Annotated in this window: 80 protein-coding genes, 1 other RNA gene and 1 pseudogene; 32 read left to right on the top strand and 50 right to left on the bottom strand. The window is 44.0% G+C overall.

Going from position 1 to position 103,191, the window contains the following annotated elements; all coding sequences use genetic code 11:
* Window positions 1-249 precede the first annotated feature (249 nt).
* From DWW10_RS21695 to DWW10_RS21660, 8 genes are read left to right on the top strand one after another with little or no spacing between them, the layout of a single operon-like run.
* On the top strand, window positions 250-1,386 hold the full coding sequence (locus DWW10_RS21695) for a hypothetical protein (protein WP_022393384.1): 1,137 nt from the start codon (window positions 250-252) through the stop codon (window positions 1,384-1,386).
* Between the two features lie 17 nt (window positions 1,387-1,403).
* On the top strand, window positions 1,404-2,624 hold the full coding sequence (locus DWW10_RS21690; protein WP_022393385.1) for a beta-ketoacyl-[acyl-carrier-protein] synthase family protein: 1,221 nt from the start codon (window positions 1,404-1,406) through the stop codon (window positions 2,622-2,624).
* Window positions 2,625-2,648: 24 nt separating this feature from the next.
* Entirely contained in the window at window positions 2,649-2,900 is a 252-nt protein-coding gene (locus tag DWW10_RS21685) for an acyl carrier protein (RefSeq protein WP_022393386.1), read from the top strand.
* Window positions 2,901-2,923: 23 nt separating this feature from the next.
* Window positions 2,924-5,410 (top strand): MMPL family transporter, encoded by a 2,487-nt coding sequence (locus tag DWW10_RS21680; protein ID WP_022393387.1) that lies wholly within the window; start codon window positions 2,924-2,926, stop codon window positions 5,408-5,410.
* Complete coding sequence (locus DWW10_RS21675) at window positions 5,407-6,882, top strand: phytoene desaturase family protein (RefSeq protein WP_022393388.1); 1,476 nt, start codon at window positions 5,407-5,409, stop codon at window positions 6,880-6,882. Before DWW10_RS21680 ends, DWW10_RS21675 begins: the two co-directional genes overlap by 4 nt.
* 13 nt (window positions 6,883-6,895) lie before the next feature.
* On the top strand, window positions 6,896-7,624 hold the full coding sequence (gene flxB, locus DWW10_RS21670; RefSeq protein ID WP_007209996.1) for a flexirubin biosynthesis SDR family reductase FlxB: 729 nt from the start codon (window positions 6,896-6,898) through the stop codon (window positions 7,622-7,624).
* Window positions 7,625-7,633: 9 nt separating this feature from the next.
* Window positions 7,634-8,215 carry an outer membrane lipoprotein carrier protein LolA gene (locus DWW10_RS21665; protein ID WP_022393389.1) on the top strand — a complete coding sequence of 194 codons (582 nt, stop codon included), beginning with the start codon at window positions 7,634-7,636 and terminating at the stop codon, window positions 8,213-8,215.
* A gap of 16 nt (window positions 8,216-8,231) precedes the next feature.
* Window positions 8,232-10,787 carry a DUF5686 and carboxypeptidase-like regulatory domain-containing protein gene (locus DWW10_RS21660; RefSeq protein ID WP_022393390.1) on the top strand — a complete coding sequence of 852 codons (2,556 nt, stop codon included), beginning with the start codon at window positions 8,232-8,234 and terminating at the stop codon, window positions 10,785-10,787.
* A 75-nt stretch (window positions 10,788-10,862) separates the two neighbouring features.
* Here DWW10_RS21660 and DWW10_RS21655 read toward each other — a convergent pair whose 3' ends face one another.
* Window positions 10,863-11,780, bottom strand: coding sequence for a glucosaminidase domain-containing protein (locus DWW10_RS21655; protein ID WP_022393391.1), 918 nt, complete (start codon window positions 11,778-11,780; stop codon window positions 10,863-10,865).
* A 107-nt stretch (window positions 11,781-11,887) separates the two neighbouring features.
* Between DWW10_RS21655 and cdd the strand changes: the two genes are divergently transcribed.
* Window positions 11,888-12,367: a cytidine deaminase gene (cdd, locus tag DWW10_RS21650; RefSeq protein WP_022393392.1), complete on the top strand. Its 480-nt coding sequence runs from the start codon at window positions 11,888-11,890 to the stop codon at window positions 12,365-12,367.
* 19 nt (window positions 12,368-12,386) lie between these two features.
* Here cdd and DWW10_RS21645 read toward each other — a convergent pair whose 3' ends face one another.
* The gene (locus tag DWW10_RS21645) at window positions 12,387-14,516 is read right to left on the bottom strand and encodes a GAF domain-containing hybrid sensor histidine kinase/response regulator (protein WP_118422172.1); all 2,130 of its coding nucleotides are present in this window, start codon (window positions 14,514-14,516) and stop codon (window positions 12,387-12,389) included.
* Between the two features lie 463 nt (window positions 14,517-14,979).
* On the opposite strand from DWW10_RS21645, the gene DWW10_RS21640 reads away from it, so the two are divergent.
* The 10 genes from DWW10_RS21640 (at window position 14,980) to nudC (ending at window position 27,324) form a co-directional block, all read left to right on the top strand.
* Window positions 14,980-16,584: an ABC-F family ATP-binding cassette domain-containing protein gene (locus DWW10_RS21640; protein WP_022393394.1), complete on the top strand. Its 1,605-nt coding sequence runs from the start codon at window positions 14,980-14,982 to the stop codon at window positions 16,582-16,584.
* Window positions 16,585-16,692: 108 nt separating this feature from the next.
* Window positions 16,693-17,115, top strand: a complete 423-nt coding sequence (locus DWW10_RS21635; RefSeq protein WP_022393395.1) for an ACT domain-containing protein — start codon at window positions 16,693-16,695, stop codon at window positions 17,113-17,115.
* 56 nt (window positions 17,116-17,171) lie between these two features.
* The gene (locus DWW10_RS21630; RefSeq protein ID WP_022393396.1) at window positions 17,172-19,565 is read left to right on the top strand and encodes a TonB-dependent receptor; all 2,394 of its coding nucleotides are present in this window, start codon (window positions 17,172-17,174) and stop codon (window positions 19,563-19,565) included.
* A 67-nt stretch (window positions 19,566-19,632) separates the two neighbouring features.
* Window positions 19,633-20,706, top strand: coding sequence for a sensor histidine kinase (locus DWW10_RS21625; protein WP_022393397.1), 1,074 nt, complete (start codon window positions 19,633-19,635; stop codon window positions 20,704-20,706).
* Window positions 20,703-21,755, top strand: a complete 1,053-nt coding sequence (locus DWW10_RS21620; RefSeq protein WP_022393398.1) for a sensor histidine kinase — start codon at window positions 20,703-20,705, stop codon at window positions 21,753-21,755. Before DWW10_RS21625 ends, DWW10_RS21620 begins: the two co-directional genes overlap by 4 nt.
* Entirely contained in the window at window positions 21,752-22,474 is a 723-nt protein-coding gene (locus DWW10_RS21615; protein WP_022393399.1) for a LytR/AlgR family response regulator transcription factor, read from the top strand. The genes DWW10_RS21620 and DWW10_RS21615 overlap by 4 nt, the downstream gene beginning before the upstream one ends.
* A 95-nt stretch (window positions 22,475-22,569) precedes the next feature.
* Window positions 22,570-23,064, top strand: coding sequence for a GNAT family N-acetyltransferase (locus DWW10_RS21610; protein WP_022393400.1), 495 nt, complete (start codon window positions 22,570-22,572; stop codon window positions 23,062-23,064).
* Between the two features lie 97 nt (window positions 23,065-23,161).
* Window positions 23,162-23,305: a hypothetical protein gene (locus tag DWW10_RS26150; protein WP_022393401.1), complete on the top strand. Its 144-nt coding sequence runs from the start codon at window positions 23,162-23,164 to the stop codon at window positions 23,303-23,305.
* Between the two features lie 86 nt (window positions 23,306-23,391).
* The gene (locus tag DWW10_RS21605) at window positions 23,392-26,487 is read left to right on the top strand and encodes a response regulator (protein ID WP_022393402.1); all 3,096 of its coding nucleotides are present in this window, start codon (window positions 23,392-23,394) and stop codon (window positions 26,485-26,487) included.
* Window positions 26,488-26,520: 33 nt separating this feature from the next.
* Window positions 26,521-27,324, top strand: coding sequence for an NAD(+) diphosphatase (nudC, locus tag DWW10_RS21600; RefSeq protein WP_022393403.1), 804 nt, complete (start codon window positions 26,521-26,523; stop codon window positions 27,322-27,324).
* A gap of 479 nt (window positions 27,325-27,803) precedes the next feature.
* Here nudC and DWW10_RS21595 read toward each other — a convergent pair whose 3' ends face one another.
* The 3 genes from DWW10_RS21595 to DWW10_RS21585 form a co-directional block, all read right to left on the bottom strand.
* Complete coding sequence (locus DWW10_RS21595; RefSeq protein ID WP_022393404.1) at window positions 27,804-29,546, bottom strand: phospho-sugar mutase; 1,743 nt, start codon at window positions 29,544-29,546, stop codon at window positions 27,804-27,806.
* 160 nt (window positions 29,547-29,706) lie between these two features.
* Window positions 29,707-31,350, bottom strand: a complete 1,644-nt coding sequence (locus tag DWW10_RS21590; protein ID WP_022393405.1) for a C69 family dipeptidase — start codon at window positions 31,348-31,350, stop codon at window positions 29,707-29,709.
* Between the two features lie 148 nt (window positions 31,351-31,498).
* The gene (locus DWW10_RS21585; RefSeq protein WP_022393406.1) at window positions 31,499-33,172 is read right to left on the bottom strand and encodes a M23 family metallopeptidase; all 1,674 of its coding nucleotides are present in this window, start codon (window positions 33,170-33,172) and stop codon (window positions 31,499-31,501) included.
* Window positions 33,173-33,673: 501 nt separating this feature from the next.
* Between DWW10_RS21585 and ald the strand changes: the two genes are divergently transcribed.
* Window positions 33,674-34,780: an alanine dehydrogenase gene (gene ald / locus DWW10_RS21580; protein ID WP_022393407.1), complete on the top strand. Its 1,107-nt coding sequence runs from the start codon at window positions 33,674-33,676 to the stop codon at window positions 34,778-34,780.
* A 77-nt stretch (window positions 34,781-34,857) separates the two neighbouring features.
* Here the strand turns inward: ald and DWW10_RS21575 are convergent, their stop codons facing one another.
* The 5 genes from DWW10_RS21575 to DWW10_RS21555 all read right to left on the bottom strand — a co-directional run bounded on the left by DWW10_RS21575 (window position 34,858) and on the right by DWW10_RS21555 (window position 43,339).
* Window positions 34,858-35,634, bottom strand: a complete 777-nt coding sequence (locus DWW10_RS21575) for a LytR/AlgR family response regulator transcription factor (RefSeq protein ID WP_022393408.1) — start codon at window positions 35,632-35,634, stop codon at window positions 34,858-34,860.
* Window positions 35,631-36,668: a sensor histidine kinase gene (locus DWW10_RS21570; RefSeq protein WP_022393409.1), complete on the bottom strand. Its 1,038-nt coding sequence runs from the start codon at window positions 36,666-36,668 to the stop codon at window positions 35,631-35,633. Before DWW10_RS21570 ends, DWW10_RS21575 begins: the two co-directional genes overlap by 4 nt.
* A 71-nt stretch (window positions 36,669-36,739) precedes the next feature.
* Entirely contained in the window at window positions 36,740-37,645 is a 906-nt protein-coding gene (locus DWW10_RS21565) for an efflux RND transporter periplasmic adaptor subunit (protein WP_022393410.1), read from the bottom strand.
* A gap of 10 nt (window positions 37,646-37,655) precedes the next feature.
* Entirely contained in the window at window positions 37,656-41,972 is a 4,317-nt protein-coding gene (locus DWW10_RS21560; protein WP_022393411.1) for a CusA/CzcA family heavy metal efflux RND transporter, read from the bottom strand.
* 125 nt (window positions 41,973-42,097) lie between these two features.
* Window positions 42,098-43,339, bottom strand: coding sequence for an MFS transporter (locus tag DWW10_RS21555; RefSeq protein ID WP_022393412.1), 1,242 nt, complete (start codon window positions 43,337-43,339; stop codon window positions 42,098-42,100).
* A 764-nt stretch (window positions 43,340-44,103) separates the two neighbouring features.
* On the opposite strand from DWW10_RS21555, the gene DWW10_RS21545 reads away from it, so the two are divergent.
* Entirely contained in the window at window positions 44,104-44,415 is a 312-nt protein-coding gene (locus DWW10_RS21545; protein ID WP_022393414.1) for a HigA family addiction module antitoxin, read from the top strand.
* A gap of 56 nt (window positions 44,416-44,471) precedes the next feature.
* On the opposite strand, the gene DWW10_RS21540 is transcribed toward DWW10_RS21545, so the two are convergent.
* The 3 genes from DWW10_RS21540 to DWW10_RS21530 all read right to left on the bottom strand — a co-directional run bounded on the left by DWW10_RS21540 (window position 44,472) and on the right by DWW10_RS21530 (window position 47,015).
* On the bottom strand, window positions 44,472-44,765 hold the full coding sequence (locus DWW10_RS21540) for a hypothetical protein (RefSeq protein WP_022393415.1): 294 nt from the start codon (window positions 44,763-44,765) through the stop codon (window positions 44,472-44,474).
* 329 nt (window positions 44,766-45,094) lie between these two features.
* Window positions 45,095-45,469: a DUF4469 domain-containing protein gene (locus DWW10_RS21535; RefSeq protein ID WP_022392014.1), complete on the bottom strand. Its 375-nt coding sequence runs from the start codon at window positions 45,467-45,469 to the stop codon at window positions 45,095-45,097.
* A 160-nt stretch (window positions 45,470-45,629) separates the two neighbouring features.
* Window positions 45,630-47,015, bottom strand: a complete 1,386-nt coding sequence (locus DWW10_RS21530) for a hypothetical protein (RefSeq protein ID WP_182021509.1) — start codon at window positions 47,013-47,015, stop codon at window positions 45,630-45,632.
* Between the two features lie 39 nt (window positions 47,016-47,054).
* On the opposite strand from DWW10_RS21530, the gene DWW10_RS26145 reads away from it, so the two are divergent.
* Window positions 47,055-47,426, top strand: coding sequence for a hypothetical protein (locus DWW10_RS26145; RefSeq protein ID WP_182021507.1), 372 nt, complete (start codon window positions 47,055-47,057; stop codon window positions 47,424-47,426).
* 349 nt (window positions 47,427-47,775) lie between these two features.
* On the opposite strand, the gene DWW10_RS21525 is transcribed toward DWW10_RS26145, so the two are convergent.
* From DWW10_RS21525 to DWW10_RS21500, 6 genes are all read right to left on the bottom strand, one after another.
* Window positions 47,776-50,658 (bottom strand): hypothetical protein, encoded by a 2,883-nt coding sequence (locus DWW10_RS21525; protein ID WP_022392012.1) that lies wholly within the window; start codon window positions 50,656-50,658, stop codon window positions 47,776-47,778.
* Between the two features lie 144 nt (window positions 50,659-50,802).
* Window positions 50,803-53,982 carry an Lcl C-terminal domain-containing protein gene (locus DWW10_RS21520; protein WP_022392011.1) on the bottom strand — a complete coding sequence of 1,060 codons (3,180 nt, stop codon included), beginning with the start codon at window positions 53,980-53,982 and terminating at the stop codon, window positions 50,803-50,805.
* A gap of 54 nt (window positions 53,983-54,036) precedes the next feature.
* Window positions 54,037-55,038 (bottom strand): FimB/Mfa2 family fimbrial subunit, encoded by a 1,002-nt coding sequence (locus tag DWW10_RS21515; RefSeq protein ID WP_022392010.1) that lies wholly within the window; start codon window positions 55,036-55,038, stop codon window positions 54,037-54,039.
* A complete protein-coding gene (locus DWW10_RS21510) occupies window positions 55,039-56,691 on the bottom strand; it encodes a DUF3868 domain-containing protein (RefSeq protein WP_022392009.1) in 1,653 nt (550 codons plus the stop codon).
* 18 nt (window positions 56,692-56,709) lie between these two features.
* Complete coding sequence (locus tag DWW10_RS21505) at window positions 56,710-57,267, bottom strand: DUF3575 domain-containing protein (protein ID WP_022392008.1); 558 nt, start codon at window positions 57,265-57,267, stop codon at window positions 56,710-56,712.
* Window positions 57,268-57,628: 361 nt separating this feature from the next.
* On the bottom strand, window positions 57,629-58,612 hold the full coding sequence (locus tag DWW10_RS21500; protein ID WP_409012383.1) for a tyrosine-type recombinase/integrase: 984 nt from the start codon (window positions 58,610-58,612) through the stop codon (window positions 57,629-57,631).
* Between the two features lie 468 nt (window positions 58,613-59,080).
* Between DWW10_RS21500 and gad the strand changes: the two genes are divergently transcribed.
* Window positions 59,081-60,517: a glutamate decarboxylase gene (gene gad, locus DWW10_RS21495; protein WP_022392006.1), complete on the top strand. Its 1,437-nt coding sequence runs from the start codon at window positions 59,081-59,083 to the stop codon at window positions 60,515-60,517.
* A 140-nt stretch (window positions 60,518-60,657) separates the two neighbouring features.
* The gene (gene glsA, locus DWW10_RS21490; protein ID WP_022392005.1) at window positions 60,658-61,623 is read left to right on the top strand and encodes a glutaminase A; all 966 of its coding nucleotides are present in this window, start codon (window positions 60,658-60,660) and stop codon (window positions 61,621-61,623) included.
* A gap of 74 nt (window positions 61,624-61,697) precedes the next feature.
* Here glsA and DWW10_RS21485 read toward each other — a convergent pair whose 3' ends face one another.
* From DWW10_RS21485 to DWW10_RS21475, 3 genes and pseudogenes are all read right to left on the bottom strand, one after another.
* Entirely contained in the window at window positions 61,698-62,021 is a 324-nt protein-coding gene (locus DWW10_RS21485; protein ID WP_022392004.1) for a HigA family addiction module antitoxin, read from the bottom strand.
* A 7-nt stretch (window positions 62,022-62,028) separates the two neighbouring features.
* Window positions 62,029-62,342 (bottom strand): annotated as a pseudogene (locus DWW10_RS26515) (type II toxin-antitoxin system RelE/ParE family toxin).
* A gap of 119 nt (window positions 62,343-62,461) precedes the next feature.
* Window positions 62,462-63,190: a potassium channel family protein gene (locus tag DWW10_RS21475; protein ID WP_022392002.1), complete on the bottom strand. Its 729-nt coding sequence runs from the start codon at window positions 63,188-63,190 to the stop codon at window positions 62,462-62,464.
* Window positions 63,191-63,380: 190 nt separating this feature from the next.
* Here DWW10_RS21475 and gadC point away from each other — a divergent pair, with 190 nt between their 5' ends.
* Window positions 63,381-64,970, top strand: a complete 1,590-nt coding sequence (gene gadC / locus DWW10_RS21470) for a glutamine/gamma-aminobutyrate antiporter GadC (RefSeq protein WP_022392001.1) — start codon at window positions 63,381-63,383, stop codon at window positions 64,968-64,970.
* A gap of 455 nt (window positions 64,971-65,425) precedes the next feature.
* Here gadC and DWW10_RS21465 read toward each other — a convergent pair whose 3' ends face one another.
* The 8 genes from DWW10_RS21465 to DWW10_RS21430 form a co-directional block, all read right to left on the bottom strand.
* Window positions 65,426-66,367: an NAD(P)H-dependent flavin oxidoreductase gene (locus DWW10_RS21465; protein ID WP_022392000.1), complete on the bottom strand. Its 942-nt coding sequence runs from the start codon at window positions 66,365-66,367 to the stop codon at window positions 65,426-65,428.
* Between the two features lie 143 nt (window positions 66,368-66,510).
* The gene (locus DWW10_RS21460) at window positions 66,511-67,194 is read right to left on the bottom strand and encodes a DUF4858 domain-containing protein (RefSeq protein WP_022391999.1); all 684 of its coding nucleotides are present in this window, start codon (window positions 67,192-67,194) and stop codon (window positions 66,511-66,513) included.
* Between the two features lie 12 nt (window positions 67,195-67,206).
* Window positions 67,207-67,749 (bottom strand): DUF4943 family protein, encoded by a 543-nt coding sequence (locus tag DWW10_RS21455; protein WP_007209683.1) that lies wholly within the window; start codon window positions 67,747-67,749, stop codon window positions 67,207-67,209.
* Window positions 67,750-67,767: 18 nt separating this feature from the next.
* Window positions 67,768-68,904: a porin family protein gene (locus tag DWW10_RS21450; RefSeq protein ID WP_022391998.1), complete on the bottom strand. Its 1,137-nt coding sequence runs from the start codon at window positions 68,902-68,904 to the stop codon at window positions 67,768-67,770.
* Window positions 68,891-69,442 carry an RNA polymerase sigma factor gene (locus DWW10_RS21445; RefSeq protein WP_022391997.1) on the bottom strand — a complete coding sequence of 184 codons (552 nt, stop codon included), beginning with the start codon at window positions 69,440-69,442 and terminating at the stop codon, window positions 68,891-68,893. Before DWW10_RS21445 ends, DWW10_RS21450 begins: the two co-directional genes overlap by 14 nt.
* Window positions 69,443-69,619: 177 nt before the next feature.
* Window positions 69,620-70,330, bottom strand: a complete 711-nt coding sequence (locus tag DWW10_RS21440) for a hypothetical protein (protein ID WP_118422168.1) — start codon at window positions 70,328-70,330, stop codon at window positions 69,620-69,622.
* A gap of 95 nt (window positions 70,331-70,425) precedes the next feature.
* The gene (nadC, locus tag DWW10_RS21435) at window positions 70,426-71,274 is read right to left on the bottom strand and encodes a carboxylating nicotinate-nucleotide diphosphorylase (protein WP_007664827.1); all 849 of its coding nucleotides are present in this window, start codon (window positions 71,272-71,274) and stop codon (window positions 70,426-70,428) included.
* Complete coding sequence (locus tag DWW10_RS21430) at window positions 71,267-71,659, bottom strand: DUF4783 domain-containing protein (protein WP_022391995.1); 393 nt, start codon at window positions 71,657-71,659, stop codon at window positions 71,267-71,269. Before DWW10_RS21430 ends, nadC begins: the two co-directional genes overlap by 8 nt.
* A 94-nt stretch (window positions 71,660-71,753) precedes the next feature.
* Here DWW10_RS21430 and rlmH point away from each other — a divergent pair, with 94 nt between their 5' ends.
* Window positions 71,754-72,227, top strand: a complete 474-nt coding sequence (rlmH, locus tag DWW10_RS21425; RefSeq protein ID WP_115503002.1) for a 23S rRNA (pseudouridine(1915)-N(3))-methyltransferase RlmH — start codon at window positions 71,754-71,756, stop codon at window positions 72,225-72,227.
* An 8-nt stretch (window positions 72,228-72,235) separates the two neighbouring features.
* Here the strand turns inward: rlmH and DWW10_RS21420 are convergent, their stop codons facing one another.
* From DWW10_RS21420 to DWW10_RS21370, 11 genes are all read right to left on the bottom strand, one after another.
* Window positions 72,236-75,070, bottom strand: coding sequence for a bifunctional fucokinase/fucose-1-phosphate guanylyltransferase (locus tag DWW10_RS21420; protein WP_022391993.1), 2,835 nt, complete (start codon window positions 75,068-75,070; stop codon window positions 72,236-72,238).
* Window positions 75,071-75,229: 159 nt separating this feature from the next.
* On the bottom strand, window positions 75,230-75,766 hold the full coding sequence (locus tag DWW10_RS21415) for a UpxY family transcription antiterminator (RefSeq protein ID WP_118422167.1): 537 nt from the start codon (window positions 75,764-75,766) through the stop codon (window positions 75,230-75,232).
* Between the two features lie 238 nt (window positions 75,767-76,004).
* Complete coding sequence (locus DWW10_RS21410; RefSeq protein ID WP_022391992.1) at window positions 76,005-76,367, bottom strand: MarR family winged helix-turn-helix transcriptional regulator; 363 nt, start codon at window positions 76,365-76,367, stop codon at window positions 76,005-76,007.
* Window positions 76,368-76,401: 34 nt separating this feature from the next.
* Window positions 76,402-78,846 (bottom strand): FAD-dependent oxidoreductase, encoded by a 2,445-nt coding sequence (locus tag DWW10_RS21405; protein ID WP_022391991.1) that lies wholly within the window; start codon window positions 78,844-78,846, stop codon window positions 76,402-76,404.
* A 255-nt stretch (window positions 78,847-79,101) separates the two neighbouring features.
* Complete coding sequence (locus DWW10_RS21400) at window positions 79,102-80,565, bottom strand: clostripain-related cysteine peptidase (protein WP_022391990.1); 1,464 nt, start codon at window positions 80,563-80,565, stop codon at window positions 79,102-79,104.
* A 52-nt stretch (window positions 80,566-80,617) separates the two neighbouring features.
* A complete protein-coding gene (locus DWW10_RS21395) occupies window positions 80,618-81,028 on the bottom strand; it encodes a hypothetical protein (protein WP_022391989.1) in 411 nt (136 codons plus the stop codon).
* Between the two features lie 192 nt (window positions 81,029-81,220).
* A complete protein-coding gene (locus tag DWW10_RS21390) occupies window positions 81,221-82,081 on the bottom strand; it encodes a sigma-70 family RNA polymerase sigma factor (RefSeq protein WP_007209697.1) in 861 nt (286 codons plus the stop codon).
* Window positions 82,082-82,271: 190 nt separating this feature from the next.
* Window positions 82,272-83,846, bottom strand: coding sequence for a trypsin-like peptidase domain-containing protein (locus tag DWW10_RS21385; RefSeq protein WP_022391987.1), 1,575 nt, complete (start codon window positions 83,844-83,846; stop codon window positions 82,272-82,274).
* 345 nt (window positions 83,847-84,191) lie between these two features.
* Window positions 84,192-85,526: a transglutaminase-like domain-containing protein gene (locus DWW10_RS21380; RefSeq protein WP_022391986.1), complete on the bottom strand. Its 1,335-nt coding sequence runs from the start codon at window positions 85,524-85,526 to the stop codon at window positions 84,192-84,194.
* A 39-nt stretch (window positions 85,527-85,565) separates the two neighbouring features.
* Window positions 85,566-86,732 carry a dipeptide epimerase gene (locus tag DWW10_RS21375; RefSeq protein WP_022391985.1) on the bottom strand — a complete coding sequence of 389 codons (1,167 nt, stop codon included), beginning with the start codon at window positions 86,730-86,732 and terminating at the stop codon, window positions 85,566-85,568.
* Window positions 86,733-86,777: 45 nt separating this feature from the next.
* Window positions 86,778-87,980, bottom strand: coding sequence for a C40 family peptidase (locus DWW10_RS21370; protein WP_022391984.1), 1,203 nt, complete (start codon window positions 87,978-87,980; stop codon window positions 86,778-86,780).
* A 358-nt stretch (window positions 87,981-88,338) separates the two neighbouring features.
* On the opposite strand from DWW10_RS21370, the gene rnpB reads away from it, so the two are divergent.
* An RNA gene (rnpB, locus tag DWW10_RS21365) (RNase P RNA component class A) lies at window positions 88,339-88,740 on the top strand.
* Between the two features lie 26 nt (window positions 88,741-88,766).
* Window positions 88,767-90,083, top strand: coding sequence for a YihY/virulence factor BrkB family protein (locus DWW10_RS21360; protein ID WP_118223168.1), 1,317 nt, complete (start codon window positions 88,767-88,769; stop codon window positions 90,081-90,083).
* A gap of 89 nt (window positions 90,084-90,172) precedes the next feature.
* Here DWW10_RS21360 and DWW10_RS21355 read toward each other — a convergent pair whose 3' ends face one another.
* From DWW10_RS21355 to pstC, 6 genes are all read right to left on the bottom strand, one after another.
* The gene (locus DWW10_RS21355; protein ID WP_007664900.1) at window positions 90,173-90,712 is read right to left on the bottom strand and encodes a nitroreductase family protein; all 540 of its coding nucleotides are present in this window, start codon (window positions 90,710-90,712) and stop codon (window positions 90,173-90,175) included.
* Window positions 90,713-90,717: 5 nt separating this feature from the next.
* Window positions 90,718-91,320: a riboflavin synthase gene (locus DWW10_RS21350; RefSeq protein WP_118422166.1), complete on the bottom strand. Its 603-nt coding sequence runs from the start codon at window positions 91,318-91,320 to the stop codon at window positions 90,718-90,720.
* A gap of 427 nt (window positions 91,321-91,747) precedes the next feature.
* Entirely contained in the window at window positions 91,748-92,443 is a 696-nt protein-coding gene (phoU, locus tag DWW10_RS21345) for a phosphate signaling complex protein PhoU (protein WP_022391981.1), read from the bottom strand.
* Between the two features lie 82 nt (window positions 92,444-92,525).
* Window positions 92,526-93,281 carry a phosphate ABC transporter ATP-binding protein PstB gene (gene pstB, locus DWW10_RS21340; RefSeq protein WP_022391980.1) on the bottom strand — a complete coding sequence of 252 codons (756 nt, stop codon included), beginning with the start codon at window positions 93,279-93,281 and terminating at the stop codon, window positions 92,526-92,528.
* A 22-nt stretch (window positions 93,282-93,303) separates the two neighbouring features.
* On the bottom strand, window positions 93,304-94,164 hold the full coding sequence (gene pstA / locus DWW10_RS21335) for a phosphate ABC transporter permease PstA (RefSeq protein ID WP_118223792.1): 861 nt from the start codon (window positions 94,162-94,164) through the stop codon (window positions 93,304-93,306).
* Window positions 94,165-94,191: 27 nt separating this feature from the next.
* Window positions 94,192-95,376, bottom strand: a complete 1,185-nt coding sequence (gene pstC, locus DWW10_RS21330) for a phosphate ABC transporter permease subunit PstC (RefSeq protein WP_007664920.1) — start codon at window positions 95,374-95,376, stop codon at window positions 94,192-94,194.
* Between the two features lie 259 nt (window positions 95,377-95,635).
* Between pstC and DWW10_RS21325 the strand changes: the two genes are divergently transcribed.
* From DWW10_RS21325 to DWW10_RS21315, 3 genes are all read left to right on the top strand, one after another.
* Window positions 95,636-96,445 carry a PstS family phosphate ABC transporter substrate-binding protein gene (locus tag DWW10_RS21325; RefSeq protein WP_118422165.1) on the top strand — a complete coding sequence of 270 codons (810 nt, stop codon included), beginning with the start codon at window positions 95,636-95,638 and terminating at the stop codon, window positions 96,443-96,445.
* A gap of 62 nt (window positions 96,446-96,507) precedes the next feature.
* A complete protein-coding gene (locus DWW10_RS21320) occupies window positions 96,508-98,247 on the top strand; it encodes a glutamine--tRNA ligase/YqeY domain fusion protein (RefSeq protein ID WP_118422164.1) in 1,740 nt (579 codons plus the stop codon).
* A gap of 27 nt (window positions 98,248-98,274) precedes the next feature.
* Window positions 98,275-99,699, top strand: a complete 1,425-nt coding sequence (locus DWW10_RS21315; protein WP_118422163.1) for a tetratricopeptide repeat protein — start codon at window positions 98,275-98,277, stop codon at window positions 99,697-99,699.
* 72 nt (window positions 99,700-99,771) lie between these two features.
* Here the strand turns inward: DWW10_RS21315 and DWW10_RS21310 are convergent, their stop codons facing one another.
* Complete coding sequence (locus DWW10_RS21310) at window positions 99,772-100,680, bottom strand: polyprenyl-phosphate transporter (protein WP_118422162.1); 909 nt, start codon at window positions 100,678-100,680, stop codon at window positions 99,772-99,774.
* 222 nt (window positions 100,681-100,902) lie between these two features.
* Window positions 100,903-101,403: a thiol peroxidase gene (gene tpx, locus DWW10_RS21305; RefSeq protein WP_118422161.1), complete on the bottom strand. Its 501-nt coding sequence runs from the start codon at window positions 101,401-101,403 to the stop codon at window positions 100,903-100,905.
* Window positions 101,404-101,528: 125 nt separating this feature from the next.
* Between tpx and DWW10_RS21300 the strand changes: the two genes are divergently transcribed.
* On the top strand, window positions 101,529-102,137 hold the full coding sequence (locus DWW10_RS21300) for an HdeD family acid-resistance protein (protein ID WP_118422160.1): 609 nt from the start codon (window positions 101,529-101,531) through the stop codon (window positions 102,135-102,137).
* Window positions 102,138-102,209: 72 nt separating this feature from the next.
* Here DWW10_RS21300 and DWW10_RS21295 read toward each other — a convergent pair whose 3' ends face one another.
* On the bottom strand, window positions 102,210-102,803 hold the full coding sequence (locus DWW10_RS21295; protein ID WP_303794288.1) for a master DNA invertase Mpi family serine-type recombinase: 594 nt from the start codon (window positions 102,801-102,803) through the stop codon (window positions 102,210-102,212).
* Window positions 102,804-103,191 lie beyond the last annotated feature (388 nt).

Here is a 103,191-nt window from a genome sequence, read left to right as displayed (position 1 = left end):
ACCGTTTTTAGTTAAATAGGTGTAAACCATTTCTGTATTAAGTCACAATCCCTTATGTAAAGCAAATGAATAGCTTATAATCAAACTAAAGGAGAAGGATATATACATCAATAATATTGTCACAAATCTCCATATAAATACATCATAATGAGCGACGATATTCCTAAATCCTCAAACTTTGGCTAATAAGGCGCATCTTTTTTCATCTATTTTGTAGTGAAAAAATCCTTTTATATTTTTACTCCCATTATGAAAACTATCAGTATAAAAAAGGCCGAAACTAAACGCGAAATGGATGATTTTGTGAGATTCACAAACTGGCTGTATGCAGACTGTCCATACTACGTTCCCGACTTGGAAATGGACATTCGTAATACATTCGACCCACGTAAGAATGCTGGATTGGAATTTTCCGAAATACAACCTTTCATTGCATACAATGATGAAGGAAAGCCTGTAGGTCGCATAGCCGGTATCATCAATCACCGTGCCAACAAGAAATGGCAAACAAAAAATGTCCGATTCGGATTCATAGACTTTATTGACGACCTGGAAGTATCAGCAACGTTACTGAAAGCCGTGGAACAATGGGGTAAAGAGCATGGTATGGATTCTATACAAGGTCCTATGGGCATTTTCGACTTTGACAAAGAAGGTATGCTCATTGAAGACTTCGACAAATTAGGATCGATGATTACAATATATAACTATCCCTATTATCCTAAACACATGGAGGTATTAGGATATGAAAAAGAAGTGGATTGGGTACAAATCTGCATTGAAGTACCCAAGGAAATTCCAACTAAATATGCCCGTGTCACCAAACTTTCGAAAGAGATGTTCGGTCTTCACGTAAAGAAATTAACCAACGATGATGTTGCGAATCATGGTTATGGAAGGAAAGTGTTCGAACTCCTGAATACCGCTTACGCTCCCCTCTTTGGCTATACAGAATTATCAGACAAACAGGTGGATATGTACGTTAAACGGTATTTCCCTCTGATCGACAAGCAAATGTTACCCGTCATACAGAATGAAAATGAAGAAGTGATAGGAGTGGCAATAACCATGAGAAGTCTATCTCATGCCCTGCAAAAAACCAAAGGGAAGCTCTTTCCCTTAGGGTGGTATCATCTGATCCGGTCCTTAAAATGGAAAAAGGAAGAAAAAGTCGAACTACTCCTGATAGCTGTTCGTCCCGATTATCAGGGGTTCGGGGTAAATGCACTATTCTTCGATGATCTGATACCGGTTTACAATGAGCGTCACTTCAAATGGGCTGAGACAGGTCCGCAACTGGAAGACAATGTAAAAGAACTGACTCAATGGAAACCTCTACATCCCACCCTGACAAAAAGGAGACGATGCTATAAAAAGAAATTATAATAACGATAAAAAGAGATATGGAAAGAAAAGTAGTAATCACAGGCATGGGGATATGGTCGTGCCTCGGAAAAACACTCGAAGATGTACGCGATTCGCTATATACCGGAAAAAGCGGCATTATCTTCAGACAGGAACGTAAAGATGCCGGATTCCGTTCCGCATTATGTGCAGATGTAGAGCGTCCTGACCTTAAACCGTTCATCCCACGCAATTTACGGCATTTCATGCCCGAGGAAGCTCAATATGCTTATATGGCCACACGGTCGGCTCTCGAAAATGCAAAGCTGGATCAAGATTATATGGACAGAAATGAGATCGGCATTATCTATGGAAACGACTCCGTAGCTGAAGCTACCATGCAGGCGCTCGATAAGTTTCGTGAGTTCAGGGATACATCTGCTTGTGGCAGCGGTGCCATTTTTCAGTCGATGAACTCTACCGTGACGATGAATCTTGCCTGCCTGTTCAAACTGCGCGGTATTAACCTGACGGCCTCAGCCGCATGTGCATCCGGTTCCCAGGCTATAGGATTGGCATATACACTTATACGTAGCGGAATGCAGGATTGCATTATATGCGGCGGTGCTCAGGAAACCAACTTATACAGCGTGGCTTCATTCGACGGCATCCAATCATTCTCTATACGTGAAGACAATCCCGCCAAAGCCAGCCGTCCGTTCGACCGCGACCGTGACGGTCTGGTACCCGGTGGTGGTGCGGCAACAGTAATCATAGAGAGCTACGAACATGCCGTGAAGCGAGGGGCACCCATACTCGCAGAAATAGTAAGTTGGGGATTCTCGGGTAATGGGGATCATATTTCCACTCCCAATGTAGCAGGGCCGGCCCGTTCGCTTGAATTGTGTCTGAACAAGGGGGGTATATCTCCCCAACAAATAGGCTATATCAATGCACATGCCACCTCTACACGTATCGGAGATAGCAGAGAAGCGTCAGCCATAGCTCAGATATTCGGCGATTGCAGGGTTCCCATAACCTCCACCAAAAGCCAGACAGGGCATGAGATGTGGATGGCTGGTGCCAGCGAACTGATCTACTCGATGTTGATGATGAAGAACGACTTTATAGCAGGAAACATCAACTTTGAAAATCCGGATGAAGAAACTGCCCGTATCCATATATTACCGGAAACGCGCGAAGCGCACTTTGATATGTTCCTTTCCAATTCCTTTGGATTCGGCGGAACAAACTCAACCCTTATTGTAAGAAATTTATAGTAACCATTTAAAAAGAAAATTATTATGACACGTGAAAGTATTATTGAACAGGTAAATGCCATATTGGCTGAAGAATTTGAAATTGATCAGGACCTTTTTACACCGGATGCCAATGTAAAGGAAACACTCTCGTTGGACAGTCTCAGTCTTGTGGATCTTGTAGCCATTATCCAACATACCTACAAGATCAAAATCCCCGTAACCGATTTGCAGAAGATTCAGACCTTCAACAATCTCTATGATTATATAGAATCACACTTCGGGCAGAATGAATAATAAAGATATAAAGAGATGGTAGCATGACAGAATTCTGCATAAAGATTTATCGCTTTTTCCGTAATCATCGCGCAGTTTTCTGGGTGTCAATGATTGCTTTATATGCCTTCTTCGGATATTTTGCCTCAAAAATATATCTGGAAGAAGACATCAACAAACTGATGCCCTCATCGAAAAATGAAGATGGTACTACCAAACTCGCCTTTGCCAACCTGCGCATCAAGGATAAAACATTCTTGCTCTTTGAAGGAAAGAATGGAGCCTCTGTGGAACATATAACCGAGATATGTGATGCTTTCATTGATTCTCTGGAATCTAGAAATGCAGCCATGGACTCAACACATCAGGTCATCGGAAACATTTTCTACAGATTGCCCGATGACCTGATGCTGGACGTTATCGATTATATGAGTGCGCACTTACCGGCATATATCGACACAAGCGTCTACACTCATCTCGATGCGATGCTTACCTACCCACACATGAAGCAGCAAATGAAAGCTAACCACGATGACCTGTTGAGCCCGGTGGGAAGTATGTTTCCCGAACTTATACAGATGGATCCTATAGGACTGCGTAGTTTACTTATAGAACAGATGAAACCTTTTACCGAAGGGGCAGCCGGCAGCTACAAAACCCTCAACGGGCATTTCTTCGTTCAAGACTCCACGGTGTGTGTAGCATTTATTACCCCCATGTATTCAGCTACCAATACGGGACAGGGTTCTACCCTATTCCGCATATTGAATGATCAGATAGAACAGTTTTCTGCCTCTGCTCCCGACGTAAAAATCAGCTATCACGGTACTCCTGCCAGTGGATTCTATAATTCATGGCGAATAAAATCGGACCTGAAAGGAACTATTATCGGCTCGTTAGTGCTGGTTCTTATCTTTATTTCTATCTGCTTCCGCAACTACAATACCATACCGCTATTACTGCTTCCTGTGGTATTCGGCACTCTCTTCGGACTTGCTGCAATGTATTTTATAAAAGGACATTTCTCATTGTTGGCACTCGGTATCGGAGCAGTAGTACTGGGAGTGGCACTCAGCTATGTACTACATATCATTACGCATTATAAATATATCAGTGATCCCGAACAAGTGTTGCGCGATCAAGTCAAACCTGTTTGTTTAGGATGCCTTACCACCATTGGTTCCTTCATGGGACTTATCTTCATTCGGACAGAACTGTTACAGGACTTTGGTCTCTTCGCTGCTTTCGCCATTGTGGGGACTACATTCTTCAGCCTGGTATTTTTACCACAGTTCCTCAATCCAAGGAAAAACAAGTTGAATCACCATGCATTCGCCATCATCGACCGTATTAATGCTTACCCGTTCGACCGTAAAAAACCCCTGCTTTTCACCATACTTACCGCTGCGATAGTGTGTATAGGATTCTATATTGCCGGAGGAACCCAATTCGATGCCGACATGCACAACTTAGGCTATAAAGCCGAAAGTACTTCATATTCAGAGAATCTGCTTCGTTCCAAAACCCATACAGGTGACAAGCAGAAGTACTTCGCAAGTTCAGGGGCAACGATGGAAGAAGCCATAGAGAATTTTGAAATCATGGCTGCCAAACTCGATTCCTTGCAAAATATCGGACTTGTGAAGAGCTATACCCATACGAATCAAATATTTGTACCCTTGCATGTACAACAAGAACGCATTGACGCATGGAAAAACTTCTGGACCGGAGAACGCTTCCAACTAGTACACGATTTAATCAATAAGACAGCTCCCGAAGCCGGTCTTATTCCCGATGCATTCTCTCCTTTCTTTGAATTTGCAACTGCTGATTATGAGCCTGACGCTCTTTACGAAGCAAGTATTATTCCGGAAGGCTACCAGTCTACTCTGATGGAACAGTCCTACAACGACGAGTATCTGTGCTTTACATCCGTAAGATGCAAAAACGACTCTATCCACAGCAAGGAAAGTGACTATAACCGTATCTGTGAGGCTATAGTTTCATCACCTAACCTGCTTGTGCTCGACACCTATTATTATACCACAGATACACTGATCCAATTGAATGACGACTTCAATGTGCTGCAATGGGTTTCCATGCTCTTTGTACTCATCGTACTCTTCTTCAGTTTTCATTTCAATATCAAGCATACCCTGCTCGGTTTTATGCCAATCTTGTCGAGCTGGCTTATAGTGTTGGGGGCAATGGTGATTTTTGATGTACGGTTCAATCTCATCAACATTATCATCTCTACATTTATATTTGGTATAGGGGTTGATTATAGCATATTCGTGATGAACGGACTTATTGGCGGTAAAGAGAACTCTCGCTTGCTGGGTTATCACAAGACAGCCATATTCTTCAGTGCATTTATCCTGATTGTTACTGTGAGTTCCATGCTGTTTGCCGAACATCCTGCCATCAAATCAGTAGGATTCTCCACTCTTGTGGGCATGATTTCGGCAGTAGTGATCTCTTATGTGGTACAACCGGCCATTTTCAGAATGATTAATAAGAATAAAGAATGAAGTACGATGTAGTTATCATAGGTAGCGGACTGGGCGGATTGGAATGTGCACACATTCTTTCGAAAGCCGGTATGAGCGTTCTTCTGCTTGAAAGAGGAACACAAGCAGGTGGATGCCTCCAAAGCTACAGGAGGCTTGGATTGGCTTTCGATACAGGCTTTCACTATGTAGGAGGTCTGGATGAGGGACAATCACTACACTCTGCATTCAGGCACCTGGGACTGCTGCGTCTTCCATGGCAACGCCTTGACAACCATTTCGACCGGGTAACAATCGGAAATCAGACTTTCAATTTTGCACAAGGATATGATGCATTTGTCGAAACATTAACAGCAGCCTTTCCAGCTGAACGTGATGCGTTGAACAAATATGCAGATATGCTGAAACAGTGCGGTGAACAGCAATTCGATGCGTTGAATCCTCAAACCGGAGAGTCATCATTACTTTCCCGGCTTTTTGAAACAAGCGCTTATCAGTATCTGACAGAAACGTTCCATGATCCGCTACTGATAAATGTACTCTGTGGCACTTCCCTGAAAATGGAATTACGGAAAGAATCTCTTCCATTGTTCACCTTCGCTCATGGTAACGGAAGTTTCATTGAAAGCAGTTGGCGATTAAAAGGGGACGGTTCTCTGATAGTAAACTCACTGGCTGATGGCATTCGTATGCATGGTGGCGAGATTATCTGTAATGCCGAAGTTCAGGAGTTAGTGGAAAAAGACGGTAAACTGGTGCATGCAGTATGCTCTAATGGAGAAATCTACGAAGGCACTATTTTTATCAGCAATATCCACCCTGCTGTCACCTGCAATCTGGTGAAACAAAGCAGCAGGATGAAGAAAGTTTATCGCAGCAGAATTACTCATCTGGAGAATACTTTCGGCATGTTCACCGTATCGCTCCGCATCAAGCCGCAAACTCTCAGATACTTTAATTGGAACCAATATATTTATAAACAACCGGATGTATGGACATTCTACCAGAAAGATGGTCCTGTAAGCGGTGTACTGGTAAGTTGCCGTATACCAGAGGATAACAGCAAGTATGTACAGCAACTGGATATTCTCACTCCGATGCCTTGGAGCAAATGTGAGCAATGGAACCATACCAATGTGGGACGCCGCGGTGATGATTATAAAGCCATGAAAAAACATGTTGCAGACGAGTGTATTGCCCTGGCTGAACGTTTCATTCCCGGCCTTCGCGATATGATTACCGGATGTTACACCAGCACACCGCTCACCTATCGTGACTATACTCTCACTCCCGAGGGGACTGCTTACGGTTTGCGCAAAGATTTCAACAATCCGATGCTCACCCTGCTCTCACCTCGTACGCCTATCCCCAACCTGATGCTCACAGGACAAAACCTGATGCTACACGGATTACATGGCGTGACTATGACAGCACTCTTCACTTGTGTTGAAGTATTAGGAAAGGAACCGATATGGAATATAGTAAAAAACTAAAATAGACCTAGCAATGAAGTATGCATTAGTAACCGGAGGCAGCCGTGGCATTGGCCGTGCTGTCTGTGTAAAATTAGCTCAAATGGGCTACCACATCATTATCAACTATGTAAGCAATGCCACAGAGGCCCAAAAGACTCTGGAACTGGTACGCCAGGCCGGACAGGATGGCGAGATACTGATGTTCGACGTAAGCAACCGGCAACAGACCAGCAAAGCCATCGAGTCATGGGAGAACGCCCATCCTGAAGAATACATCGAAGTACTGGTTAACAATGCCGGTATACGCCGTGATAACCTCCTGATATTCATGCCTGAAAACGACTGGCATCGTGTACTCAGCATCAGTCTCGATGGTTTTTACAATGTAACACAACCCTTGCTGCAATCCATGTTAGCCCGTAAGTTCGGACGTGTCATCAATATGGCAAGCGTAAGCGGTGTCAAAGGAATGCCGGGACAGACCAACTATTCCGCAGCAAAGGGAGCCATCATAGCCGCCACGAAAGCACTGGCTCAGGAAGTAGCACGCAAAAATGTAACCGTCAACGCTGTCGCCCCCGGATTTATCAGAACAGATATGGTAGAGGGACTCGACGAGGACACACTGAAGAAGACCATTCCCGCCAACCGCTTCGGTACTCCCGAGGAAGTGGCCGAACTGGTTGGCTTTCTGGTTTCGCCAAACGCCGGTTACATTACCGGTAATGTGATTTCAATTAACGGAGGACTTTATACTTAAACTACATGTATGAAAAGATTATATATCCTATTTATCACTGCCATCCTCTTGTGTACCGCCTTATCGGCACAAGAAGCTGATATCCGGAAAGTAGCCGAACGATACAAAGGCATAAATACCTTTACAGCTACCGTGATTCGGACTAAGCATCATGCAGCAGTGGCAGAAGACGCTGCTACCAAAGGTAAATTTCACTTCATACAGCCTAATGAAGCATACATGACGTTTAATGAAGGGAAAGATATGCTGATAATGGACAACGGTGTCTTCACCATGATCAATGATGGTCAGGAAAGCATAGCTAAGGGAGTAACCCATAAGCAATTTGAAGTTCTTCTGATTGTTCTCAGAAATCTACTTTCGAGCGATAGCGATAGTACGGATATCAAAGAAGTGGCCGACATGGAAATTACGAAACAAGGGAATCTCTGCGCGCTGACCATCACTCCGATTATTCCGGATACGAAAGCTAAGCGCAGGATGATGTTTACGTCGTTCGTACTGACTATTGATATTCAATCGTCTGAATTTAAAGGTTTACGCATGAATGAGAAGGGCAAGAATTATACACAATATGACTTCTCCGACTAATTAATAGGAGATTACAATGGGAAAAAAAATTGTTTTTTTGTTAGCGTCCTTCTTCTTCGTGTGGGTGGCGAATGGACAGAATACAATAATAAAAGGAATCGTAACCGATTCGATTACAGGCGAAAGATTGCCTTATGTATCTCTTAAATTTGAGGGTACAACCATAGGAGCAGCCACCGATGGTGATGGGAACTTTTCATTCTCTACCCCAACCATCGATAAGATTCTGGAAATATCGTATTTGGGATATGACAAGAAACAAATGAAAGTCATCTCGGGGAAAGCAAATGACCTGAAAATACAATTAGTTCCAAATGGAATTATGTTGAATGAAGTGGTTGTCAGACCTCAAAAGGAGAAATACAGCAAGAAAGAGAATCCGGCTGTTACATTTGTGAGGCAGGTGATTGCTTTACGTGAAAGTAATGATCCCCATAATCATGACTACTTCCAATACGACCGGTATGAAAAAATGGTCTTCGCCATGAATGAGTATGAACCAAAGCCTAAAAAGAATGGCAAGTCAGGCAAGTTCGATTTCCTGGCCGATTTTGTCGATACGCTTGATATTGGCACCACCATTCTGCCGGTTTCGGAGAAAGAAAAAATTGAAACGGTCTATTACCGTAAGACCCCAAAGTCTAAGAAACATATAGTAAAAGGAAACAAATCGTCCGGTGTAGATGAAATATTCTCACGCGACGGTATCCAGCAGGTTCTGAGCGAAGTATTCAGGGAAGTCGATATTTTCCAAAATGACATACCATTATTTCTACAGCGGTTTGTAAGCCCACTTTCCACAATCGGGCCGAACTATTACAAATACTATCTGATGGATACATTAAACGTAAATGGACAGAAGTGTGTGGATCTCGGATTTGTTCCGTTCAATTCGGAAACATTCGGTTTTACCGGACATCTGTATGTCACGCTCGACTCCACTTATTTTGTTCAAAAAGCAATCCTCAATGTTCCTAAGGATATCAATTTGAATTTTGTTTCCAGAATGACTATCGAGCAGATATTCGAACGGACCCCGGACAGTACCCGTATTATTAAGAAAGACGATATCAGCGTAAATTTCAAGTTAAGTGAGAAAACTAAAGGAATGTACGCAAGGCGTTTGAATGTCTATAGCAACCAGTCATTCGAAGAACCCAATGCCGAACAAGCCCAGATCTTTAAAAGTGGTGCACCTGTCACCATCTCAAAAGATGCTTATCGCCAGCCGGATGATTTCTGGATAAGCAATCGTCCGGAAGAAGCAATCAAAAAGAATCCGAACTCTGTGGAAAAACTGATGGTAAAGTTACGCTCTGTTCCGGTATTTTATGTAACGGAAAAGGTCGTCACAACTCTCGTGTCGGGCTATATCCCTACCAATAAAGACCCGGCTATGAATAAATTCGAATTTGGTCCGATGAATTCTACCATTAGCGGCAGTGCAATCGAAGGGGCACGCCTCCGGGTGGGAGGCACAACAACGCCCGCACTCAATAAAAATTGGTTCTTCGATGGTTACATGGCCTATGGAACGAGAGATGAAAAGCTGAAGTACAATGCTCTTGTTGAATATTCATTCAATGAACGCAAAGAATACCGCAAGGAATTTCCGATAAATTCAATCAGGCTTGAATACATGTATGATATCAACAAGCTGGGACAGCAGTACATGTACACCAGCAAAGATAATATCCTTTTATCAATCAGGCGTCAAAAGGATACACGGGCGACCTATTTACGGCAAGCTGAATTGACCTACTCATACGAGCAATATAACGGGCTGGCATACAATGCCATTGTTCGTAACCGTCGCGAATATGCCACGGAATATGCTGTTTTCGACCGTATCAATTCGGATGGAACGATCGGTGATGTCAAGCACTATGATATGACGGAACTGGAATTGAAGTTCCGTTATGGCAAGAATGAAAAGTTCTATCAAACGCGCAATACTCGTGTGCCGATAACATTCGATGCTTTAATCTTCAATTTCAGTCATGTCATGGCAAAGAAAAACCTGCTTGGCTCATCTTACGATTATCATCGTACGGATATCGGTATACAGAAACGTTTCTGGTTTTCAGCTTTTGGCTACATCGACATTATCACTAAAGCCGGAAAGGTATGGAATAAGGTTCCGTATCCGCTATTGATTCTGCCGAATGCAAACCTTTCTTATACCATCCAGCCGGAAGCCTATACGAATATGAACGCCATGGAATTTATCAGTGACGAATATGCTTCCTGGGATTTGACATACTATATGAATGGAAATCTTCTGAATCGTCTGCCCCTTATAAAGAAGCTAAAAGCAAGGGAAGTATTTTGTTTCCGGGGGTTGTGGGGACATTTGACGGATAAGAATAATCCTAAGAATGGAGGAGACGGGCTATATCTTTTCCCAAAAGGTTCATATACATTAGGAAAAGCTCCATATATGGAAGCAAGTGTAGGCGTTGAAAATATCTTTAAGTTCCTTCGCATTGATTATGTCTGGCGATTGAACTATCGCAATCATCCGGACATTCAGACAAAGGGAATACGCTGTACGATGAGATTATCATTCTAATTCTGTCACAGCAATATCTGCCATATACTAAAAATGACCGCTTATAAGCAGTCATTTTTAGTATATGCAATCTATTTATCTCAATCTTAACCTGTCACCTACTTCCGGTATATATTCATCATCTTTCCGGTTCATCTTATACAGGTTCTTCAAACGTATACCGTACTTTTGCGAAATGGTATGCATGGAGTCGCCATCTTTCACGATGTAAACCGTATACCGCTTAGAAGCTTTCTTTTTCTTACCTTTCAAATAAATGATATCACCCGCCTCCAACGTATAATCCTTATGCAGGTCATTATACTTCACAAGCTTCTTCCAACTGATATCGAACTCTTTACCCAGTAAACGGAAAGTATCGCCATCACGAGCTACAACATAGGCTATATCATTAGCTACATATACCTGATGCGGATTAGCCAGCCAAGGTTTCTTCTTCAGTTCTTTCTCCCAATTACGGTTTTCACGATTACTCATACCGCGACTGTCATACTTATAAAGTTCATAATCCTCTATAATCGTTATCAAACGGTTCGCATAAGAGGGATCAGTAGCATATCCGGCTTTCTTCAAACCACGTGCCCAACCTTTATAGTCCGTAACCTTCAAATCGAACAGGAATGCATAACGTGCACCCCGTTTCAGAAAAACAGAATGATCTTCATAAGAATCTCTGGGATTACTGTAAGCCCGAAAACATTCATTGCGGGCATCGTCATCGTGACGCACTGTGCGCCCACGCCAGTTACTACCGCACTTAATACCGAAATGGTTATTACTTTTGCGTGCCAACGCACTTTGTCCGGCACCACTTTCAAGAAGTCCCTGAGCCAGAGTTATACTGGCAGGTATCTTGTGTTCCTTCATTTGTTGTACAGCAAGCGGAGCATACTTCTCTATATATTCCACGTAACGGGCATTCTTGCGCTGCGCCTGGGCGGTAACGGTACAAACCAGAAGTGCCAGGATTGCAGTGAGTCTGATAGCGTTCATTCTATTCATAGCAATATAAGTTGAGGTACAAAAATCTTAAAAAGAATTGGAATTACCAATCTCTTTCCTAACTTTGTAACATTAATTACAATATACCTTGCTGCCTTATGAAAGATTTGACCTTACAAATTGACATTAAAATATACGATTATAGTGAATTAAGTGATGCCGACCGCCAACTCATAGATTCAGCGCGTGAGGCTACCCAACGTAGCTATGCCCCCTATTCACACTTTTCAGTAGGCGCCGCTGCACGATTGGCAGACGGTACAGTTGTAACAGGTACCAATCAGGAGAATGCAGCTTACCCGTCGGGACTTTGTGCCGAACGTACCACTTTATTTTATGCAAACTCCCAATATCCCGATCAGGCAGTAGGAACTCTTGCCATTGCCGCACGCAATGAACGAGATTTCCTGGATGATCCGATTCCCCCTTGTGGTGCATGCCGCCAGGTAATGCTTGAAACGGAAAAACGCTTCAAGCACCCCATGCGCATTTTACTTTTCGGGAAAAAGGGTATCTATGAGATGAAGAATGTAGGTGCTTTGCTACCTCTGTCATTCGATGCATCTTCCATGGAGTAATCCTTTTGATTTTTTGGGCTTATTTCCCTATCCATTTACTGGCCATCCTGCGTAACTCGAGCGGCGAAACAGGTTTGGTCAAAAAGTCATTGCAACCCACATTGAGAGCCAATGCTCTGTCATCGTCGTAAGCGAATGCCGTAAGTGCAATGATGGGTACCCGGGCACCGCCTTCCCTTAACATAACGACTGTATCTATTCCGTTCATACCCGGCATCTTCATATCCATAAATATAAGATCAGGAGATTGAGTATTGAAAAGCTCTATAGCCTCATTACCATCATGTGCTCTCAGCAGACGATAATCCTTCCTGAGGAGTGCCTCGATCAGCAAGTAATTACTGTCTATGTCCTCGGCCACCAGAATCAGAGGTTTATAATTCCTTGAAATGATCTTTATAACCTGGTCACCATCCTTTGTTACAGTATCCGTGTCCAATGAGACATCAAGCGTATATGGATGTGTGAACCAGAAGCACGAACCTTCTTCCTCACAAGAATCTACTCCAATCTCTCCTCCCATTCGCTCTACCAAACTCTGGCATATAGACAATCCAAGACCGGCCCCCTGAGAGAATGAATCGAGCTTTACAAAGCGGCTGAAAATCTCATGCTGCTGTTCAGCAGGAATACCCTTACCAGTATCCGTCACACTGAAACGCAGCTGAGTATCATTTTCCAATCTATAGGAAAGAGTAACCGACCCCTTGGTCGTAAATTTCAAGGCATTCGTTACGAAATTAGAGAGTACCTGCATGATTCGGTTCTTGTCGGCATCAACCATTATCTGTGGTGAGCTTTCGTCAAAACGCAGTACAACCGCTTCCTCATGTTTTTTATGCGAACAAGTGGAAATTACCTCACGGCAAAGTCGGGGCAAATCCACCCGTGTTATAGTAAGCTCCACCGCACCGGACTCTATTCTAGAAATATCCAAAATGTCGGAAATGAGATTGAGCAACAGTTCGTTGTTCTCCTCCACCAAAGACATATACGATTCACGCTCATCATCATTGGCTTCGGCAAGCAAGCTCGAGAACCCCACAATAGCATTCAGAGGAGTACGTATTTCGTGGCTCATATTAGCAAGGAATGCCGATTTTAGTCTATCTGACTCTTCTGCTTTTTCCTTGGCCTGAATCAACTCCAATTCTACCTGCTTACGGGTAGTGATATCAGTAGCCAATTCCATGATTGCCCATCGTCCGTCGAGCCACTTTATCGCCATACTCTGAATGGTATACCAGCGTTCAGTTACGGGATTGTAGTCTTCCCAGAAATGAACACCTGTGAACTTGCGGTTGGCATCAAGCAACTGTGGTTTCGGGCAATGCGCACACAAACCGTTCAATCCTGCATTCAGCATTTTCCAACATTCTGCATTTTCCGAAACCTGTCCGGCTTCTTCCCTGAAAGGTTTGTTTGCAAAGAGCACCTTCTGTGTGTCATAATCGCAAACAAAAATATTGGCATTGATGTTATCCAACACCTTCTGCATAGTTCGTTGAGACAATTGCAGGGATGTTTCTACCTGCCAACGTTTCGTAGCGGTAGATACAATTTGCGACATTTGACTCATTAACTCCACGTCCTTTTCATCCCACTGCTTATTCCAGCAAAAGTTAAATGACAGGAAACCGAAATGCACTCCTAACTGCGACAGAGGAAAAACGGCTATAGCTTTTACGCCCTGTACCTCGAGCATCTGGGTAATAAAGGGGTCGAGCGAATAGATATCGGACGTACAGATGATATGATTCTTTTCGAGCATGTCAAACCACGGCTTTCCCGCTTCAATGGTCATACTCCGTAGATAATCTATGGCCGGCTCGATACCATCGTTGCACCATTCGTTGGTGCATCCGTATGTGACCCCGTCAAGATGGTTTTCCCATGTTGCCAACCGGTCAACACCAGTATAGCGGCCTATTTCAGCAAGTGCCATATTCATGGCTGTAGGTATGTCCGGTTCCAGTTGTAGTATTTGCAACACTTTTATGAATAATGCCTGCCGCCGGTTGGTTGCTTCCAGATTCTCTTGAATGGCAATCAGGTCCTTAGATTTTTCTTCGACCATTTGTTCGAGCCGGTTACGGTACTGTTCCAGTTCCATACCGACTCCTTCTTGTTCGGAATCAGTAGATTTCATACGAGATTTATTGAGATAAATTAAATATAATGATTAATTGTTCTCTGATGAGATACACCCTATATTTTGCAAATATATGGTTTTATTTGGCAAATATATGGTTTTATTCTACAATTTAAGAAAATCTTCTTAAAAACGGTATTCTACCTAAAAGGCTAATAATTGAAGGCTTATCGAAACACTCAGAATATCCCCCTTTTGATAGTAATATTGCAATATCCAAAAGAAATACCTATCTTTGCACCCACTAACTAATAATTACTACGATGAGAATTTCCAAGTAAAGACAAACATTTCGGTAAACATCACTTTTTACATGCTTTATAATTCAGAACGCTGAGCATCACAAACGTGAATGTTTAGCCAATACTGTGTTTGTCTATCCCCTCCACAATCGAGATTTTATTGTATCCAAAGCACTTTTTGATACAGTGTATTCACCTCTTTAAACACAGTATTTACCATGAGTATTATTATCAGAGATCTTAGCTATGTCCATTCCGACAAAGAAGTCTTATTCCAACATTTGAACCTTGTTATCAACCCGGGAGATAAAATGGCACTAACCGGAAACAACGGTTGTGGAAAATCCACTTTAATGCGGATTATTGCAGGTGATTTATCTGCTACAACCGGAACGGTCAGCCACCCGGAACATCTCTATTATGTGCCTCAACATTTCGGACAATATGATGACCGGACCATTGCACAGGCTTTAAGGATAGATGGCAAATTGGAAGCCTTACATGCCATTCTGAACGGAGATGTATCTGAAAAACATTTCACCACACTGAATGATGACTGGAATATTGAAGAACGTGCCCAAGCTGCCTTGTCGGCCTGGGGAATGGACGGCATTCCCCTCTCCCGTCTGATGGACGGATTAAGCGGGGGAGAAAAAACACGTATCTTCCTTGCCGGCATGGAATTACACTCACCTGTCGCTATTCTGCTGGATGAGCCAACAAACCATCTGGACGCAACAGGACGGCAACGGTTATATGATTTCGTACGGCGTACTCCGGCCATTGTACTTGTTATCAGCCATGACCGTACCCTATTAAACCAGTTACCTGCCATTTGCGAATTAGCCTCTAACGGACTAACTTTCTATGGCGGCAATTACGATTTCTTTAAGGAACAAAAAGGAATCCAACTGAATGCCCTGCAAGAGCAATTGGAAGAAAAACAAAAAGCCCTGCGTCTTGCCAAGAAAACAGCCCGTGAACTGGCGGAACAAAAAGCAAAACAGAATGTACGGGGTGAAAAGGCCGCCATCAAGAAAGGCATTCCCCGCATTATGATGGGTGCTATGAAAAACAGAGCAGAAGTAAGTACCAATAAACTAAAAAGTGTACATACCGAGAAAGCAGAAAAGCTACAGCAGGATATGCAAAACATAAAAAGTACTCTTCCCCTTGCAGAGAAACTAAAAACAAACTTCAATGCCTCCACTCTGCATGAAGGTAAGATATTGGCTACTGCAAAAGAAATGAACTTTCAATATCCGGATGCTCCCCAACCCATGTGGACAACACCGTTAAGCTTTCAGTTACGGAGTGGCGACCGCTTCTATATTGAAGGCAATAACGGCAGTGGTAAAACTACATTGCTAAAGCTGATTTGCGGCGAACTTGCTGCCGTCAACAGAACACTCGACCGCATTGATTTCAGCACTGTTTATCTGGATCAGGAATACTCTCTTATCCATAATGAATATAGCATTCTGGAACAGGCGGACCATTTCAACCGTCGTCATCTACCGGAGCATGAACTGAAAACGATATTGAACCGTTACCTTTTTCCAGTAGCTACATGGAACAAGCCTTGCAAATTGCTTAGTGGTGGAGAAAAGATGCGTCTCTCCTTTTGTTGTCTGATGATTGCAGATAATACCCCGGATGTTTTCATACTGGACGAACCGACCAATAATCTGGATATTGAAAGCATCGAGATTATTACGGCAACCATCCGGGACTATACAGGAACGGTGATTGCCATATCACATGATAAGGAATTCCTGAAAGAAATAAACTGTAAATCATGGGTTAAGTTAGAAAGTAAATAGCTTACGGCTTCTTCCGTTAAATCATAAAAAAAGTACTATTTTTGCAAGTGAAGTCATATTAAGAATCACTTCATCAACAAGAAGAAAACGAATATAAATCAATACGTTATGGCAGGCATTAAAGATTTAGACATATTATTATCCAGTATAGATCCTATTCTGGATGAACGCAGTTTTGTTTTTTGTACTTTTCCCGAATTCCATTGGGATGACGTGCATCAATTGAACCCAATCGGCTTCTTTCATGAAAAAGAGGGGCTGACACTTATCATCACCCAACAAGAGGCTATTGATAAAAATATAGATTATGAATCCGTTTATAAACTCATTTCCCTAAATGTCCATTCAAGTTTGGATGCTGTGGGACTAACGGCTGCATTTTCAGCAAAACTGGCAGAAAAGAATATTAGTGCCAATGTGGTTGCTGCATACTATCATGATCACATTTTTGTACCCGAAGAAAAAGCAGAGCAAGCTTTAGCTGCTATTTCCGAGTTTCGTCTACAAACCCATCCGGTTTGTCTCAAATAAAAAAGTAGCATATAGCAGAGACCTATCTTTGTCGCATTAAATCAAAAACGATAAAGATGGATAAAACTAAAGTATTAGTAATAGCCGCATTACTAATTTCAATTTGCTCTTTCGGAAAAGAAGTTTCTAATATCCCCGGACAAGCATCAGTCAATGATGAGAATATCCCACAAAGTGGTGGACGTCCCGTACAAACACTACGAGGAGTGGTTAATGACCGGGCGTCGGGGCATCCTATACCCTACGCAACGATACAGTTGACGGACATTCCGGGTTTAGGGATGATGTGCGATAGTCTCGGACGTTTTGCACTTCCCAAGGTTCCGGTAGGCCGCCACTCTGTACAAGCCTCTTTTATGGGATACGAACCGGCAACCGTACGGGAGATTCTGGTAACTTCTGCCAAGGAAGTTTATCTGGAAATAGCTTTGCTGGAAAGCGTAAACGAACTGAGCGAAGTAGTGGTGCATGCACACAACCGGAACGAAGCAATGAATAAAATGGCTGTCGCAGGAGCACGTATGCTCAGCGTGGAGGAAGCAAGCCGCTACGCAGGCGGATTTGACGACCCGGCCCGACTGGTTGCTTCATTTGCCGGAGTTACGCCAAGCGTTTCCAATAATGGTATATCCATCCACGGTAATGCTCCGCATTTATTGCAGTGGCGACTGGAAGATGTGGAAATTCCAAACCCAAACCATTTCGCAGATATCGCCACTTTAGGAGGTGGAATTCTGTCCTCACTCAGTGCACAGGTTTTAGGAAACTCTGACTTCTTCACAGGTGCTTTTCCGGCAGAATACGGTAATGCCGTTTCCGGCGTCTTCGACATGAAACTACGCAACGGGAACAACCAGCGAAATGAGAATACATTCCAGGTAGGCATCATGGGAATAGATTTCGCTTCCGAAGGCCCGTTAAGCAAGAAGCATAAGGCTTCATATATCTTCAATTACCGCTACTCCACTACGGGATTACTGAACGTTGACTTAGGTGGAAAGATGGACTATCAGGACCTGAACTTCAAACTAAACTTCCCCACCCGCCATGCAGGTACCTTTGCCGTATGGGGTACTGCATTGCTTGACAAATACAAAAGTTCACTCGAAAAGAATCCTGATAAATGGGATTACCTGGAAGATGCCGGACAGGGACGTTCCACCCAGTACATGGCAGCCGGTGGTGTTACCCATCGCTACTTCTTTAATGAAAACACCTTACTGAAAACCACACTTGCCGGAACCTATTCCGACCAGGAGGCCATTCAAACCACTTACGACAGAGAATTTAATCCTTCACCTTACATCGATCAGAACAGCAGAAGCACGAACCTGATACTGACTTCGTCACTGAACCGGAAAGTAAGCAACCGTTTTACCAACAAAACCGGATTCACCTTCACACAGATGTTCTACAATATGAATTTCGAGCTTGCTCCATTCATCGATCAACCGTTGGAAACAATTTCAAAAGGAGATGGAAACACCAGCCTGATTTCAGCCTACAACAGCTCTGCATGGGGAATAAACGACAAACTAAGCCTGAACTTCGGATTGCACGGCCAACTGCTTACACTAAATAACCACTGGACCCTTGAACCGCGTGCCAGCCTGAAATGGCAAACCAATGCCCGAACTTCCTTTGCTTTGGCTTATGGCATGTACAGCCGTATGGAAAAGATTGATGTTTACTTCGTAAAGACACAAAGCACCGGTGACCAGTCAGTAAACAAAAACCTAGATTTCACCAAAGCACACCATCTGATGCTTTCATTCGCCTATAAGGTTTCAGAAAATACAAGCTTGAAAGTGGAACCTTACATTCAGTTTCTATACGATGTACCCGTCATGCGCGACAGTTCCTTTTCCGTACTTAACCGAGATGAATTCTTCGTGGAAAACGCTTTAGTGAACAAAGGACGAGGACGCAACTTCGGTGTAGACTTCACTTGGGAACGGGCACTGAACAAAGGACTTTATTATATGATAACCGCCTCTCTGTTCGACTCCCGTTATTGCGGTGGCGACGGTGTCTGGTATAACACACGTTTCAACCGGAAATATGTATTGAACGGACTGATCGGCAAAGAATGGATGCTGGGACGCAACAAACAAAACATTCTCAGTGTCAACCTGAAGCTTACCTTGCAAGGTGGGGAACGCTATGCTCCGATAGATGTGGAAGCAACAATGGCCCACCCCGACAAAGAAGTGCAGTATGATGAAACGCGGGCATATTCCATTCAACGCTCTCCGATGCTGATTGGTAATTATACGGTAAGCTACCGCATCAATAAACGACGTGTATCTCATGAATTCTCCGTGAAAGGCCTCAACTTTACAGGCAGCAAAGAGTTCATTCAGCACCTCTATAACATAAAAACAGGAAAGATAGAGGCAAATGAACAGAAAACTGGTCTGACCAATATCAGTTACAAAATAGAGTTTTAATTCAGGATAATCCAGTGTTTTATATGAATTTATTCTATCTTCGTCACTTCAAATGAAAGATACTCCCATGAAAGTAATACCTATTATAGGCAATGATAATTCTTTTCTATACCGCTTTCTCGTCAGCTCACGCTTTCGGGTGGCCAGACATACCACTGTCGTCGTGGCACTGTTTGTCATAGCCTGTAATCTGGTATTATTCAGCTGTCAGGGTTATATAGAGATGTTGGGAAAGTGGACCTATCTTCTCATCTTCAACATGTTTCTGCTCTACGGTGGCATTTTTTATTTCAATTTGCTCTATCTGGTGCCCCGTTACTTACTCAAACAAAGATATCTGACGTATATTCTTTCCCTGTCAGGTGCTTTAATCATAGTTTTTATCTTTCAAGCTACACAGGAGTATATTGTATCCGATATCTTCTCTGTACCTAATATTTACGTGGGATATTCTAAGGTGGCATTTGTGATGGATTATCTTTCCTCTTTCCCATTGACCCTTCTCAGCATCATGGGCGGCGGTATGACTGTCCTGTTGCGGCTCTGGATACTGGAAAACCAACGGGTGATGCAACTGGAAAAAATCAGGTTACAGTCCGAAATAGAACATCTGAAAGAACAAATTAGTCCCTCCATGTTATTCCGGGTACTCCACTATTCAGGAGAACAGGCATTGGTGAACCCGGGAAAAGCGTCGGAAATGTTAATGAAACTGAGCCAGATACTCCGTTATCAGTTGTATGACTGTAACCGGGAAAAAGTGCTGCTAAATACGGAAATTAAATTCCTTTCCAATTATCTGGAACTGGAACAACTTGTTTCGGATAAATTTGATTTCCACATGAGTGCTTCGGGAGAGACAGGGCGTACATTTGTATTCCCATTGCTCTTTATACCTTTTATCCAGTACACAGTAAAGCAAATAGAAATACAGGAAGAACAATCCGCATCCATTGAAATTCATTTGCAAGCGGAAGATGAGACCATTCTGTTCAACTGTCAGGTATCCATACCTTGTCTGGAACCGGAGCAGGAATTGAATAAAATCCGGCAACGCCTCGACTTACAATATGGAGAGAATTACCGGTTGGAATTAACCGGCCAGAGCATTCAGCTTGAATTGAAAGGAGGTGGGAAATGATTAATAACCGTTTTACCAGTTTCCTGCTTGCTCCACGTTACCGGGCAGCAAGACACTTGTTTCTGCAATTCGTAGTGTTTATGATTACAGTGAACATACTCTGGAATGTCCCCATGCGTCCCCTCAGTTTCCCCCAAAGGTTATTGGGATGGGCCATCTATTTTATTTCCATTGATGCAGTTTTCTATATCAATCTTTACTGGCTATTCCCGCGCTTCCTGTTGAAAAACCGCCTGTTGATATATGCGCTCGGTGTGTCCGGAGTAAGTCTGATAGTCATTATAGCTGTAGCTATATTCCAAATTTTCACCATCGACATTTCGGTACCCACATCCGATAACAGTCTGTTGCCTATCGTAGTAAATGCCATATCGGGAGTATTGGCCATGGGATTTACCGTAGCCGGGATGTCCGCCATACTCCTGCTTCGTCACTGGATGCTCTATAATCAGCGGGTAGATGAAATTCAATCTGCTACCTTGCATTCTGAATTGAGATTTCTCAAAAATCAGATAAATCCACACTTTCTGTTCAATATGCTGAATAATGCCAATGTACTCATTCGGAAAAATCCCGCGGAAGCATCCAAAGTATTATTCAAACTGGAAGATTTATTGCGTTACCAGATGAATGATAACTTCCGCGAACATGTACCTCTCCGCTCCGATATCCGTTTCCTGAACGACTATCTGAATCTGGAAAAGGTACGGCGCGATCACTTTGATTACAATATCACAGAGGAAGGTAATATCGATGCCATACAATTACCGGCTTTGTTATTCATTCCATTTGTAGAGAATGCGGTGAAACATAATTTCGACAGCGAACATCCGTCATACGTCCACCTTTTCTTTAAGGTCGAGGATGACCAATTGGAATTCCGGTGTGAGAACTCCAAGCCTGCCGTAGCAACAGGCAAAAGCCATGTGGGTGGGATCGGGTTAACCAATATCCGACGCCGGCTTGAGCTCCTATACCTCGGTCGCTATTTACTGGAAGTAGCCGAGACAGAAAACAAGTATGTAGTAATTTTAAAACTGGATTTATGAATTGTATTATAATAGATGATGAACCCCTGGCACGCGAGGCCATGGAAATGCTGGTGCAAGAAAATAAAGAGCTTTGCTTACTGGGTATGTTCAATAATGCAGTATCCGCCGCACGGTTTATGGAAGAACATTCTGTCGACCTTATCTTTCTGGATATTCAGATGCCCGGTATCACCGGCATAGAGTTCGCGCATACCGTCTCCAAACGGACACTTATCATCTTTACGACCGCCTATACGGAATATGCACTGGACAGCTATGAAGTCGATGCTATCGATTATCTGGTGAAGCCCATAGAACCGGAACGCTTCCAAAAGGCAGTACAGAAAGCCCTCTCCTACCATTCATTATTGATGAAAGAGGAGAAAGAGGCCATTGAAACCAATGTTTCTTCCGAATATTTCTTCGTGAAATCCGAACGGAAATACTTCAAAGTAAACTACACTGATATTCTCTTCATCGAAGGATTGAAAGACTATGTAATTCTTCAACTCCCGGAGCAGCGCATCATTACTCGTATGAATATGAAAGGTATCTCCGAGCTCCTGCCCCAGGAGCTGTTCCTCCGGGTAAACAAGTCCTATATCGTCAATACCCGTCACATCGATTCATTTGATAACAATGACATTTATATAGGTAATTATGAGATTGCCATAGGTAACAGCTACCGCGATACATTCTTTGAAGAATTTCTAATGAAAGGAAAAAGAAAAGAGTGATAAAGTGGTGAGGTGATAGAGTGATAAATTATCATTTATCAAAATAATCATGTACTTTTGTATTCCGGAATAAGCAACTTAACAGGTTTACAGATATGATACAAATTCGTCCCAGCCAGCTTTCAGACTTAGACCGCCTGATGGAGATATTCGATCATGCCCGCAAATTTATGGCATCTGTAGGAAACGGAAACCAGTGGATCAATGGCTACCCACAGCATGAACTGATTGCCAAAGAAATCACCGACGGACATTGCTATGTATGCGAAGATGAACATGGAAAAATCGTCGGAACATTCTGTTTTGTTCCGAGTCCCGATCCTTTTTATACCATCATCGAAGACGGAGCCTGGTTGAATGATGATCCCTATTATGTGATTCACCGCATCGCCTCCGACGGAAGTTACAAAGGCATCGGCGATATCTGTTTAAACTGGTGCGCCAAGCAATATCCAAGCTTGCGTGCAGATACGCATAAAGACAATATTATCATGCAAAACCTCCTTGTACGAAACGGATTTATCCGTTGTGGGACGGTTTATGTCTCAAATGGGACACCCAGAATTGCATACCAAAAAATATCCCGATAATCTTCGAAATTTTTCTGCCAACAGGAAGATAAAAAATGATTTTTTTTATCTATGTTTGCGCCTTGAAATAAGTCATTTCAAGTAATAGCAACAGAGTATGATAGAAAATCGTCTCAGCCAGCTTTCTAATTCAGCTATGCAGCATGTCATCATGCAGCATTTGTTTATACAAGACGAATGTATTCGTTGTAGGATGATTCATGCAACAAACACAGCGGCACGCACAGTATTTCCCAATTAACACCCCTTAGCCAGTATTTTTTTCACTTGTATAAATGCATCTTAATGTGTGTATTTACGAACTTAGATAAATAACAGCTCAAACGCATGGAAAAAGAACAGAAACACTCACTTGCAAACGATATTGCCGAACATGTAAAACTACAGCAGCAATATGATAGTCTTTATAACCAGAGCATGACTATCCTCAACTCACTTCCGGTAGCAGTAGCTGTCTACAACGCTGAAGGAAAAATCCTGTATTTCAACGAACGTTTCTGCCGGATATTCGGGACAGATATGAAAGAGATGGCAGAAAGTCATCCAAACATATACGACAGTCCGGTGGTGACCGATGAAATAAAAAATGCAATAAAAGCAGGATTACCCATATTCACTTCTTTTCCGTATGATTTTGGAAAAGTAGATGGATACATCACTACCGTCTGTACCGGTATTCGTCATTTGGAATGCAATGGCCAACCCATTCATACCCCTAACGGAGAACTGGCAAGTTATGTCATCATTATGGAAGACATCACGGAGTCTTTGGAGAAAGAGGAAATGCTTCGCCAAAGCCGCCTAAAAACAGAAATGGCCATAAAAACAGCAGATATTATGCTTTGGGAGTTTGATGTTAATTCTCAGCTGTTTTTCAGTGACAACGAGCCTCTGAATGGATATGACAAGTCACGTCCGGTGTCAATGGACCTTTATCTGGAAACGATTCATCCTGATGAGCGTAAAAAGATGGTCGACATAATGCAAAGAATGAGTGCAGGTGAAGACTTCGCATTTTCATTCGAAGGACGTATCAAGCTATTCGGTTCTTCCGAATGGCAATATTGCTTCGTCAACGGTTCACCATACTCTTATAGCGAAAACGGACAGGTACTAAAATATGTAGGTACCCGTAAAAACAACACAGATATCCATAAAAAGAAGCAACTTCTGGATAAGATATTGAATAACATTCCCCTCTCTATCCACATCAAGGATGTAGAAGACAACTTCCGTTATGTATTCTGTAATGAAGAAAGTAAACGTATGTTCGGCACGAGCGAAGATACGACAACTTACGATGTTATGGACGAAGAACAGGTGGCACGTATCCAGAAAACGGATCTTGAGGTATTCAATACCGGTACTCCTTATCTGGGGCTGGAACGGGTAAACCTGAAAGATGGGCGCAGCTATGATACAATCGTGCGTAAGAGCGTTATCGAGGATGACGGAAAGCGCCTATTGCTGAATACTCGCTGGGATCAAAGCCTGCAAAACGAACTTAAACGCCGCGCACAGATTCTGTCAATTACTTTGGGAGCCATGAATGCCTTTACCTGGTTCTTTGAACCGGACAAAAACAGGATAAGTTTTGGCGAAGGGTTCAATGAAGTTACCAAAAAGGCTTCAGACATCTGCTCAGTAGAGAAATTCCTGAGCTGCGTGCATCCTGACGATAGACAAAAGTTCAATGATTCCCTGCAAGCCATCGTTGAACAGGAAAATGGCATTTGGGAACTGGAATACCAGCTCGATTTAAATGGTGACGGAGTTTATCAATGGTGGCAAACCCGTGGTATGCTCGAAACAAGCACCCTGAATGATGCTCCCTACAAATATATGTTTGGTATGACCATCTGCATAGATGCACATAAACAAGCAGAACTAACTTTACTCAAAAATAAAGAAGAACTGAAGAAATTAGTCACCCTGAATGAATTAGTACTCAACAATACCAATTCCGGATTAGCCTATATCAGCCGTGACTATCGCGTGCAGTGGGAAAATATCTCTTCCTGTTCAAAAAGTCTGTCTTTCGAGGCCTACAAACAAGGTGAATTCTGTTACAAAAGTGCTCACAACAGGACCTCACCGTGTGAGGAGTGCATATTAACACGTGCCTTCCAATCCCGTCAGACAGAGCTCATCAAATTCAAACTTGACAATGCACACGTTGTCGAAGTATATGGAACTCCTGTTTTTCTTGAAGATGGTACAGCCGATGGTATCGTCATTCGCGTAGATGATGTAACCGAACGTGAAGAGATGATTAAGGAATTACAGATAGCCAAAATGCATGCCGAGCAATCGGACAAGCTTAAATCTGCTTTCTTAGCCAATATGAGTCATGAAATCCGTACACCCCTGAATGCCATCGTCGGCTTCTCCGGACTGATGATGTATGCAAGCGATGAAGAAAAAGAGGATTACATGCAGATTATCAATAACAACAATGAGATGTTATTGAAACTAATCAGTGACATTCTCGACCTGTCCAAACTGGAAGCCGGCTCTGTAGAACTGAAATATGAGGAATTCGACCTGACGGATTATTTCAACTCCATGTTTGCTTCCATGAAACAACGGGCTGCAAACCCCAAGATAAAAATAGTAGCTGTCAATCCTTACCAGCACTGTTTGGTTACTCTCGACCGCAACCGTGTTGCACAAATCATTACCAACTATGTAACCAATGCCATCAAATATACCCCGGAAGGAACTATCGAGATGGGCTATGAATACAGAGAAGAAGGAATCTATTTTTATGTAAAAGATTCGGGAATCGGTATACCGGACGAAAAGAAAAACAAGGTATTCCACCGGTTTGAAAAATTAGACGAATTCGCACAGGGAACAGGTTTGGGATTATCCATTTGTAAAGCAATAGCGGAAGCAATGGGAGGTAATGTAGGATTTGAATCCGAGTATGGCAAAGGATCATTATTCTGGGCACTGTTACCCTGCGAGGTGGAAATACCATCTGAAATAACCCTGCAAAGAACAGAAGAAACAACCTCATCAGATAAAAAGGATATTACTACGGGAACCTCACTAAGTAATACTCCAGGACGTAAAACGATTCTGGTTGCTGAGGACATTCAAAGCAACTACCAGTTAGTATCAGCTTTGTTGCGGAAACGCTTTAATCTGGTGCATGCAGCCAATGGTCAGGAAGCTATAGAAATACTGCATAAACGTCACATAGACTTGTTACTCATGGACATGAAAATGCCAGTTATGGACGGGCTGACAGCTACAGCTGAAATTCGTAAATTCAATACAGAATTACCCATTATAGCCCTAACCGCACATGTCTTTGAAAATGACCGCCTGACTGCTATGGATGCAGGATGCAACGAATATCTTGTTAAACCCATAGATAGAGCTAAATTAATAGCTGTATTGAAAAAATATAGCTAATATATAATCTTTTAAACAGATATCTTATAAGGAATGGAGAATAGTAAAACCCAAAACCCTACGCAGTGGTTCGTCTTTTTTAAAGACCAACTACTGCTGAAAAAAGAGAAAACAGAAAAAGGAGAAATAAAATACAGTGTACCTTATGGTACAGAACTACCGTTGCCCCCCGGTGCAGGTAGTACGATTCACGAAGTATTTCTACCTACGGATGAAATGGTACACGCATTCGCCATCGAACAACTCGTTGTGGAAACGGAAGAATGGCTTATGGTCAATCTCCGGGGCTCTTATGAATATATCACTCTGGATGAATATAAAGCTGCCGGAAAAGCATACCAGATATTGTATTGGGACCAGCACAGCCGTTTTTGTCCTGCATGTGGCATGCCTACGGAACACAAGACACCTATCATGAAGAAGTGTCCTTCATGTGCCTACGAAATATATCCGCCTATCTCTACAGCTATCATCGTGTTGATACGTCGTGGAGAAGAGATTTTGCTGGTACATGCCCATAACTTCCGCGGAACATTCTATGGCCTGGTAGCCGGTTTTCTTGAGGCAGGGGAAACTCTGGAACAATGTGTACAACGTGAAGTAATGGAAGAAACCGGATTACGGGTGAAGAATATCACTTATTTCGGCAACCAACCCTGGCCCTATCCCAGCGGATTAATGGTAGGTTTTATTGCCGATTATGAAAGTGGAGAAATCAAGTTGCAAAAAGACGAACTCAGTGCCGGAGCATTCTATTCGAAAGAAAATATGCCGGAAATTCCACGGAAATTGAGCATAGCACGAAAGATGATAGACTGGTGGCTAAGCAATAATTAAAAGACGAAAAACATTCAAATAAAAACAGATTGCGGAGGACATGCATTCAACAAACGAACAACTACGAATGAAACGACTCTCATTCACATCAACCAATTAGCATGCAACCGCAATCTGTATATTTTCTCATCTCCCGGTCATCCGACCTTCATCGAATCATTCTAAATATATCCATCAGAAACAAAAGAGGATAATGGCAATTTATATCAACTGGTGCTTTCACTATTGAAAACGTTCTTACGCCACTAATTGCCAAAATCCCCTTTTACCATCCTGATGGATATTAACTAAGGTTTAGGTTAGGTTTATACGTTGCATATAAAACGGCATTTAACAGAGAATGATTTCAGAGTTGACTTAAAGAAAGCAAAAGAACCTTAAAGCGGAAAGAATGTCCACGCTAACGGATAAAAAACAGAAAAGGTGCAACCCTTCGCAGGATTACACCTTCCCTTCTGCCTATCAGCAGTTTATCTTTCTCAAATACCGAGTGACTTGCGTACTGCTACCACTTTCTCTTCTGCTTCCGCATCAGCACTGGCATAGCATTTCGGGCAACCCATTTCGCCCTTCACCTCGATATAGAACTTAATTTTCGGTTCAGTACCCGACGGACGAACAGAAATCTTTGTACCGTCTTCTGTGAAGTATTGAAGCACATTTGAAGCTTCCGGCATATCCAGTTCACTAACCTTTCCCTGTGCATCGGTAATCTTCAGCGTCTTATAATCCTTGATCTGTTTAACAGGTGAACCTCCGATTTCCTTCGGCGGGTTAGCACGGAAATTATCCATCATGGCTTTGATTTCATCTGCGCCGCTCTTACCGGGTTTCACTACGTTTACAGTCGTTTCCTTAGAGAAACCATATTCTACGTAGATATCCATCAGTACATCATACAGTGTCTTACCCTGATCCTTAGCCCATGCACAGATCTCAGCCAGCAGTGAACAAGCAGAAACGGCATCTTTATCACGAACAAAGTCTTCTGCCAGGAAGCCGTAGCTTTCTTCACCACCACCGATGTATTGCTGCTTACCTTCGCTCAAACGGATTTCACGTGCGATCCACTTAAAACCAGTGTAGCAATCACGCATTTCAATCTTATTCTTATCAGCTACAGCCTTAATCAGTTCAGTAGTTACAATGGTCTTCACAATGAAGTCATTCGGCTGCATCTTACCCATTGCAATACGGTTCTTGATGATATAGTATAGGAAGATAAGACAAGTCTGGTTACCATTGATAAGCACCCACTCACCCTTATCATCCTTACAAGCCATCCCTACACGGTCAGCATCGGGGTCGCTGGCCATTACGATATCAGCATCGATCTTCTTCGCCAAAGCAATAGCCATAGAAAGTGCCTCAGCATTTTCCGGATTCGGAGATACCACTGTCGGGAAATTACCATCCTTCACCATCTGCTCGGGTACACAATTTACATTTTCAAATCCCCATTCTTTCAGAGAGGCAGGAATCAATACACGACCTGCACCATGCAGCGGAGTATAAACAATGCTGAGATCTTTCTGACGCTTGATTACTTCCGGATCGATAGAAATGGAATGAACCATATCCAGATAGATCTTATCCACCTCAGCACCGATAATCTGAATCAGGTCTTTGTTGCCGTTAAACTTAATGTCGGCAACCGTTACCTTATTTACTTCATCGATGATAGCGGTATCGTGCGGAGCAAGTACCTGTGCACCATCATCCCAATAAGCCTTATAACCGTTGTATTCTCTCGGATTGTGGCTTGCAGTGATATTGATACCACTTTGGCAACCAAAGTGACGGATAGCAAAAGAAACTTCCGGTGTAGGACGCAAATCATCGAAGAGATATACTTTGATACCGTTTGCCGAGAAGATATCTGCAGAAATCTGAGCAAACTTGTCGCTGTTGTTGCGGCAGTCATAACCTACCACCACAGAAATCTGCTCTTTATCCTTGAAGCATTTGTTCAGATAGTTGGAAAGTCCCTGTGTAGCAGCACCTACCGTGTAAATGTTCATACGATTGGTTCCTGCACCCATGATGCCGCGCAAACCACCTGTTCCGAATTCCAAATCCTTATAAAAGCAATCTATCAGCTCGGTTTTATCTTCGTTCTCCAACATGCGTTTCACTTCCGCCTGAGTTTCGGCATCATAAGCCGGGGTGAGCCATCTCTGGGCTTTCTCAGTTACCTGTTTGATAAGTTCCTGATTCTCCATATAATTATTGTTATTTTAGAGGTTAAAATATATCTGTTATTTGTAAGACACAAATGTAGGCGAATAAGTTCAAATATCCTACATTTTCATGAAAGATTTACACTGTATTGTACAGATTTCACAGGAGAAATGAAGTTCCTGTGAAATCTGCAACAGGGCATTATTCCGGCATTTTATAGCGGTCACCGGTTTGTTTTACATACTCTTCCAGGAATTCTTTCGGGTATCCGGGACGTATCACACCAGCCGGCTGACCGATGGAATTACGTTCGAACTTACCGTCTTTCATACGCTTCACCACACCATCATTGTATTTTACGATAAGGAATTCACCGAGACGCTTCCAGGTATCGAGTGTACTTTGTGCGGTCATATTCGTATAGTTAGTCAGGAATGCTTTTGCCTGGGCGGGATCTTTGACATACAGTTTGGATGCAGCAGATTCAATGCCTTCCTGCGCATCATTGAAAGTAGTTTCCATTTCCGACTGGCTTGCACGTACATCCTCAATCATCAGATCATAGCGAGGATAAACCATATTCGCCACCCAATTGAAAATCCAGAAAGAAGAATTCCAGGAGAAAGTGATATAGTCGGCACCATCTACGCGTGAGTAGCATACAGGCACTTTATCCGTGCAGCAATATACAGGTGTGAACACCGTCATATTGGCATCATCCGTACCGAACCAAAGTACACCACCGATAGCGTCGGGCATAGAAGAACGCATCTGAGATACAAAAACAAAGCCGGACTGCTGAGTAGAAATAGGACGTTCATTAAAATATTCCTGGTCGTTCACCTTGAAAGAAAGCGGAGAAAGACGATAAGGTGTGTGGTAAGGGCCTGCGCCGAAATCCTTGCTGATATCCAGCGGGGTACCTTCATAATGGTCGCGCATGGCATTCTTCACATCCTGTACGGAGATTTTGCGGTTTGCTTTCAGATAAAGCGGCATTGGCTGATCTGTTTTACCTTCTATATACGGAAGGAATTCTTCTCCGCGATCGGTAAACATATTGAAATAGCTCCATACACGGGCTTCACAGTAACGGCGTGCACCGAAATCCAGAGGAGCATATGCATCTGCAAAACTGAAATCCTTATTCACGCCGGTAAAGTAACCTTTTTCGCGGGCAAAAGAAATCACATCGGAAGAATAAAGACAATTATTCTTGTCGTTCATATCGAACTGGTGGATACGGGATTGGTTGGCATGAGCAGAAATGCAATCATCCGGAATACGTACAGCTACCCATACGGCACCACGCACACCGGGACCTTTACCTATCATTTCCATAATCCAGATCTCATTAGGATCGGCAATAGTGAAAGACTCACCACTGCTGTAATAGCCGTATTCCTGTACAAGATCGGTCATCACCTTAATGGCTTCACGGGCAGTACGGGCACGTTGCAATCCCAGGTAAATCAGACTGCCGTAATCAATAATACCGGTAGTATCCACCAACTCCGGACGACCGCCGAAAGTAGTCTCGGCAATAGTAAGCTGGAATTCGTTGATGTTCCCAATAACATTGTAAGTCTGGCGGGCTTGCTCTATCCGGCCCAGATATTTGCCGGTATCCCACTCATGTATATCCATCAGAGTGCCTTTCTTATGTACACCGGCAGGGTAATGATATAACTCACCGAACAACCCGTAGGAGTCGGCAGAATAAGAAACGATGGTAGAACCGTCTGTAGAGGCATTTTTACCTACAATAAGATTGGTACAAGCCAATGCATTTGCCACGGCTACCACCATACCTAAGACGGAAAGAGTCAGTCTTTTACTTTTCATACTTCAGTTATATTAATTATTAAATCAAATGTCGCACATAAGCCGCTACCTACCAAGTCCGTATCAACTCCGTACCAAGTCCGTGTCAAGTCCGTAGTTATAGATACGGAGATGGTACGGAGATGACAGGGTTCAGACACGGGGTTATTTACCAGACAAACTCAAACTTTTCTGTTGTCTGATTCCCACATCCATCCGTTACAGTCATTTCCACAACATGTTTGCCTCCCTTTTTTACATGATTCGGGTCGAGTTCGCACACCAGATTCCCACTGATGGAATTGGGTTTGCCAAACAAGGCATACTTGCCGTCTATGGTTCCGCGGTAACTGCTGATACCGGTCTCTTCATCTTTTGCTTTGAATACGATGCGCCCTGTACTTCCCCATTGTTTCGGATTAAGCGGAGTAATTTTAGGCGGTACGGTATCAATGGCAACAGTGTAAGTACCCAATTCACGGATAGTGGTTTTCATGAAACCATCTTCATATTTACCACCGATACTATACTTCTTACCACGGCTACCCACACCTGCCACATAATATTTCGTCATATCTTCCAACGGACGGCGGCGCAATCCGATACTTAATTCGCAACGACCATGCAGAGGTATGCGCGTATCATTCAACTGATAGGTGAAAGCGATATCCCCACTATCAGCCCGTACGGCATAGTTCAGGTATGCGTCGTCATAGAGTATTCCCCGGGGGATAACCAGATTCAGGCCAGGTTCTTGCAGGATGTTCACCTTATCCCAATGGAAAATATATTTCTCCCGATGTTCCACAGGTTTTATTTCCGTACGCTTTCCATGTACGGTAAAACGCACCTTTGAGGTGTTTCCCAATGCATCTTTCAGTGTATAGACAAAGTGATAGGGGCGTTCTTCATTGATCTCAATCAATCCCCGGTTACCATTGGGAGCATGCAGCATACGCAATGTATTTCCAGGCTCGATGAAAGACTTCATATACTGCCCATACGTCCACGAATTTATCATCCGGTTTTCGTTTTCCGAGAAGCGGTCTACCACACTACGGAATACTTCCACACTATCTACTTCCAGAATGACAGTATGTACTCCGTAACGATTGCTCACTCCGTCCATATAATCATAGGCACGAATAGCTGAACCTATCAGTCCCCAGGCGGTAATCGGCTGTTTGGGATTAAGAGGAAAGGCCTGATGCTTCTGGTTTCCTCCCACCACTCCCCTGCCCGGCTGTGGAAAGAGCATAATACCTTCGGCACGGGGAGCTGTATTGTCTTTCACTTTCTTCTTAAAGAAGGGTAACGGGTCGATATAATCGTCCGTATCCGCCTCAAACATATCCAAGTGCAGGTGCGGACCGAAAGAATAACCGGTATTGCCACTCAGAGCGATAACTTGCCCTGCCTTTACAGGATATTCACCCGGTTCGGGTGTAATCTCCACTTCCCATGACTCCTTTTCATATTGCAAGTCTTCTACCCTACGGGCTACATCGCCCACAAAGGCACTAAGGTGTCGGTTGATGGTTTTATATCCATTATTATAGGCTACATCGAGCACATAACCCGAACCATGCGTGACACGGACACGCGAAATATATCCTTCGGCCAGGGCATGCACCGGCTTACCGATAGTACCTCCTGTTTTGAAATCCAGTCCGCCATGAAAGTGATTGGCACGTATTTCACCGAAGTTCCCGGAAAAAGTAATGGGGAAATCAAAAGGCGGAGTAAAGGTAGCATCCTGTGCATGAACAGCAGTAGGAATCTGCACTCCACCGAACAATAATAAAAAAGATAAATATATAGTAGATTTGGTATATCTATTCATAGGTATAATCTTTGTTTTTAAACGCAGGCAAAGATAAAAAATATCCCCATCTTTGCCGCAATAAATATCATAATTGTACTTGCATAATTCCCCAAAAGGCATATCTTTGCAACGCAAACTATATAATAAACACTTATACAAACACCAATGAGCCATACAACTTTCACCTACACATGCCTTGTTTTAGCAATACTTATTGCCATAGGCTTTATAATAATGATTATCACCATACGTCGTTTACGCAAGACACAAAAGCAACTGCAGAAAGAGAACAAAACAGATGACCAGGAAAAAAAATATGACTGGTACAGGCACTAATCATTTCATATTCATACATGAACAACCTCCTGAGCAAAATATTGAAACTCAGCGAGCATCCGATTATTTCAGATTAAAACCTGTATAAAAATACTGTTGTAAAACACCTACTCCCAAAGTACATCGAAACACGGAAATCGCTACATTGCGACATGTTTAACCCCCAATTAAAATTGTAAGGTTATGATTATCGGAGTACCTAAGGAAATCAAAAACAACGAGAACCGTGTAGGAATGACCCCTGCCGGAGTAGCCGAGTTGGTGAAAAGAGGTCATACAGTGTATGTACAGGCATCTGCCGGTGCAAACAGCGGTTTTCCTGATGAAGAGTACACTGCAGTGGGTGCGAAAATGCTGCCAACCATCGAAGCTACGTATGCCGCAGCCGAAATGATTGTGAAGGTGAAAGAACCTATCGCCCCCGAGTACAAACTGATTAAAAAGGGCCAAGTGGTATTTACCTATTTCCACTTCGCCGCCGATAAAATACTTACCGAAGCCATGATAGAAAGCGGTGGCATCTGCATCGCTTACGAAACCGTAGAGAAAGAAGACCACTCTCTCCCATTGCTCACCCCCATGAGTGAAGTGGCCGGACGTATGGCTACACAGGAAGGTGCACGTTTCCTGGAAAAGCCGCAAGGCGGAAAAGGGAAATTGCTGGGTGGTGTACCTGGTGTTCGTCCTGCACGTGTATTGATTCTGGGCGGTGGTGTAGTAGGAACCAATGCTGCACAGATGGCTGCCGGAATGGGTGCGGAAGTACTGATTACCGATATTAATCTGACACGCCTGCGTTACCTCAGTGAAGTGTTACCAAAGAACGTGAAGACTCTCTATTCTTCTATGCATAACATCAGGATGGAATTGCCCAACATAGACCTCGTGATTGGTTCCGTACTGATTCCGGGAGATAAAGCACCACATCTGATTACCAAAGATATGCTGAAGATGATGAAACCGGGAACCGTTCTCGTAGATGTTGCCATAGACCAGGGCGGATGCTTCGAAACCTCTCATCCTACCACCCACAGCGAACCAACGTATGTAGTGGATGGTATCGTACACTATGCGGTAGCCAACATTCCGGGAGCAGTACCATTCACTTCAACTATGGCACTGACGAACTCCACACTACCCTATACCGTGGCATTGGCAGACAAAGGCTGGCAAAAAGCATGTAAAGACGATCCCGCTCTGGCACTGGGACTGAACGTAGTGGAAGGTAAAGTTACTTATAAAGCTGTAGCGGATGTATTCGGACTGGAATATGAACCGATAGAGTGGTAATAGCTGAGTTACGAGCTACGAGTTACGAGTGGCTGCGCTATGACGCTGCAAAGTGCTTGTAGCTCGTAACTTGTAGCTCAATGTGTCTTGGAAAACCAATCCTTAAACTCCTGCACACGTGCCTTGCTTACCAACACTTTTTCATCCGATACTTTGCAACGAAGATTAATAGACAGACGATTATTGAACCATAAATCAATATCCTTGATAGCCTCACGGGAAATCAGAAATTGCCGGTTGACACGAAAGAACAGGGATGGGTCGATACACTCTGTTATTTCATCCAACGTTTGTGGAAATGTATATTCCTTACCATCGGCAAGAACAACCTTCACTTTACAGTCCTGAATATAAAACAGTAGAATCATATCCACCGAAATCGGTAGCAACTTGTCACCCTTCACCGGAATGAGAAAATGCGTTTTATAACTTTCCTGTTTTTTCAGCGAGTGAATTAATTGCAATAAGGTATTGTCAGGGGATTTCCCTTGTTCCGAACCATGCAACTGCTCCAACTTATGGAAAGCCTTTTCAATATCACTCTTGCCAATAGGCTTCAATAAATAATCCACACTGTTCACCTTAAATGCACGAAGAGCATATTCATCATAGGCCGTAGTGAAAATAATAGGGCAGGTAATATCTACATGATCGAAGATCTCAAAAGCTGATCCGTCAGCTAAATGAATATCCATAAAGATCATGTCCGGCATAGAGTGCATGGCAAACCAATCCAATACAGCTGCAATACTGTCCAAAGTAGCTTCTACTTCCACTTCCGGCTTTACTTCCTGTAACAAAGCTTTCAGGTTGCGAACTGCTGCTTTCTCATCTTCTATAATAATTACTTTCATGAGACACTCGATATTAAAGGAATACGTATGGTAAACTGCTCGTTCTCGCTGATTTGTATCTCCCGCTTGTAAAGCAAATGATAGCGTTTTGCAAGATTTGCCAGTCCTATGCCAGTTCCTATAGTAGCAGTCAGTTTAGGCTGCACCGGATTGGTAACGATTAATTCTTCCCCTTCGGTATAAATACGGATATTCAATGGATGCCTGTCGCTTATTTCATTATGCTTCACGGCATTCTCTATCAGCATCTGGACTGCCATAGGAGGCAAATAATAATTGGCATATTTATTATCAATACAAATATCAAAAGAGAGATTATCTTCAAAGCGCATCTTCAACAAAAAGATATAGGCCGACACAAATTCTATTTCATCCTTCAAAAACACACTTTTCGAATCATTTCCCTGCAAGGTGTAACGCAAAACACGGGAAAGTTCCTGAATGTATTCCTGTGCTTTATCCTGATCTTCACGTACCAGTGACCGAAGAGTATTCAGAGAGTTAAAAAGCATATGCGGATTCAATTGATTCTTCAAAGCCTCATATTGGTTCAGGATGTTCTCGGCCTGCAACTGCTGGTTTTCTATAACGACTTCCTGCTGGCGCCGGATAAGGTAGGATATATAACAACTTCCCGATACGGTACAGGTTATTATAAAATCACGCAGAGGATGCAGATAATGATGTACCATGGCATCAATGGCCGGAATATCGAAAGTGTGATGAAAGAATACAAAACATTTCCCTAACAAGCTACTTAAGATCCAAGTCAGTATCAATGACAATATCATCTTCTGCCAGGTGATTTTTACAGCCGGCTGATTAAAATGGAATAGTAAGGTATTCACCTCAAACAGAATCACAAGAGAAATAAAAGTGAAAAACACTTCGCTTACCACATCAGCAGGTCTCATGCCCGGAAACAGTGTCTGGCTCTCGAAGACATCAAAGAGAGAAACCAATTCCGGAAAATGAATTAATGTTGCCACGGAAATGGAAACGATAAGTATGAACAGTGTATACCGGTTTTTCATGCTTGCAGTATTTTACATACAAAGATACATTTTATTCTATCACATCCTTATTTTTTCAAAGATAAGGAATCTTACTTTTCAGCAGAAGCCTGTTCTTTCATAATCCTTGCTGTGACGTACATACCGGGACGGAATTGGCTGTCCACAGTATCTACTCTGGCATAGACTTCAACAGAACGTGTATCTTCATCCACTTTCTGCCCGATAGATATCAAAGTAGCCTTAAATACAATTTTGCCCATTCCGTTTACACGAAATTGTACCGGATTTCCCACTTTCATATCTGCCAAATCCTTTTCATAGGTTGTCAATCTGAGTAAAGTCCGGCTTTTATCTACTATTTCACAAAGAGCATCTCCTACATTCATATATTTACCGACATTCATTTTCACATCTGCCACATAACCACTGATCGGAGCTTTAATCTGCAAAAAAGGTTGAATCCCCTCCTTTAGCAGGACTTCAGGTTCAACTTCCAGTAATTTCAACTGTGCAGCTGCCGCTTCTACACGGCTCTTCATTGAAAGGTAATCTGCCTTGCTTTGCTGAAGTTTCTTTTGGGAGGCAGCTTGTTCGGCGGAAAGAGCTTGTTGGCGAAGATATTCTGCTTCCAGAAATTCAGCCTGTGCATGACTGTCCAGATATGTCTGTTGTAAAGTTATAAAGTCGGGATTTTCCAGAGTAGCCAATACACTCCCTTGTCGGACTGGTTCGCCGGGCAGCAAAGAAGTACTCTTAATGACCCCGCCCATCGTAAGTGAAACTGTCGCCATCCGTTGCGGAGGAATAACCATTGTACCGTTAAATGACACCTGATTGGGTTTAGAAGTAGCTGAGGTAATAGCATCTACCTGAATGCTATCTGTCACGTTTTCTACTACGGCAACAGCGGTAGCCTCTTCTGCCGGTTGGACTTCTTTATTCTCGCCGCATGCCGTCAGCACCAGCAGAATTAAGGGGAAAGTTATCTTTTTCATCGTCATCATTCTATTTAAAAAGTTCGTATTCAAGGGCTGCTATATTGTATTGATATACCGTTTCGAGGTATCCGCGACGAATGTCACGCGCCACATTAACGGCTTGTATAAATTCAGTTATATTAGTTTCGCTATGTTGCAACTGCAGGTTGGCCACTTTCAACAGTTCATCCGCTTCTTTCAATGCCGATGTTGTATAATAGCGCAAACTTTCAGACTGGCGGCGCAAACTGGCAACAGCTTCCGAAACCTTGTTATATAGATTCTGTGTATTAGTCTCAGCTTCAGTTCTTGCTATGACGGCGGCCACTTTCGCTTGCTTTACCTTGCTATGCCGCGGCAAGAAATAAACCGGAAAGGAAACTCCAACCATCCACGAATTCAATCCTTTCAGTGGAAGTATATCCTGACGTACGTAACCGAAGGACAGCTCAGGAAAAAAACGGCTTCGTTCCACATTCAGTTGTGCTTTGGCCTCATTAGCCTGACTTTGGAAATAATTCAGGTGAACTTCCGAAAAAGACGGTGCCTGATAATCTACCGGAAATTGCACCAATGCCGTATCTACCGGAACCAATGGTCGATCTGCATAACAGACCCAATTCAGTCGTGACAAAGCCAGTTTTTCTTCTTCTTGCGCCTGAAAAAGGCGATTCTTCATATCCGCTGCCATACTGGTGGTCATGTTTTTCTCCAGCAGGGTTATTTCTCCCTGATGATAGCGCAACTCCCCCATACGCTGCAATTGCTCAGCCAATTTGTTCTGGTCATTGTATAAAGCACGAAGATTGCAAGCATACAGATAATATGCCCATGCGCGCTTCACTTCTGCCACCACTTCTTTTTCAACAATCTGCCGATAGAAAGTTCCCGTTTCAACCTGCCTGTTCACCAAGGCATTCTTATAAAAAGGAGTCAACAGAGAGCCTAATCCTTGGGTTACTTCCCACTGCTTATCTTTTCTAAGTTCACCATTCAATTGTCCCCATGAATAGTTCATCTCGGTAGAAGACAATTCCAATACTTCTCCCCTGCCCGCCTTTACCTGGCGGATTGCCGCAGAAGCTATTTTCAGCCGGGGGTGATTCTGTTTTGCCAGTTCTATGGCCTGATCCATTGTCACTTTCTCCTGAGCTTTCGCCGTAAAGGGCAACACAATAGCCAACAACAGAAAGAAGAACAAGAACTTTTTCGCTGAGAAACGACGTTTCCATACCACTGTATAGCTTACAATCTGATAGAAAACAGGAATAATAAGCAGTGTCAATACAGTAGATACAATCAACCCGCCAATGACTACGGTAGCCAACGGACGCTGCACTTCGGCGCCGGCCGAGGTGGCAATGGCCATAGGAACAAATCCCAAAGAAGCAACCAGCCCTGTCAAGAAGACAGGCCGCAACAGATGAGCGGTTCCACGGGCAATCACCCGTCTGGTAGAAAGAGCATACATAGTTTCTTTTCTTATATCATTAAAGTGATTAATCATTAAAATACCATTGAGAACCGCTACACCGAAGAGCGCTATGAAGCCTACTCCTGCCGAAATACTGAATGGAAGACCGCGCAGCCATAGTGCCAGAATACCACCAATCAATGAAAGAGGCACGGTAGAGAACACCACCAATGTGTAAGTAACATTCTTGAAAGCGAAAAACAATAGTAACAGAATCAGCATCAAAGCTACCGGTACAACCACCAACAAAGTATTGATGGCATTCTGCAAATTCTCAAATTGTCCTCCATATTCGAAATAGTATCCGGGCTTCAATTGAATATTTTTATCCAGCGTCTTCTGTATATCCTGCACTACTTGCTGAATATCCGCTCCACGCACATTGACCCCGATTACAATACGACGTTTGGTCGCATCCCGGTTAATCTGTAACGGACCATTCACCAAATCAATGGTAGCCACCTCACTGACCGGTATCTGAATACCTTCATTGGAACGGACAAAGAGTTTATCCAGATTCAAATCAGCCACTTTATCCTGATCCAGACGAACCACCAAATCAAAACGACGCTCATTCTCAAAGACTACTCCACTTGCCTCTCCGGCATAGGCTGTACGAATAATAGTATTCAATTCTTCTATATTGATACCATAGCGGGCAATCTTTCCACGATTATACTTTACTACCAATTGAGGCAACCCCATTGTCTGTTCTACAATCACATCCGATGCCCCGGGTACCTTTTCTACAAAAGCTGCAGCTTCTTTTGCCTTCTGATAGAGTTCATGTGTGTCTTCTCCATAAAGTTTAACAGCAATATCTGCTTTGGCTCCTGTCATCAACTCATTAAAACGAAGTTGGATAGGTTGGGAGAAATTAAACTCTGCACGGTCAGATAACGGTTCAAGAGCCTCTTTCATCTTCTCTACCATCTCGGCGCGACTGGCAGCACTGGTCCACTCCTTGAAAGGCTTCATGACAATCATTACGTCGGCATCTTCCACTGCCATCGGGTCTGTCGGAACTTCTGCCGTACCTATTTTTGCTACCACATGTTTTATTTCCGGGAGTTTATCCATCAAGAGTTTCTCCGCTTCATTGGATACTTCAATGCTTTCGCTCAACGAACTACCGGCCGGAAGCGTCATCTGCATGGCAAAATCTCCTTCATCCAACGTAGGAATAAATTCTGCTCCCAAACGAGTGAAAAGAAAGAGAGAAATAACCAGAGCCACAAACGCCGTTGCAACAGTTTGCCACTTAAAACGCAAGCAGAATGACAAGGCACGGGCATAGAGTTTGTTTAGTGCTTCAAAGAATTTATCGGCAAAAGTCGGCTTTGTCACAATATGATGTTTCAGGAACAGGGAAGCCATCATCGGAACGTAAGTCAGTGATAAGAATAGGGCACCGATTATGCAAAATACCAGGGTTTTAGCCATCGGCGTGAAATACTTCCCTTCTATTCCTGTCAAAGTCAATATAGGGAAAAATACGATCAGAATGATGAATACAGCAAATGTCGCAGACCGTACTACACTTGAAGCACCTTTCTCTACTTCCGCATCCATTTCTTCTGCCGACAAAGTGCGACCCTTAAACTTCTTACTGTAAATATGTGCCAATATACCTTCCAATATAACAATGGAGCCATCGACAACAATACCGAAATCTATCGCTCCCAAACTCATAAGGTTGGCAGAAACATTAAAGATACGCATCAGAATGAATGCAAACAGCATGGCTAATGGAATGACGGAAGCCACAATCAGTCCGGCACGTACATTACCCAGAAAAACAATCAATACCAGAAATACGATGATCGCACCTTCTATCAGATTATAGATAACAGTAGAAATGTTGCGGTTCACCAATTCAGAACGGTTCAGATAAGGCTCGATGGTAACACCCTCCGGCAATATTTTCTGTATCTTTTCCACTCTTTTCTCCAGTTCTCCGGTTACGACATTGGCATTGGCTCCTTTCAGCATCATGGCAATACCACCCACACATTCGCCCTTGCCGTCCATTGTCATGGCTCCGAAACGTTTGGGTGCTCCGAAACGTACTGTACCGATGTCACTGATACGGATAGGAATACCATTACGGTTGGCTACTACTATCTGTTCCACATCTTTAATACGGCTTATCATCCCTTCAGAGCGAATATAATAAGCACGATTTACTTTCTCGATATAGCTACCACCTGTATTCTGGTTATTCTTATTTAAGGCTTCGAATACTTCTCCGATAGTGATATTGAGAGAGAAAAGTACATCCGGATCAACCGCTACTTCATATTGTTTCAGATAACCTCCAAAACTGTTTATCTCAACAATACCCGGGATACCGGACAACTGCCGCTTCACAATCCAGTCCTGAATAGTACGAAGCTCCATTGCATCATATTTATCCTCATATCCCGGTTCCACTTTCAATACATATTGATATATCTCACCCAGTCCGGTGGTGATAGGCATCATTTCGGGCATACCCAACTCCGAAGGAATCTCACCGGCCACACTCTGTATCTGCTCGTTCACCAACTGGCGGGCATCCAGAGTAGGTACACTCTCTTTAAAGACTACCGTCACCACCGACAGCCCGAAACGGGAGACAGAACGGATTTCAGTGACATTCATGATATTGCTCATGGCAATTTCCACGGGCATTGTGATAAGTTGCTCCACCTCTTGTGGTGCCAAGGTTGGTGACACGGTTACAATCTGTACCTGATTGTTCGTAATATCCGGAACAGCATCTATAGGAAGTGTCAACATGGAATAAATTCCACCAATCAAAAGAAACAAAGTGGTAAGCCCCACAAAAAGTTTCTTCTTTACTGAGAATCGAAGGATAGCGTCGAACATGTTTTATACTTTTGGTTTTTGCACAAAAGTAAACTATCCGAATTATACACAGAATGGCTGTGTGCTGAACCAGCTATTTTAGCAATTCAACCGTCGATATCAGTCGTTGAAGTGAAACTACCGACTTACAGTTTATCTCCGAACAGAAAATCTTTCTTCCTCCTATACGCCCATATCAATGCAAGTATCGTAATACAAAGGTTAAAGATAAATGGAAACTCCTGCGAACGTACATGAAACAATGATTGGAAGAAATCTACGATAAACGGGCAAAGCAGCACGGCCAGGTAATTCATTGCCATCACAAAAGCCAGTGCCAGCGTGGTTTTCTGGGGAACAGCCGTATCCACCGTTTTATCATAGATCAACGGTTGGATAACCCCATAGCCCAATCCCACCAATATGCAACCAGGTATAATCAGCCATTCCTTGGGAGAAATCCATATCAGTGCCAACCCCAGTGCAATACAGAGCAGGCTGTAAAACTTCGTCTTTTCCTTCAGATACTTTACAACATGCCCCAGAAAGAAACCGGGGGCCATGATAGCAAGGAAGAAGAGGGAAATCATCATCCCCGAGTTCCCGCTGGAAAAGTGATGTTCCTCCATCAGGAACGGAAGGTTGAACGTCACAATCAATACGATATAAGTGGTAAGCCCATAGAAAAGCATCAGTTGCAGCAGATGACGGACATGAATACCATACTTGCCGGGGATAGCGGGAACAGTCGTTTCTACCGATGAAGAAGTATCGGCAGGAGATTTATCCGATGACGTGACTTGCGTTTCACCACCCATATTTTCGTCTTTCAGATGGATGGTGAGTATGATGGCTACCAAAGGTAGTAAATAGACCAGGAAAGGCAGATGCCAATTCACTTCTGCCAGATAGCCGGTAACAGCAGTTGCCACCACCAGCGTAACATTTGTAATGGCGGAACTGTATCCAAATTGCTTCACCCGGTAGGTTCCCGTGAAATAACGGGAAATCAATCCGGTAGAAAGCGGAATAATCAGTCCCGCACCAATTCCCAGCAGGGCGCTGACAGCTATTAATTGCCACATTTTTGTGGAAAACAGGTACAGCACCCCGCTCGCGGCGAACATCCAGAGCCCCGCGCGTAACAGACGGACAAAGTCGCGTTTCTCAGCCAACTTGCCCGCCAACAAAATAAAAGGTATGATCAATAACGACGGCAAAGAACTAAGCATCTGAATATCCAGTTCCGAAGCATCCGGAAAAGTAGTGGAAAGCTGTCCCAGAATAGGAGAAACAGCCAGTCCCGGCAAAGAGGTCAATGCAGAGATAGACCAAATGCCGATCAATGTAATAAGAGGAATGGTTCCCCGCCCGGTATTGATTTTCATATATACATATACATTTATAGGGTTTGAAATAGTGCAAGAGAAACAATTATGGCTATAGAAAGTTCAGAAAAGGAAGAAAGGATAACAGTATTTTGAATTAACATTTTTTACGAACATTTTCCGGCCACCGATTCGGCCACCTTTTCTTTCTGCCATTCAGCAGGTTACGAGAAAAAGCGGCCACCCATCCGGCCACTAAACGTACATAACATAAGTAAATTAGAAGATAGTGATATACTGAAGTATATCTGCGGAAAACGGATGATACATCTATCCCGAATGAATGATGCGTATGCCCCAAACGGATGATGCGTTTGCACTAAACGGATGATGCATTTGCACTGAACAGACGATACGTTTTTCGTAAACGTATTCAATCATTTTTTCTTTTGGATTCACAATCATATTGTTTATATATTTACACGTGTTATCAAGAGATTCCATTTCTATCAAATCTCAATCATACCGCAAATATACGCCCATTTATGTGCATTACGATGGTAAGTATTTACGCGAAAATAAATACAAACATTTAGAAGTAAAATAGTTACAAATGTATTGATGAATAAAAAAATGCGGATAATATTACAAAGGTTCGCGATTGGCGGAAAAACAGAAGTCAGAAACGAGAAACTTTCTAAAAAAGTCCTCAAATTTTGTGGATTCCGAAAAGATTGCATTACCTTTGTTCGTGTTTATAAGCAGAACATGGAAATTCAATTTATATTATCGAATTGTCTAATCATTATAAATAAGCATCCAATATGGTAACCGTAAAATTTGGATATACTCCAACCCATCCTGGAGAAGTACTAAAGGATGAGATTGAATATCGGAAGATTTCGCAACGTGCACTGGCACGGCAAATGGGTATTTCATACAAAGTCCTCAACGACATATTGAATGGACGGCGTTCGCTGACTACCGCCACAGCCATGATGTTCGAGGCAGCACTAAATGTCCCTGCTGACTCACTTATGCGCCTGCAACTGAAGTACAATCTCCAGTTGGCAAGCAATGACCAGACGTTTATGGAACGTTTGAATAAAATACGCCAATACGCAGCCCTGCTATAAGATGGCATACGGCGGATAACATATCCGCCGGAACACAGGAATAAAATACACACCTATCACCCCGCCTTATGCACAAACAGCAAATCCTCAACCATCAGGTTGAAGTCTGCTTCACTGATGCAGCCTTCGTGAAAATAGAAGTAATGGGTGAGCAAACGGCGCACCTGGCGCACGCGGCAGTCGGCAGTATAGCCTTTCCACTCACCTACCCTCTTGCTATCCAACGCCTGACGGATGACGGCTACATACGGAGTAATCAACCTACGCACATCATCACCCGGATGCACCTGAATCTTCTCACCGGGCATAATGATGGTGACTTCCGGATGGTCGGCGCGAACCACGCGCATGGCCTCCGTCCAGCGTACACCATCTGCGATTACGTCACGAGTTGTCTTTTTTTTGATGCTTCTGTGGCATCCAGTGCCTGAAAGGCACGTCTTCTTTTTCTGTTCATTGCTTAAAAAATTGATTATTTAAGTTTCGCAAGTGCTCAACTTATTAGTTGACAAGGTTTCAGTTGACAAGGGAACAAGAGAGATAGTCTCTAAAACCATTCTCACCTATCGTATTCTCATGAAAAGCCTGAATTTATTGCCTTGTTCACTTGTCAACTGAAAACTTGTCAACTGCGAAAGTTGAGCTTGCGAAACTTGAGTTGATTATTATTAAATACGAATCAATACTTGATTCCTATATCGGGAACATTCCACAACACTGATAAGACTTGCAGCAATGTGCTTCCATCTTCTTGCAATATCTTGAATGCCGGTACATATCCACCCGGCTCCAGCTCCGGCAGGGCCAGTATGACTTTATTACATGAGTATTTATAGATATGCCCGACCTCTATGACCCGCCTTGCGTCTGTTGCGGAAACAAGGCATAGCCGCACTGTATCCCGGGCATACATATCCAACCTGCTGCCGGACACTATGATGGGAGCCCAAGGGGTTATGGTACCGTCGTGCTTGCCACTCAAAAGATCGTATACCTCAGTGATAACAGGAACACTGTCGGATAGGCGTGATAATTCTGCACCGAGTATTGTCATTTTTATTCTGATTAATTAGTGATTTAAGTTTCGCATATAGCCTGAAATTACACAATAGAGCAGGCTGAAAGCCTAATATTATACAGCGTAGGGCAACGCCCTACGCTATAAAATGAAAGCCTTTCAGGCTACATGCGAAACTCGAATTAGTTACAAGAAGTTATGGTGCCGGTGCCGGCGTCGCCTCCTTCAGCACCACCTTCACCGTAGTGGCCACCGTAGAAGCCTTTGAAGTGAACGTAACGGTTGCCTCTGCCGGCAAAGTCTGCGCATCCCCCAAAGTCAGCGTATAGTCTCCTGCGGCAGTATCCACGTTTTCACTCACCGTCAACCACGTAATGCCACCATCAACCACGGCCGTACTTCCGGTAGTAATACTCGGCGGTTCTGCACCGTCCGAACGGCTTTCCGAAACCACATGCAGTTTGATAGTCTTTCCTGCGGTATTCTCTATCGTAGCCGTCAGCGTTTGGGCATCAAAGGTGCCGGTGTTTCCTTCTTCCTTTACCAACGTCACTTCAGGCCCCTTAGTGGCGAACACTTTAATATCCTTGCGCATCCCACTTGCCGGGTTCGTCAGCCGGATAATGACGGGAAGCAATTTAGAGACATCCGCCAGTTTTGCGTCCACAGTAGTCACCGTATATTTCGTGTTCTGCGAGGTCGCACGGGTGACAGGGGCGGAAGCCAGTTCAAGCCACTCCTCGGAACCGTCCTGAAACACCAGTTCGGATTTCAGCGTAGCGTTGGAACCCATCACGAAAGCAAACTCACTGGCCGCCTCAGGCATCAGAGTCACCTGCCCCTTGTCCGTCACATAAGCTCCCACGGCACCCGTCTCCAGCGTCAGCGGCGTGTTGCGGTCGAAGTCATTATCAGGCGTATAGTCGTCCAGTTCCACATCTTCTTCCCAGTCCGTCACTTTCAGGTTCACTTCCAGGCGCAGCGGGTCCGCCTTGGTGATTTCGATGGTATAGCGGTGGTTGTAGTTCACCTCGATGTAAGTGCCCACCCCGTTCACCATCTGCTTGAACGGAATCTTATACATTACCGGTTTGGACTCCGACATATTGATGTCATACATTCCTTTCAGAATCAGGTAACCTCCGTCGTCCTTAAGGCTGGGCCAGGTGTAGAAGGCGCCTTGGGTGATATTAAGTTTCGGCTCGGCATCCGTAGGCTTATGCTGCATATCGGGCTTTACCTTGCGCTCGGGATATGTAATCAGATCACCATTCGTTTCGTCTTTTGTTTTCAGCGGTTCGATGGGAAAGAAACGGCTGGCACTTCGTCCGTTGCTCATGGAGATACCCTCAACGGTGAAACGGGATTCCTCGGCAACATTCACGATGTCGAAGCGGGCCACCATACGCGAGAGGCGGAAGCCGATCTGGGCACGGGTGGCGCTGCTGAAATCAGTCAGGTCCAGAGGCGTAGTGTAGGCACCCGTCATAGGGAGCGGACTGACGAAGATATCATTTTCCGTTGCACCCTCAGGGTTGATGAGTTGGGTTTGCAGCTTCAGGAAGTTTGTTTCGGTGGGCACGCCGGGGGTCACCGTATTGGCGGACTGACCGGGGGCGGTTTGCACCAGAGACGAGAAGTAATCGTAAGGCTGCAAAGTGCCTGCGGCATCTACACCGTAAAGTTGGGTGCGGTTGGCGATGCAATAGAACTTCACGAACAAGCCTTTGGTAAGTTTCAGCAAGCCGGTGGTGGTGTTGGCTTCCGCACCCGGATTGAGGTCGAAGCTGAAAGACTTGATACCGGTGAGGTGCGTCAGACTGGCATCGTCGCGGTAGTAGTGCAGTTCCTGAAAGGTATAAGGGCCATCCTCGGTGAGGGAGCCGAACACGTAGACATCAAGGGTTTTGATGAAGTTTTCATCTTCCGTGGCAATGGCGTCTCCCGCACGACTGGCGGGGACGGAGGTTTTCAGCGTCAGATTGTTCTTTAGTATAAGCTGCACTTCCGTACGGGAGTTGTCATTGTCCGGTTCGTCGGGACCGGCGGGCGCTTCGGTAAGCGACTCGTTGGTACAGGAGACGAACAGGGTGCTGGCGGCAAGCAGGAAGCCTGCGGCGAGCAAAAGGGATTTGTTTTTTATATTCATTGTATTTTTTTATGAGTCAATATCAATTGGTATATAAATGATAATTCGTAAACCTGTTATAAAGATTAGGCGCGGATTACACGGATTACGCGGATTAAAGGCTGCGCTATTACATCGATTCATCAAAAAATCCGTGTAATCCGCGTAATCCGCGCCTAAAATTATCATTTAATCAAAGCAATCTCAAGGAGTATCAAGGTTTATTCTTATTTCTAAGAATCACCGTCTTATCTCCCCCACCAGTCACAGCATTGGTAAACACGAGCGTAATGTCATCCGTTTTAGAGCCATCAGACAATTCGAGCGTATACACCGCCGCCGTTCCGGCAGCAACCGTATCGCCTCCGGCATTATCGGCATTCACTTTCAGGAACTGATCTGCCATTGCCGTCGTAAAGCCAACATTCGCACCGCCCGGAGCAGTTACGGTAAAGACGAAAGGTGTAGTGCTTATATTGTCCACATCTACTGTATAGACAATACTTCCACCCTCAGTGCTTTCCGCTACATTTCCCGATGCACCATCCGTCAATGCCACCGTGATAGACGGATCTTTCCAAGTGATCGTCAGTGTAGCCGTACGGGTTCCATCTCCGCTATTCTTGGCAGTCACCACAGTAGTCGCACCACTCAATTGACTGGCATCAGATACCTTAACAGTATACTCATCTGTAGCCCCCATCTTTTCAATAGTCAATCCGGCAGCCGTCTCAAACGCAGCCGCTTCGCCACAAGTCATCTTTACAGTGATCTGACTGTCCGCTACTTTATACATCGTGATAGTGGCAGCCGCAGCATCCGAAAAGTCTTTATCCAGCCCTTTATTGAATGTACTCCAACTTGCTTCAGTAGTACCCGCACTGAGTCTGGGTTTACCGGCTTCCTTATGTAATTTCACATCCAATCCCGGAGCATTGATATCCTTACCTGTTTCCGTCAACCCATTCACAAAGTTCAACGTCACGTCGCCTGTACCCGTGATAGAAGTGGCTTTGGCGATGGTGTACGTAGCAAACTTATCCGTGTCGTTCCACTCTGCCGTTTCTGTGATTTTCACCCACGGGCAAGCCAGACTGGCAATCGATACTCCGGCCGGAGCATTGATCTTGAAGTCGCAAGTACCTTCTCCCAAAGCGTCAAGGTCGATTTTCAACGTACTACTTGCTTCATCCCACGTAGCCGCATTATTGGCGTCAGTAGATTTTTCAAACGTCATCTTCGGCTCGGCAACAGTCAGCGTCAGTGTCGTTTCTTTACCGGTATCACCTGCATTCTGGAAGACAATAGTACCATTAGCAGCAGCACTCTCATCGCTTACCGATACCTTATACGTATGTACAAAACCATTCACGGCAATCTCTTCCGCCTTGTATCCGGCAGTCGTAGTACCTACGGTGATACCCTCCACGCAGGTCACATCAAACAGCACATAACTGTTTTTCAGTTTGAAGATAGTTGCGGCAGGTGCTTTGACATCATCCACGTTTACCGTATTTCCCTTGGAGCCTGTTCCCGTTGTAGCAGCCGCAAACACGGGCACATTCTTCTGACCATAGAAGTTGACCGTTGTCCACAAGGCGGGATCATAAGAAGCGGCTTCGTTGATGAAGTGTACGGCTACGGGAGATACGCCTACAGCATCCGCATAAGAGATATCAAATTTAGTGTACCACACGCCGTCCCGTTCTTCAAAGGCAGGTTCGCTTATCACCAGCCAGCTCTGCGGGGTAACTTCGCTATCTGCTTCCGCACGGGTAGTGGTCTGCACCGCATCCTTTTCAGCACGTACCTTTCCGGTGGCACCTATCTCGATGGTGAAAGAACCTGTGCCGTCAGTTCCCGTCACTTCATAGTTGTAGGGGGAAGCGTCCGTATTCAGCGCAGTCAGTTCCGTGGGCGCATTGGCACCGGTGAAGGCTTCTGCTGCTACAAAGACAGGAGAATCATTGCTGGGCTTTACTATGATTCCGCCGCCACTGGTCCAATCCACTACCTCGAAGGTACCCATGATATTGGAACTGGTGACATCGCTGATTCTCAACTTATAGCGATTGTTGGCAAGCAGTTTGATGAACTCCGCTTTTGGTGCTCCATCGGGAGTGCGGGCCACGTCCACATGATATTCTACAGGTTCCTGTTTGCCGGTGGCAGGGCTTTTGTAGGTGCCCTTTATCACGAGATAGGACTGATCCGTAGCAAGATTGGGATAGACGTAGAAGGCACTGGCAGTCTCACCCGTGTTTGCACCGGGAATCTGGTCGAAGTCCACATTGGCGTATTGGGCAAGCAGGGGATCGGTAGTCAAATCCCCGGCATCCACCGGGGTGAGGGTTGCTCCCCATAGCGATGCGCTCTTACGGCCCTGCACCATGTAGATATCCTGAATGGTGAGGTTCGTCTTTGCCTTGTCGTTCACGATGTCGAAGCGGGACATCACGCGCTTCAGGCTGATGTCTACCTTAGACACGCCGCTGATTTTGGTGATGCCTTCACCGGTCATCAGCAGTGGGGTTTCGACCAGGGTACCATCGGCATTGGCTTCCGTAAAGGCAGCTTTGAAATCAGCTTCGGTAGTGCCGGCGGCAGCGATGGTTCCATCGGCATTGGTCGATACTTTCGTCAGCGGGCTCAGAATTTGCCCCCCTGCCTCGTTATAGAACTCCGGAGCCGCGCCGTTGTTTGCCACGCAAAGCAACTTTATCCAGGGGAGCCCTTTGAGTTCATTGGGATAGAGGATGCCTTTCTTGGAAGTACCGGCATCCTGAATCTTGAAGTTGGTGGTGCCGGGATTTGCAGGATCATAATCCGTACCCTCGGTCCATGTTTCGAGGTAATAGAAGGGGCCCGTTTGGGCAGCAGCGGCAAAGAGATAGATGTGTAACTGCTCTATCTTGTTCTCACTCTCGGAGGCGATGGCACGGGTATATTCCTGGCTCTCTCCGGTTCCGCTAAAAGCGATCTGAATCTCGGCACGGCCATCGGTAGGATGGGTGCCGGGTTCATCAAAGTCGCTGTTGGAGCAACTCGCTGCAAAGCCCGCAAAGGCTAACAGCGCGATTAAACTTTTTACGTTCATTGATTTTTAAAGTTTTTAATTGAACAATATGTTTGGTTTCTAAGATTAATGGATACGCGGACGACGCGGATGAAACGGACGAACGCGGATTTTATAAGGCTGAAAGCCTCTGTTCAAGCGGATTTGCAATCCGCCGGACGAAGTTTACTTTTTAGATACACAACGCACTGCATACGTACGGGATTTTGGAATGTATCCTACAAACATAAAACTAGATTCAACATCCAAAAAATTAGCAGTAGTTTCATTATAAGCTTCCGATGTCCATGTACAGCCACTAAAGATTCCATTGCTCAAAATATATTCATAAACTGCATTAGAGGCATGCCCAAAACCCGTTACCCCTCCTAATATAGCACGCAGATCTGCTGCAGTAGGTGTACGCCAATTAGCACCACTTTTATACCTACAATAAAAATCATTAGCAACACTAGAATCCCATACCGTATTAACCGCATTCACAGGGGCAATGTAATATCCATTATAATCCCATACAGCCTGTCCTTCATAAGTAATACTTCCACTGACTGTAACACTTAATTGGACAGTTTTTGTATCATCCATTTTATTACAAAATACAATAGCACCACTCCCTGTTCTCTGTGCATTTATAGTATAAGTATTGTTCGAATTAGAATAGCTTATTTGGTCCGAACAACTTTTAACCTTATACCCATACCCATCAGTTGGTGGAGTTACCGTTACAGTAGTACTGGAGCCACTATTATTCTTTATAGCAGTTAGAGATTTTGTATATGCACTCAGTGTCGGTGCAACAAATTCTTTTATAGTCACACTGTATGCCTGTGTTTTACTCGGGTCTACACGACTGGCAAGCGTCAGCGTTACATTACTTTTCACACTATTAGCAATAAGTTTATAGGTAGTAACATCACCACTTGTTGATACTGTCGATACTGATACCGCAGCGTCACTACTCGTCAATGTACTGCCACCCCAGTATGTAGCATTCAACTGCATATAAGATGTACCGCTGCCCAGTTTATATAAGGTTATATATGTATTATTAAAGCTATCTGCAGTCGATGTACTGCTACTCTTTACCAATAAATAAGTCCCTACATTCGGACTAATCGTAAACTTCCGGTCTGCTCCGCCAATCTTATTCTTCAGTGTCACGGTCACATCTTTAGCACCTGCAAGTTTATCGCTCGCCAATTGAAACTTAACATTTTGCTGTTTCGATCCCACAGAAGTATCAGTGGTGGTTACCGTAGATGTCAGCCACTCAGTATTTCCGCCAAAATCGAACATGACCTCTACTCCATCCATCGAGACGGCAGGAACCAAACAAGTATTACCATTCGCCACACTCATGGTGATTTTACCCGGAGTATCTCCCGAAGGTTCAGTATAACTATTATTGCTTCCTCCAAGTGCGGCGAAATTAAGCGTCATGGGGGCATCTTTCAATGTTATGGTAATGGGCACCTTCAGAGTCGAGGTGTTTTTAGAATTGGCAAATACTACGGTATTGTCAGTTGTCTCCGCCACTGAAGCGCGTGTGCCTGCCGCAGTGGTACTCGGAAGAACAACATCACGATCATTCAGCGTCAAAGTATACGTGTATTTCGTACCGTTTTTCACCGGCTCCGATACATCCATCCAACTCGGTTTACCCACCAGCACCATTTCATCGGGACACACAAATGATACATCCGCACTACTGCCCGTGATGCGATAGAGCGTTACTGTAGCGTTTCCAGCATCGAATGAATTCGGATTTTCACTCTCACCGTTGGGAGCTTTAGCAGGTTGCGTTGTAGTCAGCGGCTGAGGAACGGAAACGGCATCTACATAAAGTATATTTTCCATACCGGAAAGCACATCGTATACGCGTACCGTGGCACGGGGAAAAAGTTTACTGTAACCGTCCGTCACTTTAAATGTATAGCTACTACCCGAAGCCAAGCCTGTAGGCGCATTTTTGGTACAAGTCAGCCAATTATTACTCTGTGCGGAAGGACCACCGGCATACACAATCTTGATGCCCGGAGAAGCGGAACCTACCGTCATATCGAAAGAACTTCCAGAGTCGAGAGACATACTTACGGTATATACTTTGCGGTCAGGATCTAAAGTAGCCGTTGACCGGCCTTGAAAGGCATCAGGAATAGTAACCGTAATTTCTCCCGGATCGTTGTCCGGTTCATAATCGTCGATACTGCCGTCGTCCGTCCAGTCCGCCACTCTCAGGGTAAATTCCAGTCTCAGGTCATCAGCTTCAGTGATGCCAATGGTATAGCGGTGATTATTGTTGATGTCCAGATAGGTTTCCTGTCCATCGACGCCTTGCCGGCGGAAAGGAATCCGGTAGGACACTTCTTTGGTTTCGGTTTCATTCACCTTGTAGCGGCCTTTCAGCAGAAGCGCTCCCCCATCCTCCTGCAAGCTGGGATAGCAGTAGAAAGCTCCCGTCTGAGTACCAATATTAGCATTGTCACCTGTGAAAGGTTTGTCGGCAGTGGTCATCAGGTCGGCATCTGCGGCAGGATATGCTCCGCAAGCAACTATCGGAAAGTAACCTGCTGCGCGACGGGCATTCAGCATGGAGATGGACTCGATAGTGAAACGGGATTCATCCGCTTTGTTCACCACATCGAAGCGGGCGGCAAGGCGGGTGAGCTTGAAGTTTACCTGCTGGCGGGTGCTGATGGAAGCATCTGTCAAATCCAGCGGCAAAGTCTGTGCCCCTGCCATTGCCAGAGGTACGTTCAGCACATCGGTATCCAGCAAACGGGTGTGATATTGGATAAAATCCGCTTCGGTAGGGCTGCCCGCCCTCTCCATCGTGCTGCTTCCGGCGGTAAAGGTGATGGGCGTGAAGTCGTCGGCTACTACTTCATTACCATCCGCTTTCACCGGTTGCGTGTCGTTGGCAATGCAATAGAACTTCACGAACAGTCCGCGGTGCAGGCTGAGCAATCCGGTGGTGACGTTGTCCGTAGCTCCGGCGTTCAGCACCAGTTCTTTGGCATCTGCAGGAAGGTCGTCGCTGTTTTCACGATAGGCGAACCGCTCCTGGAAAGTATAAGTTCCGTCTTCGGTAGGGGAGCCGAAGACGTAGACATCCAGCGTGGAGATAGCGTTCTCCCCGGCGGTGGCAATGGTGCGCGTATCCGTCTTGTGCAATACTAACTTGTTGTTGATGTTCAACAAGATTTCCTGTCTTGCGGGGTCTTTCCCGTCAGGAATCTCACTCTCACCCTCCAGCTGCGTCTCGCCGGAACAGGAGTGTAGCAGCAGGCCACCTAAAAGCAGGAAACCATGCATGCAGTGAATCATTGTTTTTTTTCGTGTCATAAGCTCACTTCATTAATAATTGATTATGATATTGTTTCTTTTCAAATCCGTCTTTTATCCAATTCCTCCACCCTCTTCCCAGTCGGCAGCCGAAGCCTGTGTCACCACTACCCGGTTGTCATCGTACACCGTCACTTCGAGGTCGAAATTCTGCTCCATATTGGTGTCCATATCCATGGGCAGCTTACGGAAAAACAGGTAGAGGTCGAGGTCCCGTACCAATTGTTCACCATTACACCAAAGGCTCCACAGCTCGTGCGTACCTGCTGTATAGCGAAACGTGACCAGCTCGCCGATCACCTCGTTCTCATAGTTCAGCGAAGCGCGTGCTTCGTGGTATGTCACCGTGCGGTCCGGGCGGGGCAGCACACAACTGCCATCACCCGAAGGTACCGTCACCTCCTGTCCGCCGGAGAAGCCGTAGACCGACGGAATGCCTTTCAAGCGCATCCGGTAAACACCGTCTGCCGGAAGCCGGACTCGCTCCGTGGTCTGCCAACGCACAGTAATCGTGAGCGAGGCGTAAGCCTGGCAGAGGTAAATCCGCCGTCGCTCCGTCATGCCGTCCTTCAGCGTGAAGGTGCCCGTACCGTAGTACAGCCGGGAAGTGTTACCCCGATACCCCGGAGGAACGCCTTCGCTGACTGCGCTCAGCGTCATTGCTTCAAGCATATCTCCGGTCTCGCCTTCTGCTTCTGCTCCTCCTCCACCGCTTTCCACCTTTTCCGGCGGCGGGTCGGCATCGCTCAAATTCCCCCAGAGCACCACTGTATAAGTGCCATCCGGCAACGTACCTTTCCAACCGCTCACTTCATCACCCGTCAGGACAGAGGTCGATACCAACCGCCCCTCCCCGTCGAAGATAAACTGCGTCAGCCGGGAGACGTAGCGGGGAAGCATGTTCTCGACTCCACTACCGGCATACCAGTATTCCAGACGCACATCGTAGGGACAGGGCGAAGGTTCATCACCAAAGCTGCAGGCGCCAAACAGCAACGGCAGCAGCAGCCCCCACAAAAGCAGACAAGGGCGAATGGGATGGAAGCCTCGCCGCATCTATCGCTCTCCTCTTTTATCTTGCAGCTTCCGGTCGTTTGCCACCGGAATGCCCTGTAAACGTTGCAGGTTCTGCCGCGCCTTCCGAGGCTCGATGCCTACCGCTTTGCGGAACCATTTTTCTGCTTCACCGGCATTGCCTTCCATCAGTGCCAGCACGCCCAGATTATTCCAGGAACGGGGATCAGACTCAACCCGTTGCAGGTAAGCACGGGCGGACTTCGTATCTCCTGTCAGCATCACTGCGGAAGAGGCGTTGATATTGGCCACCACATCTTCGGGAAAACGATAGGCGGCTATTTCGTATACTTCACGATATTGCTCCGTACCGGGACGGTAGTAGCGGGCGGCAGCATACATCTCCGACAGGCTGAGCCATTCGGGGTGTGTATATATCAGTTGGTAGGCTTCACCCACACTCACGGCACGGATGTTCCAACGCACACTTACTTCGAGACGGCGTAAGCGGGGGAAGAAATGGCGCAGCATGTCCCGGTAAGGGGCGCCGCCCCGGAGCTCCATCAGTTGCTTTTCGCGACCGTTGAAAATGCCGACATTCCGGATAATGGAAAGGGCGGCATCGGCATAGGGAGGCTGCTCCGACTGTAAAAGCACAGAGAGGCCTTCCCAGTCTTCTGCCACGCAAGTGGTCTCGATGCGCGAACGCGGAATACCGCAGGTGCTATATATATAGGAGGCAAAGAACCGTGCACGCGAGCCGGCAAGGCGCTCGTTGTCGATATAGGTTCCGTCCGGTGATGCGTAACCGCAGACGCGGACATACTCCAGGCTGGAATAGTTGCCTGCAGAAAGCGGAGACAGCAAGCTGTCGAGTTTCTGCAGCTCGGCGCGGTTGTTATGATAGTCGGGCGACACATTGTCACTGCCCAAAGGATAATCAATATGGAACACTTCCTTTTCGTCCAGCTTCTTGGCAGACTCCACCGTAGGTTCAAGGAAGGAAAGCATGGAGACATAAAGCTCGACATCGCGGGCGGAATAAGTTACGAAAGGAGTGACTAGCTGAACCCCGGCAGACTGCACAGGGAGCGGTTGCTGTACTGAAATTGATTGTTGTGCAGAAACAGGCTGTTGTGTAGCAACAGGTTGCCGCACAGGTTCAGGCCGCTGTACGACCACCCGCTCGGAAAACAACCGCCCGCTGATGGTGTCTACACCCAGCAATTGAAGGTCGCAGCAATCTTTCACTTCCTGGCGGAGAAGCAATGCGGCATCTCCCATCCATACAGAATAGGGCACGCCTACATGGTAAGAGACGGGGCGCGGTGCAGAGTGACGTTTGCAGAGTTGAATAAGGTAAGGTTTGGCACGGTGCACCCTGCTGTCATCACCCAGCGCCCATTCGCGACGATCGAAGCGATAGCGGCGGCGTCCGCTCACCAATACAGGTGGAAGTTCGACACGACCTCCACGGCTGTTTGCCAATATGGGGGTGAAGTGCAGGCAGGTGCGGCTATTGAGTCGTATGGACGACAAATCCATCTTCAAGCTGAGGAACAGGCTGTCGCCCGTCACCTGAGCGTCCGTAAGGCTTACACGGGCTTCCTGCCCCCAAACATGCAGGGTGCTAAAGAAGAGTAACAGTACGAGGCACTGATACCTCACGTGGAAGGTATATATCGCGTTCATCATGGCTGTGAAGTTGTTTTTTTAACGTAAGAAATAGATGAGTGAAATTCCGGCGCGGGTAGGACCGAAATAAGTACGTTTAAACTGCCCTACCCGTTCGCCGCAGTCGCGGCAGAGGTATTTGTCGTATGAGAGTTGGGCATAGCCGCCTCCCACGGTCACTTCCATGCCCCAACGGTCGCCCATGGCCCAATGGTAACCGTAACTGATGCCACCACCGTAAAGGTTGCCGCGGTAGACATACTCTTTCATACAAGGGATGAAATCAATCTGCCCGATATTGAAATGGGCATAGTGTCCGTGCAGGCCGATGAAATGACCTTCGAAACGACGACAGAACCAGTAACGGATTTCAGGCTGGGCAAAAGCAAGGTTGAGTTTCATATCATTGGAAAATTCCCAGGCATTATAACCACCGTCCAGAACAAGAGTGAAATTACGCCCTAACGAGAATTCAACCCCGGCATTGGGAGTGGTGGTTCCCCAAAACAGCAGGTTGGTGCGCAGTGTGGTACGCTGGGCCTGCAATCCTGAACAAGAGGATGCCAACAACCAAAGAAGGAGAAGAATGCGTTTCATAAGCGTAAAATAGTAGCGTTATCATATTACGGCCCACTGGGGACGTTACTTACCAAGTAACGGCAAACGCACAGCCTCTGCACAGGGAAAAAGAGTTTTTCCACAGAGTTTTTTATGAAGAAAGTACAGGTGACAAAGAAAAGAAGTCAATAAAAGAGTGCTCCATGTTTGAAAAGGCAAAAATGGATAAAGGTTTTGCGTGTTTTTAGTAGAGAAGAACAAACGCAAGATTGTGTTTTGTGTGTATTTTATGTACTTTTTGTTGCTTATTAAATATTTATTTGTGTTTTTTAGAAAAATATCAGATTTATATTTGGATTAATAAAAGAAAAATATAAACTTTGCAAACAGAAACTTGCCGTTACTTGGTAAGTAATTCTACCGTAACATCATGTTTTATAAGAAATAAAGCATCCGACACTCCTCCCCTCCTGTTTTTTTTCACAGTAGAAATTAGCTTACGGTTTGCCTTATCCACTTTCTCATTTTCAAAAGGTTTCAGATAAGTTTCCGTCACACGTATCGAAGAGTGCCCCAGTGCCTGGCAAATGATTCCGATGGGCATTCCTATATGATAGGCCAATGTAGCCCATGTATGCCTTGCGGTATATGAGCTGATTTTGATGCCGGGTAATAATCGTTTAGCCAATACTCTCAACATTTTATTAAAATTCCGCAGAGCTTTCTGATAGCATTCATACAAGGCTTCATCTCCTTCCGGTGCAGCATTCAATATCGGGAAGAGGTAGAGGGAAGTTTCATCTTTGTCCTTAAACTCTTTCAGTAAGGGCAATGCTTCCCGGGGGATACGCAACGTAATCTGTTTGCCCGTCTTGTGGCGGCGATACGCTATTTTGCCATCTTTCACGTCCCGCTTGCGCAAATGTGCAAGGTCGATGAACGGCATTCCACGAAACAGGAACATCAGCAGGAAATAGGCCTGCACGCGTTGCAACTCCTCAGAGAGCACGTCAAGGTCTGCGTGCATCAATCTGCCCATCTGTTCTTCCGTCAGTGCCCGTTTGATTTGTGACTTCACCTTGGTATACACATCATCAAAGAGCCTCGGGTTGTGCTCCGGTGTGCCGGGTGGAGACAGCCGGTTGTACACAGCCTGCAAGGTGCGCATATAGGTAGAAATAGTATTCCAGCTCAGCCGCCTTTGCAACAGCCAATCCTCATACTCTTTCAGCCGCCCGGGAGTAAATACTTCATTCATCGGCATGGCGTCGCCGGAAAATGCCGCAAAGGAATGCAGTGTACTGGTATATGTATGCACCGCCGGGTGCTTCCTGTCATCCTTCAACTCTTCAATAACCTCTGCCATATACAGCGACAGATTCATCCTCCCTTCATCTTTCTCAATCCTTTCTGTATCTTTCTTAATCTTTTCTGTAACTTTCTTAATTCTTTCTGTATTCATAACTCTTATCTTTAAAGTTGTACACTACAAAATAAGTCCTGAGAACAGGATTCAAAGGCGTAATGTTTATGAATACAAAGTAAAGAAACCCGTTGGCGGAATTAATTTCTTTCTGTAGGGTTATGAACAAAGTGTGATAAAGTGGTAGAGTGATAAAGTGATAGCGGGATAACGCTCTGTGATATATAGCGCAGCCACTTTATCACCCTACCACCTTATCACTCTTTTATACCTAATCGGATACCTCTCCGCTAAATTATCATTTACCTTCCCTTTAATAAACGCCAAAATATGTAAAACGTCGGAACTTTCCTCTGCAAACACCGTTGTTGTGGGAAATTCGACGGGGAAAATCCTCGCCACCTAAACCTAAACTAAAATATTAGTAAAATGGAAGATGTAAATTTCAGAAAAGGTGATGCCAAAACAGAAGTGTTTGGATCAAACAGAATGTTGCAACCCTCTCCGGTAGAGAAGATCCCTGATGGACCTACCACTCCCGAGATCGCTTATCAGATGGTAAAAGACGAAACTTTCGCTCAAACTCAACCCCGTCTGAACCTGGCCACTTTCGTTACCACTTATATGGACGATTACGCCACCAAGCTGATGAACGAGGCGATCAACATTAACTACATTGACGAAACGGAATATCCCCGTATCGCCGTGATGAACGGAAAATGTATCAACATCGTAGCAAACCTGTGGAACTCTCCGGAAAAGGATACTTGGAAAACAGGTGCGCTGGCCATTGGTTCAAGTGAAGCGTGTATGTTGGGCGGCGTGGCAGCATGGTTGCGTTGGCGTAAAAAACGCCAGGCTCAAGGCAAACCTTTCGATAAACCTAATTTCGTTATCTCAACCGGTTTCCAGGTAGTATGGGAAAAGTTCGCACAGTTGTGGCAGATTGAAATGCGTGAAGTGCCTTTGACCCTTGACAAGACTACTCTTGATCCGGAAGAAGCATTAAAGATGTGTGATGAAAACACCATTTGTATCGTACCTATCCAGGGTGTGACATGGACCGGACTGAACGATGACGTAGAAGCACTGGACAAAGCTCTCGATGCTTACAACGCCAAGACCGGTTACGATATTCCTATCCATGTAGATGCTGCCAGTGGTGGTTTTATCCTGCCGTTCCTCTATCCTGAAACGAAATGGGACTTCCGCTTGAAGTGGGTTCTTTCTATCAGTGTCAGCGGACATAAATTCGGTCTCGTTTATCCGGGTCTGGGTTGGGTTTGCTGGAAAGGCAAAGAATATCTGCCCGAAGAAATGTCATTCAGCGTAAACTATCTGGGTGCAAACATTACTCAGGTGGGATTGAACTTCTCCCGTCCTGCTGCTCAAATCCTGGGTCAGTACTACCAATTCATTCGCTTAGGATTCCAGGGATACAAAGAGGTGCAGTATAACTCACTGACCATCGCGAAGTATATCCATGATGAAATCGCTAAGATGGAACCGTTCGTCAACTATTCAGAAGAAGTGGTGAACCCGTTGTTCATCTGGTACATGAAACCGGAGTATGCCAAGAATGCTAAATGGACGTTGTACGACCTTCAGGATAAACTGTCGCAACATGGTTGGATGGTACCGGCTTATACCCTGCCTTCTAAACTGGACGACTACGTCGTAATGCGTGTGGTAGTACGCCAGGGCTTCAGCCGCGACATGGCAGACATGTTGCTGGGCGACATCAAGAATGCTATCACTGAACTGGAGAAATTGGATTATCCTACTCCTACCCGCATGGCTCAGGACAAGAACCTGCCGGTAGAAGCGAAAGTGTTCAATCACGGTTGCCGCAGTCATAAGAAATAATTAAGTCGACAAGGAGACGAGGGAACAAGGAGACAAGGGGCTGCGCTATAAAGGTAGCGCGTACAGCTTATGCGGTACAAAGCTTACATAGCGCAATCCCTCGTTCCCTTGTTAACTTGTCAACTCCAAAAAGAAAAACTATGGATAAAAAGATTTCAATCTCTCAACTAAAAGAGGTTGCCCAGGAAGCCTATGAACAGGTGAAGGGTAACACCGGGGGAAAAAATGCCGATTACATCCCCTACCTTGCCAACATCGACAAGAATCTGTTCGGCATCAGCATCTGTCTGATGAACGGACAAACCATTAATATAGGTGACACTGACTACCGTTTCGGTATAGAATCTGTTTCCAAAGTACATACAGCCATCCTTATCCTCCGTCAATACGGAGCACAGAAGGTGCTGGATATGATTGGTGCAGACGCTACAGGATTACCTTTCAACTCAATCATCGCCATCTTGCTGGAGAATGACCACCCTTCTACCCCATTGGTAAATGCAGGTGCCATCTCAGCATGTTCCATGGTTGAACCTGTGGGTGATTCGGATAAGAAATGGGAAGCTATTGTTCAGAATATTACTGATTTGTGCGGTTCAGCTCCACAATTGATTGATGAGCTGTATAAATCGGAAACGGCCACGAACTTCAATAACCGCTCTATTGCATGGTTACTGAAGAACTACAACCGTATCTACGATAATCCGGATATGGCACTCGACCTGTACACTCGTCAGTGCTCATTGGGTATCACTGCCGGACAACTGGCAATTGCTGCCGGAACCATCGCCAACAGTGGTGTAAACCCTGTCACCAAGAAAGAAGTGTTTGAAGCTTCATTAGCTCCGAAGATTACTTCCATGATTTCTACCGTAGGTTTCTACGAACATTCAGGTGACTGGATGTACACTGCCGGCATACCTGCCAAGAGCGGTGTAGGTGGTGGAGTTATGTCTGTACTGCCCGGTGTATTCGGCGCAGCTGCATTTGCACCTCCTTTGGACGAAGCAGGGAATTCTGTTAAATCACAACTCGCCATCAAGTATATCATGAACAAATTGGGTTTGGGCGTGTTCAATGGTGACCGTGTGACTATTATAGAATAAGACAATCTCTCTTTTTCATAAATAAAAGGCGTCGTCAGTCCGGAGAGGATAGGCGGCGCCTGTACTTTTAAAAGCTACAAAAATGAAGCGCACAACTTACGTACCTCATTCCAGCGTTCTTGTGTGCGCTGATCGGCACGCGCCATCTGCATATTGTAACGGGTCTGCATATTGAGCAACATCTCAGGGTCAAGTCCCAAAGCCGCTTCAAATAGCAAAGCAAGTTCCGTATTAACCGGACGCTTGCCGTTCAGTACCTCATTCAGCTGTGAATACGAAATTCCCATTTGGCGAGCCAAGGCACGCTGCGAAATTTTCCGATATTCAATTTCGTCTTTTAATATCTCACCAGGATGCGTGGGGCAAAACGGGGTGAGTTTATTTGCAAGCATAGTCATACCTTACTTATTTATAATGATTGGACAATTCTATAACATTACATACACTTATGATAATTTCAGCATCTGCTACAACTCTGACTGTAAATTCTATGCGATATTTTGAAGTAACCCGTATAGAAGAAAGGCCTTCCTTATCTCCTATTAAGGTTTCATAATTCAAAGAATTGTGTTTATACAAAGACTCAACACTATTCGATGCAATCAGCGTATCAATACATCTTTTATACCTCTATCTGGCTGAAAGCGATGTTTCTTATCACTACATTTACCGGAGACATAAAGTTCTTTAAGATATTCTTTATCAAATGTAACTAACATAAGCGGTCGTTTGTTCGTTACAAAGATAAAGATTTTAATTCAGATGTTCACTAAATAGTGAACAATCTTTCAGGCTTCTTTTCACAACTTCTCATCTTAGCTACATAATCCGGATAATATTATTTAATATCCCCTCCCTGCAACTGCTTATAATATTCTTCTTTCTCCTGATTCCTCTTCTGCACCAGACTCGTCACATACACCGTAAATATCGGGAACATCATCATCCCCAATGCTGCCAGCAGAACTGACAGTACACGTCCCGTCACCGTCACAGCAATAATATTGGAACCAACCGTCGTTACATCCATAAACGCCCACCACAAAGCATCCCCATAACCTGTAACTAATGTATTCACCCCATGCTCCATTACATAAAAAGCCAAACTGGAGAAATAAACCGTAGCAAGCAAAGTCGTCAAGTAGGTAACAAACAGGCCGGATGCCTTATTATACGTCAACCAGCCTACCACAATGGCCAACGCATAACCACCGCGCACTAAAGGAATAAAACGCAATAAATAAGTGATTTCTTCGGAAAACGTCCATCCGGCCCAGGAAATAATGCTCTGGTAAGGGATGGCCACCAGAAGAAAAACAAAGTGAGTAGCAAAATAACGTCCTTTATGCTTTGCTAAAAACCACTCCAGAATAAAGTCCAGCAAAAACAAGATGCACACGGCAAACTGAACCTTCATAAATACCGTCTGAGTATAGAAAGGAATACCCTTGAATGTATCTACTGAAATACTAACCACTAAAAACAACGAAAGTAGCAGAATCACAATGTGTAAGACACCATAAATTCCCTTCTCCCGTAATGCAAATTCTGAAAGAGCCATTTTCATAATAATACCTATTATTTATTCTGATTTAATATATTACTGATTTCTGTCTGATTGCCCTAAAACGTCTTGCACAAGGCATTTGTTTAAGTGTTAATTTACCAACTTTCACTTTATCCCCGAAAACAACTCCACCGGGTCGTTGTTATAGAGACTGATTTTAAAACATATTTTTCACCTAAAACCTTAACTTATGGCAAATATTAAACAAACAGTGAAGCTGGGTGTGTTCACCCTCGCAATCATGAATGTAACGGCAGTAGTATCCCTACGTGGACTACCTGCCGAGGCCGTGTACGGAATGAGTTCGGCCTTTTACTATTTATTTGCAGCTATCGTATTCCTTATACCGACGTCACTTGTCGCTGCGGAATTGGCTGCAATGTTCCAGGACAAACAAGGTGGTGTGTTCCGCTGGGTAGGAGAAGCCTACGGTAAGCGGCTCGGTTTCCTTGCCATCTGGGTGCAATGGATTGAGAGTACCATCTGGTACCCTACCGTATTGACATTCGGTGCTGTATCCATCGCCTTCATCGGAATGAACGACGCACACGATATGTCGTTGGCAAGTAACAAGTACTACACACTCGCCGTAGTGCTCATCATCTACTGGCTCGCCACTTTCATTTCATTGAAAGGTATGGGATGGGTAGGTAAGGTAGCCAAAGTCGGCGGTATGGTTGGTACCATTATCCCGGCAGCCTTGCTGATTATCCTGGGTATCATTTATCTGGCTACAGGCGGACACTCCAATCTTGACTTCCACAGCAGCTTCTTCCCCGATCTGACGAACTTCGACAACGTCGTACTCGCCGCAAGTATCTTCCTCTTTTATGCCGGTATGGAAATGGGCGGTATCCACGTTAAGGATATAGAAAACCCCTCCAAGAATTATCCAAAAGCAGTATTTATCGGTGCAGCTATCACAGTTATCATTTTCGTACTGGGTACTTTTGCACTGGGTGTTATCATCCCGGCTAAGGACATCAGCCTGACACAAAGTTTGCTGGTTGGTTTCGACAATTACTTCCATTACATCCACGCTTCCTGGTTATCACCAATCATCGCTATCGCTCTTGCATTCGGTGTGCTGGCAGGTGTATTGACTTGGGTTGCCGGTCCGTCTAAAGGTATTTTTGCCGTAGGTAAGGCAGGTTACATGCCTCCGTTCTTCCAGAAGACAAATAAACTGGGTGTACAAAAGAACATTCTGTTCGTACAAGGTGGTGCTGTAACAGTATTGAGCCTCTTGTTCGTAGTAATGCCTTCCGTACAGAGTTTCTATCAAATCTTGTCACAGTTGACAGTAGTTCTTTACCTTATCATGTATATGCTGATGTTTACAGGAGCTATTGTATTGCGTTACAAGATGAAGAAGTTGAACCGTCCGTTCCGTATCGGTAAGGGTGGTAATGGATTGATGTGGTTCATCGGCGGACTCGGTTTCTGTGGTTCTCTGTTGGCATTCATCCTGAGCTTTATCCCGCCCAGTCAGATTTCGACGGGTAGCAATACAGTCTGGTTCTCCGTATTGATTATCGGTGCCATCGTTGTTGTGGCAGCTCCGTTCATCATTTACGCTTGCAAGAAACCGACTTGGGTTGATCCGAATACTAACTTCGAACCCTTCCATTGGGAAGAACAGCCAAAAGTTGCAGCAAACGCAGCAACAACTACTGCAACAGCAGCAGGCACAACAAGCACAGCTACGACAACACCAACTGCAAATCCTACCGTAAATACAACTAGTACAACAAATAATTCCGGTACACCTAAATCATAGGACCGCAATCGGAAAACATGAAAATGGGACTGTACAGATTGACGTACAGCCCCATTTTTTCATTTTGGGCGGTAAGAAAGTGGTTTGTTTGGGATGAGCTATGAGTAAAATGAGTATCCTAATATTGGGTAAATAGAGTATCTCAATTCCCCTCATCCATCGGAGGAGGGGTGTCCAGAGGGCAGGGTGGTAGGTAAAGCAAGAAATACCTATGAATCATATAAATAAGGAATTCTTTTCTCACCTACCACCTCCCCCTACGGGTACTCCTCCTCCCAGGAGGAGGAGAATTAGGATAGTATCACATAATCACTTTAGTTCATTTCCATAGCCAAATGACTCCCTTTCATTCCCTCTATACAAAAAAATCGTCCCATGAGATGAATATTTTTGCCTCATGGTACGGATTTTTTCATCTCATGGGACGAATTTCGTCGTCTCATGAAGCTAAATTCTTATTCTTTTAGCGCATCCCACGCTCTTTTATATCCTTCCGTCAGTTCCTGCATCACTTCAGCAACTGTCTCTATCTGTTTACCGTAAAGCAGTGCAGAGGCCTGACCAATCTCCAGTTCTCCTTCTTCCAAGTCTCCATAGAAAATCCCTTTCTTGGCACGTCCATGAGCCAGAAGGATACGAAGTTCATCTTGTGTAGCCCCCACTGCTTCGGCCGCCTCTACAGCGTCACGGAAATTATTCCGTACTAAACGTACCGGAGCGAGCTTCTTCAACAGTAACCGGGTATCCCCTTCCTGCAAACGCAGGCAATATTCCTTAAAATATTCATGAGCAGAACTTTCTTGAGTCAATGCAAAACGCGTACCTATTTGCACCCCTTCTGCTCCCAACACCCGGACAGCAAGCATAGCCTCGCCTGTAGCAATTCCTCCGGCAGCAATCAATGGTAAAGTAGTAGCGGCACGTACGGCAGGTATCAGGCACAAAGTGGTAGTTTCTTCCCTTCCGTTATGTCCGCCGGCTTCGAAGCCTTCGGCAACAACAGCATCCACACCCGCCTCTTCGGCTTTCATCGCAAAGCGGGAAGAACTGACCACATGCACCACTGTCACTCCCCGTTCTTTCAGCCATCCCGTCCATTTGGCAGGGCTTCCGGCGGAAGTGAAAACTATATTGACTCCTTCCTCTATCACTATCTGCATGATTTCTTCAATCTGCGGATACATTAATGGAATATTGACTCCAAAAGGATTATGTGTAGCAGCATGACATTTACGGATATGCTCACGTAACGTTTCAGGATGCATAGAACCTGCTCCAAGCAAGCCCAATCCACCCGCATTACTTACTGACGACGCCAAGCGCCAACCACTGCACCAAACCATACCACCTTGGATTATTGGATATTGAATTCCGAAAAGGGAAGTAATTCTGTTCATAGTTTTTCCGTTTAGGGATTATTAGGAAGAAACAAGAAAAATGTATGAAAAGTTCGGAAGAAAAGACGAATTGTAATAAAAAACACAGCTGAAAATACGAATTTACAACATAGATATCACCAGATGCTCAAATTATACAAATCCTAATTTTTAATCGCCTTGACAGGCTCTTTAATCAGCACTGTAGTCGAGTCCCCGTATGCACGGAGCACTTCCAGAGTACGGGCCCGACGCTTACGTCCTTTGACATTCCAGAATTCTTTTGTAAAAGGCGTCATAAAATCACCGACAAATCCCAAACCGCCACTGGCACCCTGCCAGCTACCTACGGCCATATTATTAGCCCGTTCTGTCACCCGGTAACGCATTCCGGTTGCCTCTATTTCATCCATACTCTTGCGGATGCCCTTTTCAAAAGGAGTCTTCGCCCAATCAGAATAAATACGAAGCATTTTAAGTTCGTAAAAAGGATCTCCTCTCCACGTGTTCTTATCTATTTTTATTTTCTTCTGATACACCGGATCCCAGTTATACTTCGTATTTGCTGTATATGGACGCAAAGTAAGAATAACTTTCTTCTTCGGTGTATTTGGTATTTCGGGAAGTGTTGTGTTGAAATCCAGCCATTGTCTTTCCAGCGACATCTGCTGTTTGCCCAGAGGCTCCTGTACTCCCATTTCTTTCAGAACTTCCGGATTCAGCTTAATCTCTCCTTCTCCGTCCAATAGACGGCGCAATCGCAGAGAGTCCTGAGGTGTCCAGTTCTGAGCGCAAACGGGAAGGACTACTACTAAAAGCAGTCCGATTATAGTGTAATATCTTCTCATTTATTTATTTTCTTACCACCACATATATCCGCTTCCACAAAGCGGTTCATCATAACAAGGATCTATGGTCCACATCGTACGGGGGTATTTGCGGTTTTCCCACCAGCGGCGATAACGGGCGGAAGCATCCAGAACTTCATCATCCGACAAGAAGTAAATGCCTTCATAGTTCTCTGCATCCACATGTACCATTTTGCACCCCATCGAAGCATTTTGCCCCAGACGGATTGTTTCTACTGTCCACAAGATACATTCGCCTAAACGAAGCTTACCACCTGCGGAATAAGAAACCGGAGCCAGCGGAAAAGAAGGAATTACCGTCAAATCTTCGGCATACTTCAACAAGTCCCCTATGTCATCAACAGTAAACCGAGGGATAGTGTTCAACCCTTCCGGACTTTCAACAGAATATTTTCCGGCTTTCAGTTGCTTGACGAATAAATCCACGTCAGGATTATTGTAGTCCAACGTCTCTTCCGTACATGATACAAAAGAAAGAGAGAAGAAGAATATCAAAATGGCCATTACGGCACGTATATTAGAAATTGCTTTCATTGTTGCATTGTATTAAGGTTAATATGTCATACGAACACCGCAAAGTAGATTAAGGTTCGTTGGACGTTCCGTTCGCAGCGTTTTTGTTTGCGAATCCGTATCAAAATGATGAGATACCGTAGGTTCTGCAAACAGAGCAATCCGGTCGTTCAACTTATAACGGACTCCCAGACCTGCCGCAACGGAAAGTTGTACAGGCTCTGCTCCAAAACCATTGTCCACGGCTCCGGCTATGCATTTCTCGGCAGCACCACCCAATGTAGCATAAAAGTCTACTTTAGAATTGCTTGCCAGCACCGCATTCAGTTTCACCGGAACAGCCAGTGTATGTATCGTATGATCTCCGTCAAGACGGTTATATTGCAAACCTGCCTCCAGAGAAAAATGTTTGCTCAAACGACGTTCGGCAGAAACTCCTGAAGTGAACGGCATTCCGAAATCTCCCTTTGGCAACGATGTACCTATGCCTGCTTTGAAAGCCCATTTTTTAGCAGAACCGCCCGCATTGGTAACGAGGAGTGCTTTATCGGAATCTGAGCCAAATTCTGTATTGGAATTTGTAGCAGTAGGATCAGTAGTTGTGGCACGATGATTATTTTCATTCCTTGATGAGGCTGTTTGACCATACATTCCATTGCCTTGGTGTTGATTGCCATATACGCGTTGGGAAATTGTAATGGAAACAGTAACAGATACAGTTTCTTCATCATCGCCATTCGCTGCAAGTATGCCTCCGGATGATACTGGTACAGGATTCTTATGACCAGGAGCCTGCGCTGTAGGTTTAGTCTCATGAATAGAGGGGAATTTTTCCTGTACCACATCTCCGTTCAGGTTACCTTCCGGTGTCAGCGTAGCTACCTTGGTGAATGCTTCCTGAATCTCATCTTTCGGAGAGAAGTACCAGAATGCAGCGGAAGCAGCTCCAAGCACTAATACTACAGAAGCAGCCGCAGCCACCCGGTAGAAGCGTGGAGTAAGGACGGAATGTTTCTGCTTCTGTCCGAAAGCAACAGCTGCAGAAGTATTGGTTGCATCGGTTTCAACTCTTGACAGGTCGCCTTTCAGCTCCTCCCAAAAGCCATCCCGCACCGTCATCTCTGCACCAGAGAGGCGACTGCGGAACAAACCGGTTATTTCATCATTTCCTTTCATACTCTGTATATTCTTTAATTCTTTTTGCTAACAAATTCTTGGCGCGATGCAGTTGCGAAGTGGATGAATGTACCTTAATCCCAAGCATTTCCGCTATTTCCTTGTGTGATTTCTCTTCAAACACATACAAGTTGAAAACGGTTCGGCATCCATCGGGTAATTCTGCCACAAATGCCATCAATTGCTGTTCGGAGAGGCGGCTACCGCTATCGGCTATACTTGCTTCGTCGGGTATATCAGGCAATTGTTCTTCGTTCACCACCAGTTGGGTGATACGCTTCTGCTTCCGCAGATAATCTATTGCCTGTGTCACCATTACTCTTGTTACCCACGTTGCCAGCGCACATTCGCCCCGGAAAGTGAAATGGGTAAAGATCTTGATGAACCCATCGTGCAGTACGTCATGCGCGGCATCTTCATCGCCCGTATAGCGGTAGCATACCGCAAGCATCTGCCTGGAATAAAGGGTATACAGCTCCTTACGCGCGGAATCCTTTCCTGCCCGGCAGCCCTCTATCAGTTCTATTTCATTTTCCAATGTCAGTGCTCTTTTTTACGGACGCCTCTTCGCGTCGTTTGTTAGTTAGACGCAGCTTTCCGTAGAATGCTGCAATGTTATATCTAAAAAGAAGTTAAAGAATGGAGATTATTTATCATCTCCCAACCTCCAGCCTTTAATCGCAGACTTTATCTTATCTATATTTCCCATAACCGTTTATTTAGTTCCATATCTCTGTTCAATAGCCTGGATCATCTTATCAATCTCTTGCTCCACACTTTTTTTATAACTGGAATGGAAATACTCCATAGGCGTTCTCATGAAATTGCGTACCGTTTTATCCGAAAGATATATTTCCCACATTTCATAGCCGCCCTCCAACAACGAGTTAAACTGCCCATCGGTGAGTGACAGATGGAAAGGGTTAACAGCCTGCCCCTTTATGTCATAATATTCGGTTATGAGGGTTCTAAAACTTTCCAACCTTTCATAAACCTCAATTAACGACAATAGAAATTCCTTATCTGATATCTTCTGCATCAACATCGAATTTTTCAGCAGGTCCATCGCATTCCGGCGACAAGAGAAAACACGGAAATGCCCCAAAACAAAACCAAATTGCCTTAACGAGTCTTCGGGTATCATCCGGAACTTCATATCATGTTCCATAAGGAGAGTAGAAATACGTTTATCCTTATTAAATTCCGACATAACATCTTCAAACTGACCCCGATTGCTTTTCAGTTCATCCCTAATCAGCAGCATAGTAGATTTAATATCTTTCTGCTCTGAACAACGGGTAACCAGTTCACTGCCAACAAAGGTTATCAGCACACCAATCACCACAATAGAAGTTTGCCGTATATACTCGCCAGGCTTCCAATTTCTGATAGTCGTCTTTACTTTCTTCCAATCTATCTTTCCCATACTTCTTAAATGTACCAGAAGTAAAAAGCCTCCCATAAAGATTGAAACTTATGAGAGGCTTCCTGCTATTTTCTAAATACGGCCTTCCGCCCTTGTCAACATGCCTTAAAACTCATATCCAGTCCTTTTACAGAATGTGTCAGAGCACCTACAGAGATAAAATCTACGCCACATTCGGCATAATCGCGCAGCGTATCGAAAGTGATACCACCTGAAGACTCGGTTTCATAACGACCGCCTACCATATCCACAGCCTTCTTTGTCATTTCAGGCGTGAAGTTATCAAACATGATACGGTCTATGCCACCAAGATCAAGTACTTGTTGCAACTCATCGAAGTTACGTACTTCAATCTCTATCTTGAGGTCTTTACCTTTTTCCTTGCAATATTCTTTAGCACGATTGATAGCCTTGTCGATGCCTCCGGCAAAATCCACATGATTGTCTTTCAGCAAAATCATGTCGAACAATCCGATACGATGATTTACACCACCGCCAATCTTCACAGCCATTTTCTCAAGGATACGCATACCGGGAGTAGTCTTGCGGGTATCGAGCACACGTGTATTCGTACCTTTCAGTTTCTCGGCATATTTATGTGTCATGGTAGCAATACCACTCATGCGTTGCATAATGTTCAGCATCAGGCGTTCTGTCTGCAACAAAGATTGCACCTTACCTTCCACTATCATTGCTATATCACCCGGTTTCACTTCTGCCCCGTCATTGATGAAGACTTCTACCTTCATAGTAGGGTCGAAACGACGGAACACTTCTTTGGCAACTTCAATACCAGCCAGAATGCCCGGCTCTTTAATCAAAAGCTTGGATTTACCCATCGCCGTAGCGGGGATGCACGAAAGGGTTGTATGGTCTCCGTCACCTATATCTTCTGCAAAGGCGAGATCTATCAGCCTGTCAATCAATTCTTCTTCCTTATTCATTCGTTTTATCTATTCTTATTTGATGTATAACATATTTGTTTTGTACTTTTCTGAAGAAACAATTCACCCGAAAGTTTCCATTTGTGGTTCCCAAAGTACCAATGATGAAACTTGATTCATCCCGTTTTCCTTCGTGATTCACATTGAAGCTACTGACTTTGTTCTCAGCAAAAAAATTAGCCATTGCTCCTTCTGCAGTTCGCTTGTCAGCATTGGTCGTACGATTGTGGATAATCAGCTCCACCTTATCACCCAGATACCCGTTTAGTTCCTGAGAGTTTCCCTTTTTGAAGGCCGTAACCACCCCCACAGGTACGTCTTGAGCAAAGATCGAGGATACCCATAAGAAGAGGCTGGTCAACAATAAAACTACTCGTTTTTTCATAATCACAAGTATTAATGATACGCAAAGGTAAGCATTTATTGTAAAATACAATAAAAAAGCGCTAATTTTGTGCACGAATCAGAATGTAAGCAACATGAAAACAACTTTGCTCGTCGTAGGAAGAACCGTAGAACAACACTTTATAACTGCCATCAATGACTATGTGCAGCGTACCAAACGCTACTTGTCTTTCGAGATGGAAGTCATCCCGGAATTGAAGAATACCAAGAGCCTTTCCATGGAAGTGCAGAAAGAAAAAGAGGGTGAATTGATATGTAAGGCATTCCAGCCGGGTGATGTGATTGTATTGCTGGATGAAGGGGGAAAAGAAATGCGCTCCATAGAGTTTGCAGACTATATGAAGCGCAAGATGAACACCGTAAATAAACGGCTTGTATTTGTCATCGGCGGACCGTATGGTTTCTCACAAAAAGTATATCAAGCGGCACATGAGAAAATGTCCCTTTCTAAAATGACGTTCTCGCATCAGATGGTGCGGTTGATTTTCGTGGAACAGTTATACCGGGCCATGAATATACTCAACGGCGGCCCTTATCACCACGAATAACTACCCCTTTAAGACCTTGAAATTTGGAACCCTGTTCCTGACAACGCCATCTCTACAAATCGTGCGCGAGGGTTCGGTACATCCTGCGTCAGTATCTCCCGGATTCGCAATGCAGCTTGCGGGTCTTTTGCCACCATATACAAGTAGCCTCCCCCACCTGCACCCGGCAACTTATACCCCAGTGTATAGTCCTTAATCTTACTGATAATTTCTTCCACTGCCGGAGGGTTAGTACCGCAATCCAGAGCTTTGTTCTGCATCCACGTTTTGCCAATCAGTGCACCATAGGTCTCAAAGTCGTTCCTTTGAATAGCTTCTGCCATATCCAATGCATGCGCCTTCATATCTTCCAATATTGCCAAATGGATAGATGAATTAAGGAACATGGAACGCACAATCTCTGCCAGGATACCTTTAGCAGTACGTGTAATTCCCGTATAATATAATAGGTGGCAATCACGATAATCGGGATGCGTAAAGAGATGTTCGGGCAACCAGTGTATTAACGGATTCTGTACAAATCCAGTTTCTGTTTGTAACAGTTTGATGCCTTGCAATACTCCGCCATACTGATCTTGCCATCCACCACCTGTTGTCAACAACTGTTCCAAAGCAAGCGTACGACGGCATATTTCATTCTTATCCCACATCAAGCCACAGAAATCACTCAAAGAGCCTAAAACCGTAGAAGCCAGTATAGAACTGGTTCCCAGCCCTGAGCCTGCCGGAATAGCAGATAATAAAGTAATCTCTATACCTGTACCGAATGCCTGTAATTGTTTCTCCAACGAGGGATAACCCACTTCTGAAAACGCCGGGCCAAAACCTGCCAACGTCAGTGCCGCTTTCGGAATAGAGAAAGGAGACCCAATCTTACAGTAATCCTGCAATTCCCTGAAAGTATTCACAACTTCCATCGCTCCCATATCAATAGAGCGCAAAACAATGCGATACTCTTTACAAGGCTTCACATAAACTTGTAAAGGAGGTTGGCCATTCAATTCAATAGCCAGATTCACAACATTTCCACCCGCAAAAAGAGAATATGGCGGAGTATCTGTCCAGCCACCCGCAACATCAATACGCACAGGGCTACGTCCCCAAACAATCTGATCGCTATATACATTGAGGTGAGGACGGCTTTTCTTCTCATACAAATCAGAAAGGAGTCCTTCGCGCAGCAGTCCGAAAGCCTCTCTTTCATCATTTTGAAAGTCTTTTCCATTCAGCTTGTCTATCTGCGCCCGAAGCATCCGGTTATGGATACGCTGCATCTGAGGCGCATCAGCCGGCAGTACTTCCGGTTTATCTATCTCCAAATTGTGGAAATTCCCGGCAACATCAGCCAAATCCAATTGATAGAATACACTCTTCTCATAATTATGTGCCAGCAATTCCCAATTGCCCTTCCGGAAACTCTCGCGCTGTGCATATAATTGACGTAAATCTGCTTTCGCTGAAATTTCATCGGCAGAGAGACGTTGACTGTTCACCCAGATTTTCTTACCTTCCGCCAACTCCGGTTCCGAAGTCATCCAGCGAAGTACCTTACCCATCTGTTCTATATCTTCTACTGCTGGAAAGATTCCGGCAGCCTGTAAGTCGTCTTTCCTTCCGGTTACATCACCCGGAGTCAATCCACGTTTCGCTAACCAATCAATGAAGGGCATTCCCAGAAACAAAGTCTTTTCATCCCGGATATCTCCTTTAGATACATCATCAAAGCCATACGGACGAACCGCCCAACACTTCTCCGCAAGAGGCACAATGTCTACACACACTCCATCCGGCAGTGCCAACGTCCAGTCATTTCTCGGTACACCTGTAATAATTTGCCGGGAACCAATCTTCCACGATGCACCAACAAAGCTGTTTTCAATCCAAAGGTTATCATTATTAGAAGAAAGAATTACCTCTATTTCTGCATTCTGCACAAAAATCGCAGGATTTGGTTTTACTTTCCGGTGCATAATCTGACGTTGATCGTACACTTTATTCTGCAAAGTGACAGTTGAGGAAAGTAATTCACGGCTCGTTCCATAGTGGTAGAATTCACCACCCGGTAAAGGCAAAATAGCCACAGACAGCTTATTCAACTCATCATCAATAATGCGCGGGTGGTTACCCAGAGACAAACCGAAGTCTGAATATAAATCATAGTACTTCAAATCAGAATACGAAGCATCTTTCTGCGAACGTTTCATCAATAATTCTACTGCCCGATCGCTCAGCAACCAGATACCTATATCCATCAGAAAGAGATGAGTCTTGGAAAGATTTTCCAACTCCTGCAATGAAGGCTTCTGCAACATAAAATCCAATGCTTCCGGCTGTTTGCGGTCAGAAACAAACACCCCATGATGTGTTGCTAATACCGGATCTACCCAGAGTCCATAACATACCACATCTGCATCCGGTATATCCTGCAAAGGTTTCTCGGCACGAATATAGACATCACCACTCGCAATCAGTGTACGCAACTTTTCCGGTGCCCGCTCCATGATTTTCTCATAAAGTGGAACTTGCAAGGATAATAAGTTTTGTCCCAGCTTCTGCCCGCGTGCCCAGCGAAATACCGGTATCGGGGTTAATATCTTTCCGGATGGAGCATATCCCGGCAGGCGGCGGCTTTGTCCACCGGCATGCAACAGGATACGTTTCTCTGTTGAGTGTTCTGTTTGTTGGTTTCTATACCATTCGCGCAAGAGCCAGGTTGTTCCCCCACCCGATCCCAGTTTCATCCCTACAGGATCAGAAGTACAAAACCATTCCGTACGGTCTATATTTTCCAGTTCATAGAATGCCGACACAAGATTAGGCGGCAAGGATAATAATTTTTGCATATCCGATTGCTATAATGCTTAATATATTAGCTGCAAATTAAAGCAATCTTAAGCAAAATCCACGAAAAATTTTAATGATTTTGAAGATGAAGACAGAAATATCCCCGCACGAAGAAAATAGAAGCGAAACTTAAGTGTAAAGCCTATACAAAGATTCTCCTATATCTGTTCAATTAAAGAAGGATGGATAAAAGCTGTGGCCACAGCCATAAGGCCCTGAATAACAACAACTACACGACGATCATCTTTTATACGAACAAATTCACCTTCCACACCTTCAAAAACGCCACCGGTAATACGAACACGCTGTCCCCTCTTCAGATTAATGGTAGTGGGATCTAAGTAGACAACCTGCTGATCGCAATTACCCGCAACAGCTATGAAACTCCGCATTTGTACATCCGGAATCGTAATAGGTTGTTGAGTTTCGCAATCCATGATGTACCGAATTGGAAGAATAGCTCCTTTAGCCTCTTTTATCTCTTCAAGTTGCTTTCGGGTGGAGTGAACAAAGACCAGATTATGAATAGCAGGAACAAGCTTGCGGATTTTACGTTCATTCCTCACAATATACTCATAACGCATTGGAATAAAATTCTCGATTTGCTTGCTGTCCAGATAATTTTTTAAGGCCAACTCGCGGCTATAAGTAATGCGCAGGGGATACCAATTCAGATCGGCGGAGCTTGTATTCACAATAGGATTTTTTATATAGCATTTAGACTTTTACTATGTATGAACTAATAAATTAGCCACAATAATGCAGACTTAATCGTTCATCCAACGGACGCAAAGTTAAAGCGTAACAATGAGAATACAAAATATTGCGATAAAGAAAAAGCAGTTCCGAGTAAAAGCTTTTCCATGAAATGCAAAAGTTGACTTCCCGTTGACAAGAAGTTAAGAGTTTGTCAACAGGAAGTTAACCCTTTTTCTATTTTTCCAGCATATCTACTACTTGCTGTAATAATGCAGGCATTTTATGGCTGGAATTCTTAATCGTATGAATCTGCTCTTTTCCTTCCGCAGTCAGTGAGAAATACATTTGGCGTTTATCGACTTTACCGATAATGCGGGCAATCAACTTCTTCTCCTCCACAGAGCGTATTAGCTTGGAAGTATTAGAATGAGTAAGTCCTAATGCCTCTGCTATTTCTCCGGAGGTGAGCCGGGGATTATCCAGAAGTGCACAGAGCAACATCCCCTCATTCAACGAGAGGTTGTATTGCTGGATAAACTGGGTTTCAAACTCGGCTATCGCCCGATAAACATCACGAATTTTACATAAATCCTCCATATATTCTCTTTTTTATTTGTTAAATAACAAATTACTAGATGAAAAGGTTGACATTGGCTTTATCTGCCCGCTCCATGTAAGTAGCAACACCACCGATAGTTACCTCATCCAACAGTTCTTCACGACTGATTCCCATCATATCCATTGACATCTGGCAGGCTATAAATTCTACGCCCTGTGCGAGAGCCTGAGAACGGAGTGATTCCAAAGAATCCACACCTTTTTGTTTCATAAGGAAACGCATCATCCGGCTACCCATGCCAAACATATTCATTTTGGATAACTTCAAATTCAAAGAACTGGAAGGAAGCATCATGCCAAACATCTTACCAAAAATATCTTTCTTAACTTTCGGTTTCTGCACTTTCTTCAGAACATTCAATCCCCAGAAAGTGAAAAAGACCGTAACCTTCTGTCCTGTTGCCGCAGCACCATTTGCCAGTACAAAGGTAGCCAAAGCTTTGTCTAAATCATCACTGAAAAGGATCAAAGTTTTTCCCCTACCCGCTATTGCTCCGGCAGACGATGGACAAACAGCAGCCGGATCACCTTTCTCTATAGTTACCGTATAACGGCCTTTTTCTTCATGACTTCCTATCAGACGGTTTCCCGTCGTATCACACCATGCTGAAGCATCACGTGCAAATCCGGCATCAGTTGCCACAATCTCCACTTGTTCTCCCGGAGCAAGAGTATCCATTGCCTTCTTAACTTGCATGATAGGCCCCGGACATTGTAGACCACAGGCATTAATTTTCAATGGCTCTTTAGAAGAACTCACCGTAGATTCTATTGAATTAACTTGAGGTGTGATAACTTTATCAGGTACAGGTACAGGCGCTACTGCAGCAGAATAGAGCTTATATCCTCCTGAGAGGTTACGCACATTCCGATACCCATTTCCCATCAGGATGCGTTGTGCCAGATATCCGCGCAGTCCTACCGCACAAAACAAGACAACCGGCTTGCTTGTAGGAACTTCCGACATACGATCTCTTAAATCATCCAAGGGAATATTAATTGCTCCCGGAATAGAACCGAAAGAAAATTCCTCGGGAGTACGGGTATCTATCAACATGACTTCATTCTTCTGCTGTACCAGTTCGCGCCAGGTAATAATGGGCATTGCACCGCTTATTATATTAGAAGCCACATATCCTGCAATGGCAATAGGATCTTTAGCCGAAGAGAACGGAGGCGCATAAGTGTGCTCTGTTTCCATCAGATCGTAAACCGTCCCGCCCCGCTTAATAAGTCTGGCAATCTGATCGATACGTTTGTCCACTCCTTCATAACCAATGCATTGTGCACCATATAATTTTCCCGTAACAGGATGGAAAGTTAATTTTAAAGTCAGTGGCAATGCATCCGGATAATAGCCCGCATGAGAGGCAGAATGGGTTACAGAACTCTGATATTCCATCTCCCATTGCTTCAAGCGCTTAGCAGCAAGCCCTGTGGAAGCAACAGTCATATCAAAGACCTTGGCAATAGAAGTACCAATAGCGCCTTCATAAGAAACTTTATTGCCAAATACCATATTATCAGCCACAATACGTCCCTGACGATTGGCTGGATTAGCCAGATAATTAAGCCATGGTTTTCCGGTCAGCGGATGCGGATATTCAATTGCATCCCCTACGGCATAGATATCTTTCTCAGAAGTTTCCAGATACTCATTCACCCAGATACCTCCGGCTTCTCCTATTTTTAATCCGGCATCTTTGGCCAAAGCAGTTGCCGGACGTACACCGATAGAAAGTAATACCATATCTGCCGGAATTGTCTTCCCACTTTTCAAGAAAACTGTAATACCTTGCTCTGTGCGTTGAAAATGGGTTACTCCTTCTTCTAAATAAAGTGAAACACCCTTCTGAACCAGATGTTGATGAACAGGAGCAGCCATAGAGAAGTCGATAGGTGCCATTACCTGATTGCCCATTTCCACTACAGATACAGAGACTCCTGCATGATGCAGATTTTCCGCCATTTCCAAGCCGATAAAACCTGCGCCAACTACGACTGCACGTTTTACAGCATGTTCTGTGAGATAAGATTTAATACGGTCGGTATCTTCAACATTACGAAGGGTAAAGATTCCCTCTGAATCAATGCCTCCTAACGATGGCCTGACCGGAGTAGCTCCCGGTGACAACAAAAGCTTATCATAAGTTTCTTCATATTCGCCTCCGTCAACCGTACGAACCGTAATGGTTTTATTCTGCGGATGAATGGCAATCACTTCATTCTCTACACGAACATCCACTCTGAAGCGCTGACCGAAAGAAGCCGGCGTCTGCACCAGTAACTTCTCACGTTCGTCAATCACGCCACCAATATAATAAGGTAGACCGCAATTTGCATACGATATATACTTTCCCTTCTCTAATAAAAGGATATCAGACTTTTCATCTACCCTTCTCAATCGTGCCGCCGCTGTAGCTCCCCCGGCAACACCTCCAATAATTATATACTTCATACTTCTTTATTTTAGTTTTGATGGTGCAAAGAAAATAATATTTTCTTGAATAAAATAGTTTCCGTTGGAAAATAATGTTAAAACACAGCATAACAACACAATAGCCAAGAGAATTACTATCATAAAGCATGGAACATATAGAGAAGAAGAAAGTTCATAAATGCAAGATATAAGTTAACAGGAAAGTACACACACATTTGTTTCAAGGCATATTTATGCCTCGAAAGATCATATAACAACCCTAAAAATCGAGAATTACCAACCGAGTTTTTCGAAACCGGCAGATGTATACCACTCAGTAGAACGGTATGCCTTATCAGTGGCAGTATTAGAAGTCGAAGGAATATAACAGGATACACCGTTAGTTCCTTCCATAGAGAACATACCGACATAAGAAGAATAATTCATAGAAGTAGTAGCCCAATATGCAACAGCAGAATTAAAAATCTGTTTCCATGCTTCATAAGCATTATCGTCAGTAATCATTCGCATCATGCCCACCAGCTCATAATACCCTACATGACCATCCTGATATCCATCAGAACCACGACGTTTATCATAATCAAATACTGATTTGCGAAGCGATGCATTATCAACTGTTCCGGGTAAAATTTGCTTTGTCAAGACAGCCAGATCAACTAATGGCTCGGTTCTCAAAGCACATACAGAAGCACCACCGGTCCAATTAGTATTCGAAATTCCATTACCCTCATCATATTTAGCTGCATAAGGTTCATAATAAGCCTTGGCTATATCTACTGCCGCATCTTCTGAAAAAAACATAGCAGGTACTAATTCATCATACGAAGCGCCGGGACCCGGTATCTCTGTTGGGGAGCCAATACAATAATCCGTGTAGTCACGCAATTCATAAGCGACCTCTACCGATTGCATAAAACAAGCATCAAACAGGATAAAATCAAAATGAGGAGCAGTCTCCAAGATCTCGACAAATTCAGAAATATTCATTCTCTTATCACCGTTACCTATATCTTGCCCCACCCAGCGGGTATTAGCGCCTAACGGATAAGGAAGCCAGCCGTCACCATGCGACCAGTAAACCAGTCCATAACTATCAGCCTGATATTGAGTATTTGAGAAAACAGCTGCAAAGACTTCCTGCGTTTCAGATACACCTGCCGAATTACGACTAGAGTAAGTCTTTACTACCTTTTCTACAACTGTCCCATTTTCATTTTTCAGCTCAAGCAACTGAGGAGATCCACCCTTATCTATATAAATCAAGAAATTCACATCAACATCTTCCACTTTTGCCATACCTACTTTCATTTCCTCAAAGTCCAGTGAAGCAAATCCAGAAAGGCTGTTATCTGCAGCAACATATACCAGCACCGTGCGACTACTCTTAAGTGGATCGCCTGGCTCAACAGTTACCGTACAAGTAGCAGTTTTCCCACCATCCTCAGTAATGACAGTAATCGTAGCTGTTCCCGGTTTTAGAGCTCTAATCTTACCATTGGCATCAACCGTAGCAATATCCGGATCACTTGATTTCCATGTTACACTCTGATTGGTAGCATCATCCGGAGTAATGGTAGCAGACAAAGTCACATTTCTCCCCTCTTTTAACGAAAGGGCGCTCTCATTCAATGCAACGCTTGTTACAGCAACAATATCTGGCTCCTGTGGATGATCTTCACAGGCCACAAACAATACAGAAAAACAAATCCACAGAAGAAAATCAAGTTTAGTTCTCATGGTTACAAGTAATAATGGATAGCTCCTTGTTTCAGCAAGGAAGTGAAGCCGACTATTCTTCCGGCTTCTTGAAGCGGAATGCATCAGGGTCGATAGGCATCAACACTATCGATTTATTTTTCTTATATTTACCTTTTACTTTTGCAGACTCTTTCTCCAACTTCTTTTTATTCTCAGAGAAATAAATCATGCAAGTATAATCAGGACATTTCAAATCAAATTCCAAGTAATTCTTTAACTGATACGTATAAAGATCACGTTTAGGCAGGAAACCACCTTTATCCAGCTTGATACTATCCAACACTTGGATATCAGTAAAATACACTACCGTGTCATTGAAAGAGGCAGCAACACCGAATGCATACACAGCCTTTTCCTTGCCTTCTTTTCCTTTTTTGAATGAGAATGCCGAGCATACCATAAAAACCAACGCTACGGCAAAAAGTATACGAACGTATTTCATAATCTGTTTTTTGTTATATGTTGGCGGCAAAGATAATGCAAACCGAGAGCAAAATAAAATGAATTCATTCATTTTTTTATGCTGAAGCGCAGCTCATCTTCACTTTTATGGTAAAAAAACAAAAAAACCGATGATCATAATATGACCACCGGTTTTTAATTCTTTCTATTTGTCGGAAACTGATATTTCTTATTATCCCAAATAAGACTTGAGCAATTTACTACGATTACTTTGTCTTAATCTTCTAATTGCTTTTTCTTTAATCTGGCGTACACGTTCACGGGTCAAACCGAATTTGTCGCCGATTTCTTCCAATGTCATTTCTTGTTGTCCGATACCGAAAAACATCTGTATGATTTCTTTTTCCCTATCGGTTAACGTAGAAAGTGCTCTATCAATTTCCCTCGCAAGAGACTCGTTCACCAAAGAGCGATCCGCCATAGGAGAGTCGTCGTTTACCAACACATCCAGCAAGCTGTTGTCTTCTCCTTCCACGAAAGGTGCGTCCACCGAAATATGGCGTCCGGAAACCTTCAATGTATCAGAGATTTTATCAACAGGGATTTCCAGTTCATCTGCCAACTCTTCGGGAGACGGGCGACGTTCATTTTCCTGTTCGAACTTGGAGAATGCTTTGCTGATCTTGTTCAGCGATCCTACCTGGTTCAACGGAAGACGCACAATACGCGACTGCTCTGCCAAAGCCTGCAAAATGGACTGACGTATCCACCATACAGCATAACTGATGAATTTGAAACCACGTGTTTCATCGAACTTTTCGGCGGCCTTGATCAGTCCTAAATTGCCCTCGTTAATCAAGTCGGGCAAACTCAAACCCTGGTTCTGGTACTGCTTGGCCACAGATACAACGAAACGCAGATTGGCACGTGTCAACTTCTCCAGTGCGATACGGTCACCCTTACGGATGCGTTGAGCGAGCTCTACCTCTTCTTCGACAGTTATGAGGTCTTCGCGACCGATTTCCTGCAAATACTTGTCAAGAGAAGCGCTCTCTCTGTTAGTGATACTTTTTGTAATCTTAAGTTGTCTCATTCTTCTAAAAACAGATTTGGGTTGCAAAGTTACGACATTTAATTTAGTTATAAGCTAACTTGCCCTAACTTTTTTATCTTATTCACTATAGTATTATAAACAAAAAGAATGCCGACAAGTTAGTTGTCGACATCCTTTTTCTTCTTTGTTAGCTAATATTACAATCTTCTTACCTAAAAAACATACCTTTTTATTCTTGAGTCAAATCTACCGCATAATTAGCACGTTTACCTGAGGGGAACATACCTGTAATAAAGAGTACCTGATCCGGAGACTTCGTAGCTTCCTTCAGTACCTTTTCCAAGTCCTCTACAGTTTTCATCTGTACACCATTGGCTTTTAAGATAATGAAGCCTTTACGAATACCGGCAGCTCCCATCTTGCCACTGTTAACACCTGTTACTTCAAGACCATAACCCAGATTCAGTTGTTTCTTCAATTCATCAGGTATAGGACGGAAGGCTGCACCAAGAATATCCATTCCTGCATCTTTTACTACTTTTGTAGTACCTTGTTCATTCTTCAGCGTCACTTCAACAGTCTTTTCTTTCTTATCGCGTATCAATTTCACTTTAACCTTATCACCGGGACGATGTTTTGCCAAAGCTTCCTGTAAATCGGCAAATTTATGAATAGGTTTATCGTCAATACCGATAAGAACGTCGTCAACCTTGATATCGGCACCTGCAGCAGAACTACCTTCTACGATTTCTCCTACTAAAAGGCCATCAACAACACCTGATTTTTCACGAGCTTCTTTTTTAAATTCACTCAATTTCTTGCCACTCTTATCTACCGGACGTTGAGTATCACCCGGTTCTTCTACAAGCGGAGTAACAGCAACACCCAGTTTTACACGTTGAACTGTACCGAATTGTTTCAAGTCAGCAACAACTTTCTTCATGATACTGGTAGGAATGGCAAAACCATAACCCGTATTTGATCCCGTCGGAGAGAAAAGAGCAGCATTGATACCAATCAATTCACCGCGTGCATTTACCAAAGCTCCCCCACTATTACCTTGATTAATAGCAGCATCAGTCTGGATGTACGACTCAATGCTTTCCGTACCAGTCTGCTGCCCCATTCCTAAAGAGCGTGCTTTAGCACTAACAATACCTGCAGTCACTGTAGAAGTCAGATTAAACGGATTACCTACAGCAAGCACCCATTCACCAACTTTCAATGCATCGGAATCACCTACCGGAATAGTAGGAAAATCATCTCCCTCTATTTTAATCAAGGCAAGGTCCGTGACTTCATCCGTACCAATGATACGTCCTTTAAGCTGACGGTTGTCATTCAGCGTAACACTGATTTCATCCGCACCGGCAATTACGTGATTATTCGTTACGATATATCCGTCTTTAGAGATGATAACACCGGAACCAAAACCTGTACGTTCAGGAGTCTGAACCTGTCGTCTTTGTGTACCACCCCGACCACCAAAAAATTCACCGAAGAAATCAGAGAACGGGTCTCTAACTTCTACTTCCTGAACTTTGGAAGCTTGAGTAGAACGAATATGTACCACGGCGTGAACTGAATTTTCTGCTGCTTGCGTCAAATCTACAGGTTGCGCATCAACGGCATTATAAGAGGCCAAACGTACGTTCGGATTCTGCTGGAACATATCACTAAATGCAGCAGTACTATCAGCAGGCATATTTTTTTGCAGCATCTTATAGGCGGTTAAACCTGCTACTCCTGAACTGAGAAGTACAATAGCTGCAACCCCAAGAATGTTTTTTGTTGTCTGTTTCATACTTAATTTCTATTCTTTTAATTGTTAATATTCAAATCTCGTTTAACATTTCGACGTTAAAATAACGACAAAAATCGTTCACTTATTCCGCTTGTCACTCTTTTTTGTTCTCTTTTAACAGTGAACTTTTGGGGCTTAACAGCGGTTAACGGCAAGACCTGACAATTTTACATTTATGCACGTTTACTGACGTGAAAATAAGGCAGATAGACGTTAAAACAAGGCAGACCATCTATCTGTTTGAAATAGATGGTCTGTTAGGGGCAAACAGATGGTCTGTTGAAGGCAAATAGATGATGCGTTTGGGGCAAACAGACCATCTATTTTCATAGAGGAGATATATCCTTAATTATCAAGGTATTCTATATCCATGTGATAATCCCATTTCGGGAAGTAAAGATTGCCTCCCTCCCATTCCACTTCACCACGCTGGAAGTCGACAGTTTCACTGCGGGGATATTTCTTTTCGGGCATCAAAGGCATACCGTAGTCACTATTCACAATCATACGCCAGGAGTCGATACCCCCCAGGAAGAAATATTCTTCGTCTGCATTACGGGCGAAAGTAGGAATACCAAATGATTGATCTACAGGCACCCAACCGATACCTTCAAAATAGATCTCTGCCCAGTCATGCAGATTCCACGCTTTGGGATGCATCATGAAACCGCTCTGGAAATGCGCAGGAATGCCACTGATACGACAAAGTGTAATGAACAACAGACTAACCTGACCGCAATCGCCCTTATTGTTATCCAGAACATATTCGGGGATATTCTCTATTGTAGAGTATTCACGTGCAGACGCCCAGGGGAAGTTATCATTTACCCAACGAAAGATGCGTTTAGCCTTTAAGAAGGGATTGGTTTCACCCTCTGTCAATTTGGCAGCAAGCTGACGCATACGCGGTGAAAAGATGATATGCTTCTCACGCTCGCCCGTATATTCCTTATATATAGAGGAGGTCGTGTCATACGGCTGAACATCTTCCGGCTTCAGATTATGCCATTCAGCATTGGCAGTATACTCAAAGCTTTCGGAGAATACGGTCGGTTCACCCTGCACGGCGCGTTTCTCCATATAAAGAGTGCTGTGAAGGCAATTCTGCGGAGAAAACGTATATTCCGGTTCGCTGGCAGAAATAAACCTCACATCCTGTTGTCGTGGCTGGTCAGTACGCGGATAAGGAAGCCAGCAACGAATCAACTCTCCGGCAGGAACAGCACTGCTATCTACGGTAAGAGTATAGGTGACACGCATCCGTTTGGGGGTGGTAATCGGATTACCATTCTTCTTCACACTTGCAATAACTTCAGGCAGATTTTCCATATTCACCTTTTCACTTCCACTAAAAGAAACACCGTCTTTCGCAGCTTTTATCTTGTAGCAGGCAGAGTCCACACGGAATAAGTTAGGTCCGGCATTGCGAAAATAACGTTTCTCGCCATCCAGTGTCATACATTCCAAAGCCTTGGAAGCTTCCCATTGACGCATTTGCTCATCAGTAACATCAGGAATATACTTGCGGATGTAGTCTTTCACTTCAGTTTCTGTACGAGAGAAATCGGTAAGGAGACGTTGATGCAGGTCTTCTTCCCAGGTGTAAGGCTTGTTTTCGGGTTTCGTAGTACAAGCAGTGGCCAAGAAGAATAGAGCGGCGGCATACAATACTTTTTTCATAATGATTATTTTTATAGATGATGATGGGACAATACCACTTTATAGTTTCACAACTCCGATACCCGGCAAATCGGGCAATGTAATCTTACCCTTTATCACTTCCATTCCTTTGAAACGGTCGTTAGCGATAAGCAGATTGCCATCCAGATCGGCAAAATCAACTGCAGGAGAGAATTGAGCGGCGGCGGAACATGCACACGATGTTTCTGTCATACATCCCACCATCACTTTCATACCCAAAGCACGCGCCAATGTCACCATCTTCCAGCCCTCGCGCATACCTGTACATTTCATCAACTTAATATTGATACCATGAAATGCATCTTTCAAACCAGCCACATCACTCAGTCGTTGCAAAGATTCATCGGCAAAGATAGGCAACGGACTTTGCTGCGTCACCCAGGCAATGTCATCCAACTGGGTCTTAGGCATTGGTTGTTCAATCATGACAATTCCTTTTTCATGAAGCCAATGTATCATGTCGATGGCATAATGCTTATCCGTCCAACCCTGATTAGCATCTACGGCAATAGGAAGACTGGTTACAGAACGAATGGTTTCAATCATCTCCTTATCATTCTCACGTCCCAGTTTTACTTTGAGGATATTGAACTGATCCGCACATTCCTTCGTTTTCTCACGTACCACCTCGGGTGTATCAATACCGATAGTGAAGGTAGTAGAAGGGGCTTTGCCCTTATCCAGTCCCCAAATCTTATACCACGGGGCTTGCAGCAATTTTCCCACAAGATCATGTAAGGCGATATCTACAGCAGCTTTAGCAGCAGCATCTCCCGGCGAAAGCTTATCCACATAAGCCAGAATATCTTCCAACTGGAAAGGATCGGGGAACTGCCCGATGACATCCTGCACTTTCTTCAGGAAAGCCATTACACTTTCCATTGTACCCAACTCTTTCTGCAGATAGGGCGGCATGGATGCTTCTCCATAACCGGTAATTCCATCATATTCAATCTCCACTTGCACATCGGGAGTTGTGGTGCGTGAGTAAGTAGCCACCGTAAATACATGACGCAACTTCAACTCATACGGGAAGAAACGCAATTTCATCCTGGCATTCACACCACTTTTATTGATATTGAACAGAGACGGGGTGCTTTCCCCTGCAAACACATTGTTAATAGCCACACTGGAACCTAATGCAGCGAAAGCCGCTGTTTTCAGGAAATCTCTTCTGTTTTGCATATGATTCGTTTTTAAATTATTAGATGATGATGGGAGAATTACGGATTATTCATAATAAGGGTTTGTTGCCGTTGTATTCAGGGATTCTTCCTTATTTATATAAGGTAACACACGCGTAGCAAACAACAGCCGTCCGAGGTTATATTCATCAAAGAGTTCGTCGGCAGGATCAAAACTACTGACATGCACATCTCCCTGTGAATGAATGAACCGTTTATCCCCAATATACATTCCCACATGTACCACACGCTCTTTACGATCTGCCGTAGCTTTACGGCCGAAGAAAATCAAATCCCCCGGTTGCAGGTTACCAAAATCAGGAGCAATATCGATATGTTCGCCTACATAGGCTTGTTGCGAAGCATCACGCGGAATGATAATATCATGTATGAACAGAATGGTACGCATGAAACCGCTACAATCAATTCCTTTGGAAGAAGTACCCGCCCAAAGATATGGAACGCCCATCAATGTGTGCGCTGTACGGATAATACTGGCAGCATCTTGCTTCAAGGAAGCACGCCATCTACTTTCCGGCATAGAGATGGATTTTGAGATATACCCCGTCCGTCCATCAGGATAAGCAACTTTATAGTAAGCACCTTTGCTTCCCTCCCACTTCAAACGGTTACCTGCAACCACATCAGAAACAGTCTGGGAAGTTTGATTAGGTTCGGAATACACAAAGCCGTAATGAGAAGTCACCACAATTTTCTCTGCCGCATTCCAGGCATGAAGTTCTTCTTTAGTGACCGGATGAATACCTACACGGTGCACCCAGGCAATGTAATTATCCGGTGTCTGAATGCGATACCAGCCGTCGCGTTGCAACACGCGGATGGGCATTCCCATCAATCCCTGCGTCATCATTTCGGATGAAAAATCCGGTTCTACACGAAGATTGGATACCGATACATTAATGATACCATATGTTTTTCCTTCCAGCCCAGCCTCGTCCGGCAATACCTTCAGACAGTCCATCACTTTATAATTGGCTTTCGACAATCCATTGAGAAGAGCTGCTTTCGCTTCAGGAGAGGTGGTTACACCACGTAACATCACATTTTTACCGGCAAAGGAATAATCTACATCAAAAAGTGCCACTCGTTTGTCCGGGGCATACTGACGTTTCAAGCTGTCGGATAACTGTGCCACATCGGCAGGAATAGTCCTGTCCCCGACTTCCGAAGCCACCGAACATAACGAAGCGAAAAGGAACAGGGATACGATAGGAATAAGTCTTTTCATTAGCTAAAATGATTTGGGGGTTATTAAGTATTAGCAAAGTTAGAAATAATTTCTATTTTGGTTATATATTTTCAGGAATATTAAGATATAGTTTTAGAATGAAACCCACCATCTCCGTATCAAGGCCGTACCAAAACCGTACCAACTCCGTATCAAGTCCGTATCAAGTCCAAGCGTATAGACACGGAGCAGGTACGAAGTTGATGTGGATCAGACAGAGAGTAGATAAAACATTGATTATGTCCGCTTGCAAAGAAGAATAAAAGGAGGAACAAACGCCTCATTCTTCAGAAGAAGTAAAAAACTCGGCAAGGTTTTGTATCCACTGGCATAAAAGTCGTATCTTTGCCCAACAAAAGCAGTTGGTCGGTCTGTCGCTTGCGCTTCGGCGCACGAGGAAAGTCCGGGCAACACAGAGCATCCCACTTCCTAACAGAAAGCTGTCCGCGAGGGTAGAGTAACGTAGAAGAAAACAACCGCCTGCGTCTTCGGGCGTCGGTAAGGGTGAGAAGGTGGGGTAAGAGCCTACCAGTCTTGTGGCGACACAAGGGCTGTGCGTCTTGGGAGTTGTAAGGTCATGTAAACCGACGCTATGAGAGCTGCTCGCTCCATGTCGGAGGGTAGACCGCTAAAGCTTGTATGGTGACATACGGCTCAGATAAATGATGGACACCTTGATGAATGAAGAATTAAGAATGAATAATGAAGAATTTTTCCTGAAAACAAGGAACAGAACCCGGCTTACAGACCGACTGCTTTTTTTTAATGAAGAACTGATAATGAAGAATGAATAAACGTATTACTGCTCTTTGGAAATTCCTGACATACGACATTTGGCGTATTACGGAGGACGAAGTCACTAAAACGACCTTCTCCCTCTATAATATTATCAAAACGATCTATCTCTGCATTAACCGTTTCACCAAAGACAGACTGGTAAACAAAGCTTCTGCACTGACTTACAGCACACTGCTCGCCATTGTTCCCATTCTTGCCATCCTGTTTGCCATCGCACGCGGATTCGGCTTCGACAATCTTATGGAAAGCCAAGTACGAATGGGATTTGGAGGACACAATCAAACGACGGAAGTAATCCTGCAGTTTGTCAATTCTTACCTGTCGCAAACCAAGAGTGGCATATTCATCGGAGTGGGTTTAATCATGTTGTTATGGACGGTTATCAACCTGATCAGCAGCATTGAAATCACGTTCAATCGTATTTGGGAAATAAAAAAAGCGCGGAGTATGTACCGTAAAATCACGGACTACTTCTCCATGTTCTTACTGATGCCTATATTGATTGTAATTTCGGGTGGCCTCTCTATCTTCATGTCTACCAGCTTAAAGTACATAGAAGACTTTGTTCTGCTGGCTCCTATCCTGAAGTTCCTGATACGCCTGATACCTTTCGTACTGACGTGGTTTATGTTCACGGGACTGTACATCTATATGCCGAATACCAAAGTAAGGTTTAAGCCTGCACTCATCTCAGGAATCCTTGCAGGAACGGCACACCAGGCATTCCAGTTTCTCTATATCAGTGGTCAGCTATGGGTATCGCGCTATAATGCCATTTATGGTAGTTTTGCCGCACTCCCTTTATTTCTGCTTTGGCTTCAGATATCATGGACCATCTGCCTGTTTGGTGCAGAGCTGACCTATGCAGGACAAAACATCCGGAATTTCAGCTTTGACAAGGATACCAAAAATATCAGCAGAAGGTTCCGGGACTTTGTTTCCATTCTTATCATGTCTCTTATAGCCAAGCGGTTTGAAGAGAATATTAAGCCGTACACTGCCGAAGAAATGTCCGAAGAATGTCAGATTCCTATCCGCTTGACGCATCAGGTGCTATACGAGCTACAGGAAATCAACCTGCTGCATGAAGTGGTAGATGAAAAAGACGAGGTAATCGGTTATCAGCCTGCAATGGACATCAACAAAATGAATGTCGCACTATTGTTGGACAGACTGGATACGCACGGTTCGGAAGATTTCAAGATCGATAAGGAAAAAGAATTCAGCGATCAATGGGATGTGCTGATGAAAGCACGCGAGGAGTATTATAAGAGTGCGAGCCATGTACTGCTGAAAGACCTGTAAATTAGTGATTAGCGGTAAGTGATAAGTGATTAGCAAGTTGCGCTATGGTCGCGTTGCTAATCACTTATCACTTACCGCTAATCACTAAATCAGTATTTATTGTAAGAAACCACCTTTTCTTTCGGCTTTCTTGCTTTCTTCCGCTTCTCTTTCACGGAATAGCCAATGGTGATAACCAACAACAAGCGCTTGGAAGACGGAATACCGGTCAGCTTCTTGATTTCTTTCTCATCAAACCAACCGAGAATACAAGAGCCCAACCCTTCACTCTCTGCAGCCAATGTGATATGAGCAGTAGCAATGCCAATATCTATTAAAGGGAAATACTTGTCTTTAATCTTTGCACCCAGAAATGAAGTTACGTTCATTGATTCCTCCACCACCAAAATGTGTACAGGAGCATCTTTAGCGAACTTATTCATCCCCAATCCGGCAGTAGCCTTACCTACTTTGACGGAAAGCTCCGGATCATTGATTACAACAAACTTCCACGGCTGCGCATTACAAGCCGAAGGTGCCAGACGGGCAGCTTCCAATATCCGTTCCAGCTTCTCAGGCTCAACGGGACGGCTCATATCATAAGCACGGTCGCTCTGCCGGGAAGCAACTAACTTCAGAAAATCTTCCATATCTATTAGTTAAACTGTATCATCCGGCTGATATACTTGCCGATAATATCAAATTCGAGATTCACTACACTGCCCGCTTTGATATCGTGGAAGTTCGTATGCTCAAAAGTGTAAGGAATAATAGCTACCTGGAAAGTATCGTCTGTCGGGTTGCACACTGTCAGGCTTACCCCGTTCACGGTTACCGAACCTTTGTCTACCGTGATATATCCACGCTTGGCCATTTCCTTATCGAAAGCATACCGGAAGGTAAAGTAATAACTCCCTTCGGCATCTTCCACATTCATGCAAGTGGCAGTCTGGTCCACATGTCCCTGCACAATATGCCCGTCCAGACGGCCGTTCATCATCATGCTGCGTTCTACGTTCACTACATCCCCGACTTTCAGAAGCCCAAGATTGGAACGTTCCAATGTTTCCTTCATGGCAGTAACCGTATAGGAATCCTCCGTCATGCTGACTACCGTAAGGCACACACCATTGTGAGACACACTTTGGTCTATCTTCAATTCATTTACAAATGAGCACTTGAACGTGAAGTGTACGTTCTCTTGTTCTTTTACCAATGCCACGAGGGTGGCGCATTCTTCTACTATTCCGGAAAACATAAGTCAATTTATAATTTAGTGATTTACAATTCCTCATTCTGGTGGTACAAAGATAATGCAAATTGAGCGCAGAACTTTCATGCTTGCATGAAAAAGTTCTGCCGAGATGCAGTTTATCTTCTCTAAAGATACGAAATAAATGAGACATAGGTACAAAAAAAATGGAGCTTTTCACAAAGCCCCATTTTTCAGTTTTCAATAGGTATTAGTTTTTTTTTAAGGTAAAAAGATTGTTTTCAGGATAACGCTGCAAATATAGCGGCTTTTCGAGATACTTACCAAATTTAAAAACATGTCTTATAACATCTTTTTGAAATTTCTTTGGTTTTATTACCACTTATGTAGCCTTTCTACACCCGCAATCGTTTTCAGTGGACAAATATATATCATTTTTCTAACAAACACTAAATTTTATCTAAAAAAGAGCTTATTTCTTAGTTAAAGGGTAATGTTCGTCTGTTTTTCCGCTATGTTTTAACACTTTTGCATCGATAAAGAAGACTATTTCTTCTGCAATGTTAGTGATGTGGTCGCCGGAACGCTCCAACTTACGGAACACACTTACCAGGTTCAAACAGGTCAGTACAGTCTCAGGATGCTGGGCAATGTAGTCTGCTAAAACAGTAGTAGCTTCTGCATTGATTTCATCCAATAAATTATCTTTGGCAAATACCGAAGTCGCCAGATCCTGACTTTCTTCCTGAAGAGCTTTCTTGGCAAGCTCCAGCATAGCAAGTACCTGTCCTTGCATTTCTTCCAGGCGCAATCGTTTCAGAAGTTCCGGATCAAGAACCGGTTCCTTGCAATTCAGAACGAAGCGGGCAATGCCCTCGGCAAAGTCACCAAGACGCTCCAGATTCGTATTGATCTTCAGCATGGCAAGCACAAAGCGCAGGTCGATGGCTACAGGATTATACAAAGCAATGATATCTTCAACATCGCTGTCTATCTTCAATTCCAAGGCATTCACACGACGTTCGCGTACCAGTACCTGTTGCGCCAGTTCACGGTCAAAGGTCAGCACAGCCTCCCCTGCCCTGTCGAGCTGGTTATATACTAAGGTCCACATTTCGTCTATTTCTTTTTTCAGCAAGACGAGTTCCGATTCGATAAACTTTACCATAAATTTCTATTTTAAGATTACTTGTATCATCAATTAAAGGAAGCCCGAGGTTCCTTTTTGTTTCACGCCGGGAAACAAATGCCTACCCGAAGCGTCCCGTAATGTAATTCTGAGTCTCCACTTTATCGGGGTTCGTAAATATTTTCTTGGTATCGTCAAACTCCACCATTTGCCCCAGATAAAAGAACGCTGTTTTATCACTAACGCGTGCAGCCTGCTGCATATTGTGTGTAACGATAACAATCGTATACTGCTCTTTCAGTTCGTGAATAAGCTCTTCTACCTTAGCCGTAGAAATGGGATCGAGTGCAGAAGCCGGTTCGTCCATCAGTAACACGGAGGGAGATACAGCCATGGCACGAGCTATGCAAAGACGCTGCTGCTGTCCGCCGGAAAGTGCATAGGCAGAAACTTTCAGTTTATCCTTTACCTCATCCCACAAAGCTGCCCCTTTCAGGGATTCTTCTACACGCTGGCGGATGAAGCTACTGTCTGTCACGCCATTCACACGAAGTCCATAGGCTACATTCTCAAAGATGCTTTTCGGGAAAGGATTAGGACGTTGGAATACCATACCTACCTTCTTGCGAAGTTCATCTACCTGAATATCTTTTCCATAGATATTCTCTCCGTCGATATGAATCTCACCTGTCAGGCGGGTATTCGGAATAAGATCGTTCATGCGATTGAACAACCGGAGGAAAGTAGATTTGCCACATCCCGAAGGTCCGATAAATGCTACTACCGAACGTTCTTCTATCGACATGCTGATACCTTTCAAAGCATGGAAATCTCCATACCAGAAGTTTACATTATTTGCTTCTATTTTACCAATCATTTTGTTTACTGTTTTATTCCTGTTAGTTCATCTTTACTTTTTTCTCGAAATACTTCCGCAAAGCATTCGCCAGAAGGTTTACCAAAAGGATGATTACGATTAAGACCAGAGCAGTGCCATAAGCCAGCGGAAGCTGGGCATCCATATCCGTGCCACTGGTAGAAATAACATACAGGTGATAAGGCAATGCCATACACTGGTCGAGTATACTTGTAGGGAGTTGCGGAAGGAAATAAGCAGCACAAGTAAACAGGATAGGTGCAGTCTCGCCGGAAACACGTCCCAGAGCCAGAATAAGACCTGTAATCACATTAGGCATCGCCATAGGCAGAATAACGTGCCAGATGGTCTGCAACTTAGTGGCCCCCAACGCACGGCTTCCCTCACGCAGAGTATCGGGAATGGCTTTCAACGCTTCCTCTGTGGTACGGATAACTAAAGGTACACACAGCAATCCCAACGTAAGTGAACCGGCCAGGATACTATCGCCAAATCCCATATAGTTAACAAATAAAGCCATACCGAATAGACCAAAAACGATGGAAGGTATACCGCTCAGGTTGTTTGTCATCATACGGATGAACCGGACTACCCAGCCTTTCGGTGCATATTCATTCATATAGATTCCACTCATCACTCCTACCGGGAAGGCAAACAGGGCACTGCCTATCATCAGATAGAATGTTCCGACAATGGCGGGGAAAATACCTCCTGCCGTCATACCGTCCGTGGGGGCAGTAGTCAGGAACTCCCAGCTGATAACTCCCACACCTTTATATATAATGAAGCCGAGAATGGCAAAGAGTATCCCCACCACTGTCAGGCTCAGCAAACGGAATGTTCCGAATGCAATACGTTGCGAAAGATGTTTCCTATCTATCATACTTATTTTTCTTTTCTCTATAAGACATTATCTTTTCCGGGCTGACACAGCTTCTACCGTGAAGTTTATCAGCAAACTAATAAAGAACAGCACTACGCCCAAAAGAAATAAGGCTTCATAATGTGCTCCCCCGGCAGGTGCTTCTCCCAGTTCCGCTGCAATCGTTGCAGGTATGGTACGCAACGGTTCCAGAATGGTATGCGGTATGACTGCCGCATTACCTGTCACCATCAGCACCGCCATTGTTTCACCGATAGCACGCCCGATTCCCAATACCACACCGGAAGTGATACCTGATACGGAATAAGGTATCACCACCTTATATATGGTCTGCCATTGTGAAGCGCCCAATGCAAGGCTGGCTTCCCGCATGGCACGGGGACAGTTGCGCATGGCATCTTCCGTCACCGTTATAATCGTAGGCAATGCCATTATGGCCAACACAATGCTTCCCGCCAGTCCACTTTCACCCACAGGCAGGTTGAATACTTTCTGGATGAATGGTACAATCACAATCAGTCCGAAGAAACCATAGACCACCGATGGAATACCACTCAGCAACTCAATTATCGGTTTCAGCAGATTACGTATCCTGGAATTTGCCACTTCGGACATATAGATAGCAACTGAAAGCCCAAAAGGCAATGCTATCAGGATGGCAAATAAACTCACCCACAGCGTACCGGTTATTAAGGGTAGAAAACCGAATTGTGCGGCAGGTGTAGCCGTCGGAAACCATTCCGCCCCCGCAAAGACATCTTTCACCGAAATGGTGTTATCCTGCAATAAGTGGACGGAATCCGGACGAACGATAAACTGTTGCGGTACAAAAGCAATAATGCCTGGCGTACGTTCCACCAGTTCGGTAATCTTTACTCCGGCATGTTCATAAGCTGCCCCCAGTTCTTCCTCGGTATAATACTGAGTGATATCTTCCAAACGGAAAAGCCGGATGGGCATATCCTGCCCCCCGACTTCATTCCAGTTTGTTATCTCCTCATCGAAAACATCCTTTATCTGAGCCGGGGTCAGCTCACTTACCTTATTATCTTTATTCAATGCCAATACATATCCTTCTTCAATTACCCGGCTGTTGAACAGCCCCAACGCCTCGGAAAAGAGAAACAGGATAATGAGCACAATGGTGATGCTTGTTACAAAACCGCTACAAGCTAACACTCCTTCTATTATTTTCTCAAAAAGCTTCTTCATAAATGCCTATTGAATTTCGTATGCAAAGAAACCACGTCGATGTTAAGAGAGTGTGACTAAGGTTTGAAAGAAATGTTTCAAACGTATTACAAAAGCGTTACAACCTCCAAAAACACAAGTTTTGTAATTAGATTGTAATGCGCAATTGTTTTATTTGCAAGCAATAAACAAATAGAATAATATTTGGGTTCTATTATCACCCGCTTTTGAGTATAATAAAATTCATTATAAATAGAATAAAAAACAATTTTTGAATAAAATGAAAACAATAAGTATCATCCTATTCCTGACATTGGCTGTAAGTAGCCTACAGGCGCAACGCATCAAAGGCAGTGACACTGTACTACCTGTAGCACAACAGACTGCCGAAAGATTTATGGCACTCAATCCCGACGCCCGTGTTACCGTAACCGGTGGTGGCACCGGAGTAGGTATTTCCGCTCTATTGGACGGAACTACAGATATTGCCATGGCATCCCGCCCCATCAAATTCAGTGAGAAGATGAAAGTAAAGGCAGCCGGAAAAGAAGTGGAAGAAGTTATCGTAGCTTACGATGCCCTTGCCGTTGTGGTTCACCCCTCCAATCCCGTAAAGCAACTGACGCGCCAACAACTGGAAGATATCTTCCGGGGTAAGATTACGAATTGGAAGCAAGTGGGTGGAGATGACCGTAAAATCGTGGTGTACTCTCGCGAAACATCTTCGGGTACTTATGAATTCTTCAAAGAAAGCGTTCTCAAAAATAAGAATTACATGAGTAGCAGCCTCTCTATGCCTGCCACCGGTGCCATTATACAATCTGTCAGCCAGACGAAGGGAGCAATAGGATACGTAGGATTGGCTTATCTTTCCCCTCGCGTCAAATCACTGTCCATTTCTTACGACGGGACACACTTTGCCCCACCCACTATGGAGAGTGCTACAGATAAGAGTTACCCCATTGTGCGGCCTCTATACTATTATTATAACACAGAAAACTCCGAACAAGCAACTCCTCTCATTGATTTCATTCTTTCACCTGCAGGTCAGGAAATCATTAAAAAGAGTGGATATATTCCCGTGAAATAAGGATATACGAAAAAAATGTCTTACTTTTGTAGCTCGATTTTTAGAATATATACATACCAATTATGGCAGATATTAAGAGCGAAGAAGCAGGCGAAAAAAAGAGCCTCAACTTCATTGAACAAATTGTTGAGAAAGACTTGAAAGAGGGTAAAAATGGTGGCAAAGTACAAACACGTTTCCCGCCGGAGCCCAACGGATACCTCCACATCGGACATGCCAAGGCAATTTGCCTTGATTTTGGTATTGCAGCCGACCACAATGGCATTTGCAATCTGCGTTTCGATGATACGAATCCGACCAAAGAAGATGTGGAATATGTAGAAGCTATCAAGGAAGATATCCAATGGCTGGGTTACCAGTGGGGTAATGAATACTACGCATCCGATTACTTCCAGCAATTGTGGGACTTTGCCATCCGCCTTATTGAAGAAGGTAAAGCATATATCGACGAGCAGACTTCAGAACAAATAGCACAGCAAAAAGGCACTCCTACCCAACCGGGTGTGGAAAGCCCTTACCGTAACCGTCCGATAGAGGAAAGCCTCTCCCTGTTCAAGAAAATGAATACAGGTGAAATAGCAGAAGGCGCTATGGTGCTTCGTGCCAAGATTGATATGGCAAACCCGAATATGCACTTCCGCGATCCTATCATCTATCGCGTAGTGAACCATCCGCATCACCGTACTGGTACAACGTGGAAGGCCTATCCGATGTATGACTTCGCTCACGGACAAAGTGACTACTTTGAAGGTGTAACGCACTCTCTCTGTACATTGGAATTTGTTCCCCACCGTCCGCTCTATGATCTCTTTGTAGACTGGGTAAAGGAGGGTAAAGATCTGGATGATAACCGCCCCCATCAGTACGAATTCAACAAGCTGAATCTCAGCTACACCCTGATGAGCAAGCGCAACCTGCTGATTCTGGTAAAAGAAAAACTGGTGAACGGATGGGATGATCCCCGTATGCCGACTATCTGTGGTTTCCGCCGTCGCGGATACTCACCTGAAGCCATCCACAAGTTTATTGACAAAATCGGATATACCACATACGATGCACTTAATGAATTCGCTTTGCTGGAAAGTGCTTTACGCGAAGATCTTAACACTCGTGCGACCCGTATCTCGGCAGTAATGAACCCGGTGAAACTGATTATCACCAACTATCCTGAAGGGAAAGTGGAAGAACTGGAAGCAATCAATAATCCGGAAAAACCGGAAGAAGGCAGCCACTTCATTGAATTCAGCCGCGAACTGTGGATGGAGCGCGAAGACTTCATGGAAGATGCTCCGAAGAAATACTTCCGTATGACTCCGGGCCAGGAAGTACGCTTAAAGAGTGCTTATATCGTGAAATGTACCGGTTGCAAGAAAAATGAAGCCGGAGAAGTAGTTGAAGTATATTGCGAATATGATCCGAACACCAAGAGCGGTATGCCCGAAGCAAACCGTAAGGTGAAAGGTACCCTGCACTGGGTAAGTTGTGCTCATTGCCTTGAAGCAGAAGTACGCCTCTACGACCGCCTTTGGAAAGTAGAAAACCCACGTGACGAACTGGCTGCTATCCGCGAAGCTAAAAACTGTGATGCACTGGAAGCAATGAAAGACATCATCAATCCGGACTCACTGAATATATTGCCTCATTGCTACATTGAAAAATACGCTGCCGGCATGAAACCGCTTACTTATTTGCAGTTCCAGCGCATCGGATATTTCAACGTAGATCCAGACTCCACACCAGAGAAAATGGTATTCAACCGCACTGTAGGCTTGAAAGATACCTGGGGCAAAATAAACAAATAAAAATAGGATTATAGGAGTAAACAATTAATGAGCAATAAAAACCTGCTGTCCGGCAGGGATAAAGAGTTACAGGAACTTGCCGAACAATATGAAGCGGCAATGGCCGGAAACAAACCGTTCTATCAGGATGCAGATGAGTTAGCTGATCTTGCCGACTGGTATGGTACAAAGAAAAGATATGATAAGGCTTTTGAGATTGCAGAATATGGATTAAAGCTGCATCCCGATAGCACTGAACTTATGATTGAATATGCTTACCTGCATCTGGATAACGGAAAGAAAGCAAAAGCACGTGAAATCATTGAAAATCTTCCCGATACTTATTCGCCGGAAGCAAAAGTGGTGCGTGCCCATTTGCTATTGAGTGAAGGTAAACTGGATGATGCCGAACAGTTACTCGACACGATTGAGGATAAAGATGATCTGGCAAACGTGGTAGATGTATCCTATATGTATCTTGATATGGGGTATCCGGATAAAGCCTTGGCATGGCTCGATCCGGTAAAGGAAGAATATTCTAATGAAGAAGCCTATATTGCCGTAGTTGCAGACTGCCTTTATGGCAAAGGCATGACCGAGGAAGCAATTCCCCTGTATAACCGCCTCATAGACATGAATCCATATTCGGCTCCTTACTGGTTCGGATTAGCAAGATGCCACTTCGAAGAAATGAACTTCAACCAAGCTATTGATGCTTGCGATTATGCATTGGTGAGTGATGATGAATTTGCAGACGCCTATGTAATGAAAGGACACTGCTTCTACCAGTTAGGTAACGAAGATGCTGCTCTGGAGTATTATCAGAAAGCAGAGGAACTTCATGGACTTGCTCCCGAATTTATCTATACATACATTGGATTATGCAAGGTATCCAAAGGAGAATGGAAGGAAGGCTATGAAAATCTGGAAAAAGCAATTCTGGAAAATGAGACAGATGAAGTTGCTTCTCCAATACTGCCCAGCTTATATGCCAATGCAGGGCTTTGCCTCTCCAAGATGGGGAAGAAACGCAAAGCACACCAGTATTGTAAAAAAGCACATAAACTGTCACCGGAAGACCCGGAATCTCTTCTGATAGAAGGTCGCATATACATTGAAGAAGGTGACTACGACAAAGGAATAAAGCAGTGGGCAAAGGCCTTGAATTGCTCTCCTACTGCCGACACCTGGAATGAAATAGGTATGCATAGCATGGAAATCGGTTATCTGGATTATGCCAAGATAGCTTTTGAACGTGTCTGCGAATTGGAACCGAACTTTGATGGTATCAACGAAAAGTTGACGGTACTCTACATGACGCTGCATGATAAAGAGAACTTCATAAAGTATAATCAGAAATGCCCCCGCCCATTCGATTTAAAAGAATTGGAGAAGATGCAGATGCTTATGGAAAGCGAAGACCGGGAAGACCTGGCCGCTTATATGCAAAACATCATAAAAGCATTGCAATAAAAAGAAATAGAGAGTAAAGGAATCTTTACTCTCTATTTTATATATACCCTCAAGATATTTGTTTGCTATCTCTTATTTAGCACTACGAGTAGAAAGCTTTTCAAGGAAATATACCAGGAAGAAACCCACTATCATCAATACTACAGCCTCAACAACATACTGATTGGGCAGAATATTACTTTCAACCAATGGCTTCACTACCCCATGACTATCAGTAAAAGTTTCTATAGTTTCTTTCCAAGGCCACACTTTGTTTAGTGAACCCAACATGAAACCTGTCAATACAGCTAATGTAATATTACGGAAATGTTTTAATGCGTACGAAAGAACACGTGAGAAAGAAGTTATACCAATAAAAGCACCCACAAAAAACACTAATAAAACCGTTATATCAAGTGTTTTGACAGCCTCCATTATAAAGAAGTACTTACCTAACAGTACCAAAATAAAACTTCCCGATATACCCGGCAATATCATAGCACAAATGGCAATCGCTCCACAAAGGAATATAAAAAATAAGTTGGAAGGAGTTTCAGCAGGAGTTGCTACCGTAATATAATATGCAACTGCCACACCTATAATAAATGCCGGAATCGTTTTCTTGTTCCATTCCTTTATGTCTTTTCCTACAAACCATGTGGATGCCAGTACCAGTCCGAAAAAGAAAGCCCAAACCATAACCGGATGGTCCGTAAGCAACCATGTGATAATTTTAGCTAATGAAAATACACTGATTCCAATTCCCGCCAGCAGAGAGATCAGAAAATTACCGTTAATCGCTTTCCAGAATGCTCCCCATTTTCCTGTGAAAAACAACTTTAAACTTTTTCCATTAATGCTTTTTATCGAATCTATCAATTCGTCATAAATACCTACAATAAAAGCAATTGTCCCCCCCGATACACCGGGAACCACATCGGCTGCTCCCATTCCCACACCTTTCAGCATGAGTAGGGCGTAGTCTTTTAAACCTCGTTCCATCTTTTTCTTTATCAATTAACCTATTAATACTTGATTTATAGGACGCAAAGTAAAACAAAAAAAGCCAGTTACTCACTATAAATCAATCAAAAATATCCGAAAAACACATTGGAATTTTATACAACAGTTGGATACGGGTATAAAAAAGAAATGGTGTATAATAGTCTCACGACTACTATACACCTGGTCTTTTCTAAATTGCTTATTAAAATCTGAGGTTTACTACTTTACAGCCTCTATTGCTTTGTCATAATCCGGCTCCTGTGTAATTTCAGGTACCAGTTCAGTGTATGCAACCTTTCCATCCTTACCGACAATAACTACTGCACGCGCCAGCAAGCCACCCAATGGTCCATCTGCCATACGCACACCGTAACTTTCATCAAAATCAGAGAAACGGAAATCAGACAAAGGAATTACATTTTCAATACCTTCCGTAGTACAGAACCGTGCATGGGAAAAAGGCAAGTCTTTGGAAATCGCCAAAACCACTGTATCTGGCAGACTCGCTGCCAGCTTGTTGAACTTGCGCACAGATGTTGCACAAACACTGGTATCCAAACTTGGAAAGATATTCAATATTACATTCTTCCCTTTCAAATCTTTCAAAAAGAAAGAAGAAAGATCTGTTTTCACTAACTCGAAGTCGGGAGCAACTGTCCCTACTTTTATAAACTCGCCGATAATCTTAACCGGCTGTCCTTTAAATTTTGTTGTAGCCATAGTTTTCTTGTTTTATATGTCTATATAACAAACGAACTGTTGGAAAAGTTCGCCCAAAACTTTTCCAACTGCAAATTGTTACTCTCACAAACATGATTACAATAACCATTTAAAATTAAATTTGCATGAAAACTTTATTTGACGAACTTCAATGCGAAGTAAAAAACTGGTGGATGTCTCTCCTACTTGGTATACTCTATGTAGTAGTTGCTATAAGTCTGATGTTTGCTCCGTTCAGCGGTTATGCAGTTTTGAGTATTCTGTTCAGTATATCGATGCTGTTCAGCGGTTTGTTAGAGATTTCTTTCGCCGTAAGCAACCGGAAGAATGTTTCCAGCTGGGGTTGGTATCTGGCAGGCGGTATCATCGACATGATATTAGGTTTCTATCTGATAGCTTATCCGCTGTTAAGCATGGAAGTAATTCCATTCATCATCGCATTCTGGTTAATGTTCCGCGGCTTTTCTTCCATTGGCTATGCCATGGATCTGAAAAGATATGGTACCAGAGACTGGGGATGGTATATTGCCTTCGGCATATTAGCTGTGATTTGTTCACTCCTCATTCTGTGGCAACCGGCAATAGGTGCCATGTATGCTGTCTACATGATCTCATTTGCATTCCTTATTATCGGATTTTTCCGTATTATGTTGTCTTTTGAATTGAAGAACCTTCATAAGCGAGGAAGAAGTATGAAAGATAAAAACAAAGAAAAAGAAATTCCAGTAGAATAAGTAGCAATCCAGCCCGGAAAAACGAGTTGACTAAAGAACCTGGCAACAGGAACTTGCCAACTCGCTTTTTCATTAGTTACACTTCAGAAAGCGGTGCATGGTGGTTCTGGATACTCCCATCTGACGGGCTAATTCCGAACAAGAAACACCTCGTCTGGATTCACGCATCAAACGTCTCTTATTCTCACGGAGTACCCGTATTGCAGGGCAGGTCCCCTTTTTACGTCCTAACTTGACCCCTTCCTGTTTTCGTCTTGCCAACGCTTCCTTAGTTCGCATGGAAATCAAATTACGTTCTATCTCCGCCATCAATCCAAATGCAAACCCCAATACTTTACTGTTAATGTCATTTTGAAAAACATATCCCTCTTTCGTGCTGTACAAAATAATTTCTTTCTTTATACACGAGTTGAGAATAGTCATGATTTCCAACAAGGTGCGACTCAATCTCGAAATCTCCGTTACAATCAACGTATCCCCCCGCTGCATCCGGTTCAACATCCCCGACAGCTTTCGTTCCTTACTACTCACACTCCCACTCACTGTCTCAGTGTACCACTTGTCAATCTTCAATCCATTTTTCTCTGCAAAGCGCAGAAGTTCTTCACGTTGATTAGCCAGAAACTGCTTTTCTGTACTCACTCTTAAATAAGCTACTACCATAATTTTGTTGTTTTTATAGGTTTAACAGTGCCAAAGAACAGCAATAACAGTGAAAAATCACAATATCATTAAGCAATGAAATACAGCAAGTTCGCGCACTTTACCCCTTTTATTTTACATCACTTATTTCGAAGATGGCAAAGCAAATTATGTAGGAATACACATTCCCATACCGGAAGCTGGTTATAAAAAGAAACAAGAAAAAATCTTCTTTCTTTCTATAATAGACAATTTTTCGTTTTCAGCTTTCCACAAGTCCTAGTATTGAGTTCTAAAAACGTTAATTATCTAATTATGAAAGCATTATATTTACCAACTGTTCACATCATAATGTAAAAGCATTTACTGACTTAATACAGAAATGGTTTACACCTATTTAACTAAAAACGGT

Origin of the sequence: Bacteroides intestinalis (genome assembly GCF_003464595.1) — a bacterium.
GTDB lineage: Bacteria > Bacteroidota > Bacteroidia > Bacteroidales > Bacteroidaceae > Bacteroides > Bacteroides intestinalis_A.
This window is presented reverse-complemented; position numbering and strand designations above follow the sequence as displayed.

Coding starts and splice junctions, on each gene's coding strand:
- DWW10_RS21695 (WP_022393384.1), top strand. CDS start 250: ATGAAAACTATCAGTATAAAAAAGGCCGAAACTAAACGCGAAATGGAT.
- DWW10_RS21690 (WP_022393385.1), top strand. CDS start 1,404: ATGGAAAGAAAAGTAGTAATCACAGGCATGGGGATATGGTCGTGCCTC.
- DWW10_RS21685 (WP_022393386.1), top strand. CDS start 2,649: ATGACACGTGAAAGTATTATTGAACAGGTAAATGCCATATTGGCTGAA.
- DWW10_RS21680 (WP_022393387.1), top strand. CDS start 2,924: ATGACAGAATTCTGCATAAAGATTTATCGCTTTTTCCGTAATCATCGC.
- DWW10_RS21675 (WP_022393388.1), top strand. CDS start 5,407: ATGAAGTACGATGTAGTTATCATAGGTAGCGGACTGGGCGGATTGGAA.
- flxB (WP_007209996.1), top strand. CDS start 6,896: ATGAAGTATGCATTAGTAACCGGAGGCAGCCGTGGCATTGGCCGTGCT.
- DWW10_RS21665 (WP_022393389.1), top strand. CDS start 7,634: ATGAAAAGATTATATATCCTATTTATCACTGCCATCCTCTTGTGTACC.
- DWW10_RS21660 (WP_022393390.1), top strand. CDS start 8,232: ATGGGAAAAAAAATTGTTTTTTTGTTAGCGTCCTTCTTCTTCGTGTGG.
- DWW10_RS21655 (WP_022393391.1), bottom strand. CDS start 11,780: ATGAACGCTATCAGACTCACTGCAATCCTGGCACTTCTGGTTTGTACC.
- cdd (WP_022393392.1), top strand. CDS start 11,888: ATGAAAGATTTGACCTTACAAATTGACATTAAAATATACGATTATAGT.
- DWW10_RS21645 (WP_118422172.1), bottom strand. CDS start 14,516: ATGAAATCTACTGATTCCGAACAAGAAGGAGTCGGTATGGAACTGGAA.
- DWW10_RS21640 (WP_022393394.1), top strand. CDS start 14,980: ATGAGTATTATTATCAGAGATCTTAGCTATGTCCATTCCGACAAAGAA.
- DWW10_RS21635 (WP_022393395.1), top strand. CDS start 16,693: ATGGCAGGCATTAAAGATTTAGACATATTATTATCCAGTATAGATCCT.
- DWW10_RS21630 (WP_022393396.1), top strand. CDS start 17,172: ATGGATAAAACTAAAGTATTAGTAATAGCCGCATTACTAATTTCAATT.
- DWW10_RS21625 (WP_022393397.1), top strand. CDS start 19,633: ATGAAAGTAATACCTATTATAGGCAATGATAATTCTTTTCTATACCGC.
- DWW10_RS21620 (WP_022393398.1), top strand. CDS start 20,703: ATGATTAATAACCGTTTTACCAGTTTCCTGCTTGCTCCACGTTACCGG.
- DWW10_RS21615 (WP_022393399.1), top strand. CDS start 21,752: ATGAATTGTATTATAATAGATGATGAACCCCTGGCACGCGAGGCCATG.
- DWW10_RS21610 (WP_022393400.1), top strand. CDS start 22,570: ATGATACAAATTCGTCCCAGCCAGCTTTCAGACTTAGACCGCCTGATG.
- DWW10_RS26150 (WP_022393401.1), top strand. CDS start 23,162: ATGATAGAAAATCGTCTCAGCCAGCTTTCTAATTCAGCTATGCAGCAT.
- DWW10_RS21605 (WP_022393402.1), top strand. CDS start 23,392: ATGGAAAAAGAACAGAAACACTCACTTGCAAACGATATTGCCGAACAT.
- nudC (WP_022393403.1), top strand. CDS start 26,521: ATGGAGAATAGTAAAACCCAAAACCCTACGCAGTGGTTCGTCTTTTTT.
- DWW10_RS21595 (WP_022393404.1), bottom strand. CDS start 29,546: ATGGAGAATCAGGAACTTATCAAACAGGTAACTGAGAAAGCCCAGAGA.
- DWW10_RS21590 (WP_022393405.1), bottom strand. CDS start 31,350: ATGAAAAGTAAAAGACTGACTCTTTCCGTCTTAGGTATGGTGGTAGCC.
- DWW10_RS21585 (WP_022393406.1), bottom strand. CDS start 33,172: ATGAATAGATATACCAAATCTACTATATATTTATCTTTTTTATTATTG.
- ald (WP_022393407.1), top strand. CDS start 33,674: ATGATTATCGGAGTACCTAAGGAAATCAAAAACAACGAGAACCGTGTA.
- DWW10_RS21575 (WP_022393408.1), bottom strand. CDS start 35,634: ATGAAAGTAATTATTATAGAAGATGAGAAAGCAGCAGTTCGCAACCTG.
- DWW10_RS21570 (WP_022393409.1), bottom strand. CDS start 36,668: ATGAAAAACCGGTATACACTGTTCATACTTATCGTTTCCATTTCCGTG.
- DWW10_RS21565 (WP_022393410.1), bottom strand. CDS start 37,645: ATGAAAAAGATAACTTTCCCCTTAATTCTGCTGGTGCTGACGGCATGC.
- DWW10_RS21560 (WP_022393411.1), bottom strand. CDS start 41,972: ATGTTCGACGCTATCCTTCGATTCTCAGTAAAGAAGAAACTTTTTGTG.
- DWW10_RS21555 (WP_022393412.1), bottom strand. CDS start 43,339: ATGAAAATCAATACCGGGCGGGGAACCATTCCTCTTATTACATTGATC.
- DWW10_RS21545 (WP_022393414.1), top strand. CDS start 44,104: ATGGTAACCGTAAAATTTGGATATACTCCAACCCATCCTGGAGAAGTA.
- DWW10_RS21540 (WP_022393415.1), bottom strand. CDS start 44,765: ATGCGCGTGGTTCGCGCCGACCATCCGGAAGTCACCATCATTATGCCC.
- DWW10_RS21535 (WP_022392014.1), bottom strand. CDS start 45,469: ATGACAATACTCGGTGCAGAATTATCACGCCTATCCGACAGTGTTCCT.
- DWW10_RS21525 (WP_022392012.1), bottom strand. CDS start 50,658: ATGAACGTAAAAAGTTTAATCGCGCTGTTAGCCTTTGCGGGCTTTGCA.
- DWW10_RS21520 (WP_022392011.1), bottom strand. CDS start 53,982: ATGACACGAAAAAAAACAATGATTCACTGCATGCATGGTTTCCTGCTT.
- DWW10_RS21515 (WP_022392010.1), bottom strand. CDS start 55,038: ATGCGGCGAGGCTTCCATCCCATTCGCCCTTGTCTGCTTTTGTGGGGG.
- DWW10_RS21510 (WP_022392009.1), bottom strand. CDS start 56,691: ATGATGAACGCGATATATACCTTCCACGTGAGGTATCAGTGCCTCGTA.
- DWW10_RS21505 (WP_022392008.1), bottom strand. CDS start 57,267: ATGAAACGCATTCTTCTCCTTCTTTGGTTGTTGGCATCCTCTTGTTCA.
- DWW10_RS21500 (WP_409012383.1), bottom strand. CDS start 58,612: ATGAATCTGTCGCTGTATATGGCAGAGGTTATTGAAGAGTTGAAGGAT.
- gad (WP_022392006.1), top strand. CDS start 59,081: ATGGAAGATGTAAATTTCAGAAAAGGTGATGCCAAAACAGAAGTGTTT.
- glsA (WP_022392005.1), top strand. CDS start 60,658: ATGGATAAAAAGATTTCAATCTCTCAACTAAAAGAGGTTGCCCAGGAA.
- DWW10_RS21485 (WP_022392004.1), bottom strand. CDS start 62,021: ATGACTATGCTTGCAAATAAACTCACCCCGTTTTGCCCCACGCATCCT.
- DWW10_RS21475 (WP_022392002.1), bottom strand. CDS start 63,190: ATGAAAATGGCTCTTTCAGAATTTGCATTACGGGAGAAGGGAATTTAT.
- gadC (WP_022392001.1), top strand. CDS start 63,381: ATGGCAAATATTAAACAAACAGTGAAGCTGGGTGTGTTCACCCTCGCA.
- DWW10_RS21465 (WP_022392000.1), bottom strand. CDS start 66,367: ATGAACAGAATTACTTCCCTTTTCGGAATTCAATATCCAATAATCCAA.
- DWW10_RS21460 (WP_022391999.1), bottom strand. CDS start 67,194: ATGAGAAGATATTACACTATAATCGGACTGCTTTTAGTAGTAGTCCTT.
- DWW10_RS21455 (WP_007209683.1), bottom strand. CDS start 67,749: ATGAAAGCAATTTCTAATATACGTGCCGTAATGGCCATTTTGATATTC.
- DWW10_RS21450 (WP_022391998.1), bottom strand. CDS start 68,904: ATGAAAGGAAATGATGAAATAACCGGTTTGTTCCGCAGTCGCCTCTCT.
- DWW10_RS21440 (WP_118422168.1), bottom strand. CDS start 70,330: ATGGGAAAGATAGATTGGAAGAAAGTAAAGACGACTATCAGAAATTGG.
- nadC (WP_007664827.1), bottom strand. CDS start 71,274: ATGAATAAGGAAGAAGAATTGATTGACAGGCTGATAGATCTCGCCTTT.
- DWW10_RS21430 (WP_022391995.1), bottom strand. CDS start 71,659: ATGAAAAAACGAGTAGTTTTATTGTTGACCAGCCTCTTCTTATGGGTA.
- rlmH (WP_115503002.1), top strand. CDS start 71,754: ATGAAAACAACTTTGCTCGTCGTAGGAAGAACCGTAGAACAACACTTT.
- DWW10_RS21420 (WP_022391993.1), bottom strand. CDS start 75,070: ATGCAAAAATTATTATCCTTGCCGCCTAATCTTGTGTCGGCATTCTAT.
- DWW10_RS21410 (WP_022391992.1), bottom strand. CDS start 76,367: ATGGAGGATTTATGTAAAATTCGTGATGTTTATCGGGCGATAGCCGAG.
- DWW10_RS21405 (WP_022391991.1), bottom strand. CDS start 78,846: ATGAAGTATATAATTATTGGAGGTGTTGCCGGGGGAGCTACAGCGGCG.
- DWW10_RS21400 (WP_022391990.1), bottom strand. CDS start 80,565: ATGAGAACTAAACTTGATTTTCTTCTGTGGATTTGTTTTTCTGTATTG.
- DWW10_RS21395 (WP_022391989.1), bottom strand. CDS start 81,028: ATGAAATACGTTCGTATACTTTTTGCCGTAGCGTTGGTTTTTATGGTA.
- DWW10_RS21390 (WP_007209697.1), bottom strand. CDS start 82,081: ATGAGACAACTTAAGATTACAAAAAGTATCACTAACAGAGAGAGCGCT.
- DWW10_RS21385 (WP_022391987.1), bottom strand. CDS start 83,846: ATGAAACAGACAACAAAAAACATTCTTGGGGTTGCAGCTATTGTACTT.
- DWW10_RS21380 (WP_022391986.1), bottom strand. CDS start 85,526: ATGAAAAAAGTATTGTATGCCGCCGCTCTATTCTTCTTGGCCACTGCT.
- DWW10_RS21375 (WP_022391985.1), bottom strand. CDS start 86,732: ATGCAAAACAGAAGAGATTTCCTGAAAACAGCGGCTTTCGCTGCATTA.
- DWW10_RS21370 (WP_022391984.1), bottom strand. CDS start 87,980: ATGAAAAGACTTATTCCTATCGTATCCCTGTTCCTTTTCGCTTCGTTA.
- DWW10_RS21360 (WP_118223168.1), top strand. CDS start 88,767: ATGAATAAACGTATTACTGCTCTTTGGAAATTCCTGACATACGACATT.
- DWW10_RS21355 (WP_007664900.1), bottom strand. CDS start 90,712: ATGGAAGATTTTCTGAAGTTAGTTGCTTCCCGGCAGAGCGACCGTGCT.
- DWW10_RS21350 (WP_118422166.1), bottom strand. CDS start 91,320: ATGTTTTCCGGAATAGTAGAAGAATGCGCCACCCTCGTGGCATTGGTA.
- phoU (WP_022391981.1), bottom strand. CDS start 92,443: ATGGTAAAGTTTATCGAATCGGAACTCGTCTTGCTGAAAAAAGAAATA.
- pstB (WP_022391980.1), bottom strand. CDS start 93,281: ATGATTGGTAAAATAGAAGCAAATAATGTAAACTTCTGGTATGGAGAT.
- pstA (WP_118223792.1), bottom strand. CDS start 94,164: ATGATAGATAGGAAACATCTTTCGCAACGTATTGCATTCGGAACATTC.
- pstC (WP_007664920.1), bottom strand. CDS start 95,376: ATGAAGAAGCTTTTTGAGAAAATAATAGAAGGAGTGTTAGCTTGTAGC.
- DWW10_RS21325 (WP_118422165.1), top strand. CDS start 95,636: ATGAAAACAATAAGTATCATCCTATTCCTGACATTGGCTGTAAGTAGC.
- DWW10_RS21320 (WP_118422164.1), top strand. CDS start 96,508: ATGGCAGATATTAAGAGCGAAGAAGCAGGCGAAAAAAAGAGCCTCAAC.
- DWW10_RS21315 (WP_118422163.1), top strand. CDS start 98,275: ATGAGCAATAAAAACCTGCTGTCCGGCAGGGATAAAGAGTTACAGGAA.
- DWW10_RS21310 (WP_118422162.1), bottom strand. CDS start 100,680: ATGGAACGAGGTTTAAAAGACTACGCCCTACTCATGCTGAAAGGTGTG.
- tpx (WP_118422161.1), bottom strand. CDS start 101,403: ATGGCTACAACAAAATTTAAAGGACAGCCGGTTAAGATTATCGGCGAG.
- DWW10_RS21300 (WP_118422160.1), top strand. CDS start 101,529: ATGAAAACTTTATTTGACGAACTTCAATGCGAAGTAAAAAACTGGTGG.